Source organism: Streptomyces sp. AC555_RSS877, from assembly GCF_019049245.1.
Taxonomy (GTDB): Bacteria; Actinomycetota; Actinomycetes; order Streptomycetales; family Streptomycetaceae; genus Streptomyces.
The window spans coordinates 15690-122017 of record NZ_JAGMUK010000182.1 but is presented as its reverse complement, the minus strand read 5'-3'; the positions used below and the strand labels follow the sequence as shown (position 1 = coordinate 122017).

The 106328-nt window shown below is 69.2% G+C and carries 105 protein-coding genes and 14 pseudogenes; 49 read left to right on the top strand and 70 right to left on the bottom strand.

What is annotated here, in order from left to right; all coding sequences use genetic code 11:
• Together tnpB and KUM49_RS39950 are read right to left on the bottom strand one after the other, a co-directional pair.
• The coding region (gene tnpB, locus KUM49_RS39955; RefSeq protein WP_217241826.1) for an IS607 family element RNA-guided endonuclease TnpB at positions 1–982 on the bottom strand (982 nt) is incomplete at its 3' end.
• On the bottom strand, positions 979–1554 hold the full coding sequence (locus KUM49_RS39950; protein ID WP_217241825.1) for an IS607 family transposase: 576 nt from the start codon (positions 1552–1554) through the stop codon (positions 979–981). The genes KUM49_RS39950 and tnpB, both read right to left, overlap by 4 nt.
• A 336-nt stretch (positions 1555–1890) precedes the next feature.
• Between KUM49_RS39950 and KUM49_RS39945 the strand changes: the two genes are divergently transcribed.
• A complete protein-coding gene (locus tag KUM49_RS39945; protein ID WP_217241824.1) occupies positions 1891–2631 on the top strand; it encodes an alpha/beta hydrolase in 741 nt (246 codons plus the stop codon).
• 113 nt (positions 2632–2744) lie between these two features.
• Here KUM49_RS39945 and trxB read toward each other — a convergent pair.
• The 3 genes and pseudogenes from trxB to KUM49_RS39930 all read right to left on the bottom strand — a co-directional run bounded on the left by trxB (position 2745) and on the right by KUM49_RS39930 (position 4832).
• Positions 2745–3748: pseudogene (trxB, locus tag KUM49_RS39940) on the bottom strand (thioredoxin-disulfide reductase).
• Positions 3745–4164, bottom strand: coding sequence for an arsenate reductase ArsC (locus KUM49_RS39935; RefSeq protein WP_217241823.1), 420 nt, complete (start codon positions 4162–4164; stop codon positions 3745–3747). Before KUM49_RS39935 ends, trxB begins: the two are co-directional and overlap by 4 nt.
• 29 nt (positions 4165–4193) lie before the next feature.
• Positions 4194–4832: a low molecular weight phosphatase family protein gene (locus tag KUM49_RS39930; protein WP_217241822.1), complete on the bottom strand. Its 639-nt coding sequence runs from the start codon at positions 4830–4832 to the stop codon at positions 4194–4196.
• A gap of 74 nt (positions 4833–4906) precedes the next feature.
• Here KUM49_RS39930 and KUM49_RS39925 point away from each other — a divergent pair, with 74 nt between their 5' ends.
• The 3 genes from KUM49_RS39925 (at position 4907) to KUM49_RS39915 (ending at position 7585) form a co-directional block, all read left to right on the top strand.
• On the top strand, positions 4907–5215 hold the full coding sequence (locus KUM49_RS39925) for a helix-turn-helix transcriptional regulator (protein WP_217241821.1): 309 nt from the start codon (positions 4907–4909) through the stop codon (positions 5213–5215).
• Entirely contained in the window at positions 5212–6330 is a 1119-nt protein-coding gene (arsB, locus tag KUM49_RS39920; RefSeq protein ID WP_217241820.1) for an ACR3 family arsenite efflux transporter, read from the top strand. Before KUM49_RS39925 ends, arsB begins: the two co-directional genes overlap by 4 nt.
• Before the next feature lie 193 nt (positions 6331–6523).
• Positions 6524–7585, top strand: coding sequence for an ArsO family NAD(P)H-dependent flavin-containing monooxygenase (locus KUM49_RS39915; protein WP_217241819.1), 1062 nt, complete (start codon positions 6524–6526; stop codon positions 7583–7585).
• 13 nt (positions 7586–7598) lie between these two features.
• Here KUM49_RS39915 and KUM49_RS50460 read toward each other — a convergent pair whose 3' ends face one another.
• On the bottom strand, positions 7599–7868 hold the full coding sequence (locus tag KUM49_RS50460) for a hypothetical protein (protein ID WP_308406965.1): 270 nt from the start codon (positions 7866–7868) through the stop codon (positions 7599–7601).
• Positions 7807–8649 carry an NAD(P)-binding domain-containing protein gene (locus tag KUM49_RS39910; protein ID WP_308406964.1) on the bottom strand — a complete coding sequence of 281 codons (843 nt, stop codon included), beginning with the start codon at positions 8647–8649 and terminating at the stop codon, positions 7807–7809. The genes KUM49_RS50460 and KUM49_RS39910 overlap by 62 nt, the downstream gene beginning before the upstream one ends.
• Positions 8650–8711: 62 nt before the next feature.
• On the opposite strand from KUM49_RS39910, the gene KUM49_RS39905 reads away from it, so the two are divergent.
• Positions 8712–9038, top strand: a complete 327-nt coding sequence (locus KUM49_RS39905) for a metalloregulator ArsR/SmtB family transcription factor (RefSeq protein ID WP_308406963.1) — start codon at positions 8712–8714, stop codon at positions 9036–9038.
• 30 nt (positions 9039–9068) lie between these two features.
• Here the strand turns inward: KUM49_RS39905 and KUM49_RS39900 are convergent, their stop codons facing one another.
• A complete protein-coding gene (locus KUM49_RS39900; RefSeq protein WP_217241818.1) occupies positions 9069–9434 on the bottom strand; it encodes a helix-turn-helix transcriptional regulator in 366 nt (121 codons plus the stop codon).
• Positions 9435–9539: 105 nt separating this feature from the next.
• On the opposite strand from KUM49_RS39900, the gene KUM49_RS39895 reads away from it, so the two are divergent.
• Positions 9540–10937, top strand: coding sequence for an NAD(P)-binding domain-containing protein (locus tag KUM49_RS39895; RefSeq protein WP_217241817.1), 1398 nt, complete (start codon positions 9540–9542; stop codon positions 10935–10937).
• On the top strand, positions 10934–12166 hold the full coding sequence (locus tag KUM49_RS39890) for an MFS transporter (protein ID WP_217241816.1): 1233 nt from the start codon (positions 10934–10936) through the stop codon (positions 12164–12166). Before KUM49_RS39895 ends, KUM49_RS39890 begins: the two co-directional genes overlap by 4 nt.
• 194 nt (positions 12167–12360) lie before the next feature.
• Here KUM49_RS39890 and KUM49_RS39885 read toward each other — a convergent pair.
• Positions 12361–12576, bottom strand: a pseudogene (locus KUM49_RS39885) (LysR family transcriptional regulator); the annotation flags it as partial.
• A gap of 98 nt (positions 12577–12674) precedes the next feature.
• Between KUM49_RS39885 and KUM49_RS39880 the strand changes: the two are divergent.
• Positions 12675–13040, top strand: a complete 366-nt coding sequence (locus KUM49_RS39880) for a nuclear transport factor 2 family protein (RefSeq protein WP_217241815.1) — start codon at positions 12675–12677, stop codon at positions 13038–13040.
• A gap of 214 nt (positions 13041–13254) precedes the next feature.
• Here KUM49_RS39880 and KUM49_RS49305 read toward each other — a convergent pair.
• Positions 13255–13402 (bottom strand): annotated as a pseudogene (locus KUM49_RS49305) (sodium:proton antiporter); the annotation flags it as partial.
• Positions 13403–13440: 38 nt separating this feature from the next.
• Here KUM49_RS49305 and KUM49_RS39875 point away from each other — a divergent pair.
• Complete coding sequence (locus KUM49_RS39875; RefSeq protein WP_217241814.1) at positions 13441–13644, top strand: hypothetical protein; 204 nt, start codon at positions 13441–13443, stop codon at positions 13642–13644.
• A complete protein-coding gene (locus KUM49_RS39870; RefSeq protein WP_374200263.1) occupies positions 13626–13865 on the top strand; it encodes a hypothetical protein in 240 nt (79 codons plus the stop codon). The genes KUM49_RS39875 and KUM49_RS39870 overlap by 19 nt, the downstream gene beginning before the upstream one ends.
• A 92-nt stretch (positions 13866–13957) precedes the next feature.
• Here the strand turns inward: KUM49_RS39870 and KUM49_RS39865 are convergent, their stop codons facing one another.
• Entirely contained in the window at positions 13958–14431 is a 474-nt protein-coding gene (locus KUM49_RS39865; RefSeq protein ID WP_217241812.1) for a peptidoglycan-binding domain-containing protein, read from the bottom strand.
• A 312-nt stretch (positions 14432–14743) separates the two neighbouring features.
• Here KUM49_RS39865 and KUM49_RS39860 point away from each other — a divergent pair, with 312 nt between their 5' ends.
• Entirely contained in the window at positions 14744–15541 is a 798-nt protein-coding gene (locus tag KUM49_RS39860; protein WP_217241811.1) for a peptidoglycan-binding protein, read from the top strand.
• The gene (locus KUM49_RS39855; RefSeq protein ID WP_217241810.1) at positions 15538–16407 is read left to right on the top strand and encodes an XRE family transcriptional regulator; all 870 of its coding nucleotides are present in this window, start codon (positions 15538–15540) and stop codon (positions 16405–16407) included. The genes KUM49_RS39860 and KUM49_RS39855 overlap by 4 nt, the downstream gene beginning before the upstream one ends.
• Here the strand turns inward: KUM49_RS39855 and KUM49_RS39850 are convergent.
• Positions 16396–16554, bottom strand: coding sequence for a hypothetical protein (locus KUM49_RS39850; protein WP_217241809.1), 159 nt, complete (start codon positions 16552–16554; stop codon positions 16396–16398). The two genes, KUM49_RS39855 and KUM49_RS39850, sit on opposite strands and share 12 nt — an antisense overlap.
• Before the next feature lie 160 nt (positions 16555–16714).
• Between KUM49_RS39850 and KUM49_RS39845 the strand changes: the two are divergent.
• Together KUM49_RS39845 and KUM49_RS50065 are read left to right on the top strand one after the other, a co-directional pair.
• Positions 16715–17086: pseudogene (locus KUM49_RS39845) on the top strand (hypothetical protein); the annotation flags it as partial.
• 705 nt (positions 17087–17791) lie between these two features.
• Positions 17792–17926: a hypothetical protein gene (locus KUM49_RS50065; RefSeq protein ID WP_302185567.1), complete on the top strand. Its 135-nt coding sequence runs from the start codon at positions 17792–17794 to the stop codon at positions 17924–17926.
• A gap of 322 nt (positions 17927–18248) precedes the next feature.
• Here the strand turns inward: KUM49_RS50065 and ppk2 are convergent, their stop codons facing one another.
• From ppk2 to KUM49_RS39825, 4 genes are all read right to left on the bottom strand, one after another.
• Positions 18249–19259, bottom strand: a complete 1011-nt coding sequence (gene ppk2, locus KUM49_RS39840) for a polyphosphate kinase 2 (protein WP_217241808.1) — start codon at positions 19257–19259, stop codon at positions 18249–18251.
• A gap of 123 nt (positions 19260–19382) precedes the next feature.
• On the bottom strand, positions 19383–19628 hold the full coding sequence (locus KUM49_RS39835; RefSeq protein WP_217241807.1) for a DUF6411 family protein: 246 nt from the start codon (positions 19626–19628) through the stop codon (positions 19383–19385).
• Between the two features lie 269 nt (positions 19629–19897).
• On the bottom strand, positions 19898–20404 hold the full coding sequence (locus KUM49_RS39830; RefSeq protein WP_217241806.1) for a hypothetical protein: 507 nt from the start codon (positions 20402–20404) through the stop codon (positions 19898–19900).
• 179 nt (positions 20405–20583) lie between these two features.
• Entirely contained in the window at positions 20584–21096 is a 513-nt protein-coding gene (locus KUM49_RS39825; RefSeq protein WP_217241805.1) for a PadR family transcriptional regulator, read from the bottom strand.
• Positions 21097–21152: 56 nt separating this feature from the next.
• Between KUM49_RS39825 and KUM49_RS39820 the strand changes: the two genes are divergently transcribed.
• Positions 21153–21761 carry a cysteine hydrolase family protein gene (locus KUM49_RS39820; RefSeq protein WP_217241804.1) on the top strand — a complete coding sequence of 203 codons (609 nt, stop codon included), beginning with the start codon at positions 21153–21155 and terminating at the stop codon, positions 21759–21761.
• A gap of 665 nt (positions 21762–22426) precedes the next feature.
• Positions 22427–24640, top strand: coding sequence for a zinc-ribbon domain-containing protein (locus tag KUM49_RS39815; protein WP_217241803.1), 2214 nt, complete (start codon positions 22427–22429; stop codon positions 24638–24640).
• A 153-nt stretch (positions 24641–24793) separates the two neighbouring features.
• Here the strand turns inward: KUM49_RS39815 and KUM49_RS39810 are convergent, their stop codons facing one another.
• On the bottom strand, positions 24794–25330 hold the full coding sequence (locus tag KUM49_RS39810; RefSeq protein ID WP_217241802.1) for a dihydrofolate reductase family protein: 537 nt from the start codon (positions 25328–25330) through the stop codon (positions 24794–24796).
• Between the two features lie 46 nt (positions 25331–25376).
• On the opposite strand from KUM49_RS39810, the gene KUM49_RS39805 reads away from it, so the two are divergent.
• Positions 25377–25874, top strand: a complete 498-nt coding sequence (locus KUM49_RS39805) for a hypothetical protein (protein WP_217241801.1) — start codon at positions 25377–25379, stop codon at positions 25872–25874.
• A 996-nt stretch (positions 25875–26870) separates the two neighbouring features.
• Here KUM49_RS39805 and KUM49_RS39800 read toward each other — a convergent pair.
• The 5 genes and pseudogenes from KUM49_RS39800 to KUM49_RS39780 form a co-directional block, all read right to left on the bottom strand.
• A pseudogene (locus KUM49_RS39800) lies at positions 26871–27417 on the bottom strand (transposase family protein); the annotation flags it as partial.
• A gap of 153 nt (positions 27418–27570) precedes the next feature.
• Positions 27571–28002 (bottom strand): annotated as a pseudogene (locus KUM49_RS50455) (carboxylesterase family protein); the annotation flags it as partial.
• Positions 28003–28269: 267 nt separating this feature from the next.
• Positions 28270–28704, bottom strand: coding sequence for a hypothetical protein (locus KUM49_RS39790; protein WP_217241800.1), 435 nt, complete (start codon positions 28702–28704; stop codon positions 28270–28272).
• 423 nt (positions 28705–29127) lie between these two features.
• Positions 29128–29586, bottom strand: a complete 459-nt coding sequence (locus KUM49_RS39785; RefSeq protein ID WP_217241799.1) for a methyltransferase domain-containing protein — start codon at positions 29584–29586, stop codon at positions 29128–29130.
• Between the two features lie 118 nt (positions 29587–29704).
• Positions 29705–30154, bottom strand: a complete 450-nt coding sequence (locus KUM49_RS39780) for a DUF2690 domain-containing protein (protein ID WP_217241798.1) — start codon at positions 30152–30154, stop codon at positions 29705–29707.
• Positions 30155–30420: 266 nt separating this feature from the next.
• On the opposite strand from KUM49_RS39780, the gene KUM49_RS39775 reads away from it, so the two are divergent.
• Positions 30421–33564 (top strand): tetratricopeptide repeat protein, encoded by a 3144-nt coding sequence (locus KUM49_RS39775; RefSeq protein ID WP_217241797.1) that lies wholly within the window; start codon positions 30421–30423, stop codon positions 33562–33564.
• Between the two features lie 500 nt (positions 33565–34064).
• Here the strand turns inward: KUM49_RS39775 and KUM49_RS39770 are convergent, their stop codons facing one another.
• Positions 34065–35183 (bottom strand): acyl-CoA desaturase, encoded by a 1119-nt coding sequence (locus tag KUM49_RS39770; RefSeq protein ID WP_217241796.1) that lies wholly within the window; start codon positions 35181–35183, stop codon positions 34065–34067.
• 7 nt (positions 35184–35190) lie between these two features.
• Positions 35191–36246 carry a ferredoxin reductase gene (locus KUM49_RS39765; protein WP_217241795.1) on the bottom strand — a complete coding sequence of 352 codons (1056 nt, stop codon included), beginning with the start codon at positions 36244–36246 and terminating at the stop codon, positions 35191–35193.
• A gap of 86 nt (positions 36247–36332) precedes the next feature.
• Here KUM49_RS39765 and KUM49_RS39760 point away from each other — a divergent pair, with 86 nt between their 5' ends.
• Positions 36333–37472 (top strand): CdaR family transcriptional regulator, encoded by a 1140-nt coding sequence (locus KUM49_RS39760; protein ID WP_217241794.1) that lies wholly within the window; start codon positions 36333–36335, stop codon positions 37470–37472.
• Between the two features lie 651 nt (positions 37473–38123).
• On the opposite strand, the gene KUM49_RS39755 is transcribed toward KUM49_RS39760, so the two are convergent.
• Positions 38124–38849, bottom strand: a complete 726-nt coding sequence (locus KUM49_RS39755) for an IS5 family transposase (RefSeq protein ID WP_217241793.1) — start codon at positions 38847–38849, stop codon at positions 38124–38126.
• Between KUM49_RS39755 and KUM49_RS39750 the strand changes: the two genes are divergently transcribed.
• Positions 38810–39013 carry a hypothetical protein gene (locus tag KUM49_RS39750; protein ID WP_217241905.1) on the top strand — a complete coding sequence of 68 codons (204 nt, stop codon included), beginning with the start codon at positions 38810–38812 and terminating at the stop codon, positions 39011–39013. The two genes, KUM49_RS39755 and KUM49_RS39750, sit on opposite strands and share 40 nt — an antisense overlap.
• 345 nt (positions 39014–39358) lie before the next feature.
• Here KUM49_RS39750 and KUM49_RS39745 read toward each other — a convergent pair whose 3' ends face one another.
• The 5 genes from KUM49_RS39745 to KUM49_RS39725 form a co-directional block, all read right to left on the bottom strand.
• Entirely contained in the window at positions 39359–39937 is a 579-nt protein-coding gene (locus tag KUM49_RS39745; protein WP_308406962.1) for a TetR/AcrR family transcriptional regulator, read from the bottom strand.
• A 222-nt stretch (positions 39938–40159) separates the two neighbouring features.
• Positions 40160–40918: an SDR family NAD(P)-dependent oxidoreductase gene (locus KUM49_RS39740; protein WP_217241791.1), complete on the bottom strand. Its 759-nt coding sequence runs from the start codon at positions 40916–40918 to the stop codon at positions 40160–40162.
• The gene (locus KUM49_RS39735) at positions 40915–41703 is read right to left on the bottom strand and encodes an enoyl-CoA hydratase/isomerase family protein (RefSeq protein ID WP_217241790.1); all 789 of its coding nucleotides are present in this window, start codon (positions 41701–41703) and stop codon (positions 40915–40917) included. The genes KUM49_RS39740 and KUM49_RS39735 overlap by 4 nt, the downstream gene beginning before the upstream one ends.
• Positions 41700–43343 (bottom strand): AMP-binding protein, encoded by a 1644-nt coding sequence (locus tag KUM49_RS39730; protein WP_217241789.1) that lies wholly within the window; start codon positions 43341–43343, stop codon positions 41700–41702. The genes KUM49_RS39735 and KUM49_RS39730 overlap by 4 nt, the downstream gene beginning before the upstream one ends.
• Positions 43340–45088 carry a CocE/NonD family hydrolase gene (locus KUM49_RS39725; RefSeq protein ID WP_217241788.1) on the bottom strand — a complete coding sequence of 583 codons (1749 nt, stop codon included), beginning with the start codon at positions 45086–45088 and terminating at the stop codon, positions 43340–43342. Before KUM49_RS39725 ends, KUM49_RS39730 begins: the two co-directional genes overlap by 4 nt.
• Before the next feature lie 330 nt (positions 45089–45418).
• Here KUM49_RS39725 and KUM49_RS39720 point away from each other — a divergent pair.
• From KUM49_RS39720 to KUM49_RS39705, 3 genes and pseudogenes are all read left to right on the top strand, one after another.
• Positions 45419–46124, top strand: a pseudogene (locus tag KUM49_RS39720) (NAD(P)-dependent alcohol dehydrogenase); the annotation flags it as partial.
• Between the two features lie 604 nt (positions 46125–46728).
• Positions 46729–48069, top strand: a complete 1341-nt coding sequence (locus tag KUM49_RS39710; RefSeq protein ID WP_217241787.1) for an aldehyde dehydrogenase family protein — start codon at positions 46729–46731, stop codon at positions 48067–48069.
• A 521-nt stretch (positions 48070–48590) separates the two neighbouring features.
• A complete protein-coding gene (locus tag KUM49_RS39705; protein WP_217241786.1) occupies positions 48591–49700 on the top strand; it encodes an alkene reductase in 1110 nt (369 codons plus the stop codon).
• Between the two features lie 739 nt (positions 49701–50439).
• Here KUM49_RS39705 and KUM49_RS39700 read toward each other — a convergent pair.
• A complete protein-coding gene (locus tag KUM49_RS39700; protein WP_374200260.1) occupies positions 50440–50658 on the bottom strand; it encodes a VanZ family protein in 219 nt (72 codons plus the stop codon).
• Here KUM49_RS39700 and KUM49_RS50450 point away from each other — a divergent pair.
• Positions 50645–50926: a hypothetical protein gene (locus KUM49_RS50450; protein ID WP_308406973.1), complete on the top strand. Its 282-nt coding sequence runs from the start codon at positions 50645–50647 to the stop codon at positions 50924–50926. The two genes, KUM49_RS39700 and KUM49_RS50450, sit on opposite strands and share 14 nt — an antisense overlap.
• 696 nt (positions 50927–51622) lie before the next feature.
• On the opposite strand, the gene KUM49_RS39695 is transcribed toward KUM49_RS50450, so the two are convergent.
• Positions 51623–52096 (bottom strand): hypothetical protein, encoded by a 474-nt coding sequence (locus KUM49_RS39695; RefSeq protein ID WP_217241904.1) that lies wholly within the window; start codon positions 52094–52096, stop codon positions 51623–51625.
• Between the two features lie 261 nt (positions 52097–52357).
• On the opposite strand from KUM49_RS39695, the gene KUM49_RS39690 reads away from it, so the two are divergent.
• Together KUM49_RS39690 and KUM49_RS39685 are read left to right on the top strand one after the other, a co-directional pair.
• A complete protein-coding gene (locus KUM49_RS39690; RefSeq protein ID WP_217241785.1) occupies positions 52358–52861 on the top strand; it encodes a GNAT family N-acetyltransferase in 504 nt (167 codons plus the stop codon).
• Positions 52862–53235: 374 nt separating this feature from the next.
• A complete protein-coding gene (locus tag KUM49_RS39685; RefSeq protein ID WP_254402495.1) occupies positions 53236–53928 on the top strand; it encodes an IS5 family transposase in 693 nt (230 codons plus the stop codon).
• Here the strand turns inward: KUM49_RS39685 and KUM49_RS39680 are convergent.
• Positions 53876–54403, bottom strand: coding sequence for a hypothetical protein (locus KUM49_RS39680; RefSeq protein ID WP_254402494.1), 528 nt, complete (start codon positions 54401–54403; stop codon positions 53876–53878). The genes KUM49_RS39685 and KUM49_RS39680 overlap by 53 nt on opposite strands.
• A 118-nt stretch (positions 54404–54521) precedes the next feature.
• On the opposite strand from KUM49_RS39680, the gene KUM49_RS39675 reads away from it, so the two are divergent.
• On the top strand, positions 54522–54692 hold the full coding sequence (locus KUM49_RS39675; RefSeq protein ID WP_217241784.1) for a hypothetical protein: 171 nt from the start codon (positions 54522–54524) through the stop codon (positions 54690–54692).
• A gap of 20 nt (positions 54693–54712) precedes the next feature.
• Here KUM49_RS39675 and KUM49_RS39670 read toward each other — a convergent pair whose 3' ends face one another.
• Positions 54713–55084 (bottom strand): MerR family transcriptional regulator, encoded by a 372-nt coding sequence (locus KUM49_RS39670; protein ID WP_217241783.1) that lies wholly within the window; start codon positions 55082–55084, stop codon positions 54713–54715.
• A gap of 181 nt (positions 55085–55265) precedes the next feature.
• On the opposite strand from KUM49_RS39670, the gene KUM49_RS39665 reads away from it, so the two are divergent.
• Positions 55266–56180, top strand: a complete 915-nt coding sequence (locus tag KUM49_RS39665; protein ID WP_217241888.1) for an alpha/beta fold hydrolase — start codon at positions 55266–55268, stop codon at positions 56178–56180.
• Between the two features lie 48 nt (positions 56181–56228).
• Here KUM49_RS39665 and KUM49_RS50060 read toward each other — a convergent pair whose 3' ends face one another.
• The 4 genes and pseudogenes from KUM49_RS50060 to KUM49_RS39645 form a co-directional block, all read right to left on the bottom strand.
• Complete coding sequence (locus tag KUM49_RS50060) at positions 56229–56492, bottom strand: hypothetical protein (protein ID WP_302185561.1); 264 nt, start codon at positions 56490–56492, stop codon at positions 56229–56231.
• A pseudogene (locus KUM49_RS50055) lies at positions 56464–56685 on the bottom strand (transposase); the annotation flags it as partial. The pseudogene KUM49_RS50055 and the gene KUM49_RS50060, both read right to left, overlap by 29 nt.
• Positions 56684–57827: pseudogene (locus tag KUM49_RS39650) on the bottom strand (IS1380 family transposase); the annotation flags it as partial. The pseudogenes KUM49_RS50055 and KUM49_RS39650, both read right to left, overlap by 2 nt.
• A 145-nt stretch (positions 57828–57972) precedes the next feature.
• Entirely contained in the window at positions 57973–58857 is an 885-nt protein-coding gene (locus KUM49_RS39645) for an NAD(P)-dependent oxidoreductase (RefSeq protein ID WP_217241782.1), read from the bottom strand.
• A gap of 49 nt (positions 58858–58906) precedes the next feature.
• On the opposite strand from KUM49_RS39645, the gene KUM49_RS39640 reads away from it, so the two are divergent.
• From KUM49_RS39640 to KUM49_RS39625, 4 genes and pseudogenes are all read left to right on the top strand, one after another.
• A complete protein-coding gene (locus KUM49_RS39640; RefSeq protein WP_217241781.1) occupies positions 58907–59314 on the top strand; it encodes a MerR family transcriptional regulator in 408 nt (135 codons plus the stop codon).
• A gap of 932 nt (positions 59315–60246) precedes the next feature.
• Positions 60247–60519, top strand: a pseudogene (locus KUM49_RS50050) (transposase); the annotation flags it as partial.
• The gene (locus tag KUM49_RS39630) at positions 60516–60788 is read left to right on the top strand and encodes an IS3 family transposase (protein WP_217241780.1); all 273 of its coding nucleotides are present in this window, start codon (positions 60516–60518) and stop codon (positions 60786–60788) included. The pseudogene KUM49_RS50050 and the gene KUM49_RS39630, both read left to right, overlap by 4 nt.
• Complete coding sequence (locus tag KUM49_RS39625) at positions 60785–61405, top strand: IS3 family transposase (RefSeq protein ID WP_217241779.1); 621 nt, start codon at positions 60785–60787, stop codon at positions 61403–61405. The genes KUM49_RS39630 and KUM49_RS39625 overlap by 4 nt, the downstream gene beginning before the upstream one ends.
• Positions 61406–61639: 234 nt before the next feature.
• On the opposite strand, the gene KUM49_RS39620 is transcribed toward KUM49_RS39625, so the two are convergent.
• From KUM49_RS39620 to KUM49_RS39610, 3 genes are all read right to left on the bottom strand, one after another.
• The gene (locus KUM49_RS39620) at positions 61640–62971 is read right to left on the bottom strand and encodes an enolase C-terminal domain-like protein (RefSeq protein WP_217241778.1); all 1332 of its coding nucleotides are present in this window, start codon (positions 62969–62971) and stop codon (positions 61640–61642) included.
• 41 nt (positions 62972–63012) lie between these two features.
• Positions 63013–64350, bottom strand: a complete 1338-nt coding sequence (locus KUM49_RS39615) for a gluconate:H+ symporter (protein WP_217241777.1) — start codon at positions 64348–64350, stop codon at positions 63013–63015.
• 237 nt (positions 64351–64587) lie between these two features.
• A complete protein-coding gene (locus tag KUM49_RS39610) occupies positions 64588–65547 on the bottom strand; it encodes a 5-dehydro-4-deoxyglucarate dehydratase (RefSeq protein ID WP_217241776.1) in 960 nt (319 codons plus the stop codon).
• A gap of 115 nt (positions 65548–65662) precedes the next feature.
• Between KUM49_RS39610 and KUM49_RS39605 the strand changes: the two genes are divergently transcribed.
• The 4 genes and pseudogenes from KUM49_RS39605 to KUM49_RS39590 all read left to right on the top strand — a co-directional run bounded on the left by KUM49_RS39605 (position 65663) and on the right by KUM49_RS39590 (position 69717).
• Positions 65663–66451: an IclR family transcriptional regulator gene (locus tag KUM49_RS39605; protein ID WP_217241775.1), complete on the top strand. Its 789-nt coding sequence runs from the start codon at positions 65663–65665 to the stop codon at positions 66449–66451.
• A gap of 197 nt (positions 66452–66648) precedes the next feature.
• Positions 66649–67455 (top strand): annotated as a pseudogene (locus KUM49_RS39600) (MFS transporter); the annotation flags it as partial.
• Positions 67452–68822: a S9 family peptidase gene (locus tag KUM49_RS39595; protein WP_217241774.1), complete on the top strand. Its 1371-nt coding sequence runs from the start codon at positions 67452–67454 to the stop codon at positions 68820–68822. The pseudogene KUM49_RS39600 and the gene KUM49_RS39595, both read left to right, overlap by 4 nt.
• Positions 68823–68874: 52 nt before the next feature.
• Positions 68875–69717: a PaaX family transcriptional regulator C-terminal domain-containing protein gene (locus KUM49_RS39590; RefSeq protein ID WP_217241773.1), complete on the top strand. Its 843-nt coding sequence runs from the start codon at positions 68875–68877 to the stop codon at positions 69715–69717.
• 183 nt (positions 69718–69900) lie between these two features.
• Here KUM49_RS39590 and KUM49_RS39585 read toward each other — a convergent pair.
• Both KUM49_RS39585 and KUM49_RS39580 read right to left on the bottom strand, forming a co-directional pair.
• Positions 69901–70042: pseudogene (locus tag KUM49_RS39585) on the bottom strand (IS5/IS1182 family transposase); the annotation flags it as partial.
• A 46-nt stretch (positions 70043–70088) separates the two neighbouring features.
• Positions 70089–70964: a helix-turn-helix transcriptional regulator gene (locus KUM49_RS39580; RefSeq protein WP_217241772.1), complete on the bottom strand. Its 876-nt coding sequence runs from the start codon at positions 70962–70964 to the stop codon at positions 70089–70091.
• Positions 70965–71069: 105 nt separating this feature from the next.
• Here KUM49_RS39580 and KUM49_RS39575 point away from each other — a divergent pair, with 105 nt between their 5' ends.
• Positions 71070–71768, top strand: coding sequence for an SDR family NAD(P)-dependent oxidoreductase (locus tag KUM49_RS39575; RefSeq protein WP_217241771.1), 699 nt, complete (start codon positions 71070–71072; stop codon positions 71766–71768).
• A 149-nt stretch (positions 71769–71917) separates the two neighbouring features.
• Positions 71918–72196: pseudogene (locus KUM49_RS39570) on the top strand (transposase); the annotation flags it as partial.
• Positions 72197–72335: 139 nt separating this feature from the next.
• On the opposite strand, the gene KUM49_RS39565 reads toward KUM49_RS39570, so the two are convergent.
• A complete protein-coding gene (locus KUM49_RS39565; RefSeq protein WP_217241770.1) occupies positions 72336–72962 on the bottom strand; it encodes a TetR/AcrR family transcriptional regulator in 627 nt (208 codons plus the stop codon).
• Positions 72963–73112: 150 nt separating this feature from the next.
• Between KUM49_RS39565 and KUM49_RS39560 the strand changes: the two genes are divergently transcribed.
• Entirely contained in the window at positions 73113–73490 is a 378-nt protein-coding gene (locus KUM49_RS39560; protein ID WP_254402493.1) for a Dabb family protein, read from the top strand.
• Between the two features lie 27 nt (positions 73491–73517).
• Positions 73518–74420, top strand: a complete 903-nt coding sequence (locus KUM49_RS39555; protein ID WP_217241769.1) for an SDR family oxidoreductase — start codon at positions 73518–73520, stop codon at positions 74418–74420.
• Between the two features lie 91 nt (positions 74421–74511).
• Here KUM49_RS39555 and KUM49_RS49285 read toward each other — a convergent pair.
• Positions 74512–74748, bottom strand: a pseudogene (locus KUM49_RS49285) (DUF6233 domain-containing protein); the annotation flags it as partial.
• A gap of 113 nt (positions 74749–74861) precedes the next feature.
• Here KUM49_RS49285 and KUM49_RS39550 point away from each other — a divergent pair.
• The 4 genes from KUM49_RS39550 to KUM49_RS49280 all read left to right on the top strand — a co-directional run bounded on the left by KUM49_RS39550 (position 74862) and on the right by KUM49_RS49280 (position 78217).
• Positions 74862–75611, top strand: coding sequence for an IS6 family transposase (locus KUM49_RS39550; protein ID WP_254402492.1), 750 nt, complete (start codon positions 74862–74864; stop codon positions 75609–75611).
• 358 nt (positions 75612–75969) lie between these two features.
• Complete coding sequence (locus KUM49_RS39545) at positions 75970–76797, top strand: SAM-dependent methyltransferase (RefSeq protein WP_217241767.1); 828 nt, start codon at positions 75970–75972, stop codon at positions 76795–76797.
• Positions 76798–77460: 663 nt separating this feature from the next.
• Positions 77461–77679, top strand: coding sequence for a hypothetical protein (locus KUM49_RS39540; protein ID WP_217241766.1), 219 nt, complete (start codon positions 77461–77463; stop codon positions 77677–77679).
• A gap of 115 nt (positions 77680–77794) precedes the next feature.
• Entirely contained in the window at positions 77795–78217 is a 423-nt protein-coding gene (locus tag KUM49_RS49280) for a hypothetical protein (RefSeq protein WP_254402491.1), read from the top strand.
• On the opposite strand, the gene KUM49_RS39530 is transcribed toward KUM49_RS49280, so the two are convergent.
• Both KUM49_RS39530 and KUM49_RS50045 read right to left on the bottom strand, forming a co-directional pair.
• Positions 78124–79047: an alpha/beta hydrolase gene (locus KUM49_RS39530; protein WP_217241765.1), complete on the bottom strand. Its 924-nt coding sequence runs from the start codon at positions 79045–79047 to the stop codon at positions 78124–78126. The two genes, KUM49_RS49280 and KUM49_RS39530, sit on opposite strands and share 94 nt — an antisense overlap.
• A gap of 7 nt (positions 79048–79054) precedes the next feature.
• A complete protein-coding gene (locus tag KUM49_RS50045; protein WP_217241764.1) occupies positions 79055–80023 on the bottom strand; it encodes an enoyl-CoA hydratase/isomerase family protein in 969 nt (322 codons plus the stop codon).
• A 264-nt stretch (positions 80024–80287) separates the two neighbouring features.
• Here KUM49_RS50045 and KUM49_RS39520 point away from each other — a divergent pair, with 264 nt between their 5' ends.
• Positions 80288–80971 carry a TetR/AcrR family transcriptional regulator gene (locus KUM49_RS39520; protein ID WP_217241763.1) on the top strand — a complete coding sequence of 228 codons (684 nt, stop codon included), beginning with the start codon at positions 80288–80290 and terminating at the stop codon, positions 80969–80971.
• Between the two features lie 37 nt (positions 80972–81008).
• Here KUM49_RS39520 and KUM49_RS39515 read toward each other — a convergent pair whose 3' ends face one another.
• The 3 genes from KUM49_RS39515 to KUM49_RS39505 form a co-directional block, all read right to left on the bottom strand.
• On the bottom strand, positions 81009–81890 hold the full coding sequence (locus KUM49_RS39515) for a short-chain dehydrogenase/reductase (protein WP_308406970.1): 882 nt from the start codon (positions 81888–81890) through the stop codon (positions 81009–81011).
• 170 nt (positions 81891–82060) lie between these two features.
• Positions 82061–82555: a MarR family winged helix-turn-helix transcriptional regulator gene (locus tag KUM49_RS39510; RefSeq protein ID WP_217241761.1), complete on the bottom strand. Its 495-nt coding sequence runs from the start codon at positions 82553–82555 to the stop codon at positions 82061–82063.
• Between the two features lie 140 nt (positions 82556–82695).
• The gene (locus tag KUM49_RS39505; RefSeq protein WP_217241760.1) at positions 82696–83922 is read right to left on the bottom strand and encodes an acyl-CoA dehydrogenase family protein; all 1227 of its coding nucleotides are present in this window, start codon (positions 83920–83922) and stop codon (positions 82696–82698) included.
• A 63-nt stretch (positions 83923–83985) separates the two neighbouring features.
• Between KUM49_RS39505 and KUM49_RS39500 the strand changes: the two genes are divergently transcribed.
• The gene (locus tag KUM49_RS39500; RefSeq protein ID WP_217241759.1) at positions 83986–84813 is read left to right on the top strand and encodes an NAD(P)-dependent oxidoreductase; all 828 of its coding nucleotides are present in this window, start codon (positions 83986–83988) and stop codon (positions 84811–84813) included.
• A gap of 227 nt (positions 84814–85040) precedes the next feature.
• Here KUM49_RS39500 and KUM49_RS39495 read toward each other — a convergent pair whose 3' ends face one another.
• The 10 genes from KUM49_RS39495 to KUM49_RS39450 all read right to left on the bottom strand — a co-directional run bounded on the left by KUM49_RS39495 (position 85041) and on the right by KUM49_RS39450 (position 92012).
• Positions 85041–85265, bottom strand: a complete 225-nt coding sequence (locus tag KUM49_RS39495; protein WP_217241903.1) for a CocE/NonD family hydrolase C-terminal non-catalytic domain-containing protein — start codon at positions 85263–85265, stop codon at positions 85041–85043.
• Positions 85238–86086, bottom strand: a complete 849-nt coding sequence (locus tag KUM49_RS39490; RefSeq protein WP_217241758.1) for a CocE/NonD family hydrolase — start codon at positions 86084–86086, stop codon at positions 85238–85240. Before KUM49_RS39490 ends, KUM49_RS39495 begins: the two co-directional genes overlap by 28 nt.
• A complete protein-coding gene (locus KUM49_RS39485) occupies positions 86073–86444 on the bottom strand; it encodes a CocE/NonD family hydrolase (RefSeq protein ID WP_217241757.1) in 372 nt (123 codons plus the stop codon). The genes KUM49_RS39490 and KUM49_RS39485 overlap by 14 nt, the downstream gene beginning before the upstream one ends.
• A 147-nt stretch (positions 86445–86591) precedes the next feature.
• The gene (locus KUM49_RS39480; RefSeq protein ID WP_254402513.1) at positions 86592–87347 is read right to left on the bottom strand and encodes a serine hydrolase; all 756 of its coding nucleotides are present in this window, start codon (positions 87345–87347) and stop codon (positions 86592–86594) included.
• 11 nt (positions 87348–87358) lie between these two features.
• Positions 87359–87736: a serine hydrolase domain-containing protein gene (locus KUM49_RS39475; RefSeq protein ID WP_217241756.1), complete on the bottom strand. Its 378-nt coding sequence runs from the start codon at positions 87734–87736 to the stop codon at positions 87359–87361.
• A gap of 116 nt (positions 87737–87852) precedes the next feature.
• Positions 87853–88935 carry an alpha/beta hydrolase family protein gene (locus tag KUM49_RS39470; RefSeq protein WP_254402489.1) on the bottom strand — a complete coding sequence of 361 codons (1083 nt, stop codon included), beginning with the start codon at positions 88933–88935 and terminating at the stop codon, positions 87853–87855.
• 1 nt (position 88936) lies between these two features.
• Positions 88937–89869, bottom strand: a complete 933-nt coding sequence (locus KUM49_RS39465; RefSeq protein ID WP_302185562.1) for an alpha/beta fold hydrolase — start codon at positions 89867–89869, stop codon at positions 88937–88939.
• On the bottom strand, positions 89866–90471 hold the full coding sequence (locus tag KUM49_RS39460) for a TetR/AcrR family transcriptional regulator (protein ID WP_217241755.1): 606 nt from the start codon (positions 90469–90471) through the stop codon (positions 89866–89868). Before KUM49_RS39460 ends, KUM49_RS39465 begins: the two co-directional genes overlap by 4 nt.
• A gap of 667 nt (positions 90472–91138) precedes the next feature.
• Positions 91139–91570: a hypothetical protein gene (locus tag KUM49_RS49270; RefSeq protein ID WP_217241754.1), complete on the bottom strand. Its 432-nt coding sequence runs from the start codon at positions 91568–91570 to the stop codon at positions 91139–91141.
• A gap of 187 nt (positions 91571–91757) precedes the next feature.
• Complete coding sequence (locus tag KUM49_RS39450; RefSeq protein ID WP_217241753.1) at positions 91758–92012, bottom strand: hypothetical protein; 255 nt, start codon at positions 92010–92012, stop codon at positions 91758–91760.
• 621 nt (positions 92013–92633) lie between these two features.
• Between KUM49_RS39450 and KUM49_RS39445 the strand changes: the two genes are divergently transcribed.
• Positions 92634–93506: an alpha/beta hydrolase gene (locus KUM49_RS39445; RefSeq protein WP_308406959.1), complete on the top strand. Its 873-nt coding sequence runs from the start codon at positions 92634–92636 to the stop codon at positions 93504–93506.
• A 374-nt stretch (positions 93507–93880) separates the two neighbouring features.
• On the opposite strand, the gene KUM49_RS39440 is transcribed toward KUM49_RS39445, so the two are convergent.
• The 8 genes from KUM49_RS39440 to KUM49_RS39405 all read right to left on the bottom strand — a co-directional run bounded on the left by KUM49_RS39440 (position 93881) and on the right by KUM49_RS39405 (position 102988).
• Positions 93881–94474, bottom strand: a complete 594-nt coding sequence (locus KUM49_RS39440) for a TetR/AcrR family transcriptional regulator (protein ID WP_217241752.1) — start codon at positions 94472–94474, stop codon at positions 93881–93883.
• Positions 94475–94877: 403 nt separating this feature from the next.
• Entirely contained in the window at positions 94878–95945 is a 1068-nt protein-coding gene (locus tag KUM49_RS39435; RefSeq protein WP_217241751.1) for an alkene reductase, read from the bottom strand.
• 193 nt (positions 95946–96138) lie between these two features.
• Positions 96139–96978: an alpha/beta fold hydrolase gene (locus KUM49_RS39430; RefSeq protein ID WP_217241750.1), complete on the bottom strand. Its 840-nt coding sequence runs from the start codon at positions 96976–96978 to the stop codon at positions 96139–96141.
• 681 nt (positions 96979–97659) lie between these two features.
• Entirely contained in the window at positions 97660–99549 is a 1890-nt protein-coding gene (locus tag KUM49_RS39425; RefSeq protein WP_217241749.1) for a propionyl-CoA synthetase, read from the bottom strand.
• Between the two features lie 180 nt (positions 99550–99729).
• Complete coding sequence (locus KUM49_RS39420) at positions 99730–100641, bottom strand: alpha/beta hydrolase (RefSeq protein ID WP_217241748.1); 912 nt, start codon at positions 100639–100641, stop codon at positions 99730–99732.
• Between the two features lie 562 nt (positions 100642–101203).
• Entirely contained in the window at positions 101204–101620 is a 417-nt protein-coding gene (locus KUM49_RS39415) for a hypothetical protein (protein ID WP_217241747.1), read from the bottom strand.
• Between the two features lie 47 nt (positions 101621–101667).
• Positions 101668–101949, bottom strand: coding sequence for a DUF4259 domain-containing protein (locus tag KUM49_RS39410; RefSeq protein WP_308406958.1), 282 nt, complete (start codon positions 101947–101949; stop codon positions 101668–101670).
• A gap of 148 nt (positions 101950–102097) precedes the next feature.
• Positions 102098–102988, bottom strand: a complete 891-nt coding sequence (locus tag KUM49_RS39405) for an alpha/beta fold hydrolase (RefSeq protein ID WP_254402486.1) — start codon at positions 102986–102988, stop codon at positions 102098–102100.
• A gap of 87 nt (positions 102989–103075) precedes the next feature.
• Between KUM49_RS39405 and KUM49_RS39400 the strand changes: the two genes are divergently transcribed.
• Positions 103076–103552: a MarR family winged helix-turn-helix transcriptional regulator gene (locus KUM49_RS39400; RefSeq protein ID WP_217241746.1), complete on the top strand. Its 477-nt coding sequence runs from the start codon at positions 103076–103078 to the stop codon at positions 103550–103552.
• A 473-nt stretch (positions 103553–104025) separates the two neighbouring features.
• On the opposite strand, the gene KUM49_RS39395 is transcribed toward KUM49_RS39400, so the two are convergent.
• The gene (locus KUM49_RS39395; protein WP_217241745.1) at positions 104026–104271 is read right to left on the bottom strand and encodes a hypothetical protein; all 246 of its coding nucleotides are present in this window, start codon (positions 104269–104271) and stop codon (positions 104026–104028) included.
• A gap of 619 nt (positions 104272–104890) precedes the next feature.
• On the opposite strand from KUM49_RS39395, the gene KUM49_RS39390 reads away from it, so the two are divergent.
• Positions 104891–105181 carry a hypothetical protein gene (locus tag KUM49_RS39390; protein WP_217241744.1) on the top strand — a complete coding sequence of 97 codons (291 nt, stop codon included), beginning with the start codon at positions 104891–104893 and terminating at the stop codon, positions 105179–105181.
• Positions 105182–105487: 306 nt separating this feature from the next.
• Here the strand turns inward: KUM49_RS39390 and KUM49_RS39385 are convergent.
• The coding region (locus KUM49_RS39385) for an NADP-dependent oxidoreductase (RefSeq protein ID WP_254402485.1) at positions 105488–106328 on the bottom strand (841 nt) is incomplete at its 5' end.

Below are 106328 nucleotides of genomic sequence, written 5' to 3'. Positions count from 1 at the left end.
CGACGTTGAGGTCCTCGACCACGATCGTGCCGTACTCGGCGGTCACGGCGGTGGTGAGCTTGTGCAGGGCGTCTCCGCGGAGGTCCGCCACGCGGTGGTGGACCTTGTTGCGGGCGGCGTTGGCCTTCTCCCACCGCTTCGACGCCTTGCGTCCGGTGCGCCGGTCGGGGCCCTGGCGTCGGGAGACGACGCGGGAGGCTCGGCGCAGCTGCTTGCGCGCCCGGTCGTAGTGCCCGGGGTTGGCGACGGTGCGGATCGCGCCCGTGCTGTCGGTCATCACCGCGAGGGTCTTCACCCCGAGGTCGATGCCGACCGCTGTGTCCGGGCGGGCGACGCGTTCGAGGTCTCGCTTGACCTCGGCCTGGAAGGAGACGAACCAGCGTCCGCGTTCGTGCCGGACCGTCGCGGACAGGATCCGTGCCGTTCCGGACTGGACGCGGGTCAGGAGCTTGACGGTGGGTTCGTGGACGCGGATTGTTCCGAGCCGGGGCAGCGTGACGTGCCGGCCGCCTGCCTCGACGCGGATCGTGCCGGTGGTGAACCGGCAGGCCAGACGCGCCTTCCGCTTGGCCTTGAACCGTGGCGCACCCATCCGGGCGCCCTTGCGCTTGCCGTTCTTGGACTTCGCGTAGTTGTCGAACGCGGCGGCGGCGCCTGCCAGGCCAGTGTTGTACGCCTCCTTGGAGTTCTCCTCCCACCAGCTCGCGAACCTGGGGTCGGTGTGTTTGGCGGCGTTGAACGCCTTCCGTAGCGACGGCAGCGACCACGGCCGCCAATCCGTCAGCGACTCCTCGGGAATACCGTAGGTCTCCTCGGCCTTGCGCTGCCACCACGACGCCGTGACCCAGCCGACGGCCCAGTTGTACGCGGCCCTGGCCGCGCCACAGTGCGAACGGAGCGCGTGCTCCTGGGCGGCGTTCGGGTCCAGAGCTAACCGGAACGCCTGCACCACAAACCCGGGCCGCGGCTGGAACTTCTTCACTCGGCGGCCTTTCCGGTCGCCACGGCCACCGCACGGGCGGCCCGGTTCTTCGCCGCCCGCCGCCCGTACAGACGCGCACACATCGACGTGAGCACCTCGGTGATGTCCCGCACCAGGTCATCGGCGGTCTCGGCGGGGTCAAGGACGACCAGGCGCCGCCCGGACGCGGACAGTACTGCCTCCAGGTGCTCGACGCCGAACCGGGCCAGCCGGTCACGGTGCTCCACCACGATCACTGCCGCCTGCGGGTCGGACAGCACCCGGTGCAGCTTGCGCCGACGTCCGTTCAGCCCCGAGCCGACCTCGGTCACCACCTCCGCGACCGGCAGGCCGAGACCAGTCGCCCCCTGGACCACGCGGGCCACCTGCCGGTCAAGGTCCGGCTTCTGGTCCGCCGACGAGACCCGGCAGTACGCCACGACCCGGCCGGACGTCTCTGCGGCGGGCTCGTCGACCAGCCATGTCCCGGATGGCGTCTGGCGCACCGGGACCGGCATACGGCCCTCTTTCGCCCACGCCCACGCGGTCTGGTAATGCACACCGTTGCGTGCCGCCCACTCGGAAAGCTTCACCCGATCAAGATAACAGATAAGAAACGCTGAGATTCACTGATGAATCGCGCAACAGCTGTCAGCCCCCTCCGTTGCAGAGCCGCCACTCGGCAAGTCGCGACGACACCCAAGGTGCTCTGCGTAGTGCCTCCGTGGCATCCGGACACGGAGACTCCGCAAAAACCCGATAGGCGGACGAGGTGACCACTGCTACATTTCCGAAGGCCGTGCGAGAGATCGAGGAGGTGGTACCTGTGAACGCAGTATCGACATGGGTGCTCCCCTCCGGGGTCACGGTCGGGCGATAGACAGGTCGTCCGGGAGCGCCGTTCCAGTGCACTCCCGAAAGGCACGACCATGCAGTTCACTTCTGAGCAGCGTCTCGATGACGTCGTCCTCGAACGCGAATTCACCCTCGACGAGATCCCCGGCATCTTGTGGACACCGGCATCTGCATCCGCATCCGCACCGGTGCCGCTGATCCTGCTCGGCCACCCTCCCCTAGGGCTGCGCAAGATGTACCCCCGACTGGTGGCCCGGGCCCGGCACTCCGCGGCGGAGGGCTTCGCCACGGCCACCATCGAGCTCCCCGGAAGCGGCGATCGGCCCCGTTGGCCCGCCGCCGAGCAGGCCCGCGCCGACCTGCGCCGGGCGATGGAGGTCGGCGAGCCGGTCAGCGACGAGATCGTCGACGCCCTCATCCTCCCGCTTGTCGACAAGGCGGTCCCGGAATGGCAGGCCGCCCTGGACGTCCTCCTGTCGCTACCCGAGATCGGCGGTCCGGTGGGGTACTCGGGGGGAGTGATCTCCATCGGCATCCGGCTGGCGGTGGTCGAGCCGCGCGTCGTGGCCGCCGGTCTCTTCGCCGGGAGTTTCGTGCCTCGCGCCATGTTCGAGGAGGCCCGCCGGGTCACTATCCCACTGCACGTCCTGCTGCAGTGGGACGACGAAGGGAACGACCGGCAGGCGGCCCTGGACCTGTTCGACGCTTTCAGCTCCAAAGAGAAGTCCCTGCACGCCAACATGGGCGGGCACACCGGCGTCCCACAGTTCGCGGGAGACGCCGCGGCCCAGTTCTTCACCCGACATCTGAAGTGAGGCCGGGCCGTCAGACCGGCCACGGACGGTCGCTGATGTCGGTCGGCATGCCGTTCATCGGGGCCTTCCTTGTGGATGCCTTCCACCAGATGTTCCGATGCTGTCTTTTGCCTTTACGCGGGGACCGCGGCGAGGTCGTGTTCGTCGCCCAGCGCCGCGAGGTGGCGTTCGGCGTCCAGGGCGGCTTGGCAGCCGCTGGCGGCGGTGATGGCCTGGCGGTAGGTGTGGTCGACGGCGTCGCCGGCGGCGAAGACGCCGGGGATGTTGGTACGGGTCGAGGGCGCGTCGACTGCCAGGTATCCCTGTTCGTCCAGGTCCAGTTGGCCGGTGAACAGTTCGGTGCGAGGGTCGTGGCCGATCGCGATGAACAGGCCTGTCACGTCGAGGTCGCGGGTGGTGCCGGTGAACACCTCGCGCAGCACCACCCCGGCGAGCTTGCCGTCCGCTTCCTTGATCTCGGCGATCTCGGCGATCTCGCTGTCGAAGGCGAAGGCGAAGGCGAAGGCGAAGGCGATCTTGTCGTCGGCGAAGGCGCGGTTCTGCATGGCCTGGGAGGCGCGCAGAGTGGAGCGGCGGTGCACGACGGTCACGGAGCGGGCGAAGCGGGTGAGGAAGGTGGCCTCCTCCATGGCGGTGTCGCCGCCGCCGACCACGACGATGTCGCGGTCGCGGAAGAAAAAGCCGTCGCAGGTCGCGCACCAGGACACGCCCCGGCCGGCGGTTCGTCTTCCTTGGGCAGGCCCAGCTTGCGGTACCCGGAGCCGGTGGCGACGATGACGGCCTTGGCCCGGTGCACAGTGCCGGCGGTGTCGGTGACGGTCTTGATGTCGCCGGTCAGGTCGACTGCGACGATGTCGTCGTCGACCATCTCGGCTCCAAAGCGCATCGCCTGGGCCCGCATGTTCTCCATGAGGACCGGGCCGTCGATGCCTTCGGGGAAGCCGGGAAAGTTCTCGACCCCGGTCGTCGTGGTCAGCGCGCCGCCGACGAAGATCGCGCCGCCGAAGACGAGCGGCTTGAGTTCGGCGCGGGCGGTGTACAGGGCGGCGGTGTATCCGGCGGGACCGGAGCCGATGATGACGACGTCCCGCACGCCGTCGGCGGTCGTACCGCTCACGCCTCCTGCTTGGCGTCGATCTCGGCGATCAGGGCCTCGATGCGGGTCTTGATCTCGTCACGGATCGGGCGCACCGACTCGACACCCTTGCCGGCCGGGTCCTCGAGGGCCCAGTCGAGGTACTTCTTGCCGGGGAAGATCGGGCAGGCGTCGCCGCAGCCCATGGTGATGACGTAGTCGGATGCCTGGACGGCCTCGGTGGTGAGGATCTTCGGCTTGGCGTCGGCGATGTCGACGCCGACCTCGCTCATCGCCTCGACGGCGGCCGGGTTGACCTGGTCGCCCGGCATCGAACCGGCGGAGCGGACCTCGATCCGGTCGCCCGCGAGGTGGTCGAGGAATCCGGCGGCCATCTGTGAGCGGCCGGCGTTGTGGACGCAGACGAAGAGCACGGAGGCGAGCGGGGCGGTGGACATGGGTTCTTCCTTCAGGATCAGCAGGCGGTTCAGGCGGGCAGGGAGGCCAGAAGTTCGGTGATGTGGGTGTCGATCGCGTCCCGGATGCGGCGGACGGCGGCGAGCGGGGCGCCGTCGGGGTCGGCGACGGGCCAGTCAAGGTAGCGGCGGCCGGGCACGATCGGACAGGCGTCGCCGCAGCCCATGGTGATGACGATGTCGGCGACCCGCACGATCTCATCGGTCAGCGGCTTGGGGAACGCCCCGGCGGCGTCGGCGTCGGCGCCGGCCTCGGTGAGGACCTGCGCAATGAACGGCTCCACCCCGGCTGCGGGGTGCGTGCCGGCGGAGGACACGGTGACCCGGCCTGCGGCGCGGCGGGTGAGGAGGGCGGCGGCGAGCTGTGAGCGGCCCGCGTTGTGGCTGCAGACGAACAGCACGCGCGGCAGGCCGCTGCCGGGGCCGCCCTGGACGTGCGCGAGAGCGTCAAGGCGCTCGGCGGTGAAGCGTTCGGCCAGTACGACCAGGTGTGTGCGCACCTGCGCGGTGGAGGCCAGGAGGCTGTAGGAGTCGGTGAGCAGCGCCTGGACGGTCTCGGCGGAGAAGCGGCCGGTGTGCCGGGTGGCGAGGCGGGCGGCTCCGGCGGCCAGGCGCTGGTCGGGCAGGAGGGGTGGGGAGGAGGCGGACACGGGAACTCCTTCGACGCGCCCAATACGTCATCCCGCGCTGGTATCAGCGCGTGGTGATGTGACAGTATCAGTGCATGCTGACTTCAGTCGATCCTGATGTAATCCGGGTGTTGGGTGATCCGCTCCGCCTGAAGATCGTGACTCTGCTGGCGCGCGAGACGCTCTGCATGACGCACCTGGTTGAGGAGACCGGAGCCAAGCAGACCAACCTGTCCAACCACATGAAGGTGCTGCGCGAGGCCGGGCTGGTGGACACCGAGCCGTGCGGCCGGTTCACCTACTTCAAGCTCAAGCCCGACGTGCTTGCCGGGCTGTCCGAGCGGTTCGCCGCGCTGGCCGCCTCCGCCCGTACCGCTGCCGAGAACAAGAGGGCCTGCCCGTGACCTCCACCGAGCCCACCGCCGCGTCGACAGACGCTGGTGGGGACGACTCGATCGTCAAGAAGCTCTCCACTCTCGACCGCTACCTCGCGGTGTGGATCCTGCTCGCCATGGCCGTTGGCCTGGGCCTGGGGCGCCTCATCCCGGGGATGAACGACGCGCTGGCGAAGATCGAGATCGGCGGGATCTCCCTGCCGATCGCGCTCGGCCTGCTGATCATGATGTATCCGGTGCTGGCCAAGGTCCGCTACGACAAGCTGGATTCCGTCACCGGCGACAAGAAGCTGATGGTCTCCTCGCTGGTCATCAACTGGATCGTCGGCCCCGCGGTCATGTTCGCGCTGGCGTGGATCTTCCTGCCGGACCTGCCCGAGTACCGCACCGGCCTGATCATCGTCGGCCTCGCCCGCTGCATCGCCATGGTCATCATCTGGAACGACCTCGCCTGCGGCGACCGCGAGGCGGCCGCTGTCCTGGTCGCTCTCAACTCGGTGTTCCAGGTGATCGCGTTCGGCCTGCTGGGCTGGCTCTACCTGGACCTGCTGCCGGGCTGGCTGGGCCTGGGGGACGGCGAGCGCCTGGACTTCTCCATGTGGGAGATCGCCCTGAACGTCGTCATCTTCCTCGGCATCCCGCTCCTGGCCGGGTTCCTCACCCGCCGCATCGGTGAGCAGAAGATGGGCCGCGAGTCCTACGAGGCGAAGTTCCTGCCCAAGATCGGGCCGTGGGCTCTGTACGGGCTGCTGTTCACGATCGTCATCCTCTTCGCCCTGCAGGGGAAGACGATCACCTCGCAGCCGCTGGACGTCGTACGGATCGCGCTGCCGCTGCTGGTGTACTTCGCGGTCATGTTCTTCGGCACCTTCCTCCTCGGCAAGGGCCTCGGGCTGGCCTACGACCGCACGGCGACGCTGGCGTTCACCGCGGCGGGCAACAACTTCGAGCTGGCCATCGCGGTCGCCATCGCCACCTTCGGCGTCACGTCCGGCCAGGCCCTGTCCGGTGTCGTCGGACCGCTCATCGAAGTCCCGGTGCTGATCGGCCTGGTCTACGTGGCGCTCGCCTGGCGCAGGAAGTTCACCGCGTCCGCACTGACCACGGCGGGGGAAGCCCGCTGATGCATTGCCTCGACTGCCGCACGCAGGCAGCCACCCACACGGCCATCGGGATCTGCCACGACTGCGGCGCCGCCGTCGAGGAACATGCCTGTATGGCCGTGATCGAGGACCGCCGTGGACCGATGCTCAGCACTCCGTACCAGCCTCCGGTCCGTACGGTGCGGTGCGCCATGTGCGCGACAGCGCGGGCCGCATGACGCAGCATGCCGACGTAGTGGTGATCGGCGGCGGCCAAGCGGGGCTCGCCGCCGGCTACCACCTGCGCCGCAACAAGCTCGACTTCGTTATCCTCGACGCTCAGAGCGCGCCGGGCGGCGCCTGGCGGCACACCTGGGACTCCCTGCACCTGTTCTCCCCGGCGGCCTTCTCCTCACTGCCTGGCCGGCTCATGCCCGCCCAGGCAGGCCAGGAGTACCCGGACGCCACTCACGTGGTGGACTACCTGGCCGACTACGAGCAGCGCTACGACCTGCCCGTGCAGCGCCCGGTGCGGGTGAGCGCGGTGCGGCCCGACGGCGGGTGGCTGCGGGTGGAGGCAGACGCGGGCGTCTGGACGGCAGGGGCAGTCGTGTCGGCGACCGGCACCTGGTGGCGTCCGTTCCTGCCCGCCGTCCCCGGTCGGGAGGTGTTCGCCGGCCGCCAGCTGCACACCACCGGCTACCGGCGTCCGGCCGACTTCGCCGGCCAGCGGGTCGTCGTGGTCGGTGGAGGGAACTCCGGCGCCCAGATCGCTGCCGACCTCACTGCCTCGGACGGCGTCGACCTGACGTGGGTCACTCAGCGCCCGCCCCGCTACCTTGCCGACGACATCGACGGCCGGGCCCTGTTCGACGCTGCGACCGCCCGCCGCCGCGCCCTCGATGAAGGCGCGGCCGACACCGGCGGTGTTGCCTCGCTCGGCGACATCGTCGCCGTGCCGCCGGTCCGCTCCGCCCGGGACGCCGGACTGCTGAAGGCCCAGCCGATGTTCGAGCGCCTCACCAGCGGCGGGGTGGTGTGGGCCGATGGCACGTCGGCCCGCGCGGACGTGGTGATCTGGTGCACGGGCTTTCGGCCCGCCCTGTCCCACCTGGCCCCGCTGGGCCTGCGCGGGACACGCGGGCACATCGCCACCGAGGGCACGCGCGCCGTCGGCGAGCCGCGGCTGCACTTGCTCGGCTACGGCGACTGGACCGGACCCGCTTCGGCCACTCTGATCGGAGTCGGACGCCCCGCCCGAGAGGCCGCTGCCGAGATTGCGGCTCTCTTGTCCTGACCGGGACGTCGGCCTATCCGGCCTGGCGGCGCAGCCGGGACACGACATGGTCGGCGTCCCGGCCGACCCCGCGCAGGGTCTTGGAGGAGAAGATGCGCTGGAACTCCATGCCGACGAAGCCCAGGCCGGGCATGGCCGTGGCGATGCCGCCTCGGTGCAGGGGCCGGCCGTCGGCGTCCAGGGCGCCGCTGCCGCTCAGGTAGGGGAAGACGGGCCGGTAGTCAGTCGCGAGGACGACCGCGTCGACCGTCTCCTTCGTGCCGTCGGGCCCACACGACGCCATCAGGCGTGAAGCGGGTGGACATCTCGCGCTGGTCGACGCCGTGTTCGTGCAGGGCGGTGCGGTAGCGGCCGTCGTCCAGGACCGAGACCGGGGCCTTCTCCAGCAGGCACCGGATCGGGGCGACGTCCAGGCCCGTGTACTTGAGCCACCAGTGGAGGTCCTTGCCGAGCGGGCGCTGTGTCATCCAGCCGATCGGGCGCCGGGTGGCCAGCGTGGTGTCGGCCACGGCTCCGAGTTCGGCGGCGATCTGGATCGCGGAGTTGCCGCCGCCGGCCACCACGACCCGCTGCCCGGCGAACGCAGCTGGGCTGCGGTAGCCGGCGGCGTGCAGGACCCGCCCGGCGAACTCCGCCCGCCCGGGCAGGTCGGGGATGTACGGGGCGCGGTAGTCGCCGGTCGCGGCGATGAGCGCCCGCGCGTGGAATTCCCGGCCCTCCTCGGCGCGTACCGACCAGGCGCCGCTCTGTCGGGTGACCGAGGCGACGGTCGTGGAGGGGTGGATCTCCGCGGTGAGCCGGCGGGCGTAGGCGCGCAGGTAGTCCACCACCTCGTCCCGCGTCGGGTAGCGGTCACCGTCGCCGGGGAAACGCATCCCGGGCAGCGAGGAGTACCGGGCCGGGGAGAACAGGGTGAGGCTGTCGTAGTAGCGCGGCCACGCTCCGCAGGGCACCTCATCGGCCTCCAGGACCAGGGCGTGGGCGAAGCCGTGGCGCGGGGTGAGGGTGGCGGTGGCCAGGCCGGACTGCCCGGTGCCGATGACGAGGAGGTCGGCATGTTCCATGAGATCGTAGACCTTCCATGAGTCGTTGTTTCGGGAAGTGACGACATGTTGGGTGGGAAACGGTGACGGCAGCCGGCGATGATGACGGGTTCGCGGTGGATACCGCGACGGCCGACTTCCTCAAAGCCCTGGCCAGCGAGACCCGGCAGAAGGTGATGCAGCAGTTCGCCGGCGGCACCGAACTGACGGTGGGCGAGATAGCCGATCGGTGTGCACTGAAGCCGTCGACCGCCTCAGAACACCTCAGCCTGCTGCGCCGCGGCGGCCTGGTCCTCTCCCGCAAAGAGGGCAAGCAGGTCTTCTACCGCGCCGACGGCGCGAGCATGGCCGCCCGGCTGGGTGCACTGCAGGAGTACCTGGCGCGGTGCTGCCCGCCGGACTGCGCCTGACCGGCAGGGCCGAGTGGCGCCTGCGAGCGGTCAGGTACGCAGGTCGAGCATGGCGGACATCGCAGCCACCACGGACGGGGCGACCTGGTAGTAGACCCAGGTCCCGCGCCGCTCGGCGGTGAGCAGTCCGGCCTCGCGCAGCTTCTTCAGGTGGTGGGAGACGGTCGGCTGGGAGACGCCGACGTCGGAGATGTCGCACACGCACGCCTCACCACCGGGGTGCGAGGCGACACGGGAGAACAGCCGCAGCCGCACCGGGTCGGACAGCGCCTTGAACATCGCGGCCATCTTCTCCGCGTCGGCCTGCGACAGTTCCCCTGCGGTGATCGGCGGGCAGCAGGGGACCACGGCCCCGGCATCCAGGACCGGCAGTTCGACAATCTTTGACTTCGACATGCGTCTATGTTGACAGTCATCGATATGAGTGGCAAGGTCGGGGATATCGACAGCGGTCGAAGCAGTGGCCCGGGCCGGGCCGCGCGAACTCGGAGGACGATCACCATGACCACCACCACTGCGGACCTGCCGGTCGTCGTCATCGGCGCCGGCCCGGCAGGCCTCGCGGCCGCCGCCCACCTCGTCGAGCACGGCGTCGAACCGCTGGTCCTGGAAGCAGGGCAGGCCGCCGCCTCCGCGGTGCGCGAGTGGTCCCACGTCAGGCTGTTCTCCACCTGGGGCGAACTGACCGACCCGGCCGCGGAGAAGCTGCTCGCCCCCACCGGCTGGACCAAGCCCGACCCGGCGACGTACCCCTCCGGCGGGGACTGGGCGGAGCTCTACCTCCAGCCCCTCGCGGACGTCCTGGGCGACCGCGTCCGCGTGGGCGCCACCGTCACCGGTGTCTCCCGCACCGGCCGCGACCGCATCGTCGACGCCGACCGCGAAACCCAGCCCTTCGTCGTCCACTTCACCACCGCCGACGGCGAAGAGCGCGTCTTCGCCCGCGCCGTCATCGACGCCTCCGGCACCTGGACCACACCCAGCCCGGCCGGTGCCAGCGGCCTTGCCGCCCTCGGAGAGAAGACGGCCGCCGACCGCATCAGCTACCGCGTCCCCGACCTCAAGGACCCTGCCGTGCGGGCCCGGTACGCAGGCAAGCGCACCGCCGTCATCGGCTCCGGCGCCTCCGCCTTCACCGCGCTGGCCACCCTCGCCGACGTCGCGCGGGACGAGCCGGGCACGCACGCGGTGTGGATCCTGCGCCGGGGCATCTCCGGCTCCACCTTCGGCGGCGGCGAAGCCGACCAGCTGCCCGCCCGCGGCGCCCTCGGACTCGCGGCCAAGGCCGCCGTCGACAACGGCTACGCGGACGCGGTCACCGGCTTCCGCACCGAGGCCATCGAGCGCGACACCGACGGACGCCTGGTCCTGGCCGGTGAGGACGGCCGTCGCCTCGACCCGGTCGACGAGGTCATCGTGCTCACCGGCTTCCGGCCCGACCTGTCCTTCCTCTCCGAGATCCGCCTGGGCCTGGACGAGCGGCTTCAGGCACCGGTGGAACTGGCACCGCTGATCGACCCCAACCAGCACTCCTGCGGCACCGTCTACCCGCACGGCCACAAGGAGCTGTCCCACCCCGAACCCGGCGTCTACCTGGTCGGCATGAAGTCCTACGGCCGCGCCCCCACCTTCCTTGCCATGACCGGCTACGAGCAGGTCCGCTCCGTCGCCGCAGCGATCGCCGGGGACTTCGAGTCCGCCGACCGCGTCGAACTCACCCTCCCCGAGACCGGTGTGTGTGGCGGCGCCGGCCTGTTCGACGACCCGGCAGCCGGGCAGGCCGACGGCGGCGGCTGCTGCGCTCCCGCTCCGGCGCCCGCGCTCGTGCAGATCGGCGTCGGCGCGCCCGCCGCCACGGTGATCGAGGAGGCTTCGGCCGGCGGCTGCTGCGGCTCATGACCACCCTCAACACCCCCAGGCGCGGGGCCGCGACCGGAACAGGGGACCGGTCGCCGCCCCGCGCCGCCCTCCTGGCGCTGTGCGTCACCCAGATCACCAGCTGGGGCATCGTCTACTACGCCTTCCCCGTCCTGAACCCGCAGATCACCGCCAACACAGGCTGGCCCACCGGAGCGACCACGGCCGCGTTCTCCGCCGCGCTGCTCGTCTCCGCGCTCGCCGGGATCCGCGTCGGCCGCATCATCGACCACCGCGGCCCGCGCACCGTGATGACCGTCGGTTCGGTTCTCGGCGTGCTGAGCATCCTCACTGTGGCCGCAGCCCCCAACCTGCCTGTCTTCGTGGCCGGCTGGCTGCTCGCCGGGATGTCGATGGCCGCGACCTTCTACCAGCCCGCCTTCGCAGCGCTCACCCGCTGGTGGGCCCCCGACCACATTCGCGCCCTCACCATCGTCACCCTGGCCGGCGGCCTCGCCTCCACCGTCTTCGCACCCTTGACTGCCGCCCTCGCCGCCCACCTGTCCTGGCGCGCGACCTACGCCGTCCTCGCCCTGGTCCTCGCCGTCGTCACCATCCCCGCCCACGCTCTCGCGCTCAACGCACCATGGCCGAAGGCACCACCGGCCCCCGCCCACGCCACCGGCGACGCGGACACGGTCGCCCGCAGCCGCCCGTTCTGGATGCTGGCTGCCGCCCTGACCCTCTCCGCATTCACCGTCTCCGCCGTCGTCGTCGCACTCGTACCGCTCCTGCTCGAACGCGGCTTCACCACCACCGAGGCCGCCTGGGCACTCGGCCTCGGCGGCGCCGGACAGACCCTGGGCCGCACCCTGTACGCGACCATTGCGCGCCGCACCGGGGCAACGGCCCGCACGACCGCCCTGATCGCGCTCGGCGCGCTGACCACAGCAGCCCTCGCGCTCGTCCCCGGCCCCTACGGGCTGCTGGTCGCCCTCTCCGTCGCGGCGGGCACGGTCCGCGGCAACCTCACCCTCCTCCAGGCCACCGCCATCACCGACCGCTGGGGCACCACCCACTACGGCCGCCTGTCCGGACTCCTCGCCGCCCCCACGACAGCAGCCTCTGCCCTGGCCCCCTTCGTCGGCGCCGCCCTGGCCGCCCCGTTGGGCGGCTACCCCCATATGTTCGGACTGCTGGCACTGATCGCCGGACTCGCCGCTCTAGTCACCTTCGGGGCCAAACCGCGCCGACCAGCTCTGAAGCGGTAAGGGGGCCCGGGGCAGATGGCCGAGCAAGCCCGTCAGGGGGCCTTGCCCCCGAGTCATGGACACGGGCAGGCAACTCCTCTTCGGACGCCCGGGACGCCCCCCCCGGCCCTCACGAAATGGCGCCATACATGCCCGAAATCCGAAGTCAGCGACAGAGCCGCCCAATGGAGCATGCCAGGAGTGCCCGACTAGACTAGTGCGGCGCGGGCGTGTTCGAGTGCGGCCTTTCCCGCGACGGTGCGGGTGACGGTGCGGGCCGACCGGTCGAACAGCTCGGCTCCGAGTTCCCGTTCCAGCTGGCGGATCTGGGCGCTGACGCCGGACTGGCTGATGTGCACCCGCTCGACTGCCCGGGTGAAGTTCTGCTCCTCGGCGACCGCGACGAAGTATTCCAGCTGCCTCAGTTCCATGACTGCAGACTCTAGTTTCCAGACGATTGCTCTGTTGGGATTCTGGACAGTCGGTGGCCACGCTGGGAAGCGTCGAAGCCCGACGTCAGGAGGAATCCATGCCCGAGTACGAGAAGGCCATGCGGCCCGAGGACATCACCCGTTTGTTCGTCGAACGATCCAACGCCGGTGACGCGGCCGGGGTCGCCGCACTTTACGAAGAGGGTGCAGTGATGGCCTACCCACCCGGCGACCAGACGGTGGGCCGGGAGGCGATTCGTGCACTGTGGGAGAAGGTGCCGGCCAACCGTCCCCATTTCGAGCAGGAACAACCGCTGCCGACGCTGATCAGTGGCGACATCGCCCTCACCTCGACTCCTCCGAAGGACGGGGCCGGTGCCCGGGCGCAGGTCGTGCGGCGCCAGACTGATGGAAGCTGGCTGCGCCTGCTCGACCAGCCCGAGTTCGTCCCACCCACTCGCTGATCCCTCGCCTCCGTGAGTTCGCGGAACTGAAGGCCGTTGGGCGAAGCCCCGAGAGGTCAGTGCCCCCAGTGTCAAGGAGTTGATCTGGTCGCGGCCCGGTTCGGGCCGAAGTGCTTGTCGGTTCGTGGTGAAGTCGCGGGGTCCGCTTCCAGGGGCCGTTCCATGAGAGCGCGACCGGAGTTCGCGTAGACCAGGTTCGACCGGCGGGAGAAGCTATCAGCACGATGGCCAGGACCACGGCGACGTAGCCGCCGAAGGACAGATCCCCGAACAGCTGCGGCGTCAGCAGCGCACCGAACCAACAGCGCCGCGAACTTCGCCCGCTCCGCCAGCGCCTCGCCGAGCGACTCGAACGCCTCCTGCCGAGCAGCGACAGCACCTGAAGTCGGCGGCGGCCGCGATGTCACTGCCACTGGTCGCCCACGACCGCGACGGAGAGGTGGTCGGGGCCCTGCTGGCCGTCCCGTCCGGCACGGTCGTCTCCACGGTCACCTGGCTACCGGGCCACGAACAGCAGGCCCTGCTGTCGATGCTCAAGTACGAGAAGGAGCGGTTGCGGTCAGCGAGGACGCCCGCGGCCGCGGGATCGGGGCCGCCCTGCTGAAGCGGTGCGTGCAGCTGTACTGGCAGCTGGACTTCATGCTGCTGTTCGGCGGGTTCGAGACCCCGCGCGAGCTCGGGCCGTACTACACGCGGCAGGGCTTCACCGTGCTGCGGCCCGGGGAGACGATCGACGTCGGCACTCTGCTGGCCGGCGTGCCGATCCAGCTCGGAGCGGGCCCGGGTGAGACGCTCTTCCACCGGTGGCGCGGCCGCGTCAGGTGACTGGTGCGGATCCGTCACCGCGCAGCAGGTCGGGGGCGGGCATCGGCCATGGCGAAGACTCGCGTGAGCCCGGCCACCAGGGCGTCGTCTCTTCAGGCGCAGAAGTTCGGGCCGTTGAAGTCCCAGAACGCGTCCTTGGTCGCCGGTCCGGCCACCCCGTCGACGGCAAGGTTGTAGTTGCCGCCGGTGTAGTCGTCGATCCAGTTCAGGAAGCTCTGCAGCCCCTTGATCGTGCTGCGTCCGACGATTCCGGCGATGGAATCGTCGTAGTAGCCGAGGTCCCTGAACAGTCTCTGCGCCGCCTTCCAGCTGTTCGTGCCCAGCTGTCCGTCGATCGTGCCGGGGTTGTACGTGGCGCCCACGTTGCGCAGGTAGCACTGCCAGTGCTTGGCCCGGGTGGTGTTCAGCCCCAGGTTCACCACCGCGAGCGGCGCGACCTCGGCACTCGCCGCCTGCTGCTGTGCGGAGGCGGGAGCCGCCGTGGCCGTGCCCGCGGTGGCCAGGCCGCCGGCGGCGATCCCGACCGCGGCGGTGACACTGACGAGTGCCTTCGTGAGAGCTCGCATGCTGTTCCCCTCAGTTGACGTGCGCTTGAAGAAACCGAGCGCAGCGGCCAGCTCCGCAACGAGACTGCGGGTCCGGCGAGATGTTCGGCCACAGGTGACGCGGAAGTGACCTCGTCCCCGGACGTCCCGCGCGCTGACCTGCGCAGATGCCGCCCGCCGAGTCCCTGCGGCGGGACTGTGACGAGAGGGGGGTGGCTGATTCCGCGCCAGGGCGGGGTCGCAGCAGGGCGGGGTCCCCGTGACAGCTGGTGCAGAATGAGGCCGGGACACGGGGGACCGGGCCTGCGGTCCCGAACGCGAGTGAGGGGAAGCGTGTCGCGCTGGAAGGAACTGCCCGCAGAACTGCATCCACACGTCCACCACCTGATCGTGCGACTGCGCAGGCTGAAGGACCACAGCGAACTGAGCACCCGGCAACTGGCCGCGAAGACCGGGTTCAGCGCGAAGTCGTGGCAGCGATATCTGAACGGCAGGTCCCTGCCGCCCCGGGAGGCCGTCGAGGCGATGGCCCGCATCGGCAGTGACGATCCGGCCCGGCTGCTGGTGATGCACGAGATCGCCGCCCAACGCTGGGCGGAGGGACGGGCGGTCACCACCGGCACACCCGAGAACTTCGCCGCGACACCGGCACACACCCCCACGGAGCAGCAGCCGTACGGGCGCCACCTGCGCGCAGCGGTCACGGCGGGAGCCGTGGTCACGGCGCTGTCCGTCTCCGCGGCACTCCTGCTGGCCATGCGGCTCACCGAGACCCGTGCCCAGCTCGCGCACGACCGCAGCGATGCTGTCGCGACGGCCCCGGCCACCGTGTCGGAGTCCCTGGTGCCAGTCATCTACACCTGCCGCCTTGAGCAGCGTGACGGCCGCTGGTACGCGGGCCTGAGCCGGACCAGGGACATCCTCCTGTCCAACACCCACGTGGGGCTCGAAGTAGCAGAGGCGCAGTGCCTGCTGCGCCGGGCGGGCACTGCGCCAGGGGACATCGACGGCGTCTTCGGCCCGAAGACACGGCGAGCGGTCGAGCACATGCAGAAGCAGAACGGGCTGATCGTGAACGGAGTCATCGACCCGCCCACCTGGCAGGCCCTGCGCGAGGCGGCGCCCAAGTGAGCCCGGACCACACTCGGCTGGTCGCGGCGCTGCGGGAGCTGCGGGCCGGTGCGGGGCTGAGCCTGGCGGCGCTGGCGGAGCGAACGCCGTACAGCAAGTCCTCGTGGGAGCGTTACCTCAACGGCAAGAGCCTGCCTCCTCGCCAGGCCGTACGGGAGCTGTGCCGGCTCGCGAACGAACCGGACGGGCGGCTGCTGGCCCTGTGGGAGATCGCCGAGTCGCACTGGAGCGGACGCGCGGTGGCCCCCGCACCCGCCCCTCACACGGACGAGTCGCCGCGGCCACATCCTCAGGAGTCGCCACCGCCCGCCGCGACCGGGCGGCGGCGACTTGGCGGGAGCAGGCTCCTGGTGGTGCTGGCGTCGGCGTACACCGTGATCGTCGGTGGTGCTGCGGCCCTGCTGTTCTTGCTGCTGCCCGACACGGAGGCTCGAGAGGCCGAGCCGCTGCCGGCCTCCGTGCCGTTCTCCCTCGCTCCCCAATGCCACGGAGCCGCCTGCGAGGGCCGGGACCCGATGCGCCTGATCTGCGGCCTCGGCCCCGACACCCTCGCCTCGTACCGCACGGCCACCGGCGCCCACATCGAGCTGCGCCACAGCAAGAAGTGCGGTGCGAGCTGGGCCCGGACCTGGGGGACCGCGATCGGCGACCGGGTGGACGTCACGGCAGGCGGCCCGACCCACGGAGTGCGCATCAGGAACAAGGACGACGCGGCAACCTTCATCTATACCGAGATGACCGAGGCCCGTCCCGGCAGCACCGTCCGGGCCTGTTTCCGGCCCGCGTCGGCCGACGGCGAACGGGAGTGCTTCGAGGCCCGCGTGGGCGAGGCCGCCACCACGGCCCGGCCGCCCTCACCTCAGTAGCGTCAGACCCTTGGGCGCCTCGATGCCGAAGTCCTCCGTCGGCACGCGGCGGGCTTCCTCCTCGTCCGTCAGCTTCAGCTCGGTGACCGTGCTGTCGGCACGGGTGCGACGTCTCAGGCTGATGTGCTGGGCATGGCTGGCGTCCATCCGCATTCACCTGCGGAAATGGAGTGGGGGCCGTGGACACGGTGTCCACCACCACTTCCTGCAGGGCGCCGCCTACAAGCTGGGCAGCGGCGCCGTGACGCTGCTGATCCTGTGGTGGGAGACGCGGCACTGACCGGAAATGGGTCGTGGGTAGTGGGTAGTGGCATGCTCCTGGGCCTGCTGGCGCTCGCCACAGGCGGGACGTCGATACACACCGGCTGGACGCTGCACGGTGACGGTGAGGGTGTCCGACACCAAGTCGTCGAAGACGTCCCTCAGTTACGACACCAAGGGCAACCTGTCGAAGATCACGCCTCCGGCGCCGCTGGGTGAGACGACCTTCACCTACGACGCGCTGGGCCGGGTGGAGACGTCCACCGACGGCCGCGGCATCAAGACCGCGTACACATACGACACCCGTGACCGGGCGCGGAAGGTGTCCTCCACGAACGCGACCGTCACCTTCGACTATGACGGTGACGGCAATCTGAAGTCCCGCACGGACGCCTCCGGTACGACGAAGTGGGACTACGACAAGCTCAACCGGGAGAGCGTGCGCACCCTGCAGAACGGCGCGCAGACCGCGCTGGCGTACACGCCGGGCGGTGAAGTCGACCACTACACCGATCCGACCGGCAGGACGGACCACACCTGGGACAAGGCCGGCCGTCTCGACTTCGTCGCGATGCAGCAGATGTACCTGTCGAAAGCACGCCAGGACGCCCGGCCGCTGGCCCGGCGCTACGAGACCGCCCCGCAGCGCCGCGCGACGCCCACTGGGTCATGTTCGTGCGCAACCACGACGAACTCACCCTCGACAAGCTCAGCGACGACGAACGGGCCGAGGTGTTCGGGTCCTTCGGCCCGGACAAGGACATGCAACTGTACGACCGAGGGCTGCGCCGCAGGCTGCCGCCCATGGTCGACGGCGACCGGCGCCGCATCGAACTTGGCTACAGCCTGCTGTTCACCCTGCCGGGCACCCCTGTGCTCTTCTGTGGCGAGGAGCTCGGCATGGGCGAGAACCTGGCCGCGGAGGGACGCCAGGCCGTTCGTACCCCGATGCAAGGGACCCCGGAGAAGGGCGCGGGGTTCTCCACCGCAGTGCCGGACGCCTTCCCCGCCCCGCTGGTGGAGGGCGCCGCGTTCGGACCCCAGAAGATCAACGTGTACGAGCAGAGCCGCGACCCCGGCTCACTGCTCAGCCGCATGCGTCTGTTCACCGAACGCTACCGGGATGCACCTGGCCTGGGGCGAGCACCACCTGGTGGAGACGGGGGAGCGCGCGGTCCTGGCGCACGTCTGCCGCGCCGGCGACGGCACGGTGCTGGCCGTCACAACTTCGCGGACCGGCCCCTCACCGTACGGCTGAAGCTGAGCGAGGCGGGAGCGGGCGGACGGTTGCCCGACCTGCTCGACGAGGGACACAGCGGTTCCGGGGTGCCCGCCGACGGCTTGTTCCGCGCTGCCCGCCTACGGCTACCGGTGGCTCCGCGTCGGCACGCCGGCAGACGACCCCGAAAGGGTCGCATGTCACTGAAGCTCCAGCTGGGCCGGCGCAGGCCGGCCCCTGTCGACTGCTTGCCGGGGGCGAAGGTCGGGACAGCACGGGCCGCAGTGGAACTGAGTCGGATGACCGGCTGCGCGCCCGTCGGCGTAAGCCGCATCGACGTGGCGAGGCCGCACGCTGTGGATCAGGCCCGCTGGCCGCCCGCCTCGGTCGGATGGTTTCCGGGGCCATGGCCGTGCCCGGCCAGCGGGGTCGGGGAGAGGTCGATGGGTTCCTCGCCCGCCTCCAGCAGCGTGTTCGCGGCGCCCACGATCAGCGGGTCCGGCTTGCCCACGGCCGCGTGGTCCTTGGCGGGATAGTCACAGTGGTCGAGGAGGCTGCGCATCGCCTCAAGACGACCGCGGCGCTTGTCGTTGTTCTTCACCACCGTCCACGGGGCGTGCGGCGTGTCCGTCGCACGGAACATGTCGACCTTGGCGGCGGTGTACGCGTCCCACAGGTCGAGCGAGGCGAGGTCGGTGGGGGAGAGTTTCCAACGGCGTAGGGGATCGACCTGGCGGATTGCGAACCGGGTCCGCTGCTCGGTGCGGGAGACGGAGAACCAGAACTTGACCAACAGGATGCCGTCCTTGGTCAGCATCTCCTCGAACAGCGGGGCCTGCTCAAGGAAGGCGCGGTACTCGGCCTCGGTGCAGAACCCCATCACGCGCTCGACGCCGGCCCGGTTGTACCAGGAGCGGTCGAAGAAGACGATCTCACCACGGGACGGCAGGTGTGCCACGTAGCGCTGGAAGTACCACTGCCCCGCTTCCCGCTCGGTCGGCTTCTCCAGCGCCACGACGCGGGCGCCACGCGGGTTGAGCCGCTCGGTGAACCGCTGGATGGTGCCCCCCTTGCCGGCGGCGTCGCGGCCCTCGCACAACACGATGATCCGCTGGCCGGTCTCTTTGACCCAGCGCTGCAACTTCAGCAGCTCGATCTGCAGGACGCGCTTGGTCCGCTCGTACTCGTACCGCTTGACCTTCTGGTCGTACGGATAGTTTTCCCGCCATGTGTCCACGGAGCTTCCGTCGGCGTCCAGGAGAATCGGTTTCTCCGGCCGGCGTTCGTCCACGCTGAGGCCGTCGAGCAGGCCCTCCTCGACCCGCGCCTCGTCGACCTCGTACGGTCGTGCCGCGTCGTCGTGCTGTGACATCACCCGTCTCCGATCAATCCCGGACACCGAGGTGGACGGTGCCCGCACGAGGAGCAGACGAACATGAGCTGCCGGCTACGCGCCGTCGCCGGGTCACCACGTCCACGTACAGCATTGCGGCACTCAGAACGGAAGGCGGCCGCGGGCCCGGCGTCCGGCGGAGCCGCTGCGGCCGACCGCACGGGAGCTGGAGCTGAAGGGCTTGCTCAACAGCCGTCCCAGCGGGCCGGGTGCCTTGGCCCCGGCCCGCGAACCGGCTCCGAGACCGCGCTGGGCACCGTTCTGCGGATGCCGGGACAGCCGAGGCAGGAGAAAGGCCAGCACGGCAAGGACGACACACGCGGCGATGACTATGGCGATGACCATCATGGACTCCAGGAGATCGAGGGTTCGCGGGCTTCTTCCATCTGCTCAGACCGCGTGCCCCGCCCTACGGTGATCACGCCGGATCGAGCGGTCTCGGCTGGGCTGCGCCGACGGATCGGGCGGCTGGTCGGTCCCCATATGGTCGGGCGGTCCGGGGCGGGGCCGTGGTTGTGGTTGTGGCCGGTGCCGGGCAGCCGCGGAGCGGCACGCACGGGGGCGGCCCCGAGGCATGGGCGGGGCCGCCGCCCACTGTCTGTCCGTCCGCGAGCGGATCAGCTCTGCTGCTGGCCCTGCCGGATGGCCTCGTCCGTCATGTCAGCCACCTGGCTTGCCGGTGGTGCCTCGGCGTTGACCTCGGTGCCGAAGTCGGAGTAATTCATCACCATGGTCATCCTGACTTGCTCAGGCGATGCGCTGATGCCAGGCTCGGCGCTGGCGGAAGCCAGAGCCTTGATCGTCATGTCGAGCTGCCGGCGGCGCAGCCGACCGTCGTCATCGAGCCAGACGTGCATCGGCAGCGTCCGGCCGAGCTGCCCGCGCATCTGAGCGCCGCCCGGCAACTCGGCGACGTCCACCGAGACTCGGTAGTACGTGGTGTCGGTGCCGTCGATCTTCTCGGTACCGAGCTTGGTGACGTCCTCATCGTTGATTTCCTTGGCGTATGCGACGGACTGGGCCGGATCGCCGATTTGCTGGGCGCTCACGCCCTGCGACTGCGCGTCCTTCTTCAGGTCGATCTTCATCCAGATCTTGCCGCCCTGGGCTTTCTGGCCGGGCACCTTCTGATACAGAACCTGGTCGACGACGCGCTGCTCGATGCTGCCACGGCGGATGATCCGCTGAAGCCGCCTGCCTCGTCGTTATCGATTTCACGGACGCTTTGTGGTTCTGCCACCCGCACTGTCTCGCGGGAAGACAGAGCGTCAAGGATGCAGACCGGCGGGGGCTGTCGGTGTCGTCAGCCCAGAACCTCCCGCAGCCAGACCCGTTCCGCGTGGCTGGTGGCGCGGGCGATGGTGAGCATGCCGCGACGGTAGGGGTCGCCGATGTCCTCAGCGCGCAGTGGGCGCTCGCCGTCGTGGAAGAAGCTTGCGGGCTGTTGCAGGAAATCCAGGCGCCGACGCAGTACCGCGTGCTGGTCGGCGGTGTCGGGGAGCTGGGAGAGGAAGGCCAGGATGGTGAAGTACCGGGTGCTGTCGCTGATGTCCAGGCCGTCGGCAACCCTCAGACGGCGCAGGAGCTCGGTGCGGCCGGCGGCGGTCAGGCTCAGGGTGTGCCGTTGGGCGGCCGAGGCGCCCGGCTCGGCTCTGCGATCCAGTAGCCCGGCGTTGACGAGTCGGTTGATTGCTGGATAGAGGCTGCCGTCGCTGACCGGTCGGGCGTGGCCGGACAAGTGCGCTATCCGGCGGCGTAGTGGGTAGCCGTGCAGCGGCCCGTCGGCCAGGAATCCCAGGATGGCGAGTTCCAGCATGCTGCTACTCTCGCACATCGAAACGAGGTACCTCGAATCGATGTAAAGAGGTGGGGATGCCGTATTCCGAGGAATGGGTGACCGCGCGGGCGCGTGACGCCTACGAGCACGGCCGGGCATCGTTCGATGTACGGCCGGAACGGACGGCGTTACTGGTCATCGACATGCAGGATGAATTCGTCCGGCCCGGCTGGAGCCCCTACTGGGTGCCGGCGGCGACCCGGATGGCGCCAAGACTGCGTCGGCTGGTCGAGGGATGCCGATCCGCCTCTGTCCCGGTGATCTGGACCATTTTCGACGACACGCATCTCGGACTGGACCGGCCGAAGGCCCTGCCTTACCTTCCGCACGCCGACATCGACTGGCGTCGGCCGGGCCCAGCCGAGGTGTGGGACCAGATGGGCCGCCGCCCCGACGAGGCCCTGATCCGTAAGCCCTCCTACGGCGCGTTCTACGACACCCCGCTCGACACGATGCTCCGTAACCTCGGCCGCGACACGGTCATCGTCACGGGGACGCTCACCAACTGCTGCTGTGGCACCACAGCCCGGCAGGCATACGAGCGCGGCTACAAGGTTGTGTTCGGGGCAGACGTCACGGCCACCGACGACGAGTCTCGGCAGGAACCCGAACTCGCCGTCCTACGCAAAGGCTTCGCACCCTGATCCGCGATTCGGCGCGCTTCGGCCACGAGTACCGCTATCTGTGTGCACGCTGCCGCTCCGCCGAAGGCCAGCAGATCGCCGAGCAGGCCAGCCGGCTCCGGGAGATGATCACCCCACGGACCGGACTTCGCCCGGCGGCGCACATACCTGGGCCGGCCGCCGGCAGTAACCCCACCGAGGTGGCACCGGCAGACAGTGGGGCCGCGGCCGTGCCCCCTCCCTCAGGCCGCGACTGGGAGACCTACGTGGCACGGTTGGAGGAGTTGCTGGCTGCGCTGGAGTGGGCAGGTTTCGACCTGCCGCAGAGTGGGACAGCGACTTCGATGAGCAGGAGGGCCCGCTGTTGTTCGCCGCCCTGTGGCGCGGCGACGGCGGCGTGGACGTCGAATACCATCCCCACCACCGGGGCGTGTTGGCCCTGCAGCCCTTCGACGACGTGACGGGAGAGTGGCCCGAGTCCTATTCCCTGCTGGAGGACAGCATCGAGATCCCGTCGCCGCCTCCAGGGAGCAGGCCGTCACCGCCGTCGAGGCTGCCGCCGGAGAAGCCGGGCTGCTGGATGCCGCCCACCTCCTCGTCGCTGACACGAACCGCCAGAGGCCAAGCAGGAGTTCGCCCTGCGCAGAGTCCGCCGGATCTTCCAGCCGGCAGCGGACTTTCGGCGGTTGCCGCTGGCCGATCTGCTCCGGGAGGTCACCGAGAGCGAATGGCTCAACGCCTACCTGGACTGGGTGGTCGGCATGGATGGCCGGGACGTCGCGCCCGACATCGTGCCGGACGCGGCAGCGCTGGGCGTGGGCGACGCCCACCATCGTGCCCAGATGCCGGTGGAGCGGGGTCAGCCAATGGGCGTTGTCAGTGCTGTAGGCCATCATCGGCGCATGACCGCTGCCTCCTCGCCGAAAGCCAGGGCTACTTCAGCTGTTGAGCCGCCACGCCCGGGGGCGCTTGTTCTTCCGGAGCCGCTCGTCGGTCTGTGCCGCGCAGATCAGTACGAGCGTCAGAAGAAGTTCTGGCAGGAGCTCACGCAGCAGTGGCGTGCTGAGGTCGCCGCTTCGCTGGAACAAGTACGCGCGAAGATCGACAAGCAGAACGCTGCCAACCGGGAGCTCCGGGACAACATCCTCAGTGCCATGCAGGCTGCCCCTGATCCACGCGAGCTGTCGGTGGCCGACGTCATGGTGCTGAAGAACCAGTGGGCGGACACGGTGGATGCCGCGCGCGTGGGCGTGCGGGATGCAACCGACAGAAGATGGCGCTGCACTGTGGAACCGGGACACGGCTCGTGGATGGCTCCGCCGAAGGACCGCAGCCGCACCGACCGGCCCAGCATGTGCCCGAAGTGTTCCAGCGCGGCGCCGCGGCCAGGAGAGCAACCCGCCCTCGAGCGATCCGTGGCCGCCATTTCCGCGCTGGCTGCCGAGCTCCACCCCGACTCCGGTGCGCCAGAGGAGATCAGCTACGGCAGCAACAAGCCGGTGACCTGGTGGCATCAGGTTCCTGCCGTCCGGCCTGGAACCGGAGAATGGTATTGGGCGACCCATATCTGGAAGCAGCCCACCAAGAGCCGCACCGGCCGGCGGAGCAGGAACGGGAAAGCGGCTGGGATCAACGGCTGCCAGGTCTGCAATTCCGACCAAGTCGACGCCTCCAACAGCCTGGCTGCGTGGTATCCGGAACTCGCGGAACAATGGGTGTGTGGCCCGGCGGGCCGGAACCCGCACAACACCACCGTCGGGTCCAAGATCGAAGTGACGTGGCGCTGTACGTCCTCACAAGGGAAGCATGAGGACTGGCCGGCCCCGCCCAACCGCCGCACCGCGAAGGCGCTGCGGTCCGGCTGCCTGAAGTGCAGCAAGAACGTCTCCGCCAAGGCGCTGGCGCTCTACCACGAGCTGCGTACCCACCTGCCCGCCATGGAGCTCGAGGCGCCGATTCCACTCGACCCAGCGCCCGGCAAGCGGTACCGCGGCGTCCGGGTCGACATGTGGGAAGAGGCATTGCAACTCGTTGTGGAGTTCGACGGCTGGAAGACCCACGGCCCCAAGTCCTGGCGCGACCGCGCAGCCGACGACCGCCTGAAGACCGACCGTCTGGCCGCCGTCGGCCAGACGGTGATCCGGGTCCGCGAAGACCTTGACCCGGTCGGACCTCACGATGTCGTCGTCGGCTCAGGCTGGAGCGCGTGGAAGGTAGCCGCCGCCGTCCTGCTGCGCATTCACCAGCTCGGCTTGCACCCCCTGCCCGGCCTCGCCAGCTACCTGGAGCACGGCGCGGATACAGCCGCGGCCGATGTGGAGAAGGCCCTGCTAGGTATGCCATACCAGCCCCGCCGGTTTCCCAAGGCTCCGAAAGCGGCCGCCTTACCACGGCAACTGAAGGCCACCGAGCCACATGCGGACAGCTGGCTGACACCGGTGGGCCCCCCGTACCCCAATCCGAAGAAGCGAGCTGGATCGCTGCGGGACTACCAATGCAGGTGCAAGACGGTCGTCACCGGGCTCCCACAGGCCGACGTCACTCGGGGGAACACCAAGAGCTGCGGATGCCGACAAGATGCATCCCGTGCCCTCCCGCGAGGCCGGGTGGATCGGGAGCTGACCCAAGCGGCTCGCCAATGGGCGCGGAAGGCGGGAATCGAGGTCAGGGCAAATGGCGCGTTGGACGCTCGAGTCCTGGCCTCCTACCAGCTCCACGCTGTCGGCATGGCGAGCTTCCTCGGTGACGACAGCCTCATTCCCGAGGGCGTCATACGCGGATGGGCCGATGATGAGGAGATCGCACTCGGTGCACGCGGACGTCTGCCCCGGCACACCTGGCTCGACTACGCGGCTTACGTACTGGCCCAGCTCGCCAAGGTTCCGGACGAGGACGCGTAGGACATGGTGAATGACGCGCCGACGGAGGGCCAAGCCGAAAGCCCGTGGTTTCATGCGCGCCCCCCTCTGGCACCCCCGCGTCGCAGGAGGGCTACTCGGACTGCCCACCCTTCTGAGCTCGCCATCTGGGGCGTTCCGAAGTTGCGACCATGCCTACTTGCGCACGTGGAAGCGCAGCATGGTGACCCCGCCCGACTGGAGGTTGCTGAACGGTTCCAGGTCGATCCGGTCGAGGCCCGGCGGCGCGAAGCGGACGCCGTCGCCGAGCAGCACCGGCAGCACGTACACCAGGATCTCGTCGACGAGGCCGCGCTGCAGGCACTGGGCGGCCACGTCGGCGCCGAGGATCTCCAGGTTCTTGTCGCCGGCGGCGCGGCGTGCCGTGGCCACGGCTTCCTCGATGTCGCAGGTGAGGAAGGTGACGTTGGGGTCCGGCTCGTCGGGCGGGCGGTGGGTGAGGACGAACTGCGTCCCGCCGTCGTAGTCGGTGTTCTCGTCGGACATGCGCTTGCCGACCTCGTACGTGCCCCGGCCGATGAGCATGGCGCCCGTGGCCGCCATGACCTCCGGGAACGTCGCCGACGTCATGTGCTCGAAGATCCAGTCCATCGTGTGGCCGGGACCGGCGATGAACCCATCGAGGGACATCACCCTGTTCACGACCACTTTGCCGGTGCTCGCATCCGTCATGCGTCTTCTCCAAGCAGGTGGAGGGCCGGGATCGCATCATAGGTCGGTGAGCAACATCTTCTCCGGCGGTAGCCACGACCTGGACCTGTCCAATGGCGCCACCGCGGTGTTCATCGACGTGCTGATGCTGGCCGTGTCCGATCTCGCCTCCGCGGACTGGGACTTCCGCTTCGCGGCGCTGCTGACCCTGCAGGACCAGAACGTCATGGGGCGCGGTGCAGTCGGGTTCGATCTGGCGGAGTTCGACTGGGGCGCGACGGAGCGGGAACGCGCCCGCGCGAAGGACTTCGTGCTGCGTGCCACAGCACTCGCGGCGAGCGGACATCGCTGGAGCGAGCTGGGCTACCACCCGCCCCGCGTGCATGACTACCTGCACCGCTTCACGACCATGGTGGAGTCCTGCACCCTGCTCGCCGACAGCAGCGCCGCACGCGGCTTCCCCGGCCCGGACGAGGCCGCGATGGCCTCGTGCGTGCGCCATCGCGTCCTCAGCGCGCTCCCGCTCTGGGACGGCTGCTTCCTCTGCAATCGGCCGCACCACTAGCCCGGCTCGATTCCACATATTCCGATGGGCGGGAGCATCGGGTGGCCCTTCAGGAAGAGCCGCAAGAACGGGCATGACCTGGTGGGCGTCGGGCGTTGCCTCCCCTGGACGGTGAAGAGGGGGAGGGCTCAGCCCCGCTGGCTGGATGGAGCGGCGCCTGATTCCTCGGATGTACAGCTCGGAGCGTGAGGGCTCCGACCACGGTCGGGGCCCCCACGTTCCCGATGCGGGCACTGGGGTATGGGCCGCACTCACCTATCGGCAGGTACGGTTCGATCAACGTCCATTGCTCGTCGAGTCCTGTGGCGCGTCCTCCGCCGCCCTGGAAGTAGATCTCTTTGAGTCCTTCGGTGATGATCTGGTGCCGAGCTCGATCCCGTCGACGACGTCGCACTATCCATGGCAGAGGCATTCCGACGGCGATTCGAACGCGCACCTGGCAGCCGGATGAGACGAACGTGTGTTGGCGAACACGACTGGCTGGCCCCTTGCCGGTTGATGCCCTGAACGGCATTGGCCCCCGCCAGGCGGCGGTGCTGCGTGACTACGGCGTCCACGGAGCTCAGGCATCGTCGAAGGCCACGTCAACGGGGGCTAAACACTCAAGAGGAGATGTACGGCTAGGCATCCTTCGGGCTGCTGCGGACACGTATCCTCACTCAGCCGTAGGGAGGCGCAGCGGTCAGTGTTGGGGGCGCAATGGCAGGGTCAGTAGCGGTATGGGTGCGAATCCAGCGTGCCCGCAGGCAGAATTGGGATCCCGACATCATCCATGGCCTTGGGATACCCGTCCCGCGAACGGCCCAGGACCGGGCCCGCCACCTCGTTTGTCAGGGCAGATGGCAGGAAGCAATCGAGGAGATCGGTGAGGCGACCGGATACAGCCGACGCGACGCGAGGTGCATCGCTCTGGCCCTGATGTACGGCTGGAAGATCCCGACTCGGAAGCCACGGAAGTGCAAGTACAGCGTTTGAGCCGACGGCCCCTGAACGGCACCCCGTGGCGGGTGGCCGGACGGGCCGCCCGGTGCCCTGGTAAGCCTTGTCCGCCCGCACTTGACGTCGGCCTCAGTGAGCGCATCGATAATGCCGCGGCGACGCGTGGCAGTCAGGTCATGGGTCGATCCGGGCAATGCCGGTGAGGCCCACCGCAGTCGGCCGAACGGGTCGGTGAGGACCTGGACGCTCATACCGTGGCGTTTGTGTTCTCCGGAGTAGTACGGGGTGTCGGCGGCGATCCGGTCGATCGGCAGCAGGGTGCCGTCAAGGATCACGAGCACTTCCGCCCGCACGGTCTTCATCGCCTCGGTCAGGGTCGACGTGGCGGCGGCCAGGACGTCGATCACCTCACGTATGTACCGGTACACGGTCGCGACGCCGATGCCGAACCCGGCGGCGAGGCGCGCGTATGTGTCCCCGCACCGCAGGTGGGCGAGGGCGAGCAGGACCTGTCGGGCAGCCGTCGCCACCGGGTCCGGATCTCTGGCTGCCGGGCACGGAGCCGCGTGGTCAGGTAGTGCAGGGTGCGGCCGGACAGATCGATCGATGAGGGGCAATCACGCGAGGCTCCTGCCGGACACGGGTGATCTTGGTCGAGAACCCGCCTATCAGGAGCTTCGTCGTTCCGTACAGCTGGCAACCTCCAACTCCTGGCCGCAGCAGTCAGGTTGGAAAGGGATCGGGGCCAGCCAGGGTCGCCGGTGGCGGCGAAGGACGTCCAGGCTCTGCGGATGCGCTCGGAGAGGTCGGCGAAGTCGGCGGGCGGCGGGGAGCCGAGGAACCGGGCGGCGTGGTGGGTCGTGGCGTTGCCGAAGACGAAGGAGATGTCGATGCCGTGGCAAGCGCCGAGCGTGGGACCGTGCCAGGTGAGGGCGTAGAGCCAGGTCCGCCCGCCCGCGCGGGCGTGCGCTTCTGCGACCCAGGTGGTCGGCATCCGAATGAGCGCGTCGGACAGCATCACGGTGACCAGATCGGCGTCGCTTGCGCTGGGCGAGGCCCGCCGGTAGGCGACGGCCGCTTCCTTTTCGAGCCCGAGCGCTTCGGCGACGATCGCGAGGTCGACTCCTGGCGGGGGCGGCGGGCCCTGGCCCCTGTACTCCTCGTTGGTGAACCCGCAGATCAGGTCCACATCCCGGCCCGCGCCCGCCTGAAGTGCCGTTCAGGGTGGTCCGGTCACGACGCCGCCGTCGATGACGGGAGCGTGCAGTAATTGGTCAGGGAGCAGGCCGAGCGCGAACAGCGACTTGAACCACGCCGGTCCTTGGCGCCGGGGCTCGACGTGAGGCCGAGAGCCTCGTACGGCGAACGGGCGGTCCCGCATGAGCCCGCGCTCATGCGGGACCGCCCGCGTCGTCGCCGTCAGCACTCGCTGTCGGTACTTGTGTCGGTGTTGCTGTCAGAACTGCGGGTTGAGAGGGCCCGCCGAGCCGCAGCCCAGGGAATCCACCTTGCTGCTGCCGTTGAAGATGCCCACCTCGATGGAAGCCCGCTTGATGCCGTTGCTGTCCTCGGCGGAGGTGTTCCAGGTCTCCGTGGCGTCCTTCCCGCCGTACACGTGGTGCCAGGACCAGTACCTGACGTTGCCCGCCGAGGTGACCGTCACGAGCCGGATGGCCGGGTGGTAGCCGTCCGCCTTGGTGTCCTTGCCCTTGAGGGCCACCGAGGTGATCTTGGTCTTGCTGCTCCAGATCCAGCTTCCGGAGCCATAGCCGCCCGTGGTGCTGCAGTTCACCTCGGACCCCTCGATCGGGGCCGCCTGGGCGGGCCCGGCCACGGCCATGACGGTGAGTACCGCCGCACCGGCACCGAGAGCGGCGACTGTCCGTCGCATACGCATTTCGTTCCCCCTTGTTGCATGTGAAAGTTCAAGATCATGCCTCGTGGATCATGACCGCGTCAACTCCAACTTCCTCGCGTGCCGGACGGCGACATCCAGCGGTGCCACCGTTGCGCAATGGCCCGTGAGGGGTGGTGGCGCATGGGATGACCGCAGCTTGCGCAGAGCTATGGCCCGCTGTGGGCGCCCCAGAAGTGTGGTCGTGCGGGACGTTGCCGTGGGCTTTGCGCAGGCGGGTGCGCAGTCGCGACGGGGACTGGCGACTCCATCCAGGTGACTTTCTGGTCCGGGTCCTGTACGGGTCGCCGGACGGGTGCTGACGGGCCGTCGCCCAGCAGATCGGTCAGTGTGCCGGAGGGTGGGCACCTGGTGGTGGAAGCCGGCCAGCGTGGCTTCGAACGAGTCTTCTGGCCCCGATTAGCGATCGCCAGGGCCTGCTGTGAACGAGTCGACTGGCCCCACCTGCGCCTGTGACGGCCTGCGAGCCAAGATCTGGATACCCGCTGATTCGTGTCCGTTCATGGTGGTAACAGTGATTCGGCGAGTGTCGACGTTCTCGAAGTCGGCGAGTAGGGACGGGAACCAGTCGCTGGGGTGGTGGCGGCAGGCTGCGCCGTCGGTCTCAAACGCCCCGTAAGTGTCGTGGTGTGCGGCGAACTTGGCGTAACGGTCGCGATTGCGCAGGTCATCCTGGATCAACAGGTCGCTGAGGTAGAGCGTTCCGCCTGGTTTGAGCAGGCGGCTCAGCTCTGCGATCAGCCGTTTTTGTGCGTGGTTGCTGGGGATGCAGGTCAGCACCGCGAAGAGGATGATCACGTCGATGCTCGCGTCCGGGCAGGCTAGCGTCGGCGGCTTGTCCAGCACGGCGAAGCGCATCGTGGGATGGATATGAACGGCGAGACTTGCTTACCCTCGCCTCGTGACGGTCAGTCAGAACGACGGGGGCAGGGCCCGCCGCGTGCGTCGCGGCGGGCCCTGCCGGGGGCGGTGCGTGTCAGTAGCTCGACGTGCGACCGTTGTAGGTCTGCGCGCCGCTGTCCCACTCGCCCTTGGCGTACGAGGTCACGTTGATGTCGTTGACCATCCGGGTGTAGCAGCTCGTGGCGCCGCGCTGCACGGCGCAGGTGTACTCGCGCCCGTCGGAGTTGCGGTGGACGGTCGCGAAGGGGGTGAACTGGCCGTTTCCGTAGCTCGCGTTCGAGATGCGCGCCCAGGCCGCCCGGCAGCTCGGGCTGTAGCGCAGCTCCAAGTACGCCTGGCCGAGCCGCACCCCGCCTACGGGGGACGTCGCGTCGTCTGCGCAGTAGATGTTGGGGTCCTTGCCCTCGCAGGACGAGCCGTAGCAGCCCGCGGTCGGGGCCGCACTCGCGGGGGCGGCGACGGCGGTGCCCGCCCCGGCCATCAACAGGACGGACGCGGCCGCGGCCCAGCGCCGAAGGTTCATGTTCTGTCTCCTCTTGGGGTGTTTCTGCATCCAGGTCGACCCGGGCCCCTGCCGAACCCCGTACGACAGGGGACCCGGCGGCGCCGATGTGACGCGCCGTCAGGGTGTTGTCCCGTGAGGCTGGTTCGTGCGGCGGAACGCCTGACGACCTGTGCCGTGAGGATCTACGGTGGACCTTGCGAAAACCTTGTGACGACCGGCGCAGTGCCGACCGGTCACGGAGGTGGCGGATCGATCGGAGTACCAGTGGAAGCACGGCGTCAACGGTGAGACTGCACTTGCTCGGCCCCCTGGAGCTGTGGGTCGGGGGGCGGCTGCGCGAGGTGGGGCAGCCTCGCCGGCGGGCGGTCCTCGCGGCGCTGGCGACGGACGCCGGGCGTCCCGTCCCCGTGGACACCCTGATCGACCGCGTGTGGGACGCCGATCCGCCCGACGGGGCCAGGTCGGTCCTGTACGCGCACATCAGCCGGCTGCGACGGCTCCTGGAGGACGCCGCGTCGACCGAATCAGAAGGCGACCCGCGGGACGGGGAGGGCGCGGCGCTCCGTATCGTCAGGACGTCCGGCGGCTACGTCCTGGAAGCGGACGAGAACGCCGTCGACCTGCTGCTTTTCCGCGCGCTCGTCGCCCGGGGCCGGGCGTGCCCCGCCGAGGCCGAGCGGCTCCGTGTGCTGGAGGAGGCGCTGCGGCTGTGGCGGGGTGCGCCGCTGCCGGAGCAGGCTGGGGCGTGGGCCGAGCGCATGCGGACCGTGTGGACCGGCGAGCGGATCGAGGCGGCGCTCGACTGGGCCGGGGCCCTCCTGCACGAGGGGAGGCCGCAGGAGGTGCCCGCCCTGCTCCGCCCCCTGGCGGCCGAGCACCCCCTGTCCGAACCTTTGGCCATGATGCTCATCCGCGCTCTGAGCGAGGCCGGGCGGAAGGCGGAGGCGGTGCACGCCTACACCGGGATCCGGCAGCAGCTGGCCGACGAACTCGGTGTGCCTCCGGGGCGTGAACTCCAGGCCACGTACGAGGAGGTGCTGAGCGAGAGCGATGACGGGCAGTCGTCCGCCGAACCGCGCCCCGCGCCCGCCCCGGCCGCCGCCCCCGCGCCAATCCCAGCCCAACTCCCCATGGACGTCTGTCCCTTCACCGGCCGTGACGAGCAACTCGCCGAACTGACTGGGCATCTGCTCGCCGGGGAGGACGTCCGCCGGACGGCGGCGGTGATCGTCTCCGCCGTCTCCGGCACCGCGGGCGTCGGCAAGACCGCGCTGGCCGTCCACTGGGCGCACCGGATGCGTGACGCCTTTCCCGACGGGCAGCTCTACGTCGATCTGCGGGGCTACGACCCGGAGGAGCCGGTGTCCGCGGCCCAGGCCCTCGCCGGGTTCCTCTCCGCGCTCGGCGTCACAGGGCCGGAGATCCCGCGGCGGCTCGACGACCGGGCGGCGCGCTACCGGACGGCCGTCGACGGACGGCGGCTGCTCGTCCTCCTCGACAACGCGGCCTCCGCCGCCCAGGTCAGACCGCTGCTGCCGGGCGGCCCGGACTGCCGGGTGCTGATCACGAGCCGGGACGCGCTGGCGTCGCTGGTGTCGGTGCACGGAGCGCACCGGGTGATACTCGACGCGCTGTCCCCCGACGACGCGACGGCGCTGCTGCGTGCACTGATCGGGCCGCGCGTGGACGCCGAGCAGGCCGAGGCCGCGGCCTTGGCGGAGCAGTGCGGGCGGCTGCCGCTGGCCCTGCGGGTGGCGGCGGAGCTGGTGCTGTCGCGTCCCGCCGAGTCGCTGGCCGGCCTGGTCGCCGAACTGCGGGACCGCCGACGGCGGCTCGACCTGCTGGACGGCGACGGAGATCCGCGGGCCGCGGTGCGCGCCGTGTTCTCCTGGTCCTACGACCGTCTCCCTGAGCTGCCCGCCCGGCTGTTCCGGCTGCTGGGCCTGCATCCCGGTCCCGAGATCGACGTCCACTCCGCCGCCGCCCTGGCCGGCGAGTCCGCCGACCGCGCCCGGCGTGCGCTCGACGTGCTGGCCGGCGCGCACCTGGTACAGCGGACCGGTCCCGGCCGGCACGGCATGCACGACCTGCTGCGGGCCTACGCCGGGGAGCTGGCCGCCCGGCACGACCTGGCGCGGGACCGGTACGCCGCCATGGCCCGGCTGCTGGACCACTGCCTGGCGGCGTCCGCGGCGGCCATGGACCTGCTCTACCCGGCCGAACGGCATCTGCGCCCCACCGTCGAGCTGCCGGCCACCGGACTGCCGCCGCTGCGGACGGCCGAGGAGTGCCGCGCCTGGCTGGCCGCCGCCCAGCCCACCCTGGTGGCGCTGTGCTCGCGGACCGAGGAGCCCGGCCCGTCCGGGCACACCGTGCGCCTCGCCACCACCCTCCACCGGCACTACGAGCGGTCCGGGCACTACGCCGACGCCCTGGCCGTCCACACTCACGCGCTGCGGGCGGCCCGCTCGGCCGGCGACGCCCGCGGCGAGGCCGACGTGCTGGTCTGTCTGGGGGCGGTGCACCGGCGGCTCGGCGACTACGACAGCGCGCAACGGCACCACGACACCGCGCTCGCGCTGTGCCGGCGCGTCGGGTACCAGACCGGCGAGGCCCGGCACCTGACCAACGTCGGCGTGCTGCACGAACTGCGCGGGCGGTACCGGGAGGCCGCCGAGCACCACGAGCGGGCGGTCGGGCTGTTCCGCGCGGAGGGCGACGCGCACGGCGAGGCAGACGTGCTGAACAACCTGGGCATCGTGCACGAGTTGCTGGAGGACTACCAGGCGTCGATCAAGAAGTACCGCCGAGCACTGGAGCTCTACCGCTCGACGGGCCACTCGCTGGGCGAGGCCAGCGCGCTCGGCAACCTGGGCATCGTCGTGGCCCGGCTGGGCGACCACCCGGCCGCGGCCGGGTACTTCGAGCGCGCGCTGACCCTGTTCCGACGGCTCGGTAACACCGGCGGGGAGGGGCACGCGCTGTCCAACCTGGGCAACGCGCTGCACGGTCTCGGCCGGTACGACGAGGCGGCCGCGCACCAGCGCCGCGCCCTGGACCTCTTCCGCCGGACCGGGGAGCGCTACGGCGAGGCCGGCGCCCTCAACGGCCTGGGCGAGGCGTTGCACGGAACCGGACGGCACAGCGAGGCTCTCGGCGCGCACGCCTCAGCACTGGACGTGGCGTCGGTGATCGAGGAACGGGAGGAACAGGCGCGCGCCCACCTCGGCATGGCCCTGGTCCGGCAGGCGCTGCGGGACCAGGAGCGGGCCGCGCACCACCTCCGGGCGGCGCTGGCGCTGTACACGGCGCTCGACTCGCCCCGCGTCGACGAGGTGCGCAAGGCGCTCCTGCTGCTGGACACACCGGCCCAGACGGCCGAGGGGACCGGGCCGGAGGAGGAGAGCCAACGGAGCGGTGCGTCATGAGTGGCACGTTCGGTCTACCACTTGTGATTTCGGGATCGTAAGGTCGGGGGTTTAACAACGCCGGTCTTCCCGTGGGCCGTGCACAGGCGGCAGCCGAATGACACCGGCCCGGTGACCGCGCCGCCGATCCGCAAGGCTGCCGCCCGCCCCGGCAGCAGTGCAGGGTCGGTTACTGGGGTGGTGAGCACCGGTTCCGGCGGTGTCTGTGTCGCAGTCCGTGCTGCCCGTGCCTTCCACCCGGTTCGGCTGTCGGCGGGCCGGGTGTGTGTACGCCCCCGGTCTGCGGGCCCGGCCGTGGCGGGTCAGTGCACTGCAGTACCTCGCCGGGGGCTGTGTGCTGAGCTTGTGGCGCACGTCCAGGCAGCGCAGCCGGGCAGTGGGCTGCCCGGTTGCCGTGTCGTCTGGTCTGACGTGGCGGTCGTCTGCCGTCCGCAGCGTTTCTCACCGGCCCCGGGTGGTGCCGCCGGGTGCGGGTGGGGGTTCTGTACCGGTGCCGGGGTTCAGGCGGCGGTGAGTTCCTGCTGGCGGTTTGGTGTTTTGGCTGTGGGTTTCTTGTTCGGCAGTGAGAGCCGGAAGACTTTGTGCCATGCGGAGAGCACTTGTTTGGGCAGTGGGCCGGTGACGTATTCCAGCTCGTATTTCTCAAACAGGGCGCGTACTTTCACCGCGACTTCGGCGTAGCGGTTGCTGGGCAGGTCCGGGAACAGGTGGTGTTCGATCTGGTGGGACAGGTTGCCGGTCATGAAGTGCATGGCTTTGCTGCCGCTGATGTTGGCCGAGCCCATCATCTGGCGCAGGTACCACTGGCCGCGTGTCTCGCCTTTGATGGAGTGGCGTTCGAAGACCTGTACGCCTTCGGGGAAGTGCCCGCACATGATCACCGAGTGGGTCCAGAGGTTGCGGACCAGGTTGGCGGTGAAGGTGGCGGCGAGTGTGGGGAGGAACGACGGGCCCGACAACAGCGGGTGGATCACGTAGTCCTTGAGCGCCTGCTTGCGGATCTTGCGGCCGACTTCCTTGGCCCGCGCGCGGAACTCGGGGTTGTTGCGGCGGCGTTTGTGCAGGTTCTTGGCGAGCTCCAGGTCGTAGGCGGCGATGCCGTACTCGAAGAAACAGGCGTTGAGGAAGTTCCACAGCGGCTGGCCGAGGTGGAAGGGGTGCCACTTCTGGTCCTCGTCGACGCGCATGATGCCGTAGCCGAGGTCGTTGTCCTTGCCGATCACGTTGGTGTACGTGTGGTGGAGTTCGTTGTGCGAGTGCTTCCACTGCTCGGACGGTGAGACGTGGTCCCACTCCCAGGTGGTGGAGTGAATCTTCGGGTCCCGCATCCAGTCCCACTGGCCGTGCAGGATGTTGTGGCCGATCTCCATGTTGTCCATGATCTTCGCCACGGACAGTCCGGCGGTGCCGAGCAGCCACGCGGGCGGGAAGATCGAGAACAGCAGCACGCCCCTGCTGACCAGTTCGAGCTTGCGCTGCGCCGAGATGACCTTGCGGATGTAGGCGGCGTCCTTCTCGCCGCGGCCGGCGATCACCTCGTCGCGGATCGCGTCCAGTTCGCGGCCGAGCTCCTCGATCTGCTCCGCGGTCAGGTGGGCGGTGGGGTCGATGGCGGTCAAGGTGCTCCTACCGTTCGATGTCGCAGGGGCCCGCCGCGGCGGACACGCAGGTCTGGATGAGGACGCCCGGCTCGGCTTCGGTGATCTCGCCGGTGCGCAGGTCACGGACGGCGCCCGCCTTGAGCGGTGTGACGCAGCCGAAGCAGATGCCCATGCGGCACCCGGACGGCATGAGCACGCCGGCCTCCTCGCCGACGTCCAGCAACGGCGTGGCGCCGTCCGCGTCGACGGTCTTGCCGGTGGTGCTGAACGTGACCTCGCCGCCGTCGCCGGCGACGACGATGCTGGGGCGGAAGCGTTCGGTGTGCAGGCGCTCTTGGACGCCGTGCTCGGTCCAGTGCTCTTCGGCGGCGTCGAGCAGGCCCGCGGGTCCGCAAGCCCAGGTCTCGCGCTCGGCCCAGTCGGGCACGAGTTCGTCGAGACGGGCGATGTCGAGCATGCCGTCTGTGTCGGTGTGCACCTCGGTGAGCCGCAGCTTCTTGTCCGCGACCAAATCGTGGAGTTCGTTGCGGAAGATCACATCGTGCGGCTGGCGCGCGCAGTGGACCATGACGGCGTCGTCGAACGAGGTGTCGCGCAGCATGCCCATCACGGGGGTGATGCCGCTGCCGGCCGTCAGGTAGAGCACTTTGGCGGGTTTGGCCTGCGGCAGCACGAAGTCACCGGTCGGCTGGTCGAGCTGGATCAGCGTGCCCGGTGTCGCCCTGCGGACCAGGTGGTTGCTGACCTTGCCGTCCGGGATCGCCTTCACGGTGATCGTGACGCGGCCGTCCTTGCGGTTGGTCGGCGAGGTGAGGGAGTAGGCACGCCACAGGCGCACTCCGTCGACGTCGACTCCGATCCGCACGTACTGACCGGCTGTGTGGCCGCGCCAGCCCCGTCCCGGCCTGATCACGACGGTCGCGGCGTCAGCCGTCTCGGGGTGCACGGCCTCGATGCGCCCACGCAGGTCAGCGCCCGCTCGCAGCGGGCTGACCAGGTCGAGGTAGTCCGACGGCAGCAGCGGCGTCGTGACCATCTCGAGCAGTTTCCACGCCCTGCTGCGAAGGGCTGCACTCGTCATGACTCCAGCTTGCTGCGCCTCAAGGCGTAAAGTCCTGACCGCAGGACGTAAATCTGGTCGGCTGAATTGTTCGCAGGGAACAAAATATGAACCATGCAATCCGGAGGGCCAGCGAACTGGCCCTGGATGAGACGACGGTCACCGCACTGCGGGCCGCGCTGAAGACCACCGCCGACGAGGTCGTCGAGGCGATCATCGACGAGGTCCCTTCCTACGCCAACGCCCTTTCAGGCCGCATGGGCGCCACCATCCGCCGTGCCGTCCGCACCGCCCTGGGGCACTATCTGGACCTCGCGAGCCAGAACGCCACGGGCGGGGACGCCGGGGATGCGGCCTACGAGCTGGGCCGCGGCGAGGTGCGCGACGGCCGTTCGATGGACGCCCTGCTCAGCGCCTACCGTGTCGGTGCCCGGGTGGCCTGGCGGTGCCTAGCAGCGGGTGCCGTCCCCGCGGGTCTGCCCGCCGCGGAGGTCGCCAAGTTCGCCGAGCTGACCTTCGCCTACATCGACGAACTCTCCGCCGCGAGCGCTGCGGGCCACGCCGACGAACTGGCCGCCCGGGGCAGGGCTCAGGAGCGCCACCTGGAACACCTGGCCCGCGACCTCCTCGCCGGCGCGAGCCCGGACGTGCTGCGGGCCTCTGTTCAGCGGGCCGGGTGGCAGCCTCCGGTGTCGCTGACCGCGGTCCTGCTGCCCGCCGCCCAGACCCGGCCTGCCTACCGCACGCTCGACCCGGGCACCCTCGTCCTCGACGATCTGCCGGATGCCACCGGTGTGCTGCTGGTCCCCGATGCCGACCGGTCACATCTCCTGCGGCAGCTGACCGGCCGCACCGCCGTGGCCGGCCCGGCCCGGCCATGGACTCGTGCGTCCGCCTCGTACGCACGAGCCGTACGCGCCCGCGCCCTGTCCTCTGATATCCGCGACACCGAGGACCACCTGCCCGAGCTGGTGCTGAGCGCCGACGCGGACGCGTTCGCCGACCTGCGTGCCCGAGCCCTCGCACCGTTGCGGACCTTGCCCGTCGCGACCGCACGGCGGCTGGAGGAGACGTTGCGGGCGTGGCTGCTGCACCAGGGCAGGCGGGAGGAGGTGGCGGCGGCGTTGTTCGTCCATCCCCAGACAGTCCGGTACCGGATGTCGCAGCTGCGGGAACTGTTTCCCGATCTCGCATCGCCACACCGGGTCCTTGAACTGACGCTGGCGCTCGGCCTTCGGGTCACCTGAAGCGTCCGTCGACCGTCCACGGCCGTCTCCGCGAGCAATCCAGGAATCGTACCTCGTTCTCGGTGCCGGCAGCTGGCTCGTGCGGCCCGGGCAAGAGCGGTATGAGCCAGTGCAACCGGGGTTGATGCGAAGACCAGACAAGGCGTCGGGAAGCCCGTCGGGGGCGCTGTCTCTGACAAGCGCGGTGGCGGATACGGCTCGATTTCATCCAGTGGACGCTGCGCACTGGCCCGCTCGTCGACGCGCTCATCGAGCATCTGGTCGGTGATCTGGCCGCTATGCCCTGGAAAGTTTCTTTCTTTCCGTCGTGGAGGGCGCTGTCCTGGCATGAGCTGAGCCACGGGCGCGCGGCGGACTGCAGCCGGGGGACCGGCGGGGCGGCCAGGCCGGGTCACCTGGGGCGGGGGGGCCGGGCCGCTCGCGCCGGGGACCAGCGTGGTGCTGCGACGGCCCCGTGCCTGCCTTCCGGCAGGCCGGCCCGGACGACCGACCGGGCCGGCCTGGCAGCGCCGGCACGGGATGCCGGAGACCGCACCGCTGATCGGCTGGTGCGCCACTCCTCACGAACTCCCGGCGGGAGGTCTCCCCGGGGGAGCGACGCTGGCTTGCCTCGGAGATCGATTGCGGCCCGTGCCACAGCCAGCGGTGGATTCAGGAGCACACGTCGGCCAGGGTGGCAGCCACAGAGGCCGCGAACGCGGCAGCCGCCTGTTTGAGGGCGGTGGAGTAGCTTGCGCCGTCCAAGCCGGCGAGTTTGCCTGCGACAGCGGCGGCCAGTACCGCGATGACGACCACGAGCGTGGTGGGCCTTGGAGTCGTAGCCCTTGTCGCCGAGGAGGGCATCGGGGCGGCGGCGTGGTCTGCCGGGGCGGCCTGCGACGGGCGGATGCCGTCGACGAGGGCGAGGGTCTGGGTGACGTCGTTGACGTTGGCCGCGGTGGTGATGACCTTGAGCGGGGTGCCGCGTCCATCGCAGATCAGGTGGTGCTTGCTGCCCGTTTTCCGCCGGTCGACCGGCGACGGACCGGTGTCGGGGCCCCCTTTTTTCGCGCGGATGTGGGAGCCGTCCACGCACGCTCTCGACCAGTCGAGCTCGCCGGCGGCGTTCAGTTCGGCGAGCAGGATGCGGTGCAACTGGTCGAAGACATCGGCCTGCTGCCCTCGCTCCAGCCTGCGCCAGCAGGTCTGCCCGGAGCCGAACCCCAGCTCCAGGGGCAGGAGTGGCCAGGCTATGTCGTTGTAGAGGACGTACAGGACGCCCTGCAGGCAGAGCCGGTCCGCCATCGGTCGCGGCCCCGGCGACCGCTCCGGCCGGGGCGGAAGCAAGGGCTCGATCAGTGCCCACAAGTCGTCGGCGGTCCACGGCCGAGTACTCACACCATCCCGAACGGCCGAATCGTCACACCGACCTGCGCCGCATGCTCGCCCTGTACGAGGAGGCCATCCGCCAGCTCACCCTCGAAAACCACGCCCTGCGCAGCGGCGCCACCGTCGTCCCCCTTCCCGCCCGAAGCCGGACATCCCCACCATCACGGCCCTGACCTGGGCCCATCCCGATCCGCCCAGCGCGCGAGGTGGGGAGAACCCGCGTAGATGTGATGGTGTGGCCCTGACTCCTCCGATCCCGTTGCTCGTCGCGAGCCACTCCTGCGTGCGATGGCCGAGTTCCAGATCGTCCGGTGCGCTCGGGCCGCCCATCTTGGTCGGTATCCATCCCGGGGCTACAGCGTTGCTCAGCACGCCAGGGCGCAGTCGGGCCACCGCGGCTGCGCGGGCCGTCACGAACAGCTCGCTGCCCGCGCTCTCGCCTTGCCAGCCGACACCGTTCAACCAGGGTGCCCGCCGAGATGCGAGTTGCCGCCCACCGGCCCAAATGGGATGACGTCCTATTCGGGTGCGCCTTGCCCCGCGCTGAGGCCGTCCAGCAGGAGGTCTCCGAGCTCGGAGAAGGCGTCGCCGGCGGTCAGGCCGGTGCTCTCCAGTAGGACTCCCGACTGGACGGCGTCGATGGTCACTGCCACGACCTGGGCGGCGAAGTGCCCGTTGAGCGCACGGAAGACGCCGGACTGCACGCCTTCCTCGATCATCTGGTGGACCCGGTGCGCCGCGGCGGCGGAGTTCTTGCGGTAGATCTGCGCGGTCGGTTCGTAACCGACCATGTCGTCGTAGAAGGCGTGGGAATGGCGCCGCATGGCGGTGCCGACACCGTTGAGGTAGACCCGGATGCGCTGCCTGGGGTCGGGTTCGGCCTGGACGGCCTGCTCGATCTCGGCTGTCGCCTCCCGGAAGAAGGCGCGGGTGACCGCTAGCACCAGCTGTTCCTTCGTGGAGGCGAGGCTGTACAGCGTCGCCTTGGAGCACCCCAGTCGCTGGGTGAGCTCGTCCATGGTCACTGCGGTGAAGCCCTCGGCCAGGATGATCGCCTCGGCCTGGCGCAGCAGTTCGTCCCGCCGACGGGTGTCCACGACCCGCCTGCGTGCCGTTTTACGCGGGCGTCGGTCACGCGAGTCAGTTGGGGCCGTCACCGCAGCAGTCTCCCATGGGCGTCTTGGCCGGAACCGGCGGGTGGTCGTCCCGGCCGGAAGTCTGAGCCTTACGAATGGGTACTAGGGTACCGCTCAACGTACCTGGGCCGTGGCAGTCCCCGACGGCGAGCCCACGGTCACCGCCTGACGGTCGAAGCGGCGCTACCGGATGGAGGATCCGATGGAGATGCCGCCGTCGACGTCCAGGACGATGCCGGTGATGTAGCCGGCGGCCTCGCTGGCGAGGAAGGCCGCGGCTTCGGCGATGTCCTCCGGCCTGCCGGTGTGGCGCATGGGGATCTTGTTGGTGAGTTTGTCGCGTGCGGGGCCGTTCATGGAGGCGAGCATGGGCGTCTCGATGAGGCCGGGGGCGATGGCGTTGGCGGTGATGCCGTGGCGGGCGCCTTCGAGCGCGAGGGTGCGGGTCATGCCGACGATGCCGGCCTTGGCGGCCACGTAGTTGGTCTGGCCGAAGTTCCCGCGCCAGGACATGGAGGAGAAGCTGACGATGCGTCCGTAGCCCTGGTGTTTCATGGGGCCGAACGCGGCGCGGGCGCAGTGGAAGCCGCCCGTGAGGCTGACGTCGATGACCGCGTGCCAGTCGTCGTCGGTGATGTCCTCGACCCGGTTGTCGCGGATGATGCCGGCGTTGTTGACCAGCACGTCGAGGCGGCCGAGACCGGTCGTGACGCCGGCGATCCAGGCATTGACCTGCGCGGAGTCGGTCACATCCACCACGTCGGTGCGCAGTTTCACGTCATGGGCGTCGGCGATGGTCCGGGCGGCGTTGGCGAGGGCCTGTTCGTTCACGTCGGCCAGCGCGACGGTGGCGCCCTCGGCGGCGAACCGGGTCGCCATGGCGAGGCCGAGACCCTGCGCGGCGCCGGTGATGGCGACGACGCGTCCGTGGTAGCGGTTCACTTGGTGTCTGCTTTCGTAGTCCGGGCAGCGAGGAAAGCCCGCAGGGCGTCGGCCACCGAACTCGCCGACCAGTTGTCGGCGAAGGCGGCCAGTTCCTCGCGCAGGGCATGCTCGGGGGCAACGCCGTCGATCCGGTGCAGCAGCGTCTTGAGCCGTTGTTGGGCGGGGCTGCTGCGGTCGGCCAGCTGGTGGCAGACGCGGGTGGCGGTGGCGTCGAGGTCGGCCTCGGGCACAATCGCGCTGATCCAGCCGGTGCCGGCGAAGGCGGTCGCGGGCAGCAGCTCGCCGGTGAGCAGGAGCCAGCGTGACAGGCCCCGTCCGACCGCGCCGGGGAGCCGGACGCTGGACCCGCCGGCCGGTACCAGACGCCGTTGGAGGTGGCCGTCGCCGATCAGCGTGGTGTCGGCCGCCACGACGACATCGCAGGCCAGCGCGAGTTCGAGGCCGCCTGCGACGGCGTGGCCGTGCAGCACGGCCACCCATGGCTTGGGGCTGGCCGCGATACGGCTGAAGCAGGCCGACACGTCGGTCAGGAAGTCGACCGGGTTGTCGCTGCGGTCGTGCATCCGAAGGAACTGGTGGAAGTCCCCGCCGGCACAGAAGCTCGGTCCCCTGCCCGCCACGGCGACGACCGCGGTGCCGGGGTCGGCCTCGGCGCTGGTGATCTGCTTGTCCAGGGCCTCGATGAGAGTGACGTCGAGGGCGTTGCGCCGCTCGGGGCGGTTGAGCAGCAGCCACCGGACGGGGCCGCGTTGCTCGACGAGCAGAGGTGCGGTGTCGGTCAACGTGGCTCCGGGGTGGTGAGTTCGGTGCGTCGGCGTTTGCGCAGCAAGTAGCGCTGGGTCTTGCCGCTGGGTGTCTTGGGCAGGGCGTCGATGAAGTGGATCGTGCGAGGGTAGGCGTGGGCGGCGTAGCGGGTCTTGACCAACTGCTGAAGCTCGGTTGCCAGGTCCGGTGAGCCGTCGATGCCGTCGCGCGGGACGACGTACGCCTCGATGACCTCGCCGCGCACCTCGTCGGGTGCGCCGATGACACTGCACTCGGCGACCGCGGGATGCTGGGCGAGGACGCTCTCGATCTCGAAGGGCCCGATCCGGTAACCGGCCATGATGATGACGTCGTCGTCCCGGGAGGAGAAGAAGAAGTCGCCGTCGGCGTCGACGCGGCCGGCGTCGCCGGTGAGGTAATAGCGGCCGTCGGGGGTGAACTTGGAGCTGCTCTGTCCGGGGATCTGGTAGTCGCGGAAGGTCATCAGCGGGCTTCCAGCGACGTCGATCGCGACCCGGCCGAGCACGTCCGGTCCGGCGACCTCGTCCTTCTCGTCGGCCAGGACGGTCAGACTCCAGCCCGGTACCGGGCGGCCCATCGATCCCGTCTTGAGCGGGCGGGCGAGTTCGGGATGGTGGTGGTTGGCCAGGGGCATGCCGACCTCGGTCTGGCCGAAGTGGTCGTGCACGGCCAGGCCGAGCGCGGCGCCGGCCCACTCGTTGACCTCGGGAGTCAGGGGCTCGCCCGCGCTGGACGCGCGCTCCAGGCACAGGCCCTGCGGCACCGGCACCGTTGAGGAGCGCAGCCCTCGGTAGACGGTGGGGGCGGCGGTGAAGTCGGTGACCTGGTGGCCGACGAGGGTGCGCCAGGTCGACTCGGCGGAGAACCCGCCGGACAGCAGCAGGCTGGGAATGCCGGCGGCCATCGGAGCGACGATCGCGGAGTACAGCCCGTAGGCCCAGCCGGGGTCGGCGGCGCACCAGTACCTGCTGTCCCGGGTGACACCCAGGCCGTACTCCAGGTAGACCTGCCATCCGGAGATGTAGGAGACGGGGTGGACGACCCCCTTGGGCTTGCCGGTGGTGCCCGACGTGAACATGTGCACCAGCGGGCCGCCCCCGCTGGTGGTGACCGGGGGCACCGGCTCGGGCGACGCGGCCGCGACGAGGTCGTCCAGCAGCATGTCACCGTGCGAGGTGCCGGTTCCGGTGACGACGATGCGGCGCTCAGGGTCGTCCGGCATGTCGGGGCCCGGGTCGAGTTTGTGGCGTTGGTCCGGGTCGAGGACGACTACGTGCGCGCCGGAGCCTTCCAGGCGCAGGGCGATGGCCTGGGGTGCGAACGCGGTGAACAGCGGGACGTAGACCGCACCGAGCCGCCAGACCGCGAGGATGACGGTGACCAGGTCGGTGCTCTTGCCCATCAGGGTCGCCACCCGGTCACCCGGACCGACACCAAGCTCCTGAAGTGCCCGCGCACAGCGGTGCGAGTTGGCGGCGAGCTCGCCGAAGGTCAGCGTCGACGCCTTCCCGGCGCCGTCGGCCACGGTGAACGCTGTGCGGTCGGCGGGGTGCCGGTCGCACAGCAGCCCGGCCACGTCGAGGGAAGGAGCCGTGAAGGTCGCGGTCAGTTCGGCGACCCGGTCGGCCGCGCTCACTGCTGGTCCTTGCGGTCGATGACCGGCAGGACCAGGCGGCTGGGGTGGTCCGGGCCGTGGTGAATGTGGTTGACCGCGGGGATCATCTGCTCCTCGCTCTCGCGGGAGATGACGCCGCCGGTGTTGGTGTTGCGGTCGTAGCGGGGGAAGTTGCTGCTGGAGACGTCCACGCGGATGCGGTGACCGGGCAGGAACACATTCGAGGTGGCCGTCATGTCGACGGTGATCTCGTAGACCGTCCCGGGCTCCATCAGCTCTTCGGCGGCCAGGCCGCCCCGGTAGCGGGTGCGCAGGATCCCGTCGCACAGGTTGATCGCCTTGCCGTCGGGGAAGACGTCGACGAGCTTGGCGGTGAAGTCGGTGTCCACCGCTGACGAGGAGACGTACAGGGTCAGGCTGACCGGGCCGGTGACCTCGACGGGCTCGTCGAGTACGGGGGTGGCGAAGCACAGGACGTCCTCGCGGGCGGCGACAGTCCGCTGGTCGACCGGGCCGCAGAGTTCCGGTGTTACCGGCATGGTCGCCCCGCCGGCCGTGGGAACCGGGCGGCGCGGGTCGTAGAGGTAGGTGTCGTGCCTGGCGTCGGTCGGCGGCTCGGTCGTCAGCACGCCGTCGCCGCCCGCGGTGTTGGCGTGGCCGGCGCTGGTGAGGTGGTAGTCGGTCCACTGCGTGTCGGGCAGCGGCCATTCCTGCTCGTCGCGCCACTGGTCGATGCCCATCACGAAGAGCTTCACCGGCGCCACGCCGTCCAGAGCGGTGGTGTCGCCACGGAGCCAGCGGTCGAAGAACTTCACGTGCAGGCCGGTCAGGCCCAGCATCTGGGCACTGGCCAGCGGGCCGAAGGAGCGGTCGGGATAGACGCCGGTCTGGGACATGTGGTCCCACGGACCAATGATCAGCCGTTGCCCCTCGCGTGCTTGCGCACTTCCTGCCTTCTGGCGGGCGGTGGTGTAAGTGCGCACGGTCTGCCCGATGTAGAGGTCGTACCAGCCGCCGATGTTCAGCGCCGGGACGGTGACGTTCTTGAGCTCGGGCGTGAGCTCCATGGCGTCCCAGTACTCGTCGTGGGAGGGGTGGGCCATCCAGTCGTCCCACCACTTCCCGTATCCCGCCAGTACCGGGACCTCGGCCGTCGGTAGCACGTCGTTCAGCTGCTCCGGGAACAGCGCCGCATGGCCGAGCTGCTGCAGCTGGGACACGGAGCCCTCGCCGGCCTCCAGGGACCGCTGGGCGTCGGCCATGTACATCAGGGCGTTCCACTGTGTGACCAGGCTCAGTGAGAGCGCACCGCCCGGGCCGTACCAGGGCGCTTCGTAGTTGTCGATCGAGGTGACGGACGGTGCGATCGCCTTGAGGCCGGGGGCGCCGGTCACGGCCGTCTCCCACTGGACCATCCCGAGATAGGACCCGCCGTACATGCCGACCGTGCCGTCGGACCAGGGCTGCTCGGTGATCCAGGCGACGGTGTCCTCGCCGTCGTTGCGGTCGGCCATATGCGGAACGAACTCGCCCTCCGAGCGGTGGGTGCCCCGGCAGTCCTGCACCACCAACGCGTAACCGGCCTCCAGCAGAGCCATGAGGTCGGGCATGATCCCGCCCAGGGTGACGCCGAACACGTCTTTGCCGTAGGGCATGCGCACGAGCAGGGTCGGAGCCTTCCCCTCGACTGGATGCCACACGTTGGCGGCGAGGGCCACGCCGTCACGCATCGGAACTCGGACATCTATCTCGTACAGGTGCTGCATCAGGTGCTCCTCGTCGAGCTGGCGTCATTGCCTCGGATGCGGGTACGTTAGGAGGTACGTTCGTACCCTGTCAATTACCGCGAGAAGGCTGGACTCTGGCGATTCGCCCTAGGGAGCGGTGTCGGCGACGGGGGATGGCCGCTGCCGACGCCCTCCCCGGGCCATGAGGGGAGGGCAGGCAACGGGCCTATGTTCGTATTGGCGCGAACATAGGCTGCAGTGAAGAACGCGCCCGGCTGGAAGAAGGCAGCCGGGGGCGCGCAACCCCCGCTAGGAGAACCACGGCATGACCCTGTCGCTGCGTACGCCGCACCCGCCGCCAACGCTCCGCTGGAGCGCACCACGACATCAAGTTCGCCGGCCTCTGCCACTCGGACATCCACCTGGTCCGCGAGGGCTGGGGCCAGGCGATCTTCCCGATGGTCCCGGAGCCACGAGATCGCGGGCGTCGTCTCCAAGGTCGGCCCCGGGGTGACCAGGTGCAAGGTCGGCGACCGCGTGGGCGTCGGCTGCATGGCCGACTCGTGCCGCGAATGCGAGAACTGCGAGACCGGCCAGGAACAGCACTGTGTACGGGGGGCTGTCCCGACGTACAACGGCATCGGCCGTGACGGGGAGGTCACCTACGGCGGACGCCACGCACGTCGCCGTGGATGAGAACTTCGTCGTCCGTATCCCCGACGGGCTGTCCCTGGACGCCGCCGCGCCGCTGCTGTGCGCGGGCATCACCACGTACGCGCCGCTCCAGCAGTGGGGCGCGGGCCCCGGTAAGAAGGTGGCTGTGGTCGGTCTGGGCGGTCTGGGCCACGTGGGCGTCAAGATCGCGCACGCGCTCGGCGCGGAGGTCACGGTCCTCTCCCAGTCGCTAGGCAAGAAGGACGACGGCCTGAAGCTGGGAGCCGACCACTACTACGCCACCAGTGAGCCGAAGACGTTCGGAGAACTCGCGGGCGCCTTCGACCTGATCGTCTCCACGGTGTCGCCGCTACTGGACCTGGGCGCCTACCTCAGCCTGCTGAAGACGGGCGGCGCCATGGGAAGCCGCCGCAAGCTGGATGCCTGGCCGCGGTGGGACCGGTTCGTCGCGACCACCGTGGGGCGCCCCGGAGGGTCAGGCGCACTCGGAGTTCACGTAAGGCTCCACGCGGCCGACGCTCTCCTTGAGGACGAGGTCGAGCAGTCCGGGGAAGCGCTGGTCCAGATCTTCCTTGCGCAGCGTGTTGATACGGCGGGTGCCGACGTCGTGCTGCCGGATGAGGCCGGCCTCGCGCAGGACGCGGAAGTGGCGGGTGAGTACGGACGCGGTGACGTCCTGTGTGAAGCCGCTGCAGGCCAGACCGGGGGAGACGGAGAGGGTGACGACGATGGTGAGCCGGGTCTCGTCGGTCAGCGCGCTCATGATCTTGAAGAGGTCGAGGTCGTCCGTGTCGGGGTGGACGAGGGGTGACGCGGTGCGACTGGCCATGAGGAAAGAATAACCCCTTCCCCCACTCTATGTTCGCGTTAGCGCGTACATGGGTTACAGTGAAGACACGGATTGACTCTTCATCCGTCATCGACCGGTTTGTCCATCACCGGTATCACGGCATGCCCCCAACGCCTTTGACGGCGCTGCCTGCATCAAGAACGGAGCACACCCCATGACCACAACACAGGCGATCGACCACCGGAGTGAAACCGCCGCGGAGGTGGTCGGCCGCCTTCGTGCGACCTTCAACACCGGCGTCACCCGCCCACTGGACTGGCGCGTCGACCAACTGCGGCGGCTGCGGGCCCTGCTGGTCGAGAACGAGCAGGAACTGATCGAAGCCCTCTGGAAGGACCTGAGGAAGAACGCCGCCGAGGCCAAGGCGCACGAGATCGACTCCACCATTGGCGACATCGACGAGGCGCTGGCGAATCTCGAGAACTGGCTTCAGCCCCGCCCCGTGGAGGTTCCCGCCCACTTCGGTGGTCCCGCGACCACGGCCTACACCACGTACGACCCGCTCGGCGTTGTCCTGGTGATCGTTCCGTGGAATGCCCCGCTGCACCTTCTCATCGACCCCATCATCGGCGCACTGGCCGCCGGGAACACCGTGGTGGCCAAGCCGAGCGAGATCGCGGTGCACACCTCGGCAGTGGCTTCACGCCTCCTGCGCGAGTACTTCGACGCCGATGTGCTCACCGTGGTCGAGGGGGGCGTCGAGGAGACCACGGCCCTGCTGGCACAGCGCTTCGACCACATCTTCTACACCGGCAACGGCACCGTCGGCCGGATCGTCATGGCCGCAGCCGCCAAGCACCTCACCCCCGTCACGCTCGAACTCGGAGGCAAGAATCCGGTCTTCGTGGCCCCCGACGCCGACGTGGACGAGACCGCGAAGCGGCTGGTCGGCGGCAAGTTCGGCAACGCGGGGCAGATGTGCATAGCCCCCGACTACGTTCTGGCCGATCCTGCCACCGCCGCCGCACTGGTTCCCGCCCTGCGCGCGGCGGTCGAAGCCCAGTTCGGCACCACCCCGCAGACCTCTCCCGACTTCGGCCGGATCATCAACGAGCGGCACTTCGACCGGCTCACTCGTCTGCTCGATTCCGGCCAGGCGGCGGTGGGAGGCCAGCACGACCGCGACGACCTGTTCATCGCACCGACCGTGCTCACCGATGTCGACCCCGCATCGCCCATCATGCAGGAGGAGATCTTCGGTCCGATCCTCGCCGTCGTCGAAGTCGAAGACCTCGACGCCGCCATCGCCTTCATCAACGAACGCGACAAGCCCCTCGCCGTCTACGCCTTCACCACCTCCGAGGCCACCAAGTCGCGCCTGGTGAACGAGACGTCCTCCGGCGGCGTCGCCTGGGGCCAGCCGCCGATGCAACTGCTCGTGCCCGGCCTGCCCTTCGGAGGCGTCGGCGAAAGCGGCATGGGCCGCTACCACGGCCGGTACACCCTCGAGACGTTCAGCCACCTCAAGGCCGTCGCGGACGTCCCGCTCAGCTAGCCTCGCGCTCTTTCGAAGCAGGCTGCCCGACTGGTGACCGGCAACGGCGGAAGTACCTCAGGCCGGTGAGCATGAGGAACGCTGAGATTGCTGTTCCCGCCACCGCCGGAAGCGCGTTCCAAGTGAAGCCGTGTACCGGTCCTCGTCGCGGGGGCACGACGAGGGAGCCGGTTGCGGCGCGGCCTGCAGACACCGATCCGTACCGACTCCGGCGGCGCCACGCATGACTTCGTCGCCTGGCTGACTGCTGATCGTGCGCGAGGAGCGAACGCCCTTAGTCCGGCGTGCAGTTGCGCTTGACCGGCGCCGGCGCCGGCGCCGACGGCATGCGGCTCTCACCGCGTTCGCCCCCGCGTTCGCCGCCCACACCACCCACACCCCGATCGCGGTCCTGGAACCGCGTCACCGTCAGCGGGCCCGCACCTGCCCAAGGACCGCATCCGCGCATCCGCCGGGACAGCGTGGACCCCCTGCGTCGCAGACCTTCATCCCGTTTCCCTCCGTATTGCAGAAAGAAAACCATGACTGCCAACACTTCAGACGTTTCATCTGCTCCATCGCTTTTCTCCCCCGTCTCTCTCGGGAAGATCGAGCTCGCCAACCGCATCGTCATGGCACCGATGACCCGAGTCCGGGCCGGTTCCTCCGGCATCCCCGGGGACCTGATGGTCGGGTACTACCGGCAGCGGGCGAGCGTCGGGCTGATCATCGCCGAGGGCACCTACCCCAACCACGCATCGCAGGCGTATGTCGGTGAGCCGGGCATCGCCACCGACGAGCAGGCGGCCGGCTGGCAGCGGGTGTTCGAGGCGGTGCACGCCGAGGGCGGCCGCATCGTCCTGCAGATCATGCACGCCGGCCGCGGCACCCACCCCGACATCAACGGCGGCCGCCGCATCCTCGCCCCCAGCGCGATCGCCATCGACAACAAGACGTTCACCGAGAAGGGCGAACAGCCCTACCCCGTACCGGAAGCGATGACCACCGCAGACATCCGTGCGGCCGTGGAGGACTTCGTCGCCGCGGCCCGCCGGGCCATCGAGGCCGGAGCGGACGGTGTGGAAATCCACGGCGCCAACGGCTACCTGCTCCAGGAGTTCCTCTCCCCGGCGGCCAACCAGCGCACCGATGAATACGGCGGCTCGCCGCACAACCGCGCCCGCTTCGTCGTCGAGGTCGTCACGGCCATCGCCCAGGCCGTCGGTGCCGAGCGGGTCGGGCTGCGGATCTCGCCCGAAGTCGACCTCGGGGACGTCTTCGAGACCGACCGGGACGACGTCCTGGCCACCTACGGCACCCTGCTCGACCAACTGCGCCCGCTGGGCCTGGCCTACCTCTCCGTCCTGCACCCCGAGCCGGGCGGCGACCTGGTACAGGAGCTGCGGCGGCGCTTCGACGGCAAGCTGATCGTCAACAACAGCTTCGCGAGCCAGACCACCCGCGAGGAGGCGCTCGAGCAGATCGAGGCCGGCCACGCCGACGCCGTGGTCGTGGGCCGGGCCCTCATCGCCAACCCCGACCTGGTCGAGCGCTGGCAGGGTGGCCACCCGGAGAACGAGCCGCGGCCGGAACTGTTCTACGGGCAGGGCGCCGAGGGCTACACCGACTACCCCTTCCACGAAGCGGCCTGAGGCCCACGGTCATGCCTGTCCATGCGGCAGCCCACTCAAGCATGGACAGGCGCCTGACCGGCGAAACCGTGCCCGCCCCTGGAGCCCGCGGTCACACCGGCGATCACCGGCTCGAGGACCGTAGGGTCCGTCAGGGCGGTCACGGCCCGCAGGTTCCTGGTCAGCAGCCTGCGTTCGGTGACCTCGTCGAGCACATCGCTCTCGTGCGTGGCTACCGCGGCGGCCTTCGGCCACAGCAGACGCCTATGACAGTCCTCCGGCGACGGCCCACCACCAGGTCCGCCTTTGTAAGGGAGTCCGTCGCCGGTATCCGTCCCCGCTGTACACCAGCGCCCATATCGTCCAGCCCGAACGCTGGGAACGGGGGTGGCGAAAGAGGCTGTCCGTGGGACGGCATCTGGGTTTGGACGGGGTGGTGGACTACTTGACCCTGTCCGGCGCCGAGGCGGGCTAGTTACGGAACGAAAGCGGCGCCAGCAGGCTGGGCTTCGCCGTCCAGCTGAAATTTTGCGGCGGCGAGCCTTTGACGAGCGGCGAATCAGGTGCCAAGTAACTCGTGAACCGCCTCCGAGGTCTCCAGGGCCCTTCACGCCGGAGGGCCCTGGACCATGCCCGCAGTGGACAACAGACAGAACGAAACCCCATCCATAACTTGGGCTCCGCCGCCCAGCCCGGCCGTGAAACAGGTGTGGGCGCGGGGGTGCTCAGCAGTTGCCTTACGCCGCCGATCGGCAGGATCTCAGTCTGCGGCAGTGGCCCGCTGTTGGGTGAAGCGGTGCCACCAGTGGCGGCGCCTGGGGTGCACGGCGCGACCGAGCCGACGGCCGATCAGCAGGTAGCCCAGCAAGGCGCCCGACGTGTTGAGCAGGACATCATCGATGTCGAAGGCCCGCCCGGTGACCAGGGCACCTTGGACAAGTTCGACCAGCAGCATCACCAGCGCCGTGACCACTGCCACGCGCAGCAGTCCACGGACTTTCGACGTCTGTCTGCCGGAGAGGGAGCCGCAGGCCAGCTTCCACGAGTACATGCAAGGGCTGCCCGGCTCCGTGGGCACGGTCGTGCCGGTCGTGTACGACAGCAGGAAGCCGCAGCACGCGAAGACGGGAACCCGCGAGAATCTCGACTTCGACGGTGAGCGGCTTGTCGTGCTCTTCGCCGGGGGCACCGGCCTCGTACTGCTCGGTGTCGGGGCGCTGCTCTGTCTCATCGGTGCGGTGACGTGACCCATCGGACGGGCAGTAAGACAGACGATCTCCGGTCGCCAAGCCCACGCCTGCACCAGCCACTACCGACGCCAGGCAACGCAACGAGCCTGAAGACACGATCTACAAGAACCGTCCTCGCACTCGATGGGTACCGATCACGAGGAAAGCCGCCAGGCCGCCCCGTGAAGAGCGGGATGGGCGGCGCGTCCGCGGCCGGGAATCGGGCGCGCTCACCGGTGGTGCCAGTTGGCGGGGCCGCCGCCCCGTGCCGCCGTCAGCGCGGCGGCGACGTCCAGCGGGGGGCGCCGGTAGGGCGAGGTCGGGGCGGGCACGGTGCAGGCGTGGGGGGGTGGAGCCACCGGCCGGAGTCGTCACGGGCGACGTCGACACCGACTTCCGCCACCAGCTCGGGTTCGACCGGCGTGACGTTCAGCGGCTCCCGGTTGCCCCACCTATAGGAGAGCGACCAGCCCTTCCTGGCAGTCACATGCCGAGGATGCGGCGTAGGGCATCGGCCGGGTCAACGTCCAGCACGTGGGCGACGATGAGCACGCCCACCCCTCTAACCGGCTCGGGGACACCGGGAAGCGGGATCGTCAAATAACGGCCTTGTCTCACATTCGTTGGTGACAGTCCTCTGCCCGCCCGCCCGCGCGGTGCTGGGCGGCAGAGGGACGGGCTGCTCAGTGTGCCCGTACGGATGCGCCGTAGCTGTCACTCTGGCGAAGCACTGTCACTGGTGCTGTCGGTGCCGGCCACGCGTGGATGAGGTACCACTCTGTTACCTCGTCGGGTGCGAGGTCGACTGCGGTGTCCCGGCCGCGGGCGTGAAATGCGCAGCCGGTAGTCGCCTGGGCCACTGGAGGACAGGACGGGGAGTTCTTCGTCAAGGTCGTCCATTAGGCCGCGGACCATGAGATCGCCCGACGTGGAGTGTGCGGAGATTTCAACGACTTCCTGCCAGTCTCCGGAGTCCGGCGTGGGTTCGGTTTCGTGAAGCGTGACGGTGACGTCCACGTCGCCGGTGTGGATGCCGGCGAGGACGATGGTGACGCCGTCGGTGACCTGCACGAGTCCGTTGTGCTCGGGGTGCAGGTCGGGGCCGGTCGGTCCGTCTTCGTCGCTGATGTTGAACTGGTGATACTGGACGGGGACAGGTCCGTTGCCTCGTCGGGTCTCGTGGCTCATCTCGCAGTCCTCATGCTGACTGGTGCGGGTCTACTTGATCCAGACTAGGAACCGGTCCGGGACAGCCATGATCCGCGAATCCGTCGATGCATAGGCTGATCAGAGATCAGAAGCCGTTGCCATACCGATCAGGAGTCTGTCGATCGAACGGGAGTCTCGATCGAGTGATCGCGGGCCCTGCCCAGCATGAGAGCAGGGCCTCGCGATATGCGGGGATAATCCAGGGGAGCGGACAGCCGCGCGCTGCTACGGTCGGGCGCCATGAGCTGGCTTCCCGATGACTTCGTCCACCCCGTCCTGGTACCGCTGCCGGGCGGTGGTCATCACCTGCGGCCGATCCGGGAGGCGGACACCCCGCTCGACTATCCGGCTGTGATGGGTTCGCGCGAGCGGCTGTGGACCATCTTCGGCCCGGCCTGGGGCTGGCCCGCGGCCACCATGACCTACGAGGCCGACCAGGCCGACCTGTTGCGGCACGAGAAGGAGATCGCCGCACACCAGTCCTTCAACTACGCGCTGTTCGACGCGGCGGAGACAGCTCTGCTCGGCTGTGTCTACATCGACCCACCGGAGAGGGCCGGCGCGGACGGCGAGATCTCCTGGTGGGTGGTGGACGAGCTGGTGGGCAGCAAGGTCAAGCAGGCCCTCGACGCGCTGGTGCCGCAGTGGATCGCCGCCGGCTGGCCGTTCGAGCAGCCGCGCTTCCTCGGCCGCGAGATCTCCTGGTCGGACTGGCTCGCCCTGCCGGAGCATCCCGATACGTAAGTGGTTGTTGCCCGTATCGATCTCGAAGGCTGTCGATCGAACGGGAGTCTCGATCGGGTGACTGCGGCGGTTTCCGTGCGTGAAAGCAGGGCCTCCTGGTAGCTCGGGGGTGCGATCCCATTCCGAGTGGTTCCCGGAGGCCCTGTTGTCTTTGTTGTACGTGCCCGGGCACGTTGCCTTCAACTCGCCCGCCGTGTCGTGCGATTGCCTCGCGCACGTGTACGGCAACGCGGCCGACCATCCGGACCGGGTGCGCCGGTATCCGTCGGACATGACGGACGCGGAGTGGGCGGCCGTCCGGCCGTTGCTGCCGGGTGCCGGCCTGGTTCCAGGGGCGGGGTGGACGGCCCGGGGGCTACTGCCACCGGCAGCTGTTGGACGCGATCCGCTACCTGGTCGCGGGCGGGATCTCCTGGCGGGCGATGCCCGCGGACTTCCCCGCATGGGCCCGGGTCTACGCCTTCTTCCGCCGCTGGCGCGAGCACGGGCTGATCGCCGAGTTCCACGACCGGCTGCGCGGGAAGGTCCGCGAACGCGAGGGCCGCGAGGCCGAGCCCACGGCCGGAATCATCGACGCGCAGTCGGTGCGAGCCGCCGCGACAGTGCCGGCCGCCTCACGCGGCTACGACGGCGGGAAGAAGGTGCCGGGCCGCAAACGGCACATCGTGACCGACACCCTCGGCCTGCTCCTGGCCATTGCGGTCACCGCCGCGAACATCGGCGACCGCGACGCCGCGGCGGGCCTGCTGATGCGGCTGCGCCGCCTGCACCGCGACATCACCCTCGTGTGGGCCGACGGCGGCTACACCGGCTCCCTCGTCGGCTGGTGCCGGGACAAACTCGCCCTGACCTTGGAGATCGTCAAACGCACCGACGACATGACAGGGTTCGTGGTGCTCCCGAGGCGGTGGGTGGCCGAGCGCACGTTCGCGTGGCTGATGAACTCCCGCCGTCTGGCCCGGGACTACGAGACCCTGCCCGCCACCAGCGAGGCGATGATCCGGTGGTCAATGGTCACGCGGATGAGCCGGCGAATGGCGCGGCCACGGGCCGCCGGCCGGCACTGAACGCCCCCGACGCCTCCAGGAGGAGCCACCCGCGCTCCGCCAGGCGCCGGGCTTTCGACCGCAGTCCCTCGACCTTCGCCGGCGTCGCGTCAAGGCCCAGCTCCACCGCGATCTCCTTGGCCCGAAGCGGTCCGTGACCCGTGGATCGCTGCTGTTCCAGCACGCCCAGAATGCACTGATGGTCCGGCGCCAGAACCGTCACCGGCAGCCCTTCCCGCCAGGGCGGCACCGTCGAGCCCGGCACCGGCGCGAGCGACAGCACCGCTTTCTCCTCGGTCTCGGTCCCGGCGGTGGTCTCGGCAGCCGAAGCTGCCAGGGCCTCGACCAGCTCTTCCCGCGCGATCACCCGCCGGTCCAGCTCGATCTCGGCAGCCTCCAACACCTCAGCCAACCGGGCGACTTCCTCCCGTAGCCCTTCCACCCGCACACGGGCCGCCGTCTCCCGCTCCTCCAGCATTCCCAGCACCGACGCCATCGCGCACCCCTCGCTCACGGAGCGGAAACAAGACGCCGGATGCCTCTCTCAATCCGATCTACACCATGCCTGACCAGCAGAAATCAACGGATCACGTTCGGTTGAGATACGGCTTCTGATGGCAGCCCTCACCGAGTCCGTCTCCAAGGCCAAGGCCTCCCGCGGCGAGGACGCCGACGTACATGACATGCCGAAGAAGACCTCGAAGAAGCAGCCGGCCAGGAAGACCGCGGCGAAGAAGACGGCCCGGAAGTCGAAGGTTCGGCGTGTTGAGCCGAGCTTGGCGTGAGGCGCTCGCAGCAGGCCGGTTTACCGGGGTCGGCAGTGTTGGCCTGTCCGCCAGTTGGTGGCGGCGTTGGTGATGACGGTTTCCAGCTTGTCCCGGGCGCTCACCAGATCGCTGATCTGCCTGTCGATACGGTGCCGTTCGGCGGCAAGCCGGTCTAGCAGCTCTGGTGTGGCCTCACCGTCCACGACGCACGGCAGCAGATCCAGGATCGACCTGCTTGGCAAGCCCGCAGCGTACAACTGCTGGATCAGCTGGACACGGTAGACCGCGCTCTCCGAATAGAGCCGCTGACCACTGGGGCTGCGTTCCGAGGCGAGCAGGCTCTGTTCCTCGTAGTACCGCAGCGCCCGAACGCTGACGCCTGTCCTGGTGGCGAGCTCGCCGATGCGCATCACGTCTCCCGATGTGTCCCGGACCACATGTCTTGCCTCTGACGTCAGCGTCAGGTTTTAGCGTATCCCGCAGACGCTTCAACCCCCTCTCGTAGTCAAGGACGCGACCGTGCCCAGCTTGTTCGACAGTTTCCGCAGCGCAAACGCGACGATGACCGCATCAGGCAGAGTGGCCACGGACATGGCCGTCATCGCGCCCGCCCCCGTCGTCTCGGTGAGGCCGGTAATGCTGGAAGCACCAGGCCGTGGTGAGGGCCTACGGGTGAAAGTGTCCGCGCCGACAACCGGGAGCGACCTGCCGATCATCCTCCTCTCGCACGGTTTCGGCTCGTCGCTGGACGGCTACGGCCCCCTGGCCGACTTCTGGGCCGCTCACGGTTTCGTGGTGATTCAGCCCACCCACCTCGACTCCAGGACAGTGGGCCTTCCCCAGGCCGATCCACGCACACCGCGAATCTGGCGCTTCCGCGTCGAGGACATGAAGCGCATCCTTGACCAGCTTGACCTGCTGGAAGCTGCCGTCCCCGGCCTGAGCGGCCGCCTCGATCGAAGCCGCATAGCCGCGGCCGGCCACTCCTTCGGAGGCCAGACGGCGGGCAATCTGCTGGGCCTGCGCGTCCTTGATCCGGCGAGCAAGGAGCAAGAGGACCTGTCCGACTCGCGCATCAAGGCAGGCGTGCTGCTCGCCACGGCCGGAAAGGGCGGAGCCGACCTGACGCCCTTCGCAGCCGAGCATTTCCCGTTCATGAACCCGAGTTTCGCAAACATGACCACTCCGGCCCTCGTGGTCACCGGGGACAAGGATGACTCTCCGCTGTCAGTCAGGGGACCGGAGTGGCTCGCCGACCCGTACTTTCTGAGTCCGGGTAACAAGAGCCTGCTCACTCTGTTCGAGGCGGAACACTCGCTCGGCGGGATCGTCGGCTACGAGGTCCGAGAGACGACGGACGAGCACCCCGAGCGTGTTGCCCTGATCCAGCGGGTCACCTGGGCCTACCTTCGCCACGCACTCGGCATCGAGGACGCCAGCTGGCTGGCAGCGCGAAGGGCTTTGTCGGAAAGCACCGATCCATTGGGGCGAATCGAATCCAAGTGAGGCCGCCCGCCAAGAAGCACGATCGATTCCAGCCCTTTTCGATCCGCTTCAACACGCCGATCCGACAGGGAAGGCGGAGAACGTCCAACCCGCCCAGGGGTGGGCGCCCGCTGGGTCGGTCAGATGGTCGCCCAGGGCACAGCCGGCCGCCTGGGACAGCGACGCGCTGCGGCCGACGAACTGCAGGCGGCCCGTGGCGTCGTAGCGGCCGAGCAGCACAGCCCGGGGCGCTGCGATGGATCCGGTGACGGGTGCGACGATGGCCTCGGTGGTGATCCGCACTTCCTGCGCGGGTGGCGATCTGGTGGTCACGGGCAACGGCGAGTACGTAACCGACCTGCCGTTGCTCCAGCGCGGCGCGCAGGTGCGGATTGCCTCCGTAGACTTCGTCGCCGGCTACCCAGGACGCGGGGACGCCGGCGTCCAGGGCGCGGCCGATCATGCGAGCGGCGAGGGCGGGCTTCGTGGCAAAGCCGACGGTGTCGGGTATCCCGGCGGCGGAACAGCCAGATCTGGTTCTGCGCGGCGTCGTGCAAGGGCAGGTTGCTCAGGCCGGTCGAGCGTGCGGCGCGGATGCGGTCCTCGGCGCGGCCCGCGGCCGGTGACGCAGCTCCAGCGCGGCGATCGAGGCGTGCTTGGTGTTGGTGGCGAACGCCGTGAGCCGCATCCCGTCGGCTTCGGTGAAGCGCAACTGGGCGCCGGGTGGGGCCGTTCCTCACGGACGATCAGCCGCATCCCCTTTGGCCAGCTGTCCAGCACGTCGCCGTCCAATTCGGCCACCCAGGCGCCGTCACGGATCTCGCCGTCGGGTTCGACGGCCACCGTCCAGGCTGAGGCAGGCATCTTCAGGACGGCAGCGTGGATAGCGTTGGTGATGGTCATGCCGACCGAGTACGACAGCCAGTGGCCCCGTGCGGATAGCCAGTCGACGAACTCATGCGTGCCGCCGCCGGAGTCGCACCGGATCAGTGTCCGACTGCCACGGCGGTACTTCTTCGGCAGCTGCGCGAGGGCCAGGCGGGTAGCGGTGATGTGGTCGGCGGCGGTGTTAGAGCCCGCGTTGCCGGGCCGCAGCAGCCCCGCGACCGGCTCCCCGGCTCCCCCCCTGCCGTGGTCGATGAAGCCCATCAAAGGGTGGTGGCCGAAGGTCTTCCTCCAGGTCGCGGCTGCGTCCTGTTTCTCGGAGGGTGCGATCACTAGGACGCCGTCGATGTCCACGGTCACCTGCCCGTCGGCGTTCGGCGCCCGATGCTCGGCCAACTGCCAGGTGCGCTTGCGTACTTCGGCCCGGGCGGTGCGAATCGCGGCCAGGGCCCGCTTCCCGCCCGCGGCGAGCGTGTCGACCAGCCGGGAGACGGTCGGGTCGGAGGCCACCGGCCCGAACACGGCCGGCTCGGCCCGCAGCATGCCCACATCGGCCAAGCAGTCCCCGCCCAACGCCACCGCCAGAACCACATCCAGCAGGATCTTGCCCGGATCGTGCACCGCCCGCGGCTTGCGCCACGGCGCCAGGGCCTGCGATAGCGCCGTATCCAGGCCGGTCTTGCGGACCGTCTCCACCAGGAGCACGGCCCCGGCCTGCGTCACCACCCCACGACCGCTGCCCTCGACACGGACACGCGGGTAGGAACCGATACGCTGCTTCACCTGGAAAGTGCCTCCGAACCACGCGCGAACAAGGATCGCGGCAATCCTCATTCTCACTGGGCAGAGGCATTTTCCGTGTTTGCGATCACGATCCGGACAGCTAGCCACGCGAAAGTACGATGGTGGAGCCCGGTGTCGGGATTAGTCAGTCGTTGCGGGGTTTGCCGAACTCTTCGATCAGCACGGGATACTGCTCTCCACCGTGTCCGGCGGCGATCGAGCGGTCGGCCATCGCCTTGATCAACTTCGGCAGTTCGGCGTTGACGCCCACCGCCTCGCTCTCCTCGATCAAGTGGGCCATTGCTCGCGCGTCGGTCTTCAGGGCCGACACCTCGGCCGGGAAGGAGCCACTGTCGATCTGCTTGGCGTACCCAGGCAGCCATTCAGCCACACCGGCAGCGATCTGCCGCGCAAACGGCGCATACGTTGCGGCGTCAACACCGGCCGTCCTGAGTAGGGCGGTGCCCTGGAGCCAGGCGTTCAGGACGCTCCACATCATGGCCAGGCCGGCCACGTCGTACAGGGACGCCAGCCCATGGTCCGCACCAAGGTAGGTAACGGTGCCGAGCGCGTCGACTGTTGACTTGTGCGCCTCGAAGTCCGACTGTGGCCCGCTGTGCAGAATCACCGCCTCGGTGGTGCCGATTGTCGACGGGATGGCCATGATGGCGCCATCCAGGTAGCGGGCGCCGCGCTGCTCGGCCCATCGGGCGGCTTCACGGGCCTGGGCCGAGTCGCCCGAGGTCAGGTTGATCAACGTCCTGCCGTCCAGCTCGATATCGCTCGCGCCGAGCAGCTCTTGCATGGCCGGGTAGTCCGTGACACAGATGATCGTCAGAGAACCTGCCTTGAGTGCGTCGTCAACCGTCGGCGCCAGCCGCGCCCCCTCGGCCACCAGCTGGTCGGCTTTGGAGGACGTACGGTTCCACACGATTGTGGGATGCCCGGCTTTCAGGAACGCGCTGGCGAGTGCCTGGCCCATCAGGCCGAGTCCGATGACTGTCACGGGTGTTTCGGGGCTGTTGTTCATGGCAGCATCGTCAACGTTAATACCGGTATGAAGGTCAAGTGAGGTTTCGATGCGTATCGGGGAACTGAGCCGCCGGACGGGCGTCAACACCCATCAGTTGCGCTACTACGAGGCCCAGGGCCTGCTGGAGGCAGACCGCGGCGCGAACGGATACCGCGAGTACGACGAGAACGCAGTGCTGCGGGTGAATCAGATCCGGCACCTGCTTGGCGCCGGTTTGTCCTCCGAGGACATCGCATACCTGCTGCCCTGTGCGGTCGGAGAGGCCCCGAAGCTGCTCGGGTGCCCCGAGTTGGTGGCCGCGATGCGGTCACGGCTGCAGCGACTGGACGATCAGATGGACAGGCTTGCTCAATCCCGCAACGCGCTTGCCGACTACATCGATGCGGCCGAGCGAATGGGCAACGAGAGCTACCCACCCTTTGACGACGCCAGCCTGTCGCCCGCCCCCGCCTGAGCAGCCGGGGCGCCCTGTCTTGCGGACAGCCTCGACCAGCAGCACCCCGCCGGCCTGCGAGGCCACCGCCGACGCCTCGGCCTGGACACGATCACGCGGAGACAGAGCAGCACGCTTCACCTGGTGAGTGACTTCTCCCGCAGCGGACAGGGCCTTCGGCAAGTCCAGCTTCCCAGGTCAGGAGCCACTCTACTCATTTGATCAGCATCCAGGACGCCCTGCACCGTGAAAGCCCAGGCTAATGCGAGGGGTTCGCAGGGAGCGCAATTGAGCAAGCTCCCTGCCCCCTCGGCTCTGACGGCGACGCGTTCGATGAGCTCGTTCGTCTCGTTGCGGGACAGGGCGGCGAGCGGGCCGTTCATGCTGCCGGTGGCCACGACCCCCGCCCGCGAGCGGCCCCGCCCCTGGCGGCCACTGAAATGGCTCAGTGAGCCTTTCAGAGCGCCCACCGATCTGGTGACGGAACCGAGGTGGCCGCGGGCATGGTCGGCCGCGAGCACGCCAACGCGCGCGGCCGTCAACGCTGGACCATGCCTCACCCAGTCGGAAGCACAACTGCACCGCGAAGGCACAGCGCCTGCATGCGCTCAGGTGTGGGTGGCAACCGGGGAGGGGGAGAACTCAACGGCGCCTGTCATGCGGCCAGTTGACCGTGGAGGCAGGGGAGGCTGAGTGAAGGGTGGCGACGTGCCGAGACGCGATTTGGCCCCAACGAAGTTGGTCGTTTGCCCCGAGTGCGGTGTACCGACGAAGGCGAGCCTGCGTAACGGTCACCTCTACGAACACCGGGCGCCGGATCGCCCCGGCATCTGCCCAAAATCCGGGCAAGTCGTTGTGTGAAGCCTCCCCTTGATCTTGGACACCTGGAGACTGGGATCTTGAGGTTCCGGAGGAAGTAGCACCAGGTATGAAGCAAGTACACGAAGCGGTACACCGAGGAGTTCAAGCGGGACGCGATCGCGCTCGTCGATTCCTCGGGCAAGACGGTCACCGCCGTTGCCCGGGAACTCGGCATCAGCTCCGAGTCCCTGCGCGGCTGGTACCGCAAGGCCAAGACGGACCGGGGCGAGGGCGAATCCGGCGAGTTGACCAGTGCCGAGCGCGAGGAGCTCAAGCGGCTGCGCAAGGAGAACCGGGAACAGCAGCAGACGATCGAGATCCTGAAAAAAGCGACCGCCTTCTTCGTGAAGGAGAACGACCGGTGAGTGAGTTGTGCCGGTTCATCTACGCGGAGAAGGCGAACTATCCGATCGTTCTGCTTTGCCGGGTCCTGCACGTGACCCGCTCCTCCTACTACGCCTGGCGCGCGAGCGAGGCCGCCCGCCGCGCCCGCCAGGCCGCCGACGACTCGCTCGCGCACGAGATCACCGTGCTGCACCTCGCCTCACGGAAGACCTATGGTGTTCCGCGCATTTATGCCGAACTGCGGCGCCTGGGACGGCGGGTGAACCGAAAGCTCGCGTCGCCCGCATGATGCGAGAGCGCGACATCAGGGGCGTCACCCGGCGGAAGCACCGCTCGCTGACCCGGCCGGACAAGAAGGCGAAGCCGGCCCCGGACCTGATCGCCCGCGATTTTCACGCCGAGCGTCCCGGGATCAAGCTGGTCGGCGACATCACCTACCTGCCGACGGCCGAGGGCCGGCTCTACCTCGCCTGCTGGCTGGACCTGGCCACCCGCGAGGTCGTCGGCTATGCCATGGCCGATCACCACCGCGCCGAACTCGTCGTGGACGCCCTGGACATGGCCCACGGCCGGGGGAACCTGGAGCCGGGCTGCGTGATCCACAGCGATCGCGGCAGCGAGTACACCTCGACTCAATTCCTGGATCGGATACGGGAGTTGGGGCTGCGGCAGAGCTGCGGACGCACCGGATCATGTTTCGACAACGCAGCCACGGAGAGGTTCTTGGGCCCTGCTCAAGGAGGAGATCGGCACCGGATCTGGCCCGACCGGGCCACCGCCCGCGCCGAGGTCTTCACCTTCATCGAGACCTTCTACAACCGCCGCCGCCTGCGCAAACACAAGATCTTCGGCTACCTCACCCCAGCCGAGACCGGGCAGCGGCATCAACACGCCCTCGCGGCATAACCATCGAGTGTCCAGGATCACAGGGAAACTTCACTCACGGCGAAGTCGTTGAGCTGGACACACACGCCCCCTCCGGTAGCAGCGACCATTACGAAGGCTGGCTCCGCGCTGTCGAGTCGATCGCCGGCAGGCTCGCCCACATCGCCGACCCGCGCCGCCTCAGTTCGGCGGTCTTCGGGAGCCTGCGAGCGAGGTGGCGTGCCCGAAGCGACGGGCGGGTGCCCGGGCTGGTGTCTACCGCACCAGGCAGGGGCGCTTGCTGTCGAACTTCCAGCCGGGGATGAGGTGTTGCATGGTGACGGCGTCGTCGCGTGCCCCCAGCGCCTTCTCCCGGTAGAGGTCGTGGGCCGCGAGGAGCCGGTCCATGTCGAGGTGGACGCCGAGGCCGGGGGCGTCCGGGACGGCGATCTCGCCGCCGACGATACGTGGTGGGGTGGTGGTGAGCCGTTCCAGTCCTTCCTGCCAGATCCAGTGGGTGTCCAGGGCGTTGTACTCGCCGGGGGCCGCGGCGCCGCAGTGGGTCACCATGGCCAGGGAGATGTCGAAGTGGTTGTTGGAGTGGCAGCCCCAGGTCAGGCCCATCGCGTTGCACAGTTGCGCCACGCGCACGGAGCCCTGCATGGTCCAGAAGTGGGGGTCGGCCAGCGGGATGGACACCGACTGGAGGGCCAGGGCGTGGGTCATCTGGCGCCAGTCGGTGGCGATCATGTTGGTGGCGGTGGGAAGGCCGGTGGCGCGGCGGAACTCGGCGAGGATCTCCCGTCCGGAGTAGCCGCCTTCGGCTCCGCAGGGGTCCTCGGCGTAGGCGAGTGTGCCGGCCAGGGGCCGGCACAGCTCGATCGCCTCGCGCAGTGACCACGCGCCGTTCGGGTCGAGGGTGATGCGGGCTTCCGGGAAGCGGTCCTTGAGGGCGCGTACGGCCGCCACCTCCTCGGCGCCCGCCAGGACGCCCCCCTTGAGCTTGAAGTCCCGGAACCCGTAGTGGTCGTAGGCCGCCTCGGCCTGACGGACGATCGCCTCCGGGGTCAGGGCCTCCTCGTGCCGGAGGCGGTACCACTCCACGGGCGAGTCCGGTTCGCGGACGTACTCCAGGTCGGTGCGGTCCGGGTCGCCGACGTAGAAGAGGTAGCCCAGCACTCGTACGGAGTCCCGCTGTTGGCCATCGCCCAGGAGTGCGGCGACGGGCACGTCGAGGTGCTGGCCGAGGAGGTCGAGCAGCGCCGACTCGACGGCGGTGACCGTGTGGACGGTGGTGCGCAGGTCGAATGTCTGGGCGCCCCGTCCGCCGGCGTCGCGGTCGGCGAACCGGTCGCCGATCTCGTGCAGGACGCGCTTGTAGTCGCCCACCTTCGCTCCGATGACGAGGGGTTCGGCGTCACGGAGCGTCTGGGTGATCTTCTCGCCGCCGGGCACCTCCCCCAGTCCCGTACGGCCTTCGGAGTCGGTGAGGATGACGACGTTGCGGGTGAAGTACGGGCCGTGCGCGCCGGAGAGGTTCAGTTCCATGCTGTCCCGGCCGGCGACGGGGTAGACGGCGAACTCGGTGATGGTCGGCTGACTGCTCATGCTGGTCCAAGTCCCTTGTGTCATGGGTAAGTCGAGTCGGATTACAGGCTGAGGACGTCGAGGGCCCACTCGGCCACCAGGACGCCCCCCAGGCCGAGGACGGCGAGCACCGTCGTATAGGTGGTACGGACCTTGATCGCCTCGATGACGGAGAGGTTGAAGTACTCCTTGAACAGCCAGAATCCCGGGTCGTTGACGTGGGAGCAGGCGATGGAACCGCAGGCGACGGCGAGCACCATCATCTCCGGGTGGACCCCGCTGCCCGCCAGGAGCGGCAGCACCACGCCGGAGGCCGTGACGACGGCGACCGTCGCCGAGCCGAGCGCGATGCGGAGGATGACGGCGACGAGCCAGGCGAGGACGATCGGCGAGACGGACCAGCCGTCCGTGACGTCCTTGATGTAGTCGGAGATCCCGCCTTCGACGAGGACGTTCTTGAAGGCCCCGCCGGCGCCGATCACCAGGAGGATCATCGCCATCGCCTGGGCCGCCGAGGTGCAGGAGGCGCCGACCTCCTCCAGGCTCCGGCCGATCCGCGGCCCGAACGCCCAGATGGCCAGGCACAACGTCAGCAGCAGCGCGATCGGTGCCGAGCCGATGAAGGCGACGAAGTTCAGGAACGGGCTCTCGGTGGAGGTGGCCATGTCGGTCACGGCGGCGGCCACGATCAGCGCCACGGGGAAGAGCGCCACGAACAGCGACCAGCCCAGGCCTGGCATCTCCTCGTCGGTGAACTGGCGGTCGCTGACCAGGCCCTTGGGGATGGAGGGGTCCATCGCCCTGATGAACGGAAGGCGCGGCCAGGTCAGGGCGATGAGCGCGCCGGCGGGAACGGCGATGAACAGGCCGTAGAAGAGCGTAAGTCCGACGGAGGCGTGGAAGGTCGCGGCGACAGCGGTGGGGCCGGGGTGCGGCGGCAGGAAGCTGTGCATGGTGGACAGGGCGATGGACATCGGCAGGCCCACCCACAGCAGCTTCGTCCCGGTGACCCTGACCAGCGTGAACGCGATCGGCACGATGATGATGAAAGCGACCTCGTAGAACATGGTCACGCCGATCAGCATGGCCGTGACCACCATGGCCACCTGGACCCAGCGCGGGCCGAAGGCGTCGAGGAGCTTGCCGGCTATCCGCTGCGCGGCGCCGGAGTCCCCCATGACACGGCCGACCATGGCGCCGAGTCCGATGGTGAGCATGGTGTCGCCGATCTGGTCCCCGATGCCTTCGGAGAGGACATCGGGGATGGTGGCCACCGGGATGCCCCGGACCAGTGCGACGCCGACCGCCACGAGCAGGAGGGCCGCGAAGCCGTTAACCCTCAGCCTGGTCATCAGGAGAAGCAGGATCAGAACGCTGATCCCGACTACGAGGAGAGGCATGGCAGTTCCCCTTTGAACTGTTGAGTGAGCAGTCGTTGGTGCCGCCGACCACAGGGGGCGGCCCGATCGGTGCACGGCGTGATCGGCCGCACGGCAGGGAGAAGCGGTAGGGCGCTGTCGCGTGCCGGTGCGGGAAGGGTGGTGCGGGCGGCGTTCACGGCGGCGAGCTGGGGCCGTACCGCCCATGGGAGGAGCGAGGAGAGGAGAGACGGTGGGCACGAGGGGTGCCCCGGTTCGTCAAGCGGGTCGTCGTACGGCGCCGACCAGGCCCAGGCCGTGATCCAGCACCTTCTCCAGGTCGGCGAGGTCGGTCGGGCCGGGGTCGCTGAGCGGGGCGCGGACCGGGCCGACCGGGAAGCCGCGCAGCCGGGCGGCGGCCTTGACCAGCGAGACGGCGTAGCCCGGCACGCGGTCGCGTAGTTCGACCAGCGGGACGTAGAACTCGCGCAGGAGCGTGGCCACGCCCGCGTCGTCCCCGTCCCGCAGCGCGGCGAAGAAGGTGTTCGCGATCTCGGGTGCGAAGGCGTGGACGGCGGAGGAGTAGGCGGGAACGCCGACCGTGGCGTAGGCGCGGGCCTGGATCTCGGCGGTGGCGGCGCCGTTGAAGAAGAGGAAGCCCTCGGGCGCGGCGAGCGTGAGGCGCTGGAGCCGGTCGAGGTCGCTGTGGCCGTCCTTCAGGCCGACGACGCTGGGGATGCGCGCGATCCGGCGCAGGCTGTCGGCGGTGAAGGCGACCTGGCCGCGCTGGTACGTGATGAGCGGCAATCGGGTGCCGTCGGCGATCCGGCGCAGCTGCTCCACCAGACCGTCCTGCGGGGCCCCGACCAGGTAGTGGGGCAGTACCAGCGCTGCGTCCGCGCCGGCTTCCTCCGCGATACGGGCGAAGCGCAGCGCCTGCGCCCAGCCGTAGCCGATGCCCGCCACCACCGGCAATCGTCCGTCGGCGACCTCGACGGTGGTCCGCACGACCGCCCGGTACTCGTCCTCGTCCAGCGAGAAGAACTCTCCGGTCCCGCAGGCCGGGAACACCGCACCGGGTGCGGTGGCCAGCCGGCCGGCCAGGTACGCCCGGTAGGCGTCCAGGTCGAGGCCGCCGTCGTCCCGGAAGCTCGTGAGGGGGAAGGACAGTACCCCGCTCGCCATTCCCTCACGGAGCCGCTGGACGACCCCTGCGGCCTCGATGCTGATTGTTGTCATGCCTGTCGCCTGTCCCTGTATGCAGATGCTGTCTATGTATGCAGATGGAGGCTAGAACCATGAACCCGATGGGTCAATGGGTAGACATGAATAGCCGCGGATTTACGATGAGCGCATGTCAGAGACGAGAGGCGTTCGCGGGGTGAAGTCAGCGGCCCGGACCGTCGTGCTGCTGGAACTCCTCGCCGAGCGGGGTGAGCAGCCCTCGCGCCTGGATCAGCTCGCGGAGGAGCTTGGCGTGCCGCGCAGCAGCATGTACCAGCTGCTGCAGACCCTCGTCGAATACGGCTGGGTCCGCACCGATGCCACCGGTTCCCTCTATGGCATCGGCATCCGCGCGCTGCTCACCGGCACCAGCTACCTCGACGGCGACCGGCGCATCCGCCTGGTCCGCCCGTACCTCGACGAGGCGTCGGACGCGCTCGGCGAGACGATCCACATGGCACGGCTCGACGGCACGGACGTCGTCTACCTCGCCACCCGCGAGTCCCACGAGTACCTGCGCACCATCAGCCGGGTCGGCCGTCGCGTCCCGGCCCATGCGGGCGCGCTGGGCAAGGCCTTGCTCGCCGAGCGCGCCGACGACGAACTGCCCTTCGCGGACGGGCTGTTGACCACCCTCACGAAGAACACGCACACCGACAGTGCCGCACTGCTCGCCGACCTGTCCCAGGTGCGCGAGCGCGGCTACTCCATCGACCGCGAGGAGACGGTGCCCGGTATCGCCGGCTTCGGCTTCGCCCTGCGGTACGACACACCGGCCACCGACGCCATCAGTTGCTCGGTGCCGGTGGCCCGGTTGACCAGGGAACACGAGGCCCGCATCATCTGCGTGATGCAGGAGACACGAGCGAAGATCGAAACCCGCCTGCCGCCCGTCTCCGGCGTACCCGACCGGCGCTGAGGCCGCGCGCATACGCCCGGCTCTTCGTCGTTGAACCGTCAGCGTTCCACCGGCCGGACGCTCCCCCGCAGTTCCTTCGCTGCTGACGGGGCCGGTCGGGCCACGAGCAGGCAGTCGAGCAGCCGGTCGGCGCCCCGGGCGTCGGCGGTGCCGATCCGGGTCGTCAGGGCGGGCCCGGTGGCCAGGGAGTTCCCGTCACGGCCGGTAAGGACCAGTTCACGGCCTGGGGGTGGCGCGTGCCGTTCCTGTTGAGCGTGCTGCTGCTCGGCGTCGGCCTGTTCGTCCGCCTCAAGGTGGTCGAGAGTCCGCTGTTCGCCGAGGTGAAGAAGGGCCGCGCCGAGTCGAGGCTCCCCATCCTCGACGTCCTGCGCCGCCCGAAGTCCGTGCTGCTGGCCTGCGGTGTCGGCATCGGCGCCTTCACCGCCCAGTCCCTGCTGACCAGTTATCTGATCGCGTACGCCACCGGCATCGGCTATCCCCGCCCGCAGGTGCTCACCGCGCTCACCGTCTCGGCCGCGGTCGCCCTGGTGGTCCTGCCCTGCGCGTCCGCGCTCTCCGACCGGATCGGCCGCCGCCCGGTCGTCCTCACCGGCGCGATCCTGTCCGCGGCCACCGCCTTCCCCGTCCTCGCGCTGGTCGACTCCAGGTCGTCGGGAGCCCTGATCCTGGCCGTCGTCATCGGCCACGGCATCGCCCAGTCGCTGATGTACGGCCCGCTGGGCGCCCTGTTCAGCGAGATGTTTGGCACCCGGGTCCGCTACACCGGCGCCTCCCTCGGCTACCAGGGCGCGACCCTCGTGGGCGCCGGTTTCTCCCCGATGATCGCCGGCAGCCTGGTCGCGAACAGCGGCAACGGCACCCCCGTCGCCCTCCTGCTGTGCGGCGGCTCGCTGATCACCGCGCTGACGGTGTGGGTCGTCCGTGAGACGAGCCGTACCTCACTCGCCGAGGAACCCATCCCCGAACTCCCCACCACCCCTCACACGGAGGAGATCACCGCATGAGGCACAGCACCCGGATCGCCTGCACGGCAGCCCTCCTGCTCACTCTCACCACCGCACCCGCCGCCACGGCCGCCGACGCGGGCACCACCCACGTGGACGGCGAACTCCCCTCCGGCGCCACGTACATGATGGACGTCCCCACCACCTGGAACGGCACCGTCCTCCTCTTCAGCCACGGTTACAACGCCGGCCCCGCCAACCCCGCCCAGGACGCCCCGGACGCCCCCACCAAGGCCCTTCTCCTCCAGCAGGGTTACGCCCTCATCGGCTCCTCGTACGCCAGCACCGGCTGGGCGGTCACCGACGCGGTCCCCGACCAGCTGGCCACCCTGAAGGCCTTCACCACCCGCTTCGGCCAGGCCTCCCGCACCATCGCTTGGGGACGGTCGTACGGCGGCCTGGTCACCACCGCGATAGCCGAGCGCGCCCCGGACGAGATCGACGGCTCGCTCTCCATGTGCGGCCTGGTCCATGGTGGCGTGGCCAACTGGAACAACACCCTCGACCCGGTGTTCGCTCTCAAGACGCTCCTGGGCTCCGACGTCCCGCTGGTGAACCTCCCCAGCCAGGAGGCGGCCACCGACGCGGCGAACATCCTCACCGCCAAGGTCGACTCCGCCCAGTCGACGGCCGAGGGGCGGGCCCGTATCGCCCTCGCCGCCGCCCTGCACAACATCCCGGTCTGGAACGCGCCCACCCAGACCCGCCCCGCCGTCACCGACTGGGACGCCCAACAGGCCAACCAGTACGACGCCGTCAAGGGCCTGCTGAAGATCGCCGCCTTCAACCGGCGCCAGGAGGCCGAGACTCGCGCGGGCGGCAACATGTCCTGGAACACCGGGATCGACTACGCCCGGCTCCTCGGCGAGTCCTCCGTCAGCAAGGAGGTCACCGAGCTCTACAAGAAGGCCGGCCTCTCCCTGCACAAGGACCTCGCCGCCCTCAACCGCGCCCCGCGCATCAAGGCGGACCCGAACGCCGTCGCCTGGATGAGCACCACCAGCAGCTTCACCGGCCGCCTGGCCAAGCCCCAGCTCTCCATCCACACCATCGGCGACCCCCTGGTCCCCGTCCAGACGGAAAGCGCCCTGCGCCGCGCGGTCACCGCGGCCGGTTCCGGTCCCCTCCTGCGCCAGGCCTACGTCGACAACGCCGGCCACTGCACCTTCAGTTCCGCCGAACAACTGGCCGCCCTCCACACCCTGGAGGACCGCCTGACCACCGGCAGCTGGCAGGGCACCGACCCGGCGTCGCTCAACTCCCGCGCTACCGCGGCCGACCCCACCACCCCCACCCGTTACGTCCGGTACCACCCCACCCCCTACCTCCGCCCCTACGACCTTGCGCACCCCGCCGACCGCCGGTGACCTCGTACGACCGCCTGCCGCACGGTCGGCGGGCGGTCGTACCCTTGCCCCTGTGGAGGACGACGACATCCTGGACGGCGCTGAGGGGCCGCAGCCGCGCCCGCAGTCGCTCATGCTCACCTTCTTCGGCAACCACGTCCTGGAGGAAGGGGACCTGGGCGTCTACTCGGGCAGCATCATCGACGTCCTGGGCCGCGTGGGCGTGGGCGAACAGGCCGTACGCTCCACCCTGACCCGCATGGTCAACCGAGGCCTGCTCCAGCGTCAGCGCGAGGGCCGCAAGATGTTCTTCGGCCTGACCCCGCAGGCCAGCCGTGTCCTGATCGACGGCCGCACCCGCATCTGGAAGCAGGGCGCCGTCAACGACGACTGGGACGGCTCCTGGACCCTGCTCGGCTTCTCCCTGCCCGACTCCTGGAAACGCCAGCGCCACGACCTGCGCTCACGGCTCACCTGGTCCGGATTCGGCGCGCTGTACAGCGGCCTGTGGATCGCCCCCGGTCACGTGGACGTCTCCGTGGTGGTCGCCGACCTCGGCCTCACGGCCCACGTCAAGATCTTCCACGCCCAGGCCGCCGAGGTGACCGACATCGAGCAGATGATCTGCGACACCTGGGACCTGGAGTCCATCGCCGGCCGCTATGTCACCTTCGACCAGCGCTGGAGCGCCCACCTGGGAAACGGCACAGACCACGACCCGATCGGCACCCGCCTCCGTCTGGTGAGCGACTGGCTCCGGACCATCCGCACGGACCCGAGACTCCCGGCCCGCCATCTTCCCCCGGCCTGGCCAGCCCGCCCCGCCCAGGAAACCTTCCACCGCGTCGCGCAACAGACCCACCCGGCGCTGAAGGCAGCCCGAGCGACTCTGGAGACGACACGTCTCCGCAGCTAGTGCCCCGGCAGGCAACGTTTGCCCGTCAAGGAGCGGCGTCCGGTGCGTGCTCTGGGGGTCCCCCCTCTGGGGGAGTGCCGGCCGGAAGTCCCCGTCGATGGACCGGACGTACTTGGGCTTTCGGCCGGTGCGGCGAGAGTGCGTGCCGGGCGTCGCGACGGGGCGAACGTTGTCTGTTGGGCACTAGCTAGCTAGTAAGCGATCGCCGGCGAGGGAGCTGTCTGGGGTCTTGTCGTACCGGGTGGCGATGCCTCGCCGGGCCTCGAGCTTGTTGATCAGGCGTTCGACCGTGTTCCTCTCCCGAGAGGTCGGCATCGTGGTGTGGCACTCGCCGCGCACATGCAGCCGGTCGATTCGATGCGTAGGTCGGATCAGTTGTGGGTGGTGGCCGGTGGGCCGGCGATGGCGGTGAGCCGGAGCTTGGTCTCGTCCTCGCTGCCGGGCACGGCGGTCATGATGACGATTTTGAGCTCGGAGTCGCCGTCGGCCAGGATGTCGCAGTCCACCGTGACCGGGCCCACTGACGGGTGGTCGATCGTCTTGTGGTCCTCGCGGTGTGCGGCCACCTCTCCGGTCGCCCATAGCTCGGCGAACCTCCTGTTGCCCGCGTTCAGGTCGCGGATCAGCGCGGCCAAGCGGTTGTCCTGGGGGAAGCGGCCGGTGGCGCGGCGCAGGTCGGAGACGACGGCGGCGTCGGTGGCGTCGCGGTCCGCCTCGGTCACCGGCCACGGCGCGAGGTGGGCGGGGCCGGCGTTCACCGGGAATCTGTCGCGGGCGAAGTTGCGCAGGCGCGGCGGCGAGGCGGAGGGGTCGCCCAGCAGGGCGGCCCATCCACGGTTCCACCACACCAGTTGCCAGTCCGCCGCGAACACGGCAACCGCCACGTCCCCGAGGCGGGTGAGCACCCGCTGCACGCCGGGCGGGAGATGGTCAGAGATCGCGCCGTCCACGGGCGGTACGAGCTGGGCCAGCCGGTAGAGGTGGTCCCGCTCGGCGGTGGACAGTTGCAGGGCGCGCGCCAGGGACGCCGCCACCGACGCGGAGGGTGTCGTGGCCCGCCCCTGTTCCAGGCGCACGACGTAGTCGACCGATACCCCGGCCAGGTCAGCCAGTTCTTCGCGCCGCAGCCCGGCAGCCCGGCGCCCGCGGGCCGCCGGCAGCCCGGCGGCCGATGGGGGCAGCCGGTCCCGCCACGTGCGGATCATCGCGCCCAGTCCGGTTCCGGGTGTCATCGACATGATCTCCATCCTCCGGCATCCCCGATCGTGTGTGCGGGCGCGAGGGTGGTACTGGTCTTCCTACCGTCGAAGCGTCCCTGGCCCGCCTCCGTCGTCGGGGCCAGTATCGAACGCATGACGATCACCTTCATCACCGGAGCCAACAGGGGTCTCGGCCGCGAGACCGCCCGCCGCCTGATCGAGAGTGGGCACACCGTGCTCGTCGGAGCCCGCAACCGCGAGCAGGGCGAGGAGGCCGCCGCCGCGCTCGGCGCACGCTACGTCCCCATCGACGTGACCGACGACGCGTCCGCGGCCGCCGCGGCCGCGAACGTCGCCGAACACGAGGGCAGGATCGACGTCCTGATCAACAACGCCGGTGTGCACGGCCCCGTCGGCGATCCCAGCGACCTCACCGCCGCTGACGCCCGCACCGTCCTCGACGTCAACGTCATCGGCGTCGTCCGCACCACCACCGCGTTCTTGCCGCTGTTGCGCCGCTCGGACGACCCTGTGATCGTCAACGTCAGCAGCGGCATGGGCTCCCTCGCCCTCACCCACGACCCCGGACGACCCGAGTCGCGCGTGATCGCGCCGCTGTACACCTCCTCGAAGGCGGCCCTGACGATGTTGACCACGCAGTACGCCAAGGGGCTCAAGGGCATCCGCGTCAACGCTGCCGACCCCGGCTACACCGCGACCGACCTCAACGGTCACAGCGGCCCCCAAACCGTCACCGAGGGCACGGACGCGATCGTCGCCCTTGCCACCGAGGAGCCCGGCGCCGGCACCGGACGTTTTGTCTCCCGCCATGGCGAGATCGCCTGGTCCTGAAACCGGCAGTGCCGGATCAGCGATCTCAGGTGACGAGGAACCCGCGAAGTCGTTGCAGCATTCGGGATGGCTCCAGGGCACAGATCGCATCGTGATCAATCTGCGGGAGTCGCCCTCGCGGCGGGGCCCGGACCAGTAGATGTTCTTGCGTGACACGCGTGCAACTGACGGACGAGGATTGGGAGTTCATTGGGCCGTACTTACCGATCGGCGCGTATGGCCCGTACCACGAGCGGCTACGGCAGCAGTTCGAAGGCGTGATCTGGCGGTTCAGGACCGGCGGGCAGTGGCGGGAGATGCCCCAGGAATTCGGCGTCTGGCCGACCGTCCACAACCGCTTCCGGCAGTGGCGTGACGCCGGTGTCTTCGAGGCCCTGCTGGAGGGTCTGATCGGGGAAGCCGCGAAGCGGGGGGAGGTGGACCTGTCCCCGCGCCGGTGACCTCGCCGTCGAGCTCCAACGCCGTCTCCAAATCGTCCTCGACGTCGTCACGATCGATCGGCAGCCTCACGAAGACGATCTCGACGAACACTCCGGTCCTCCCTCTGAACCCGGCGAACCACAGCGGTCAGAGCCCCTGGCTGTTCGCCGGTGGACCGTCCGCCAGCGCCTCGGTTCGCCAGCCGAGAAGGATCGTGCGAAGCGCCTGTTCGGCGAGGCGGCGGGCGCGATCGTTGCCGACGTTGCCGAGGTAACTGAGCGACGCGATGCCGTACAGCGTGCCCCAGAGGATCTCGCAGGCCTGGTCGAAATCGGTCAGGACCACGTCGTGTGCAGCCGACCAGGTGGTGAGCAGCTCCTTGAGGACGTTGATGACCGGTTCCGCGACGCGTCGGCGTTCGTCCGCGTCGACCATCGGGTCGTTCATGACCTGGAAGAGGTGGGGGTGCTCGCCGGCGAACCGGACGTACTGTGACGCAATGCGCGTCATGCGCCGGTCCGTATCGGGCTCCTGCGCGGCTTGGCGGAACTCGCTCAGCATCAGGCGGTGACCGTGCGCGACCAGCTCCAGTACGAGCGCGTCCTTGTTGGCGAAGTGCTGGTAGACGACGGGCGCGGAATATTCGACGTCGGTGGCGATGCGCCGGATCGTCAGGGCCGCGATGCCCTCGTTCTCGAGAACGTGCAGCGCGGCCTCGATGATCCGCTCCCGGGTGTTGGCCCGTTCGCGGGCCCGTCTCGTGCTGGTCGACATGGTCCGTCACTTCGCTTCGATGGTGTCCTCGAACACTAGTCACCGCCTTGACCGCGCCGACGACGCGCGTCATAGTTAACGTCGTTAGAAGTTCTAACAACGTTAGGAACGGGTAATAAGTCATGATTTACCACATCAACAGGGGTCACGATGAAGACCACTGCGACGTCTGAGCAGATCGAGGGGGTGCTGGAGAACTGGCGCGATCAGGGCCGGTCGAACCCCGCCATCAAGTCCTTCGTCGTCGGCCGCGACCACGGCGGCGACTACACGTACGACGCGGTGTTCGTCGTCGAACATCTCGACGGGCTCTTCGCCTACCCGACGCACCCGACCACCTACCAGACCGACCACCTCGGGCTGCACCTGGTCGAACGGCTGGAGATCTTCGATGTCAGTGACGACGACGACCCTGACCTGAACGCCAAGATCCAGGAACTGCACCGGCGCCGCAACGAGCTCAACCCGCAGATCGCCGGCATGCTCGCCGACGTGCCCACCTATACCGGCTCCGGCGTGGACGACTGACCGAGACCCGGAGAAGGAGAAACCGTCATGGCCAAGCACGTCATCATCGGTGCCGGTTCCATCGGTACCAACGTCGCTCGTCTGCTCGCCGAGCGCGGCGAGAGCGTCCGGATCGTCACCCGCAGCGGCTCCGGCCCCGAGCACCCGCTGGTCGACCGGGTCGCCGCGGACGCGTCCGACCCGTCCCGCCTGACCGAGCTGTCCCGCGGCGCGGAAGTGATCTACCACTGCGCCAATCCACCCTCATACACGCTGTGGGAGCGCCTGTTACTGCCCCTGCAGACGGCGGCCATCACCGCCGCCAAGGCGAACGACGCCGTCCTCGCGCTGACCGGCAGCCTTTACGCCTACGGTCCGCAGCCCGGCGGCCGGATGAACGAACACACCCCCATGGCCGCCACCGGGCACAAGGGCCGCCTGCGCAGACGCATGTGGGAACAGGCCCTCGCCGGGGGGATCCGCACCGTCGAGGTCCGCGGCTCCGACTACATCGGCAAGGACGCCAACGGCATCTACTCCCTGCTCATCAAGTCGGCCCTGCAGAAGGGAAAAGCGGCCTGGATCACCGGCCACCTGGACATGCCGCACACCTTCACCTTCAACGGTGACATGGCACAGGCCCTCATCACGCTGGCCTCGGAAGAACGCGCGTGGGGCCGACCCTGGCACGTGCCGTCTCCGTCGGCCGTCACCATTCGCGAGCTGGCGCGGCGCTACGCCGTCGCGGCAGGCCGGCCACCGGTCAAACTGATCCAGATACCGCGCTCCGTGACGCGTACGGCCGGGCTGATCGTGCCGATCGCCCGCGAGATGGCCGAGATGGACTACCAGTGGTATGCGCCGTTCCACATGGACGCGACGGAGACCGCCGAGACCTTCGGCCTGGCCGCCACCGACCTCGACACCGCCGTCCGCAACGAGGTCGGCTGAACTCCCACCGCCACACCGGCAGGCCGACGGCATGGCCGCCGACACTGTGAACATTCGTGGTCACGGCACTAGCGAGGATGCCGAGGGCCGTGTCTGGTCGGCAGTGGGCGCAGGCCGGCACCTGCTGGCGCAGTGCCTCCAGCGCCTGCTGCCCGGTGGCCGGTCGGCACCGGCCGCTCTTGGATGCTGTCCAGCATTCACCGGTGTGCACGGCGTCGACGTTCGTGCGGTTGAGCCCGTGCTGGATCAGCCACTCAAGGAGGGCAGGGTTCTGGCCGGCTTCAGGTGCCCGACTGGCGCCACGAAACGTCTGCTGGAGGGATCGCACTGCGACCCAGGCGATCTCCCGCAGACAGTACGGGCAGGTCGCTCCAGACAAAGATCGCCACGGCCGTGTTGAGTTTCGGGAAGGGCATTGTCGCGTTGGCTGAGCGGGGTGGGATGATCTTGTGGTTGATCGTGTCGGGAGGGGATCGCCCGTCTCGTCCGCGTCTCCGTCGTACAAGGGGCACCGGTACGGTGGAGATCATCTCGCACTGTGTGTGGCTGTACTTCCGGTTCCCGCTCAGCCTCCGTGAGGTCGAGGAGCTGATGCTGGAGCGCGGCGTGATCGTGTCCTACGAGAGCATCCGCCGCTGGTGTCTGAAGTTCGGGCAGGCCTACGCCAACGCGCTGCGCCGCAGGCGTCCCCGGCCTGGTGACAAGTGGCACCTCGACGAGGTCTTCATCAAGATCAATGGCGAGCAGAAGTACCTGTGGCGGGCCGTCGACCAGGACGGCAACGTCCTCGACATCCTCGTGCAGAACCGGCGGGACAAGGCCGCGGCCAGGCGATTCTTCCGCCGGCTCCTCATGGAGACCGGGTCCGTGCCGCGGGTGGTCGTCACCGATAAGCTCCGCTCCTACGGCGCCGCCCACCGCGAGGTCATGCCCTGCGTCGAGCACCGGCAGTCGAAGTACCTGAACAACCGCGCCGAGAACTCCCACCAACCGACCCGGCAGCGCGAACGGGCCATGAAAGGCTTCCGCAGCGTCGGCGGAGCGCAGAGATTCCTCGCCGCGTTCAGCGGCATCTCACCCCACTTCCGACCCCGCCGCCACCGTTTCACCGCCCACGACTACCGCACCGAAATGCACCACCGCTTCACCACCTGGCGCATCGTCACCGGCTGCGCCCCCGAGGATGCCTGAAGGGTGCAGCCGGCGACCCGATCACCCCAGCCTGCCCCAACTACCCTTTCAGTCCCACAAGTTGACAGTGCCCCGAAGATCGTTGAGCAGTTCCTCCGGCAGGGCCTGTCCCACCAGGCGGTGGAACCCCTGCCGCAAACAGCCCCTGGCATGCCCGTGCAGACGGCCAACGCTTCCGCGCAAGGAGGTCCCGGTGCGGCCTGACTCCTTCGGCTCCCAGCTCTGCGTCGCCCTGGCACGCACCACCCCGGCCTTCCCAGCCTCCCGCCCTGCCCGCCGAAGATTCCATGCCCTCTCGCCGCCCCGACCGGCTGGAGGACCCCAAAACGAGGGTGCGCAAGGGGCGTTGTGGTGAAGAATGGCAGCCATGACGAACGAGGGCTCCTCCATCGACCCGGCCAAGCCCAGCATCGCCCGCGTTTACGACTACCTGCTCGGCGGCAAGGACAACTACGCCGTGGACCGTGAGATCGGCGACGTGTTCAAGCGCGACCTGCCCGGTTCGGTGGCCATCGCCTTCGCCAACCGCGCGGCCCTGACGCGGGCGGTCAGGGAGATCGCGAAGACCACCGGCATTCGGCAGTTCATCGACCTGGGCAGTGGCCTGCCGACCGCGGACAACGTCCACCAGGTCGCGCAACGGCACGCTCCCGAGTCCCGGGTCGTCTACGTCGACATCGACTCCCAAGTGTTGGTCCACGGCCGCGCACTGCTGGAGAACAACGACCGGACCCGCGTCGTCGCGATCGATGTGCGCAACCCCGAAGGCATCCGCACTCACCCCGACACCATCGAAATCATCGACTTCGCTCGTCCCGTCGCCGTCATCCTCAGCGCCATCCTCCACCACGTAAACGATGACGAGGACCCTGCCGGCATCGTCCGCTACTGGCGCGACCACGTCCCGTCCGGAAGCTACTTCTTCGTCAGCCATTTCCGTTCTGGCAACAACCCGGAGACCATGGAGGCTGAGAAGGTCCTCCAGCAGACGTTCGGCCGCGGCCGGTGGCGTACGGACGCGGAGATCGCCTCCCTGCTGGACGGCCTGGAGATCCTCGACCCGGGGATCGTCCCGGCATCCCTGTGGCGTCCCGACGAGACCGACAACCCGTGGAACAGCGGCGAAAGGCGAGAGCTCACGGTCTGGGAACACCTCATCGCCGCCGGACTGGCCCGGAAAGCCTAGACGTGTGCCCCGGATGGCAACCGCCGGGCGGTTGTGCCTCTGGCCGCCGGATCGCCGGGGTGGCGAAGCGCCTCGTTATGGACGCCGGGACGAGGAGTTCCGGCAGCTCAGGGCCACGTAGTTCGTACGACCAGCGTCATCCTCAGGATGGCCGCGGGCTGGCTCCGCAGCGGAGACCCCGGCGGTGTCGTCGGCGTTGTCAGTGCTGTGGTCTACGTTCCTCGTGTGTCCCGCTACGGGACCGTTGCGCTCTCGCCGGCTTACGGCTGGCCAGGCGAGAGCGGCGATGCCCGCTTCTCCCTATGTTTCGGCACGGGGACGGGCCCTTCCGGATGGAAGGTCGACACCAACGGCGTCTTGTTCTATTGACGTCTCTTCGAGGTGCAATTGCAAGGCAATCCGGGAACTTCCACCCGTCCGCACACCTGCTTGCATTTTTGACCGCCGATGTACCTGGCAGGCGTCCGAGCCGGTCCGTTGATCGCCATTGTTCCGTGATTCCTTGATCACGTGGCGTAGCAACTCCCGTTCCTCCAATGTTGGTTCACCTCCTTGGGCTGGCGGCCTCGGCACCCGCCTGCCCGGGGTACGGCGGTCCTCTTTCCGGATGGGGCCGCCGGATGTGGAAGGTCAAATCAACGGACAAGGAAGGCGGGTGCTCGTATGAAGCCTCGTCAGATAGTCGTCATCGCGGTCACGGCCACGGTGTTCACCTGGAGCGTGGTGCTGGTCGCGGCCGGCCAGACGACGGCGGTGGCCGCGCTCGCCCCCGCTCTCGCTCTGACCGTGCAGCAGATCGTGCACGCCTCCCGTTCCCACACCGCGCCCGGCACGGGCAACCGCGTGGACATGGCCAGGGACAAGGAGGACGACGCCCCGTGACGAAGCCCCCCGAGCCGCCGGTTCCACCCGGCAGATCCTCCACCCCGCGGCCTGGTCGCAAGCTCGGACCGATCGCTCCGACCGTTGGCAGCGCCCACCCGCGTGGCTGGGCCCGATGCGCGAGAGCTACCTCGCCAGCGGGCTGACCCTCAGCGACCTGAGCGTGCGCGTCCGCTTCGCCAAGTCCAAGCTCTCCGAACTGCTGCGCGGTGTAGGCCTCTACCCGCGCTGGGAGATCGTCTACTCACTCGCCATGGAACTGGGCATGCCGAGCTGGCCCCTGTACCGGCTGTGGTGCCAGGCCGCCTATGACGCCCACAAGAGCAGTGAGGGCCTGGCGGCCGTCCGAGACCGCGGCCCCGTGAGGGGCGAGCTCGGCGCGGCGGTCGGGCAGAGATGCGAAATTCATGGCGGGCGTACCTGTCTCCGTGTGATGCGGTCCGGTCAGGGAGTCGATGCGGCGGGTGCCGGGTGCAGTTGGCGGGTGAGGAACTCGATCTGGTCGCGTACCAGTTCCTCGAAGGTCTCGCCGGTGTAGAAGTCGAAGTGGCCGGCGTCGTACCTCTTGATCTCTCCCTTGGGTGCGGTGCCCGCGTACCGGAGGGTCTGGGCGGGGGGCGTGACCGAGTCGGTGTTGCTGACGCAGAAGAGGATCGGCATGGTGACCTTCTTCGCCGCACGCCCGGGTCGGTAGGCGGCGATGGTCGGGATCACCCGTGCCGCCACCTCGTTGCGGAACGTCGTGCCGGGCGGTTGCAGCGCCTGGTATCCGGGCAGGGCGTCCGGAGCGTTCATGAGGGCCGGTGAACCGGGGGCGGCGGCGATGGGAACCATCACGGGCGCCTGGCCGCGGACCCTGGTCGCCAGATCCCGGGCGAGCACGGGGGTCATCCGGAGGGAGGCGAGCGGGCCCAGCGCGAGCGCGGAGGCGAGACCGTCGGTGAAGGGGCACTGGGCCACGGCCGCGCGCAGTTCGGGGTGGCGGGAGGCGACGGTGATGGCATGGCCGCCGCCGAACGAGCTGCCCCATACGGCGATGCGTGTGCGGTCGACGTCCGTGCGTGCCTTGATGTAGGTGAGGGCGGCGTCCCAGTCGGTGAGCTGACGTTTGATCGACAGGAGTTGGCGAGGGTGGCCGCCGCTGTCGCCGAAGTGCCGGTAGGTGAAGGCCACGGCGGCGATGCCGGCCTGTGCGAAGCGCTCGGCGAAGGCGTCCAGGCGCATCTCGCGGACGGCGCCGAGGCCGTGCCCCAGGACGACGACGGGCGCAGACGTGACGCCCGTGGGGAGGTAGAGCCAACCGGCGCAGGTGCTGTCGCCGGAAGGGAACGTGATGTCGTGACGGGTGAAGGACTGCTGAGTGGTCATCGTCGGTTCACCGCCCGCTCGTCGAGCGACGGCCCGGCACGCTGCCCGACGCGAGGGCCCGGGCGTAGGTGCCCGGTGTGTAGAGCGGGAGTTCGCCAGTGGCGTCGGTAGTGGCCTGGTAGTCGAGCATCAGCCTCTGGCCTTCCTTCGACATGATTTGGGTGAAGAACTCGGCGCGTTCGACGTGCAGGCCGTCCTCCAGTGACATCGAGCCGCCGAAGTACACCGACCTCTTGGCGGCCGCGACCGACCCCTTCGACCGCTTCCCGAAGTGCTCGGCGAGTTCGACCGCCTGTGCGAGCACCTTGTGTTGGGGAGCGACCTGGTCGACCGCCCCGTTGGCGAGAGCCTCCGCGGGCGTGAACGGCTTGCCTTCGAGGATCGCGGCCAGGGACCGGTGGGTGCCGATCAGGCGGGTCAGCCGCTGGGTGCCGCCTCCACCCGGGATGATGCCGAGGAGGATTTCCGGCTGGCCGATGAAGTAGTCCCCGTCGGCCATGACCCGCAGATCGCACGCCCAGGCGAACTCGGCGCCGAGGCCGAGAGCCGAACCGTTGAGGGCGGCGACGTAGAGCACGCCGCTGGCGTTCATGCGGAGGAAGGTCGTGTGCAGACGTTCCAGCTGGAGGGCTCCCCGCATCGGCGTCCTGCGCATCACGGGCCCGAGGAGGCGGGACCGGTCCACGTGCTTGGCCATGCGTACGACGGCGGCGGCACCGCGTCGGCCGACGGTGGGGCTCGCGGCGCCCTCTTCCTGCAGCCACCGGACCGCGGCATGGCTGACGAACCGCTCGGGATGTGCCCCGGTGAAGACGACGGCACGGACGTTCGGATCGCGGTCGGCTCGGGCGACCAGCTTGTCCAGCTGCTGGGCGATGTCGAGGCCGAACTCCTGATGCGGGCCGCCGTCGACCCGGACGATCAGGGCGGCCCCGCGATCTTCGACCGTCAGACGGCCCTTGTCTTTGTATGGCATGAGTTCTGCTCCCGTGCTGAGTTCATGGCGGGGGTAGGAAAGTGCGTCGGGACGGCCGCGGATGCGTGTCGCAGCGATGAGGTCGGGTTCGCCCCGACACGCTGTGCCCGCACGGGCGGCAGGAGACTGGACCCCGCGTGATGACGTGTCCGAAGGCGGACGCGTGTGTCGAAGGTGGCACGTCACGTGCGATGTGTACTATTGCCGTGAAGAATCACATAACCAAGTTATTTCTGGTGTGTCAACGGGGGAGGCGTACGGAACATGGCAGGGCGGGCGAGGCTTGATGACGCACCGGAACGGCTTGTGCAGGCGGCCATCGGTCTGCTGGCCGAGCAGGGTCCGTCGGCTCTGAAGGCGCGCACGGTGGCCTCCGCGAGCGGACTGTCGACGATGGTGGTCTACAGCCACTTCGGCGGGATCCCCGAGCTGATGAGCGCTGTCGCCGACCACGGGTTCAAGGAACTCGGCAGAGCGTTCGCCCAGGTACCGGTGACGGACGACCCGATCGCGGATCTCTTCGCCATGGCCTTGGCCTGCCGTCGGCTGGCCCGCGAGAACCCTCACCTCCACGACCTGATGTTCGGGCTGTCCACTCGGGCGACGTACCGGCCTCTGCCGGATACGGACCTTCGCCTGAGCGGGCATTCCCCGGCCTTTCGGGAAGCCCACGCCCATGTCACCGCGGCATGCGAACGGCTCGTGCGCTCCGGCAGGGTCGAGCAGCAGGAACCCGAAGTCATCGCCGCCCAGCTGTGGAGCTACGTGCACGGTTACATCACCCTTGAACTGGCTGAGCATTTCGTCGAGTTCGACGACGCCGTGACGCAGGTCCTCCTGCCGATGGGCGTGAACTTCGCTGTCGGCCTGGGTGACGAGCGGGAACGCGCCGAGGCCTCCCACGAGACCGGCGCGCGCCTGTACGACTCGCTGGTCCAAGACCGTTGAGAGGTTGGGTGGTGGGGCGCAGCTCCGCCGTGTGCGGCTAGGACGACCTGGTCTCCGCGGCAGGGGCATCGGTACCGGGCGTGAGTTGGTCATGCCTCCCCAGCGCTGTGACCTCGCGTTCGAGGGACGGAACCGCCCGGGCCGCGAAGCGCCTCGCCCAGGGCCAGGCCAGCGGTGAATTCAGCGCTCCCTTGGCCCAGTTGGCCACGACGACCGCGCGCGGGACGTACACGCGGCTGCGTCGGCGTACGAGTCCGTCGACGATCGCGGCGGCCGCCCGGTCGGAGCTCGTGGTGACGTTGCCCGGATAGGGCAGCCGCCGGCGCAGCCCCTGGAAGGAGGGGAGGTCCGCCTCGGCGCCCCGGACGAGGTCCGTGTCGATCCAGGAGGGGTGCACCAGACCGACCGTGACCCCGAGATGCGCCACCTCCTGGCGGTAGGTCAGGGCGAGCAGCTCGGCCCCGGCCTTGCTCGCGCCGTACGAGGCCATCGCGGCCAGCGGCATGAACGACAGCGCGGACGCCACGACCAGCACGTGGCCCCGGCTGCGCTCCAGGTGCGGCGTCGCGTACTTGAGGGTGCGGAACACGCCGTTCAGGTTGATGTCCAGGACCCGCTCGAACGACGCCTCGTCCGTCTGCCGCACCGTCCCGTACGCCACGACGCCGGCATTGGCGACGACGAGGTCGATGCCGCCCATCACCTCCGCCGCCGCATCGATCGCCGACCGCAGGGCGGCACCGTCGCGCACATCGGCCTCACGCCAGGAAACGGCGGGACCCAGCTCGTCGGCGAGGTCGCGCAATCGATCGGCTTCGAGGCCGATCACGGTCACCCGGGCCCCTCGGGCGGCGGCGAGGCGGGCCACCTTCTCGCCGATGCCGCGTGCCGCGCCGGTGACAACCAGCCTTCTGCCCACCAACTCGTCATCGTCGTGACGACCTGTAAGCGGGCAGGCTGCCTCGAAGCCGCCGCCGACCGCGAAGGCGAGCGGCTCGAATCGGCGGCGGGGGGCGGCTGACTGCCCGTGCGGCCCGGCCATCGCGGCCGAGGCGTGTCGCCCCGGACTGTGGAAATCTCCTCCTGCGGTTAAGCCCTCTTCGCGCCGCTCTGCTCGCGGACGGCATCGAACATGGCGGTGAGAGCGGGACTCTCGGCGAGGCTGCTCAACAGGGCGTGAAGCGAGTGCCGTTCAGTGGGGCCCAGGTCGGCGAGGATTTCGCTGTCGAGACCGACGAGTGTGCGGTTGAGGTCGGCCAGGACCTTGCGCCCGGCGTCGGTGATATCGACGGCGTACCGACGTCGGTCCTGCGGATCGCGTGTCCGCTCGGCGTATCCGGCCCGCTCCAGGTCGTCGAGACTCGTCACCATCGTCGCCGGGTCGATGCGCAGGAACGAGCCGAGCGCCAGCTGCGGCATGGCGCCGTTGTCGGCCAGGGCCTGCAGGACGCTGTAGTGGCGCACGCGCAGGCCGGTTCCGCTGATGCCGTCTTCGGCGATCCTGAAGGCCACCTGTCCGAGTTTGACCAGCAGGCAGATGGTGTGTTCGGCCACTGTCCCCGGTACCAGCGGAGCCTCGGACATCGTTTATCCCGCCTATGGTTAGCCCTGCGTATCGTCTGGATCCATCGTACGAGAAGGCCTGGGGCGGCCGGACCGGGGCAGCGATCCCGGTGCGCGGGAAGCGGGGCTCGCCGGGCAGGGCATCGGCTGGGCCGCGGCCGTCAGCCGACGATGGTCCGGCCGAAGATGTGCCGGGCGATGACCCACTTCTGTATCTCGTTGGTGCCCTCGTAGATCTCGCCGATCTTGCTGTCCCGGTAGATCGCCTCGACGGGGCCAGGGCTTCCGTCGGCGCCCAGTTCGCGGGCGAAGCCGAGGCCTCCGAAAGCCTGGACGGCGTCGCGCGCCATGTCCACCGACAGCTTGGTGGCGTAGTACTTCGCCATCGCGGCCTCGGGTTCCGGGGACGGGTTGCCGGCGTCCAGGCGCAGGGCGGCCTTGGTGACGAGGGTGCGGGCGTTGTCGATCTCGGTGGCCCGCTCGGCGAGCAGGAACTGCCAGTGCTGGTTGGCGGCCACCGGCTTGCCGAAGGCGTGTCGCGTCGACAGGTGGGCCACGGTGTGGTCGAAGGCGGCCTGTGCCATGCCGACCCCGGCGGCCGCGATGCCGATCCGGCCGTAGGTCAGTGTGGACAGTGCGTGGCGCAGTCCGTGTCCCTCGGCGCCGCCGAGGAGGTCGTCGTCGGACAGGTGTACGTCCGTGCAGCGGATGTCCGCGGTGAGCTGGCCGCGGTTGCCCATCTTGCGGTCGGCAAGGCCCACGTGAACGCCCGGAAGCGTTGTGTTGACGATGAACATGCTCAGCCGCTCGCCGGTGCGGGCGAGAACCACCACGAACGCGGCCACGGGCGAGTTGGAGATCCACCGCTTGTGGCCGTTCAGCACCCACCCGGTCTCGGTGCGTACGGCCTCGGTCTGAACGGCCTGCGGAGACAGGTCGCTGGAGGCGTCCGGCTCGGTGGTGGCGAACGCGCCGACCACCGAGCCCTGCGCGACCTTGGGCAGCCAGCGCTGCTGCTGCTCCTCGGTGCCCTGCCGCAGGGCGTTGCCCGCCAGGATGCAGTGCACGTCGAAGACGGCCGCGACGCTGCTGGAGTAGTAGGCCAGTTCCTCGATCGCCGCGGCGGTGGCGGTCGCCGGGTGGGTCAGACCGTCGCCGCCGACCTCGCCGGGGAAGGGGATCCGGAAGACCCCCGCCGACGCGAGCGCGTCGAACACCTGCCGCGGGAAGCCGTCCGTGCGCTCGTCGCCGTTCGCGATCGCCGCGGCGTGCGGAGCCACTTCTTGCTCCGCGATCCGGCGCACGGCAGCGCGTACGGACTGGGTCTCTTCGGGGGCGAGGAGCTCGTGGTAGAGCCGGTCGCTCTGGCGTGCGGGAGTGGAAGTCATGCGCGGACCGTATCATTCGCAGTGCGTATGATTAGTTAACCAATCGATTGTGGAGGTTCGACCATGAGGCGAACGCTGGCCGGCAAGACCGTCCTGATGTCGGGAGGCAGCCGCGGCATCGGACTCGCCATCGCCCTGCGCGCGGCCCGCGACGGGGCGAACGTGGTGATGCTTGCCAAGACCGCCGTACCGCACCCGAAGCTCGAAGGCACGGTCCACACCGCGGTCGAGGAGATCGAGCGCACGGGGGGCAAGGGGCTGGCCGTCGTCGGTGACGTCCGCAACGAGGACGACGTACGCACCGCCGTCAACGCTGCGGTCAGTGCCTTCGGCGGCATCGACATCGTGGTCAACAACGCCAGCGCGATCGACCTGTCGTCGGCGGAGCGGCTGGAGATGAAGCGGTACGACCTGATGCAGGACATCAACACGCGAGGCACGTTCCTGCTGAGCAAGGCCGCGATCCCGCACCTGCGCGCGGCGGACAACCCGCACATCCTCACGCTCTCGCCGCCGTTGAACCTCGCGCCGCACTGGGTGGGCAAGCATCTCGGTTACACGCTCTCGAAGTACGGGATGAGTCTGTGCACCATCGGGCTCGCCGAGGAACTCGCCGCCGACGGCATCGCCGCCAACTCGCTGTGGCCGCGAACCCTGATCGACACCGCCGCCGTACGCAACGTGGTCGGTGGCGCCGGACAAGCCCGTAGTCCGCAGATCATGGCTGACGCCGCGTACGCCGTCCTCACGCGTGACGCGCGCACATGCACCGCCAACCTGTTCATCGACGACGAGGTCCTGCTCGACGAAGGCGTCACCGACCTGTCCGTCTACAGCCCTGCCGGATTCGAGGGTGATCTCGCGCTCGACATATTCGTCGACGCTGCCTGATCCCGCTCGGTTTCGAGGCGGGGCGGGCCTCACCCCGCTCGCGCAGCGACGATCCGTGCCGCCGGTGCGCAAGGCGTGCGCAACTCGAATGCCATGTCGCGGCCGTCGGTGAGGAATCGGGAGATGGTGGTCTTCCCGACCCGGGCGGCTCCGCACAAATCTCGCGGCGCTCATCGGGCTCTGGGCATACCGGCGGGGCGCTAGAACAGCGTCCCGCGGCGTGGATCTCAGGAGCTTCGGTCGTCGCACGTCTGCACTTGGTCAAGCGGCGAGGTGGGATCCAGGCGCAGGAGTCCTTCGGCGAAGTTGCGGGACACGCCCTTGGGGTCGACGTCACAGAGCCGCACGAAGACGTCGGCGTGCGGGTTGCTCCGGGTGTGCGCCAGTTCGACGACGGGCGTTCCCATGATCTCCAGCGGCGCGGTCAGCGGGTCAGTGGTGAAGGTGAGCACGTCGGAGCGGCTCTCCAGTTTCGCGTTGTCCTTGCTTCTCCCGTCGAGGGTGAGCAGCGGGCCGCCGAGGTGGGGGTGGGGTTCGCCGGGTCGTAGACGTACGTGGACGGCGTGCCCTCGCCTGGCTTGTCGGCCAGGAGCCTGCCGCCGGGCTGCAGGTAGTGGACGGTCTCGCCGGTCGCCGGTGGCCACTGGTCCAGGTGCCGCCACGCGTTCTGCCCGGTGACGTACACCTCGACGGGGGATACGGACCGTGGGCGAGCCGGCGCTTCGTCGGCCAGGTGGGTCTCCAGCCTTGCGAGATTGCCGCGGAGCAGACCTCCCATGCCCTTGTGGCCCTGTTCCTGATGGGTCCCCGGGCCGACGGTGAGCGAGACCTCGACCCCACGGGCACGCAGCGACTCGTACTGGTGCAGGGTCTGGTCGAGGAAGAGGTCCTGCCAGCAGGCGGTGAGCCGCACCGGGACGTTCACCCGCTCAAGGGCGTCGCCGAGTTTGAGCCGGTCCCACACCGCGTCGTCGCGCTCCGGAGTGGTCAGCCATTCCCGGAACCACGGCGCGCGGTGCCCCGTCGCCGCGTCGGCCGCATCTGCCAGCGGGAGGGCACCGAAGACCGGGGCCAGCCGCCGGTTCAGGGTGAGCATCCGGGGCACACTCCGCAGCCCGGGGAGCCTCTCCTGGTTGACCACCATCTCCGCGAAGGACAGGAAGTCGCCCAGACGGAACGCTCCGCTTCCGTGGGCCGCGTCGTGCATGTCGTGCGGCGCCACGGCGATCAGGGAAGTGCGCAGTTCGGGGGCGGGTCCATCAGCAGCGCCCATTGGGTCCAGCCACGTAGGACGCCCCGGAGGTCGCGAGCCGTCCGTCGAACCATGGCCGGGTCCGCAGCCAGGCCACCGCGTCCTGGACGTCGTCGGCCTCGTTCGCCATCGGGGAGAAGGCCCCCGTGGAGCCGAACGTGCCGCGGCAGCTCTGCAGCAGGACGTGATACCCGCGGTCCGCGTAGACCCTCGCCTCCAGGTCGTGCGGGAAGCCGCGCCCGTACGGTGTGCGCACGAGGACGGTGCCCTTCGGCCGGCCGGTGACGGGGGCGTAGTGGTCCGTCACCAGGACGGCGCCGTCGCGCGCGGGGACCGGAAGGTTGCGCTCGACCTGGTAGCCGTGTCGGGTGCCCGGCAACCGCGTCAGGCGGGTCAGGAGCCGGTCGGCCGCGCGGGTGGCCAGGCTCGGGTGTCAGAGCGGTGGGACGTGGAAGTGTCGTGGTCATGGCCTGGTTTTCCGGTTGCTCGGTGAACTGGTTCGGGTGGGTAGTCGCGGAGCCGGGCGTCACAGGCAGTTGCGCAGCGCGTGGCTGAGCGCGTTGGCCCGGTCGTCGGGGAGGCCGCCGGGTTGTGCGGTCTGGTAGGCGAAGGCGATCTCGGCTTCGAGGTGGGCGAAGCCGAGGCAGCCGCCCAGGCCGTCGTGGCCGAAGCTGCCGGGGCCGATCATCGGCCGGTGGGCGGAGCTGGTCATGAAGCCGGTGCCCCAGCCGCTGCTGGCGTCTGGGCCCACGAACGGGCGGCCCTCGGAGCGCACCACGAGGGCATCGCGGACGATGTCCGGGCCCAGCAGCCTGACTCCGTAGACCTCGCCCACCGTGGCCGCGTACAGCCGTGCCAGGCTGCGGGCGCTGGTCACGAGATTGTCTGCTGGCATCTCGACCGACAGCCATGCTTCCGTGTTGGCGACCTGGGCGATCCGGGCGGCGTCGATGAGACCGCCCAGGCTGACGGAGCGTTCGATCATCGGTACGGCGAAGGCTTCGGCCATCATGGCGACGGCTTCGGGGTCGGTGCTGGGCAGCGGGTCCGCCAGGGGGTGAAGTTCGGCGGACGCGGGGTCGGCGCCGTACGTCATCGCCAGGTTCAGGGGATCGGCGATGTGCTCGCGCAGCCACTGGCCGGGGAGCAGTCCCGTGGCCCGGCGCAGCACCTCGCCGGCCAGCCAGCCGAACGTGAGCGCGTGGTAGGCGTACGCCGTCCCGGGAGCCCAGGCCGGTGCCTGCCGGGCCAGCGTGTCCATCACCGGCCGCCAGGCGCGCAGTTCCTCCCACGTCAGATCCGTCTCGGGCGCCGCCAGGCCGGCCCGGTGCGCGAGGGGTGCCGTACGGTCGTCGCCTCCTTGCCGTTCTCGGCGAACTCCGGCCAGTACTTCGCCACCGGGGCGTCGAGTTCGATCAGTCCGCGCTCGGCGGCCATCAGCAGGCAGACGGTGGTGACGCCCTTGCTGACGGAGAACACCACGGTGCGGGCCTCGGGCGTCCAGGCGCCCCGGGCGGTCTGCCCCGCCCAGATGTCCACCACCGGCGCGCCCTGGGCGTACACCACACAGGAGGCGGCCGTGTCACCGCGCTGCCGGAAGTTGTCGGCGAAGGCGTCCGCGACCGGTTCGAATCCGCTGTCCACGCGGCCTTTCACCTGTGCTGCTGTCATTTCACGCACTTCCTCGTGTGGTGTTGTCCCGCTTCGAATCCGGGATCAGCTCGTGCATGGCCTCGGCCCACCGGTCAGCGGTACTGATCTGCGTGGGTCTCGGCCCCTTGCACCGTCTACTTGCGGTTGAGGGCGTTCATCGCCTGGGGCAGAAAGCGGGGCAGATCGTCGTAGTCGTAAAATCGCGTCGTCGCGCCCGGATGAGTGCCGTTGCCGTAGAACCAGGTGGTAACGGGCACCTGGGCCCGGCCGAGTGCGGCGACGAAGTTCTCGGCCATCTGGTGCACGAGGATCTCCAGGGGCGCTCCCGTGATGGCGCTCACGATGTCGTCGTAGCGGCCGGGCAGCCCGTTGCCGCTGGCGAGGAACAGTGATACTCCGCGCAGCTCGGCAGCCAGGTCGACCAGATTGTGCGCTTGCCAGTTGTCGGCCTGCAGGGTTCGGTCGCCGAAGATGCGCGGGTCGTAGCCCGCGGAGATCACGACGGGAGTGATCGGGTACAACGCGTCGAGGTCCACAGCGCCGGAGAGGGAGCGGGCGGCGACCAATACCCCCGGGTTGCGGGCCGGGTACGCCATCGCGCCGAAGCCGCCCATCGAGCTGCCGGTGGTCGCGCGTCGGCCTGTCGTACGGAAGGTCTCGTCCAACCACGGGAGCAGCTCACGGAGGTGGAACGTCTCCCACGTCGGGGGCGGGAACGGCACTGGACCGTTCAACAGATCGAGGCCGGTGACGGGGGTGCCGTACCAGTCCGCGTAGAAGCCGGCCGGGTCACCGTCGGGCTCGACGAAGATCACGTCGTTGTCGCCCAGCACCTGCTCCACTTCGCCGGCGGGCCAGGTGCTGGGCGAGTTGTTGGTGCCGTGCAGGTGCATCATGACCGGGTAGCGCTTGCCGGGCGAGCGGTCGTAGTCGGCGGGCAGGATGACGCGCACCCGAACAAGCCCGTCGGACATGGCGTCGCCGACCGCTTTCGAACGGAACGCGTACATCCGTGTGCGGGCGTCGATCCGCTCGACCGAAACCAGGATCAGTCCCACCTCGGGCTGCGTGGTCCGGACCACGCAGAACGGGCTGTCAGCCGCCGACGCCGGGCTCGGGGCTGTTACCCCGACGAACAGGACCAGTGCCGAAGCGAGCATCAGCACCACCCGCCGGGCTGCGGGCCGGGCTCGGCACACATTGGCTCCCGCGGTCATGTCAGGCACTCCCTCGTGCCGCGTTGTCCCGGATCTGCGTGATGATCTGTGGCCAGAGCGGACGGGGCAGCTCATGGCCCATGCCGGGGTAGATGGTCAGCTTCGAGTCCGCGATCAGTTCGTGCATGAGTTTGGAGGCGTCGGCGCTGATCAGGCGGTCGCCGTCGCCGTGCAGGATCGTGGTGGGCACCGTGATGTGGTGCAGGCGCGGCGTTCGGTCCGGGGAGTTGTCGAGCGATTCCAGCTGCCGCTCGATGCCGTCCGGGTCGTAGTCCCGGTTGTACATCTGGCCGCAGAGCTCGCGAAGCCAGGCGATGTCCTGGGCGTATCCGGGTGAGGCGCACACCGCTTCGTTGTCCAGGTACAGCGCGATCGCCTCGTCGCGATTGCGGGCCCGGGGGCGGTGCGTCCGCTCGTCGACCAGGTCGCGTCCGGCGAGGAAGTCCGTGCTGGGCGCCGTGTAGACAAGGGCCAGGGTGAGCACGCGCGCGGGGTGGTCGAGGGCGAGTTGCTGGGCGACCATGCCGCCCATCGACTGTCCGACGATGTGCGCCGAGGGAATGTCGAGCGCGGTGAGCAGGCCCGCGGTGTCGTTCGCCATGTCGGCCAGGGTGTAGCCGCCCTGCGGAAACTTCTGCGAGAGGCCCTCGCGGTCGGCGGCGAACCCCGGGGCACCGGGATGAGCGTGAACGACCTGACGACGAGCTGATGCGGCACCTGGGCGAGTCCACGAAACCCGGACCGGCCGGCTGGTCCTCGCGGCAGACGACGCCCGCGACGTCGTGCCTGGGCGTAGGGGGTGGACGGGGCCGCGTGCAGGCTCCGGGTGTCGAGTGGACGCCTCTTCGTAGGGGTGTCGCGCCGCAGGTGAGGGGGTGGCGCGGCGTGGGCGGTGCGCAGGGCGCTCCGCGGTGTCCGTGTGTACGCCGGTCAGTGCGCCGTCCTGGTGTCCCCTTCGTGCTCGATGCCCAGCAGTGCGAGGGCGTTGTGGATGCCCTGGTCGAGGACTTGGTCGGCGAGTTGCGGGTCGGCGAGGGCTCGTGAGAGCTGGAGTGTGCCGGCCATCATGGCGTAGGAGCTGAGTGCCATGGGGCGGACCGAGAGCGGGTCGCCCGGCGCCAGGCGGGCGGCGATGCCGTCGGCGATTACCAGTACGCCCTCGGTGTAAGCCTGCTTGGTGGGGTGTGTGCACCGCCCTATCTCGTCGAGCAGGGCGGCGGAGGGGCAGCCGACGTCACGGCTGTCACGGTGCCAAGGGGACAGGTACCAGCGCACGATCTGTTCGAGGCCGGCGCGACCGGGTTGCGCGTGCGCGACGATAGTCGCGTTCTGGGCCTGCAGCTGGTCGGCGATCGTGGTGGCCACCAGGTCGTCCTTGGACGTGAAGTGGGTGTAGAAGGCGCCGTTGGTCAGCCCGGCGTCCTTCATGAGCGCCGCGATGCCTGAGCCGTCGATGCCGTCCTCCTTGAAGCGGCGGCCCGCTGTCTCGATGATCCTCTGCCGGGTGGCCTGCTTGTGCTCTTTCCTGTATCGCACCGCACACTCCTCTGCGCGCCGGGTGGGCCGCTCGCTCTCCGTCGGCTCCTCCAATGTATTGTATTGTGAACGTAATTCAATAGCCCCGGATTCCCGCGCTCTCGCGGGCGGGGCGGGGCCGCCGCTCCTCGGCTCCCGCCGCGGAACCGCTTGCGCCGCCGGCCCGCAGGCGGTTCCGCGGCAGGGCCGCGGGTTCCGCTCGCTACAGGAACCCCCCGCGTGCCCGAGTCGCCCGCTTAACATTATGGACATAATTTAATTTTCCTGCGGCTCGGCGCGGTGGATTCCGGGGTGATCGGAGCGAGCCGGTGATCGAGCGGTTCGAGCGGATTGTCGGCCTGATCCACAGCCCTGGCTCGCCGCATGGGGCGCCGGCCAAGGGCAGCGGCCCCGCAGACCCGGCATGTCTTGCGTGTGCTGCGTGAGCAGACCCGCGAGACATGACGGGCACCCGCCCACAGGAGAAGGACGTCATGAGTGCCTATCTGGCAGACAAGGCCGAGAACCTCACCGTGGAGGGTCCCTCCGCGACCTTCACCTACCGGCGCATGCGCGGCTCCGGCCGTCATCACCGTCGAGCCTGGGCTGCCGGTGCGTACCGGCGACGTGACCTCGTAGCGCTCCCCGACGCGACAGGCGGCACGCATTACTGGTCGTCCGCCTGCCGTCACCCCGCGCCTGTCCTGCGGACAGGGGTCCGCGGGCCTGCTCCCGTCGTTGGCGGTGTCCGGCGACCGGGACTCCCGGCGGCGCGCAATTCTGTCTCGGTGCCGGGTCTCGCGAAGAGACCGTGAAGCGTCCCGTCCCGCGCGCTCACAGTGAAACGATCACACGCACCGGGCATCACCGCGCTGCCGGGCCCGGATGCCGTAGCGCTCGCTCGGTGCAGGTGGTCGACGGTGAAGGCGGTGGAGAGGAGGTCCACGATGCGTGAGCTGCTGCCGAGCAGGAGATTCGAACTCATCCGCTCCGACGACGCGGCGTCCCGAGCGACGACGGTGCAGTCACCGGCGAGAACGACGATCATCACCTCGACCCGTTCGCCCGGCTCGACGCCGACCTGGGTGAAGGCCTTCACTTCGCGATCGGTCCACGTCACGCTCGTGACGCGGTCGCGGGCATACGCCTGCACAGTCTCCCGTGCCGGACGGCGGCCCGCCCTGGTCAGCGTCACCGTGGCCCGCAGCGCCCCCGTGGACGTGACAACGGATTCTGGATCGTCGGGTCCGAGTCGTGCACCGCCGTGCAGCTGAGGTCCTCGCCGAAGGCGAACAGCGGATCCTGTGTCAGATCGGCGCACCTGTAGCTGTGCTGCCCCCGGACCTGGTTGGTAGTGGACCGGCAGCCGCCCGCTCGGCTCGGTGCGCCCGAGCAAGAGCTCGGCGACCGCCCGACGCCTGCATCCCCTGGGTGAAGGCCTGGACGATGGCGTCCGCGCCGAGTGCCGGGGCGGGCAGGGTCGAGGGCTTGCCCTGGACCAGGACGACGAAGGGCCGGTCGAGCTTCCGCAGGGCGTCGAGGAGTGCGATCTGACGTCCCATGAGCTCCAGCGTCGCCATGGAGCGGCCTTCCCCGGTCAGGCCGACGGTGTTGCCGACGAGCGCCGCAAGCGCTGCACCAGGTCCGCTGCGGGTGCAGGCGGGAGTTGCGCCGTACCGGTGGCGGGGGTTCGGGGCTGACGCGGGCGTCGTCGTGGTCCACGGTGCGCACTCCGGCCCAGTCCTCGTCCTGAAATCCGGGGCGCAGCCAGGCGTCGTCCTCAGCCGGGCATCGAAGTCCGTCGTGCAGATCGTCGGCTGTCCCCGGTCCGGGACCGGACGGCCACGGCTCGCCGGTCATGACCAGCGTCTCGTGGCCGCCGGCGAAGGTGAGCCGCTCCTGCCCTGGTGCCACCCCCGACGTCCGGGGAACCCGTGATTCCGCCGCTGTGGGTTCCGTCCGGCCCGCCCACTTGCACCCTGATGAAATTATGGTCATACTTCAATGGTCGACGGGTTGTTCAGGGACCTGATCCAAGGGGTTTCCCACTTCCTGGGCCTCCTCTGACCGCCGACTCCGGACTGCAGTCGCAGCCGGGAGGCCGGGAACCGCTCTGCGCCCACCTGTGAGGAAGCAGAAATTGGCGCACAGTGGCGGTAACCCACACATCGAAGGGCACGACCGTGAACGCACGCGAAACACGAGGCGATGGCGACGTGGTGACGTCGTACAAGAACGCGCAGACCCGCACCGTCACCGCCGACGGAGTGACCTTCGCCTACCGCGACCTCGGCCCCCGGACCGGCATGCCGGTCATCTTCATCACCCACCTCGCCGCGGTCCTGGACAACTGGGACCCCCGGGTCGTCGACGGCATCGCCGCCAAGCACCGGGTGATCACGTTCGACAACAGGGGCGTGGGCGCGTCCAGCGGCGAGACGCCGAAGACCATCGAGGAGATGGCCAAGGACGCCGTCACCTTCATCCGCGCGCTGGGCTTCGAGCAGGTGGACGTCCTCAGCTTCTCGATGGGCGCCATGATCGCCCAGGTGATCGCCCGGACCGATCCGCAGCTCATCCGCAGGCTGATCCTCGCGGGCACCGGCCCGGCCGGCGGCGAGGGCATCAAGAACGTGACCCGGATCTCGCACTACGACACCCTCCGGGCACTGCTCACCCTTCAGGACGTCAAGCAGTTCCTCTTCTTCACCCGCACCCCGAACGGGATTCGGGCCGGCAAGGAGTTCCTGGCCCGCCTGAAGGAGCGCACTCAGGACCGGGACAAGGCGATCGCTCTCAAGTCCTACTTCTCCCAGCTCAAGGCCATCCACCGCTGGGGGCTGGCAAAGCCGCAGGATCTGTCCGTCATCAAGCAGCCCGTACTCGTCGCCAACGGTGACGACGACCGCATGGTTCCGACGTCGAACACGCATGACCTGGCCCGGCGACTGCCCAACGCCGAGCTGGTGATCTACCCCGACGGCGGCCACGGCGGCATCTTCCAGTACCACGAGCAGTTCGTGCCGAAGGCTCTCGAGTTCTTCGGCCGGCCGTAGGGCCGCGGTGCGGTCTGCGTACGGGCCGAGGATGTTGACTCAGAGCCGTGACGCCCGGCGGGCGTCACGGCTCTCGTCACCTGTTCGACCTGACTGACCTGCTCGCTTCTCTGCCCTACGGCGCCGAGGCGGTGCCGTGCAGGAAGGCGATGCGGAGAACGGTGTGGTCGACGTCCCGTCCGGGCGCCCGGCCCAGGTCCAGGACCTGCGCTGCCGCCACGGCGTATCGAATGTGCGCAGCGCCTCCCGCGGTACGAGCGGGGGACCGACGCGTCGGTGCCGTTTCCGAGATTGCAGGTGTCCCTGGTGGTCACCTGCTCACGCTGGCGGCCGAACGCGGGTGCGGCACTGGCGTCCTGGCCCTGGCCAGGTGGTCACCCAGCCGGTATCGACCGGCACCGCGCCAGGGCGAGGACGTTCTCGACTCCCTGCTCGAGGACCTCGTCGGAGAACTTCCGGTCGGAGAGCGCGCGGGACAGCTGCAGCGTTCCCACCGCCATGGCGTAGAGCCCGATGGCCTGACCGCGGGCGGACTGCGGATCCTCCGGATCCAGGCGGGCGGCGAGCTCGTCCACGATGGCTTTGGCGCCGTCGGTGTAGGCATCCTTGGTCGCGTCACCGCAGCGGCCGATCTCGTCGAGCAGGGCTGCTGACGGGCAGCCGTCGCCGGGGTTGTCCCGGTGCTCGGGGGACAGGTACCCGCGGATGAGATCCTCGAGTCCGGCGAGGCCGGGCCGCAGCGTGCCGTACTGCTCCACCTGCGTGCGCAGCTGCTCGGCGACGACGTGGGCGACGAGGTCGTCCTTGGATTCGAAGTGGGCGTAGAAGGCTCCGTTGGTGAGTCCGGCATCCGACATCAGCGTGGAGATCCCGGAGCCGTCGATGCCGTCCTGCTTGAACCGGTGGCCGGCGGTCTCGATGATCCGCTGCCGCGTCACCTGCTTGTGCTCCTTGGTGTAGCGCGCCACAGGGTTTCCTCCCTCAACTTTGCCGGCCATTGCCTCGTATCCCATTCTAATCTATGGCCTGACGCACGTAATATTATGGTCGGCAGGTGATATTGCGGCCGATACGCCGCCCATCGGACGGCAGAGCGTGGGCTCGCGTGGCGACCTTGGCCGCCGCCCGGCTCGCCGCCCTCACGCGGACAATCAGGAGAGCAATGATGCTCAGCCCGAGCCGCAGTCATGGGATGGGGCCGAGTCCACGTCCGGTGCGACGAGTCCGGATCCGGAGCCGCGGGGCGGGACCTCCTCGTCGCCGGCGTACCGCTCGCGTTGCGAGCGCATGTGCGGCGCTGCCTGGATGCGACGCCGTGCGTACGCCGAAGCGCCCGAGGGAAGCGATTGCCTCGGGCGCCGGGCGCTGTGGTCAGGCGGTGTGGGTGGGGTAGTCGGTGTAGCCGGCCGCGCCGCCGCCGTAGAAGGTGGCGGGGTCGGGGGTGTTCAGGGGTGCGCCGGCGCGTATGCGCTCGACCAGGTCGGGGTTGGCGAGTGCCATCGAGCCCACGGTGATGACGTCGGCGATGCCGTTGTCGATGTCCTTGGCGCGGGTGGCGATGTCGGTGCCCGCCCGGTTGAGGAGCAGCGTGTTCGGCCACAGGTCGCGCAGTGTGCCCAGGAGTTCCTCGTCGCCGCCGTGGGCGAGGTGCAGGTAGGCGAGGTCGAGGGGGGCGAGGGCGCGCACGAGGTGCGGGTAGAGCTCGTGGGTGTCGTCCTCCGCGAGGTCGCCGAGCTGGAAGGGGTTGCCGGGGGAGAGCCGGATGCCGGTGCGGTCGGCTCCGATCTCGTCGGCCACGGCGGTGGCGACCTCCACCGCGAAGCGGATGCGGTTGTCGAGGGAGCCGCCGTACTGGTCGGTGCGCTGGTTGGTGCTGGGGAAGAGGAACTGGTGGACCAGGTAGCCGTTGGCGCCGTGGATCTCGACGCCGTCGGCGCCGGCCGCGATGGCGGCCGCGGCGGCGCGGCGGAAGTCGTCGACCGTCGCGGCGACCTCCTCGGTGGACAGTGCGCGGGGCTCCGGCATCTCCTGCATCCCGGAGCCGGTGAACGTCTGGCCTGCCGGCTTGATCGCGGAGGGGGCCACCGGCTGCCGGTGGTGGGGGGTGTTGTCGGGATGCGAGATCCGCCCGACATGCATGAGCTGGATGACGATGCGCCCATCGGCCTTGTGCACGGCGTCGGTGACCTTGCGCCAGCCCGCGATGTGCTCGTCGGTGTAGATGCCCGGGGTCACCGGGTAGCCCTGGCCGTCGGCGGAGGGCTGGGTGCCCTCGGTGATGATCAGGGCGTGCGAGGCGCGCTGGGCGTAGTACTCGGCGTTCAGCTCGGTCGGCACACCTTCCGGCGTGGCCCTGCTGCGGGTCAGGGGTGACATCGCCAGACGGTGCGGCAGGGAGATCTTTCCGGCGACGGTCGGGGTCCACAGGCTGTCGAGCATGCGTGATTCCTCAGATTGTTGGTGGCGGACATCCGGCAGGCCGGGCGTTCCCGGCGTGAATCCGATGAGGCATCCGCCATGAGCATGGAAAGTTACATTACGTTCGTGATTCTTTGCTGGTGGCGGGCGGCGCAAGATGGCCCGGAACGGCCGTCGGCCGAGGACGTGCCGTTCGCCTTGCGTGCGCAGCCATCTACTCGTCGAGGAACTGAAGCGCGTGCTTCAGGAACCGCTCGGGGTACTGGAACTGTGCTCCGTGCCCGGCGTCGGGGTAGATGAGCAGCTGGGCGTCGGGGATGTTCTGGGCGAGGTGCCAGGAGTTGATCGAGGCGATCATCACGTCGTTCTCGCCGTTGAGGACCAGCGTCGGCTGGGTGATCGCGTTCAGGTAGGCGTAGGGGTTCTCGCCCGGCAGCGGTTCCGCGTAGGCCATCGTCGCTTCGAACTGCGCCTGTGCGACCGCGGGTGAGCTCGGCGGGTCCTGGTCGGCCCGCTGGTGGCGTCGCTCCCAGAAGGCCCGGCCCGCCTCGACCGCGGCCTCCGAGCGGCCGAAGAACAGGAAGAGGAAGTCCTCCAGGCCGGGGACCGGATTCAGTGCCACCTCGGGCACCTTGGGGTCCATCGTCGGGTCCCCGCCCCGGAGCCCGGTGCCGAGCAGGAGAAGCTTGCGCACCAGCTGGGGGTGGCGCAGCGTGACCTCCTGTGCCTGGTAACCGCCGAGCGAGAAGCCGAGCAGATCGACCTGCTGCAGCCCCATCGCCTGGATGGCGGCGGCGATGTCGTCGGCCATGTCCTCGACCCGGTTGCGAGGAGTACCGGACGACGAGGCGACGCCACGCCCGTTGAACAGGATGACCTCACGGCCTTCGGCCAGGCCGTCGGTGAGCAGGGGGTCCCAGTTGTCCATTCCCCCGCGGAAGTGCTGGACGAGGAAGATCGGGACGCCGGAGGGCTTGCCCCAGCGTCGGTAGGCGAACCGGTCGCCGTCGACCTCGACGTACTGGGTCGGTGCGGTCACATGCGTATCACTCATGGCCTGAGCCTTTCTGGAGGGATGAGCAATACGATGACGGTCGTAATATAAAAAGTCAACCTCATAGATGTTGATCGACATCTATGTATGCCCGTGTTCGGACCCCGGTGGGTGCGGCGGGGCCCTCCGGCCAGGAGAGCCGGCGGCCGGGCTGCCGTTGAGACGTGCCCGGCCGCCGTGGGAACCCTGATGGGTGGGGGATGGAAGCTGCCCGGGGTGTTGCGGCGCCTACGGGCGCCCTGTGGGACGCTGCGGTCGGTCGTGGGTGCGGCCGGGGGTGATCAGAGGGCTTCTCTGACCCGGCCGATGTACTCACCCAGCTGGTACTCGACGTCGAGGCCCTTTCGGCGGCCAGTGCGCCGAGCCCGACCGCACGCGCGGCGAATCCCGGCCGGGCCCGGGGGCGGGTTCATCGCCGCCGGCATCGCCAGCGCCACGTCGTCGTCGGCGGTGACGCGGAGCCGGAGGGGCTGTCCAGTGGCCCGTATGCGAGCCGGCTGAGAGCGTGTCGGACAGGTGTGTGTCTGCCCTGCGTCGGGTGCCGGGTCCGGACAGCCGCCCGAGGCCGCCTGGGCGGGCCGGCGGAGCGTCGCAGGACTGTCCACCGCGTGCGAGGTGATCGGCAGCGACGTCCGTCGGTGTGGATCGTGCTTCCCATGGTTCAGGTCCTGGGGCAGCCGTTCACGGCGTGTGATCGGCGCGGCGGAGGACAGGGCGCAGGGTTTCGATGACGGCGGGGTCGTCCACGGTGGAGGGGATGGGTTCGTCGTGGCCGTCGGCGATGCCGCGCATGGTCTTGCGCAGGATCTTGCCCGAGCGGGTCTTGGGCAGGGCTGCCACGACCGTGACGTCCTTGAGGGAGGCGACGGCGCCGATGCGTGTCCGTACGAGCTGGACGAGTTCGGCCTCGACCTCGCTCGCGTCGCGGCTGATGCCGGCTTTGAGGACGACCAGGCCGCGCGGGATCTGGCCCTTGAGTTCGTCGGCGACGCCGATGACGGCGCATTCGGCGACGTCGGGGTGGGCGGCCAGGGCCTCCTCCATGCTGCCGGTGGACAGCCGGTGTCCGGCGACGTTGATGACGTCGTCGGTGCGGCCCATGACGAAGACGTAGCCGTCGTCGTCGATGTGGCCGCTGTCGCCGGTGAGGTAGTAGCCGTCGTAGGCGGAGAGGTAGGAGGCGACGTAGCGGTCGTCGTCGTTCCAGAGGGTGGGCAATGCGCCGGGCGGCAGGGGAAGTCTCACCACGATCGCGCCGTCGACGCCCGCGGGTACGGGCTCGCCCGAGGGGTCGAGGACGCGGACGTCCCAGCCCGGGAGCGGGCGGGTGGGGGAGCCGGGCTTGGGGGGCGCGGTCTCGATGCCGACCGGGTTGGCTACGATGGGCCAGCCGGTCTCGGTCTGCCACCAGTGGTCGATCACCGGGATGCCCAGCAGAGCGCTCGCCCAGTGGTAGGTCTCGGGGTCGAGGCGCTCGCCGGCGAGGAAGAGGTGGCGCAGGCCGCTCAGGTCGTAGTCGGCCGTGAGTGCTCCCTGCGGGTCCTCCTTGCGGATGGCCCGGAAGGCGGTGGGGGCGGTGAACATGGTCTTGGCCCGGTGCTCGGCGGCCACGCGCCAGAACTGGCCGGCGTCCGGGGTGCCGACCGGCTTGCCCTCGTACAGGATGGTCGTGGCGCCGGCCAGCAGGGGCGCGTAGACGATGTACGAGTGCCCGACGACCCAGCCGACGTCGGAGCCGGTGAACATGGTCTCGCCGGGGCCCACGTCGTAGACGGCGCCCATCGACCAGTGCAAGGCGACCGCGTAGCCGCCGCAGTCGCGTACGACTCCCTTGGGTTTTCCGGTCGTTCCGGACGTGTAGAGGATGTAGAGGGGGTCGGTGGCGGGCACGGGAACACAGTCGGCCGGCTGCGCGGCGGCAACCAGATCCGCCCAGTCGAGATTATCGGGTCCCAACTCGGCGGACTGCTGCGGGCGTTGCAGGATCACGCTCTTCTGTGGTTTGTGGACCGCGAGTTCGATCGCCTGGTCGAGCAGGGGCTTGTACGCGATCACACGCTTGCCCTCGATGCCGCACGAGGCGGAGACCACCACCTTGGGGGCCGCGTCGTCGATGCGCAGGGCGAGTTCGCGCGGGGCGAATCCGCCGAAGACGACCGAGTGCACCGCGCCGATCCGTGCGCAGGCCAGCATCGCGACGACAGCCTCGGGGACCATCGGCATGTAGATCACCACCCGGTCGCCGTGCCCCACGCCGAGCCCCGCCAGTGCCCCGGCGAAGGCCGCCACCTCGTCTCTCAACTGCGCGTAGCTGTAGGTGCGTCGGGTGTCGGTCACGGGTGAGTCGTAGACGAGCGCGGGCTGCTCACCCCGGCCGGCCTCGACGTGCCGGTCGAGCGCGTTGAAACAGACGTTGAGCCGCCCGTCGGGAAACCAACGGTAGAAGGGCGCGCCCGAGGAATCCAGGGCGCGGCGCGGGGCGACGTCCCAGTCGATGCCCTCCGCCGCCTTCAGCCAGAAGCGCTCTGGGTCCTCGGTACTGGCGCGGAAGACATCCTCGTACGTTCCCATCGCGCACTCCTTTGTGGCCTCGGGACGGTGTGTGGTTGCGGGCGGAACGGTGTCGGACACACGTACCGTATGCCGGTCGGCGTGGTCGAGCAGGATGCCGGTGACCGGTGAACCCGGTCACCGGCATCGCGGTGGTGCGGCGGCCTGGCGGACAGGCCTGACGTCAGGCGCGGCTTTCGCTCACGCGCCGAGGTGCTTGCGGAGCCACTGGCCCATCTGCCCGATGGCCTGGTCCACCTCGGGTACGCGTCCGGCGCCCATGATGAACGAGTGCTGCCCTTCGGGCATCGCCTGGGTCTCGGTGGTGACCTTGAAGTCCGCGAGGCGGCGGCCGAGCTGGGCGCCGTCGTCGGCGAGGGTCTCGTACTCGCCGTAATGGACGAGCGTGGGCGGCAGGCCGGTCAGGTCGGCGTGCACGAGGCTGATCTGCGGGTCGGCGAAGTCCACGGCGGGATCCTGCAGCCAGGCTCCGCGGAAGAACTCCAGGGACCCCCGGCTGAGCATCTTGTCGTTCGTCTCGTTGGCGTCCACCGCCGGGTTCTGGATGGTGAGGTCGGTCCAGGGGGAGACGCTGACGATCGCGCCGGGGGTGGCCTCGCCCTTGGCGAGCAGGCGCAGCGGCAGCATCACTGCCAGGGTGCCGCCGATCGAGTGGCCCGTACTGCCGATGTTCCGCGGCTCGTAGCCCTGCGCGAGCAGCCACCGGTAGGCGGTCTCGGCGTCGTCGAGCTGCGCCGGATGGGGGTGCTCGGGCGCCAGGCGGAAGTCCACGACCAGCGAGCGGGCGCCGGCCGCCTTCGCGATGTGGCCCGCGGCCTTGCGGTCGGAGTGCATGGAGGCCGCGACAGAACCACCGAAGTGGAAGTGCAGCAGCGCGCGGTCGGGATCGGCACCCTCGGGGATGGCCCACAGCGCGGGGACGCCGTCCGCGTCCACTTCGGCGTAGGTGACGCCTTCCGGCTCGGTCGACGCCTTGTGGCTCGAGTCGATGATGTCACGGATGACGGCCAGGTCGAGGCCCGGTGTCGACGCCTTCGCGCTCACACTCGCGAGGAACTCCGCGAACTCGAGTGCCTCTGGGCTTATTCCCATGGTGATGCTCCTTCTCACGCTGGTGCCGTGCCGGGTTCCCCTGCGGCAGCCGGGTCGATCGTTGGTCATGACACTACTTGCTGAGTATAGAAAAGTAAACTTAGGTGCGCTGGGATCACCCTGATGGATGCAAGGAGATCCTTCAGGGCATCGGAAAGGGCCCCGTCTGGACGGGGGAGCACGTCCAGCGGCTCGATCGCCCGGACCCCGGGGGCCGTCGGTGAGACGTAGAGGGCTCTGATCCCGTGCAGATCTGGTACGGCGTGTCCCTGCCGAAGTGCTTGCGGAGACTGCATCTGACCTGCGGCGCAACGGTTGCGTCGACCACTTGTCGGCTGGGCCGCCCGCGAGTTCGCCTTCACCCTTCAGGTGGTCACTGAGAACGACGCCTGGTGCGGATGGGGGAGGGCGGTGCTGGGGGCGCACTTGTGTCTACCGGAGCTGCGGACGGCCCCGCAGCACACCGAGGAGGGGGAGCGGCGAAGGAGCCGCCTTCTGCGCTGACGAGGCAACAGCAAGTCCCCCGCCGGTCCTCTCGCGAAGCGATCAACCCCCAGAACTCCTACCGCTGCAGATCGGCGGCCCGGGATCCGAGTTCCCTTCCCGTCAGGACCCTGTACTGCAGGCCGCGAAACTCGAGTTCGGAATCCTGGGGTGAGCTGACGCTGCCGAGCCACCCGAGAACGAACGCTGCAGGTACGGAAACCAGGCCTGGGGTCTGGAACGGATACCAGTCGAAGTGTGCTTCCGGCCACAGCGCGAACACGGTTCCCGAGACGACGGGCGAGAAGGCCGTGAGGACGGTGCAGAACAGTAGACCGCCGTAAACGGACCACAGTGATCCTCTGCGGTTGAACCGGCGCCAGAAGAACGAGTAGACCAATGCGGGGAAGATGCATGACGCCGCGACACTGATCGAGAAAGCGACCGGGAAATCAGTCGGATACCGGTAGAGGGCAGCGGCCAGTGAAAGGCCCACTGGCTTTGTCAGCGAGTTACGGCTCTGGTCCAATTCTTGTGGCGCGGTTACTGCTCGTGACCGATCGGTCCCAGGGCCTCCGCGATCCGTTGGAATTCGTGGCGCCACTGAGCGGCGTCGGCACTGTCCACCCAGCCGGTCAGCAGTTCCGATCCGTCTTGGAGTACACACTGCAGAGCGAGCACGGCTGACGAGCGGAGAGCCAACGGAAGCTGCGGCAGAGGCTCTCTGGGGCCGTCATCAGGGTCGATCACAATCCCGCTGCCCTGGACCGTGCTGGCAACGAGAGCCGCGGCGGCCACCGCTTCGGTGCCGTCGCCGCCATCCACGCGTGCTCCGGAACCCGTGACTCGCTGGAACGGAGTTGCCCACCTCGGCAGCACGAATCCGGGAGGCAACGGCGCTGCCCCGGCTCGAGGCCGCGTCGGCGGCAGGCCGGAGAGGGCGCGGAGGGTGGCGGTGCAGGGACTCGGCCGTTCAGCGGCTCCGGTCGACGCGGTCGACGAAGTCGCCGATCGCGGTGGCGAAGGCGGCGGGCGCCTCCTGCGCGACGAAATGCCCGACGTCCGAGATCGTGACCGCGGTGACGTCGCCGGCGACCTGGCGCATCGTCCGCTCGGTGAAGGGGGCGTTGATGCCGTCGACGGCGAGCACGGGAACGGTCAGCGGCCGCGACTCGGCCAGTGCCCGCATCCGGTCGCCGCCGGTCAGGGAGGAACGGTAGAGCTCCTCGGTGCCGCGCCAGCCGCCCGGCCGCGCGTAGGTGCGGGCGAACTCCTCGAGGTCGGCCTCGGTGACCCCGTCCGGCACCATCGTCATCACTGAGACGGCCCAGTCGAGCATCACTCGCTCGCGGCCGGCCAGGAACAGCTCCGGAATTCCCGGGGCGGCAAGGAATCCCACGTGCCAGGAGCCGCCGTTCCTCACGTCGGCCAGCATCTCCCAGCCGTACCCCGGAAGGGTGGTCTCGACGCCGGTGAAGCTGAGGATGTCGCCGGGGTGCGTGGCCGCGAACGCGAAGACCGGCCCGCCGCTGATGTCCTGGCAGGTCACGTGCACGGGCCCGACGCCGAGGTGGGCGACCAGCCGGTGCAGGTCCTCCGCCATGGTGGCCAGGTCGTGGTCGCCGTCAGCGATGCCGGAGTCGCCGAAGCCGCGCAGGTCGACGGCGAACACCCGGTGGGTGGCGGCGAGCAGCGGGATGACGTCGCGGAAGGCCCACCAGGACTCCGGCCACCCGTGCACCAGCAGGATCGGGGAGCCGGTGTCGCCCGCTGAGACGTAGTGCAACGTGGTGCCGTTGACCTCGGCGGTGTGGTGCGTGACGCCCGCCACGGCGGGCGAGGTGGTCACGAAAGAGCTGGTCATGCGGTGACTCCCAAGATAGACAATCAGGTTGACTTTAGTGTTGGTCAACCTGGTTGTCCAGGTCAAGGGAAGATCTAGACTGTGGTCATGTCCTCACGATCCGGCGCCGATCTCGCCCTGCTGCTCCTGGGCAGCTATCGCAATCTGGTGGACGAAGTGGTCCGGGAGCTGGCGACCCGGGGATACCCCGAGGCCCGGCCGTCGCACGAGTACGCGATCCGGGCCATCCGAGCCGGCGCCGACAGCGCCTCGGACTTGGCCCGCAGACTCGCCATCACCAAGCAGGCCGCGGCGAAGACGATCGCCGCGCTCGCCGAACGCGGCTACGTCACCACCGAGACCGACCCCGCCGACAGCCGCCGCAAGAACATCCGGATCACCGATCACGGGATCGGGCTGATCACCGAGAGCACGGCGATCTTCGACGAGGTGCGGGCCCGCTGGGAAGTGCGTCTGGGCGCCGCCGAACTCGCCGAGCTGGAAACGCAGCTCGCCCAATTCGTCGGCGACTCGCCCATCAACCTCGACGCTCCGGGCTGGGCGGCGGGACAGGAACTGCGCTAGCGGTCAGCCGAGGGTCGTGGTCGGCAGGTCGGCGCTGCTTTCGGGGCCGCCGGAGACATCGGCGGGCCGAGGGATTCGCGTTTGTACAACCGTTTCACGCCACCGGGATGCCGGCCCACCTGCTCAAGCTCGAGCTGGCCACCCGGACGGTTCCGTCGGGATTCCAGCCTGTTTTGGCTCCACGTGGATGGGCTCGTCGTCGTGTGGGCGGGCGTGGTGTCGTCGTAGGTTTGGGAGGACCGGGCCGGCTGGTTCCCCCCCCGACAGGGTTGACTCGACGGCCCGGCCCTCTGTGCGATGCGGGGTGGAGTGAGTTGCACGGCTGATCGGCAGCCGCCCTGTGATCGTGATCTGGCTCTGCTAGCAGCCGGCCTGTCCACGTACTCTCCGATGCGGTTCTGGCAAGATTTTCGTAAGCGGAGATCATCTGGGTGCCGTGGTCGACCGGTCCGCGTAAATGCGGCGGAAGTGGGCTATGAGGACGACGCGGTGGCGGAGGGTGGGACGCCGACGCGTCCTGCCATCAGGCGTTTCTGGAGCTTGATGTCGGTGATCCGGCCTTCGTTGACAACGGAGCAGTAGGTGGTGGCGATCCCTTGGGCGACGGCGTGCTGGTCTTCGCGCAGGGCTCCGGCGATACCGGCAAGCGGTGGCAGCCCGCTGTGAGAGAGCGCGTCGAGCCAGGTCGGCAGGGGTGCTGCATCGCGGTTGTCGAGCATGCCGCGAACCGGCGGACCAAGTCGTGGGTGCGCTTGAGTTCCGGACAGTGCGCGAGGAGCCGGTGCAGGCGGTCGGTGACGTGTAGGCCGCGCGGCGGTCCGGGGGGGTGGTGATCCAGCGGCCGGTCTCGCGTGGGGACGGCGGGTGCTCGCGGGGCTGGTCCAGCGGCAGACCCCGTCGCAGGGGCGCGAGGGCCATCTTCACGCGCTGGTAGTGCCCGAGGTAACCCTTGCTGCGGAGTTCCGCGTGGAGGACCACCGCATTGTGTTCGCCCTCGTCCTAGCGTTGTTGCAGGTAGTCGCGGTAGGGATCCAGGGTGGAGGGCTTGCGGGGCGGGCGGCGCATGACCTCCTGCCAGGTGCGAACGTGGGCATACTTGCGCACGGTTTCGCGGTCCAGGCCGAGCTCGCGGGTCACGGCGCTGTAGCTGCGGCCGGTGTCGGTCAGGGTGTGTACGGCCTGGTGGTTCTGTCGGTCGGTTGGTGGCTCTGGTCCACTTTCTTGTGGGCACTCACTCCGCGTGACAGCTCATTGACCTGGGTGGGCAATGGACCCCGCTGAACTCAGCTTCAGTCACATTGCATGGGCTGTGGGCTCCCCGGGCGATAGTTTGACTCGATGATCAACCTGCAGGTTCGTCACGAGTCCGGGACCATCGTGGCTGGGTCCGAGCATGGCGTCGCCTGGGGCGTGTCGCTCGCAGAAAATTACCGGTCGCAGTTTCCCATGCTCGCCGGTGTCTGCCCGTTCGCGGATGCCGTCTTCAATGTCTGGCAAATCCCCATGCTGCTTGAGGAGTTGGACCGTCTGCCCGCAGCGCGAGGTGGCCCTTGGGTTGACGCGGTGCGAGCCTTGTGCCGGACTGCGGAGGAAGGCTCCCATCGATACGTCTGCTTCGTTGGTGACTGATCACGTGCCCTTGGTCCTGACCGCGGCCGGCATCACGCCAACAGGACCCGTTTGCGTAGGAGTTCGAATCCTGCGCGGCCGAACATTTGGCGCTTGAGCATCTTGATCCGGTTGACATGGCCTTCCGGTGCGGAGTACGCCGATCAGAGACTGTTCGATGGGATCGGACGACCGCGTACTTCGGTTCTCGTACAGCCAGGCGGTGGCGACGAAGAGGCCGCACTGCAGGATGCCCCATGCCATCGCGGCGGTGTCGTGACCCCTCCGGTCACCGCGCCGGACAGAGGGTCCGTGAGCGGCCTGGTGTCAGTCGTTGTCGGGCGCCATGGAGACCACGACCTTGCCGGCCTTGGTGCGGCCCTGCTCGACGTGTGTCATCGCCTCGAGCGTCTGGTCGAAGGGGAAGGTGCTGTCGATGACCGGGCGGAGTTTCCCGCTGTCGTAGAGGGCGCCGAGTTTGCGCAGCTGGGAGCCGTTGGCCTGCATGAAGAGGAACTCGTAGCGCACGCCCAGCGCTTTGGCCTGCTTGCGGATGTTGCGGCTGAGGGTGTTCATGATCAGGCCCAGGACGGAGGGGGCGCCGAGCTGCTTGGCGAAGCCGGCGTCGGGCGGGCCGACGACACTGATGGCCAGGCCGCCGGGCTTCAGTACGGTCAGTGACTTCTCGAGGTTCGCTCCGCCCAGGGAGTCCAGCACCAGGTCGTAGCCGGACAGCACCTTGGAGAAGTCTTCCTTGGTGTAGTCGACGACGATGTCGGCGCCGAGGCTCCTGACCAACTCCTCGGACCTGGTGTTCGCGGTCGTCGCCACCGTGGCGCCGAGGTGCTTGGCGAGCTGGATGACCGTGGACCCGAGGCCGCCGGCTCCGGCGTGGATGAGCACTTTCTGCCCCGGCTTCACGTGCGCGCGGTCGACGAGGGTCTGCCAGGCGGTCAGGGCCACCAGCGGCACCGCGGCTGCCTCTTCCAGGGAGAGTGAGGCCGGTTTGGGGGCGACATCGTCCGCGTCGATCGCGATGTACTCCGCGAAGCCCCCGACCCGCAGGTCGCGCGGGCGGGCGTAGACCTCGTCGCCGACCTCGAAGCCGCGTACGGCGGAGCCGACCTGTGTCACGACGCCCGCCACGTCGTGGCCGAGCACGAACGGG

What these genes read in the sequence shown, in the direction of transcription:
- KUM49_RS39780 (WP_217241798.1), bottom strand. Translation starts at nt 30,154, where the DNA reads ATGAACCTTCGGCGCTGGGCCGCGGCCGCGTCCGTCCTGTTGATGGCC.
- KUM49_RS39765 (WP_217241795.1), bottom strand. Translation starts at nt 36,246, where the DNA reads ATGACGAGTGCAGCCCTTCGCAGCAGGGCGTGGAAACTGCTCGAGATG.
- KUM49_RS39915 (WP_217241819.1), top strand. Translation starts at nt 6,524, where the DNA reads ATGACGCAGCATGCCGACGTAGTGGTGATCGGCGGCGGCCAAGCGGGG.
- KUM49_RS39880 (WP_217241815.1), top strand. Translation starts at nt 12,675, where the DNA reads ATGCCCGAGTACGAGAAGGCCATGCGGCCCGAGGACATCACCCGTTTG.
- KUM49_RS39835 (WP_217241807.1), bottom strand. Translation starts at nt 19,628, where the DNA reads ATGATGGTCATCGCCATAGTCATCGCCGCGTGTGTCGTCCTTGCCGTG.
- KUM49_RS39925 (WP_217241821.1), top strand. Translation starts at nt 4,907, where the DNA reads ATGCTGACTTCAGTCGATCCTGATGTAATCCGGGTGTTGGGTGATCCG.
- KUM49_RS39790 (WP_217241800.1), bottom strand. Translation starts at nt 28,704, where the DNA reads ATGCGACGGACAGTCGCCGCTCTCGGTGCCGGTGCGGCGGTACTCACC.
- KUM49_RS39400 (WP_217241746.1), top strand. Translation starts at nt 103,076, where the DNA reads ATGTCCTCACGATCCGGCGCCGATCTCGCCCTGCTGCTCCTGGGCAGC.
- KUM49_RS39625 (WP_217241779.1), top strand. Translation starts at nt 60,785, where the DNA reads ATGATGCGAGAGCGCGACATCAGGGGCGTCACCCGGCGGAAGCACCGC.
- KUM49_RS39640 (WP_217241781.1), top strand. Translation starts at nt 58,907, where the DNA reads ATGCGTATCGGGGAACTGAGCCGCCGGACGGGCGTCAACACCCATCAG.
- KUM49_RS39610 (WP_217241776.1), bottom strand. Translation starts at nt 65,547, where the DNA reads ATGACAACAATCAGCATCGAGGCCGCAGGGGTCGTCCAGCGGCTCCGT.
- KUM49_RS39475 (WP_217241756.1), bottom strand. Translation starts at nt 87,736, where the DNA reads ATGACAGCAGCACAGGTGAAAGGCCGCGTGGACAGCGGATTCGAACCG.
- KUM49_RS39785 (WP_217241799.1), bottom strand. Translation starts at nt 29,586, where the DNA reads ATGCGCTTCGCCGTGCTGGACAAGCCGCCGACGCTAGCCTGCCCGGAC.
- KUM49_RS39690 (WP_217241785.1), top strand. Translation starts at nt 52,358, where the DNA reads ATGAGCTGGCTTCCCGATGACTTCGTCCACCCCGTCCTGGTACCGCTG.
- KUM49_RS39505 (WP_217241760.1), bottom strand. Translation starts at nt 83,922, where the DNA reads ATGACTTCCACTCCCGCACGCCAGAGCGACCGGCTCTACCACGAGCTC.
- KUM49_RS39910 (WP_308406964.1), bottom strand. Translation starts at nt 8,649, where the DNA reads ATGGAACATGCCGACCTCCTCGTCATCGGCACCGGGCAGTCCGGCCTG.
- KUM49_RS39695 (WP_217241904.1), bottom strand. Translation starts at nt 52,096, where the DNA reads ATGAGCCACGAGACCCGACGAGGCAACGGACCTGTCCCCGTCCAGTAT.
- KUM49_RS39560 (WP_254402493.1), top strand. Translation starts at nt 73,113, where the DNA reads ATGAAGACCACTGCGACGTCTGAGCAGATCGAGGGGGTGCTGGAGAAC.
- KUM49_RS39890 (WP_217241816.1), top strand. Translation starts at nt 10,934, where the DNA reads ATGACCACCCTCAACACCCCCAGGCGCGGGGCCGCGACCGGAACAGGG.
- KUM49_RS39760 (WP_217241794.1), top strand. Translation starts at nt 36,333, where the DNA reads ATGAACCATGCAATCCGGAGGGCCAGCGAACTGGCCCTGGATGAGACG.
- KUM49_RS39895 (WP_217241817.1), top strand. Translation starts at nt 9,540, where the DNA reads ATGACCACCACCACTGCGGACCTGCCGGTCGTCGTCATCGGCGCCGGC.
- KUM49_RS39510 (WP_217241761.1), bottom strand. Translation starts at nt 82,555, where the DNA reads ATGTCCGAGGCTCCGCTGGTACCGGGGACAGTGGCCGAACACACCATC.
- KUM49_RS39435 (WP_217241751.1), bottom strand. Translation starts at nt 95,945, where the DNA reads ATGCTCGACAGCCTGTGGACCCCGACCGTCGCCGGAAAGATCTCCCTG.
- KUM49_RS39605 (WP_217241775.1), top strand. Translation starts at nt 65,663, where the DNA reads ATGTCAGAGACGAGAGGCGTTCGCGGGGTGAAGTCAGCGGCCCGGACC.
- KUM49_RS39575 (WP_217241771.1), top strand. Translation starts at nt 71,070, where the DNA reads ATGACGATCACCTTCATCACCGGAGCCAACAGGGGTCTCGGCCGCGAG.
- KUM49_RS39520 (WP_217241763.1), top strand. Translation starts at nt 80,288, where the DNA reads ATGGCAGGGCGGGCGAGGCTTGATGACGCACCGGAACGGCTTGTGCAG.
- KUM49_RS39680 (WP_254402494.1), bottom strand. Translation starts at nt 54,403, where the DNA reads ATGGCGTCGGTGCTGGGAATGCTGGAGGAGCGGGAGACGGCGGCCCGT.
- KUM49_RS50460 (WP_308406965.1), bottom strand. Translation starts at nt 7,868, where the DNA reads ATGGCGTCGTGTGGGCCCGACGGCACGAAGGAGACGGTCGACGCGGTC.
- KUM49_RS50045 (WP_217241764.1), bottom strand. Translation starts at nt 80,023, where the DNA reads ATGCCATACAAAGACAAGGGCCGTCTGACGGTCGAAGATCGCGGGGCC.
- KUM49_RS39565 (WP_217241770.1), bottom strand. Translation starts at nt 72,962, where the DNA reads ATGTCGACCAGCACGAGACGGGCCCGCGAACGGGCCAACACCCGGGAG.
- KUM49_RS39825 (WP_217241805.1), bottom strand. Translation starts at nt 21,096, where the DNA reads ATGCTGGAACTCGCCATCCTGGGATTCCTGGCCGACGGGCCGCTGCAC.
- KUM49_RS39820 (WP_217241804.1), top strand. Translation starts at nt 21,153, where the DNA reads ATGCCGTATTCCGAGGAATGGGTGACCGCGCGGGCGCGTGACGCCTAC.
- KUM49_RS39430 (WP_217241750.1), bottom strand. Translation starts at nt 96,978, where the DNA reads ATGAGTGATACGCATGTGACCGCACCGACCCAGTACGTCGAGGTCGAC.
- KUM49_RS39945 (WP_217241824.1), top strand. Translation starts at nt 1,891, where the DNA reads ATGCAGTTCACTTCTGAGCAGCGTCTCGATGACGTCGTCCTCGAACGC.
- KUM49_RS39725 (WP_217241788.1), bottom strand. Translation starts at nt 45,088, where the DNA reads ATGCAGCACCTGTACGAGATAGATGTCCGAGTTCCGATGCGTGACGGC.
- KUM49_RS39540 (WP_217241766.1), top strand. Translation starts at nt 77,461, where the DNA reads ATGAAGCCTCGTCAGATAGTCGTCATCGCGGTCACGGCCACGGTGTTC.
- KUM49_RS39550 (WP_254402492.1), top strand. Translation starts at nt 74,862, where the DNA reads ATGATCTTGTGGTTGATCGTGTCGGGAGGGGATCGCCCGTCTCGTCCG.
- KUM49_RS39850 (WP_217241809.1), bottom strand. Translation starts at nt 16,554, where the DNA reads ATGGACGCCAGCCATGCCCAGCACATCAGCCTGAGACGTCGCACCCGT.
- KUM49_RS39935 (WP_217241823.1), bottom strand. Translation starts at nt 4,164, where the DNA reads ATGTCCACCGCCCCGCTCGCCTCCGTGCTCTTCGTCTGCGTCCACAAC.
- KUM49_RS39665 (WP_217241888.1), top strand. Translation starts at nt 55,266, where the DNA reads ATGGCCGTCATCGCGCCCGCCCCCGTCGTCTCGGTGAGGCCGGTAATG.
- KUM49_RS39470 (WP_254402489.1), bottom strand. Translation starts at nt 88,935, where the DNA reads ATGACCGCGGGAGCCAATGTGTGCCGAGCCCGGCCCGCAGCCCGGCGG.
- KUM49_RS39580 (WP_217241772.1), bottom strand. Translation starts at nt 70,964, where the DNA reads ATGGAGATCATGTCGATGACACCCGGAACCGGACTGGGCGCGATGATC.
- KUM49_RS39670 (WP_217241783.1), bottom strand. Translation starts at nt 55,084, where the DNA reads ATGCGCATCGGCGAGCTCGCCACCAGGACAGGCGTCAGCGTTCGGGCG.
- KUM49_RS39420 (WP_217241748.1), bottom strand. Translation starts at nt 100,641, where the DNA reads ATGGGAATAAGCCCAGAGGCACTCGAGTTCGCGGAGTTCCTCGCGAGT.
- KUM49_RS39490 (WP_217241758.1), bottom strand. Translation starts at nt 86,086, where the DNA reads ATGGGCGCTGCTGATGGACCCGCCCCCGAACTGCGCACTTCCCTGATC.
- KUM49_RS39530 (WP_217241765.1), bottom strand. Translation starts at nt 79,047, where the DNA reads ATGACCACTCAGCAGTCCTTCACCCGTCACGACATCACGTTCCCTTCC.
- KUM49_RS50065 (WP_302185567.1), top strand. Translation starts at nt 17,792, where the DNA reads ATGCACCTGGCCTGGGGCGAGCACCACCTGGTGGAGACGGGGGAGCGC.
- KUM49_RS49280 (WP_254402491.1), top strand. Translation starts at nt 77,795, where the DNA reads ATGCGCGAGAGCTACCTCGCCAGCGGGCTGACCCTCAGCGACCTGAGC.
- KUM49_RS39390 (WP_217241744.1), top strand. Translation starts at nt 104,891, where the DNA reads ATGATCAACCTGCAGGTTCGTCACGAGTCCGGGACCATCGTGGCTGGG.
- KUM49_RS39450 (WP_217241753.1), bottom strand. Translation starts at nt 92,012, where the DNA reads ATGGGACGTCAGATCGCACTCCTCGACGCCCTGCGGAAGCTCGACCGG.
- KUM49_RS39865 (WP_217241812.1), bottom strand. Translation starts at nt 14,431, where the DNA reads ATGCGAGCTCTCACGAAGGCACTCGTCAGTGTCACCGCCGCGGTCGGG.
- KUM49_RS39620 (WP_217241778.1), bottom strand. Translation starts at nt 62,971, where the DNA reads ATGAGCAGTCAGCCGACCATCACCGAGTTCGCCGTCTACCCCGTCGCC.
- KUM49_RS39500 (WP_217241759.1), top strand. Translation starts at nt 83,986, where the DNA reads ATGAGGCGAACGCTGGCCGGCAAGACCGTCCTGATGTCGGGAGGCAGC.
- KUM49_RS39555 (WP_217241769.1), top strand. Translation starts at nt 73,518, where the DNA reads ATGGCCAAGCACGTCATCATCGGTGCCGGTTCCATCGGTACCAACGTC.
- KUM49_RS39615 (WP_217241777.1), bottom strand. Translation starts at nt 64,350, where the DNA reads ATGCCTCTCCTCGTAGTCGGGATCAGCGTTCTGATCCTGCTTCTCCTG.
- KUM49_RS39545 (WP_217241767.1), top strand. Translation starts at nt 75,970, where the DNA reads ATGGCAGCCATGACGAACGAGGGCTCCTCCATCGACCCGGCCAAGCCC.
- KUM49_RS39705 (WP_217241786.1), top strand. Translation starts at nt 48,591, where the DNA reads ATGACTGCCAACACTTCAGACGTTTCATCTGCTCCATCGCTTTTCTCC.
- KUM49_RS39710 (WP_217241787.1), top strand. Translation starts at nt 46,729, where the DNA reads ATGACCACAACACAGGCGATCGACCACCGGAGTGAAACCGCCGCGGAG.
- KUM49_RS39595 (WP_217241774.1), top strand. Translation starts at nt 67,452, where the DNA reads ATGAGGCACAGCACCCGGATCGCCTGCACGGCAGCCCTCCTGCTCACT.
- KUM49_RS39405 (WP_254402486.1), bottom strand. Translation starts at nt 102,988, where the DNA reads ATGACCAGCTCTTTCGTGACCACCTCGCCCGCCGTGGCGGGCGTCACG.
- KUM49_RS39425 (WP_217241749.1), bottom strand. Translation starts at nt 99,549, where the DNA reads ATGGGAACGTACGAGGATGTCTTCCGCGCCAGTACCGAGGACCCAGAG.
- KUM49_RS39810 (WP_217241802.1), bottom strand. Translation starts at nt 25,330, where the DNA reads ATGACGGATGCGAGCACCGGCAAAGTGGTCGTGAACAGGGTGATGTCC.
- KUM49_RS39875 (WP_217241814.1), top strand. Translation starts at nt 13,441, where the DNA reads ATGTCACTGCCACTGGTCGCCCACGACCGCGACGGAGAGGTGGTCGGG.
- KUM49_RS39675 (WP_217241784.1), top strand. Translation starts at nt 54,522, where the DNA reads ATGGCAGCCCTCACCGAGTCCGTCTCCAAGGCCAAGGCCTCCCGCGGC.
- KUM49_RS39645 (WP_217241782.1), bottom strand. Translation starts at nt 58,857, where the DNA reads ATGAACAACAGCCCCGAAACACCCGTGACAGTCATCGGACTCGGCCTG.
- KUM49_RS39900 (WP_217241818.1), bottom strand. Translation starts at nt 9,434, where the DNA reads ATGTCGAAGTCAAAGATTGTCGAACTGCCGGTCCTGGATGCCGGGGCC.
- ppk2 (WP_217241808.1), bottom strand. Translation starts at nt 19,259, where the DNA reads ATGTCACAGCACGACGACGCGGCACGACCGTACGAGGTCGACGAGGCG.
- KUM49_RS39395 (WP_217241745.1), bottom strand. Translation starts at nt 104,271, where the DNA reads ATGCTCGACAACCGCGATGCAGCACCCCTGCCGACCTGGCTCGACGCG.